The organism is Pseudomonas lutea (assembly GCF_000759445.1).
GTDB classification, from domain to species: Bacteria; Pseudomonadota; Gammaproteobacteria; order Pseudomonadales; family Pseudomonadaceae; genus Aquipseudomonas; species Aquipseudomonas lutea.
Genome location: NZ_JRMB01000001.1, coordinates 2,643,247 through 2,758,589, shown reverse-complemented (window position 1 = coordinate 2,758,589; position 115,343 = coordinate 2,643,247). Strand labels below are relative to the sequence as shown.

General features: G+C 60.2%; 101 protein-coding genes, 1 tRNA gene and 1 pseudogene (2 of these 103 only partly in view). 70 read left to right on the top strand and 33 right to left on the bottom strand.

The window, feature by feature from the left end; translation table 11 throughout:
* Positions 1 to 861, bottom strand: partial view of a catabolite repressor/activator gene (gene cra / locus LT42_RS11890; protein WP_037012613.1) — the 5' portion only. It extends 135 nt beyond the left edge of the window; the window shows 861 of its 996 coding nt (coding positions 1-861); its start codon is at positions 859 to 861; its stop codon lies off the left edge, out of view.
* A 370-nt stretch (positions 862 to 1,231) separates the two neighbouring features.
* On the opposite strand from cra, the gene ptsP reads away from it, so the two are divergent.
* From ptsP to LT42_RS11865, 5 genes are all read left to right on the top strand, one after another.
* The gene (gene ptsP / locus LT42_RS11885) at positions 1,232 to 4,093 is read left to right on the top strand and encodes a phosphoenolpyruvate--protein phosphotransferase (RefSeq protein ID WP_037012612.1); all 2,862 of its coding nucleotides are present in this window, start codon (positions 1,232 to 1,234) and stop codon (positions 4,091 to 4,093) included.
* On the top strand, positions 4,093 to 5,031 hold the full coding sequence (pfkB, locus tag LT42_RS11880) for a 1-phosphofructokinase (protein ID WP_037012611.1): 939 nt from the start codon (positions 4,093 to 4,095) through the stop codon (positions 5,029 to 5,031). The genes ptsP and pfkB overlap by 1 nt, the downstream gene beginning before the upstream one ends.
* A 16-nt stretch (positions 5,032 to 5,047) precedes the next feature.
* Positions 5,048 to 6,778, top strand: a complete 1,731-nt coding sequence (locus tag LT42_RS11875) for a PTS fructose-like transporter subunit IIB (protein ID WP_037012609.1) — start codon at positions 5,048 to 5,050, stop codon at positions 6,776 to 6,778.
* Between the two features lie 267 nt (positions 6,779 to 7,045).
* Positions 7,046 to 8,608 (top strand): alkaline phosphatase D family protein, encoded by a 1,563-nt coding sequence (locus LT42_RS11870; protein ID WP_037012608.1) that lies wholly within the window; start codon positions 7,046 to 7,048, stop codon positions 8,606 to 8,608.
* A gap of 270 nt (positions 8,609 to 8,878) precedes the next feature.
* On the top strand, positions 8,879 to 9,820 hold the full coding sequence (locus LT42_RS11865; RefSeq protein WP_037012606.1) for an AEC family transporter: 942 nt from the start codon (positions 8,879 to 8,881) through the stop codon (positions 9,818 to 9,820).
* A 464-nt stretch (positions 9,821 to 10,284) separates the two neighbouring features.
* Here LT42_RS11865 and LT42_RS11860 read toward each other — a convergent pair whose 3' ends face one another.
* The 5 genes from LT42_RS11860 to gatC all read right to left on the bottom strand — a co-directional run bounded on the left by LT42_RS11860 (position 10,285) and on the right by gatC (position 15,116).
* Positions 10,285 to 11,337: a calcium/sodium antiporter gene (locus LT42_RS11860; protein WP_037013278.1), complete on the bottom strand. Its 1,053-nt coding sequence runs from the start codon at positions 11,335 to 11,337 to the stop codon at positions 10,285 to 10,287.
* 45 nt (positions 11,338 to 11,382) lie between these two features.
* Positions 11,383 to 11,757 carry a septal ring lytic transglycosylase RlpA family protein gene (locus LT42_RS11855; protein WP_037012605.1) on the bottom strand — a complete coding sequence of 125 codons (375 nt, stop codon included), beginning with the start codon at positions 11,755 to 11,757 and terminating at the stop codon, positions 11,383 to 11,385.
* 147 nt (positions 11,758 to 11,904) lie between these two features.
* The gene (gene gatB / locus LT42_RS11850; protein ID WP_037012604.1) at positions 11,905 to 13,350 is read right to left on the bottom strand and encodes an Asp-tRNA(Asn)/Glu-tRNA(Gln) amidotransferase subunit GatB; all 1,446 of its coding nucleotides are present in this window, start codon (positions 13,348 to 13,350) and stop codon (positions 11,905 to 11,907) included.
* 11 nt (positions 13,351 to 13,361) lie between these two features.
* Positions 13,362 to 14,813 carry an Asp-tRNA(Asn)/Glu-tRNA(Gln) amidotransferase subunit GatA gene (gene gatA, locus LT42_RS11845; protein WP_037012603.1) on the bottom strand — a complete coding sequence of 484 codons (1,452 nt, stop codon included), beginning with the start codon at positions 14,811 to 14,813 and terminating at the stop codon, positions 13,362 to 13,364.
* Between the two features lie 15 nt (positions 14,814 to 14,828).
* Positions 14,829 to 15,116: an Asp-tRNA(Asn)/Glu-tRNA(Gln) amidotransferase subunit GatC gene (gene gatC, locus LT42_RS11840; RefSeq protein WP_037012602.1), complete on the bottom strand. Its 288-nt coding sequence runs from the start codon at positions 15,114 to 15,116 to the stop codon at positions 14,829 to 14,831.
* A 207-nt stretch (positions 15,117 to 15,323) separates the two neighbouring features.
* Here gatC and mreB point away from each other — a divergent pair, with 207 nt between their 5' ends.
* The 8 genes from mreB to tldD all read left to right on the top strand — a co-directional run bounded on the left by mreB (position 15,324) and on the right by tldD (position 28,094).
* Entirely contained in the window at positions 15,324 to 16,361 is a 1,038-nt protein-coding gene (mreB, locus tag LT42_RS11835) for a rod shape-determining protein MreB (RefSeq protein ID WP_020292894.1), read from the top strand.
* Between the two features lie 234 nt (positions 16,362 to 16,595).
* Entirely contained in the window at positions 16,596 to 17,732 is a 1,137-nt protein-coding gene (gene mreC, locus LT42_RS11830; protein WP_037012601.1) for a rod shape-determining protein MreC, read from the top strand.
* Positions 17,732 to 18,223, top strand: a complete 492-nt coding sequence (gene mreD / locus LT42_RS11825; protein WP_037012599.1) for a rod shape-determining protein MreD — start codon at positions 17,732 to 17,734, stop codon at positions 18,221 to 18,223. The genes mreC and mreD overlap by 1 nt, the downstream gene beginning before the upstream one ends.
* A 368-nt stretch (positions 18,224 to 18,591) precedes the next feature.
* Complete coding sequence (locus LT42_RS11820; protein ID WP_037012597.1) at positions 18,592 to 19,203, top strand: Maf family protein; 612 nt, start codon at positions 18,592 to 18,594, stop codon at positions 19,201 to 19,203.
* Complete coding sequence (gene rng, locus LT42_RS11815; RefSeq protein WP_037012596.1) at positions 19,200 to 20,657, top strand: ribonuclease G; 1,458 nt, start codon at positions 19,200 to 19,202, stop codon at positions 20,655 to 20,657. The genes LT42_RS11820 and rng overlap by 4 nt, the downstream gene beginning before the upstream one ends.
* 189 nt (positions 20,658 to 20,846) lie before the next feature.
* A complete protein-coding gene (locus LT42_RS11810; protein WP_037012595.1) occupies positions 20,847 to 24,662 on the top strand; it encodes a YhdP family protein in 3,816 nt (1,271 codons plus the stop codon).
* Positions 24,663 to 25,797: 1,135 nt separating this feature from the next.
* Positions 25,798 to 26,649 carry a carbon-nitrogen hydrolase family protein gene (locus tag LT42_RS11805; RefSeq protein WP_037012594.1) on the top strand — a complete coding sequence of 284 codons (852 nt, stop codon included), beginning with the start codon at positions 25,798 to 25,800 and terminating at the stop codon, positions 26,647 to 26,649.
* Between the two features lie 2 nt (positions 26,650 to 26,651).
* Entirely contained in the window at positions 26,652 to 28,094 is a 1,443-nt protein-coding gene (gene tldD / locus LT42_RS11800) for a metalloprotease TldD (protein WP_037012593.1), read from the top strand.
* A gap of 48 nt (positions 28,095 to 28,142) precedes the next feature.
* Here tldD and yjgA read toward each other — a convergent pair whose 3' ends face one another.
* Entirely contained in the window at positions 28,143 to 28,664 is a 522-nt protein-coding gene (gene yjgA, locus LT42_RS11795) for a ribosome biogenesis factor YjgA (protein WP_037012592.1), read from the bottom strand.
* A gap of 93 nt (positions 28,665 to 28,757) precedes the next feature.
* Between yjgA and pmbA the strand changes: the two genes are divergently transcribed.
* From pmbA to LT42_RS11770, 5 genes are all read left to right on the top strand, one after another.
* Positions 28,758 to 30,104 (top strand): metalloprotease PmbA, encoded by a 1,347-nt coding sequence (pmbA, locus tag LT42_RS11790; RefSeq protein ID WP_037012590.1) that lies wholly within the window; start codon positions 28,758 to 28,760, stop codon positions 30,102 to 30,104.
* A gap of 294 nt (positions 30,105 to 30,398) precedes the next feature.
* Positions 30,399 to 30,830, top strand: coding sequence for a FagA protein (locus LT42_RS11785; RefSeq protein ID WP_276209514.1), 432 nt, complete (start codon positions 30,399 to 30,401; stop codon positions 30,828 to 30,830).
* An 11-nt stretch (positions 30,831 to 30,841) separates the two neighbouring features.
* Complete coding sequence (locus LT42_RS11780) at positions 30,842 to 31,306, top strand: hypothetical protein (protein ID WP_037012588.1); 465 nt, start codon at positions 30,842 to 30,844, stop codon at positions 31,304 to 31,306.
* Position 31,307: 1 nt separating this feature from the next.
* A complete protein-coding gene (locus LT42_RS11775; protein WP_037012586.1) occupies positions 31,308 to 31,919 on the top strand; it encodes a superoxide dismutase in 612 nt (203 codons plus the stop codon).
* 29 nt (positions 31,920 to 31,948) lie between these two features.
* Positions 31,949 to 32,836, top strand: coding sequence for a ZIP family metal transporter (locus LT42_RS11770; RefSeq protein ID WP_037012584.1), 888 nt, complete (start codon positions 31,949 to 31,951; stop codon positions 32,834 to 32,836).
* 420 nt (positions 32,837 to 33,256) lie between these two features.
* Here the strand turns inward: LT42_RS11770 and LT42_RS11765 are convergent, their stop codons facing one another.
* On the bottom strand, positions 33,257 to 33,679 hold the full coding sequence (locus tag LT42_RS11765) for a DUF1810 domain-containing protein (protein WP_037012583.1): 423 nt from the start codon (positions 33,677 to 33,679) through the stop codon (positions 33,257 to 33,259).
* Between the two features lie 151 nt (positions 33,680 to 33,830).
* Here LT42_RS11765 and LT42_RS11760 point away from each other — a divergent pair, with 151 nt between their 5' ends.
* Positions 33,831 to 34,172 carry a zinc ribbon domain-containing protein YjdM gene (locus LT42_RS11760; RefSeq protein WP_037012581.1) on the top strand — a complete coding sequence of 114 codons (342 nt, stop codon included), beginning with the start codon at positions 33,831 to 33,833 and terminating at the stop codon, positions 34,170 to 34,172.
* 324 nt (positions 34,173 to 34,496) lie between these two features.
* Here LT42_RS11760 and LT42_RS11750 read toward each other — a convergent pair whose 3' ends face one another.
* Genes LT42_RS11750 through LT42_RS11735 form a run of 4 tightly spaced genes read right to left on the bottom strand, consistent with a single transcriptional unit; the run spans position 34,497 to position 40,826 of the window.
* Positions 34,497 to 35,861 (bottom strand): heavy metal sensor histidine kinase, encoded by a 1,365-nt coding sequence (locus LT42_RS11750; protein ID WP_037012579.1) that lies wholly within the window; start codon positions 35,859 to 35,861, stop codon positions 34,497 to 34,499.
* On the bottom strand, positions 35,851 to 36,528 hold the full coding sequence (locus LT42_RS11745) for a heavy metal response regulator transcription factor (RefSeq protein WP_037012577.1): 678 nt from the start codon (positions 36,526 to 36,528) through the stop codon (positions 35,851 to 35,853). Before LT42_RS11745 ends, LT42_RS11750 begins: the two co-directional genes overlap by 11 nt.
* Positions 36,529 to 36,552: 24 nt before the next feature.
* Positions 36,553 to 39,693: a multidrug efflux RND transporter permease subunit gene (locus LT42_RS11740; protein WP_052075231.1), complete on the bottom strand. Its 3,141-nt coding sequence runs from the start codon at positions 39,691 to 39,693 to the stop codon at positions 36,553 to 36,555.
* A complete protein-coding gene (locus tag LT42_RS11735; RefSeq protein WP_420806880.1) occupies positions 39,690 to 40,826 on the bottom strand; it encodes an efflux RND transporter periplasmic adaptor subunit in 1,137 nt (378 codons plus the stop codon). The genes LT42_RS11740 and LT42_RS11735 overlap by 4 nt, the downstream gene beginning before the upstream one ends.
* Positions 40,827 to 41,164: 338 nt before the next feature.
* Here LT42_RS11735 and LT42_RS11730 point away from each other — a divergent pair, with 338 nt between their 5' ends.
* From LT42_RS11730 to LT42_RS11700, 7 genes are all read left to right on the top strand, one after another.
* Positions 41,165 to 41,494 carry a hypothetical protein gene (locus tag LT42_RS11730; RefSeq protein WP_037012574.1) on the top strand — a complete coding sequence of 110 codons (330 nt, stop codon included), beginning with the start codon at positions 41,165 to 41,167 and terminating at the stop codon, positions 41,492 to 41,494.
* A gap of 330 nt (positions 41,495 to 41,824) precedes the next feature.
* On the top strand, positions 41,825 to 42,409 hold the full coding sequence (locus LT42_RS11725; RefSeq protein ID WP_037012573.1) for a fimbrial protein: 585 nt from the start codon (positions 41,825 to 41,827) through the stop codon (positions 42,407 to 42,409).
* A gap of 78 nt (positions 42,410 to 42,487) precedes the next feature.
* The gene (locus LT42_RS11720) at positions 42,488 to 43,231 is read left to right on the top strand and encodes a fimbrial biogenesis chaperone (RefSeq protein ID WP_037012571.1); all 744 of its coding nucleotides are present in this window, start codon (positions 42,488 to 42,490) and stop codon (positions 43,229 to 43,231) included.
* A 286-nt stretch (positions 43,232 to 43,517) separates the two neighbouring features.
* Positions 43,518 to 45,944 (top strand): fimbria/pilus outer membrane usher protein, encoded by a 2,427-nt coding sequence (locus LT42_RS11715; protein WP_162835396.1) that lies wholly within the window; start codon positions 43,518 to 43,520, stop codon positions 45,942 to 45,944.
* Complete coding sequence (locus LT42_RS11710) at positions 45,941 to 46,711, top strand: fimbrial biogenesis chaperone (protein ID WP_037012569.1); 771 nt, start codon at positions 45,941 to 45,943, stop codon at positions 46,709 to 46,711. Before LT42_RS11715 ends, LT42_RS11710 begins: the two co-directional genes overlap by 4 nt.
* 1 nt (position 46,712) lies before the next feature.
* On the top strand, positions 46,713 to 47,693 hold the full coding sequence (locus LT42_RS11705; protein WP_037012566.1) for a fimbrial protein: 981 nt from the start codon (positions 46,713 to 46,715) through the stop codon (positions 47,691 to 47,693).
* Positions 47,694 to 47,803: 110 nt separating this feature from the next.
* Complete coding sequence (locus LT42_RS11700) at positions 47,804 to 48,037, top strand: hypothetical protein (protein WP_037012563.1); 234 nt, start codon at positions 47,804 to 47,806, stop codon at positions 48,035 to 48,037.
* A 48-nt stretch (positions 48,038 to 48,085) separates the two neighbouring features.
* Here the strand turns inward: LT42_RS11700 and LT42_RS11695 are convergent, their stop codons facing one another.
* The 4 genes from LT42_RS11695 to LT42_RS11680 are packed head-to-tail and all read right to left on the bottom strand — an operon-like array spanning position 48,086 to position 50,833.
* Positions 48,086 to 49,048 carry a GlxA family transcriptional regulator gene (locus LT42_RS11695; RefSeq protein ID WP_037012560.1) on the bottom strand — a complete coding sequence of 321 codons (963 nt, stop codon included), beginning with the start codon at positions 49,046 to 49,048 and terminating at the stop codon, positions 48,086 to 48,088.
* A 13-nt stretch (positions 49,049 to 49,061) separates the two neighbouring features.
* Positions 49,062 to 49,385, bottom strand: coding sequence for a hypothetical protein (locus LT42_RS11690; protein ID WP_037012557.1), 324 nt, complete (start codon positions 49,383 to 49,385; stop codon positions 49,062 to 49,064).
* Between the two features lie 48 nt (positions 49,386 to 49,433).
* Positions 49,434 to 49,895 (bottom strand): GNAT family N-acetyltransferase, encoded by a 462-nt coding sequence (locus LT42_RS11685; protein ID WP_037012554.1) that lies wholly within the window; start codon positions 49,893 to 49,895, stop codon positions 49,434 to 49,436.
* Positions 49,896 to 49,936: 41 nt separating this feature from the next.
* Positions 49,937 to 50,833: a chemotaxis protein CheV gene (locus tag LT42_RS11680; protein ID WP_037012552.1), complete on the bottom strand. Its 897-nt coding sequence runs from the start codon at positions 50,831 to 50,833 to the stop codon at positions 49,937 to 49,939.
* A 297-nt stretch (positions 50,834 to 51,130) separates the two neighbouring features.
* On the opposite strand from LT42_RS11680, the gene hmpA reads away from it, so the two are divergent.
* From hmpA to cyoE, 7 genes are all read left to right on the top strand, one after another.
* Positions 51,131 to 52,312 (top strand): NO-inducible flavohemoprotein, encoded by a 1,182-nt coding sequence (hmpA, locus tag LT42_RS11675; protein ID WP_037012550.1) that lies wholly within the window; start codon positions 51,131 to 51,133, stop codon positions 52,310 to 52,312.
* A 332-nt stretch (positions 52,313 to 52,644) separates the two neighbouring features.
* Positions 52,645 to 53,154: a disulfide bond formation protein B gene (locus tag LT42_RS11670; protein WP_037012548.1), complete on the top strand. Its 510-nt coding sequence runs from the start codon at positions 52,645 to 52,647 to the stop codon at positions 53,152 to 53,154.
* Between the two features lie 470 nt (positions 53,155 to 53,624).
* Positions 53,625 to 54,560, top strand: a complete 936-nt coding sequence (cyoA, locus tag LT42_RS11665) for a ubiquinol oxidase subunit II (RefSeq protein ID WP_037012546.1) — start codon at positions 53,625 to 53,627, stop codon at positions 54,558 to 54,560.
* 3 nt (positions 54,561 to 54,563) lie between these two features.
* On the top strand, positions 54,564 to 56,582 hold the full coding sequence (gene cyoB / locus LT42_RS11660) for a cytochrome o ubiquinol oxidase subunit I (protein WP_037012544.1): 2,019 nt from the start codon (positions 54,564 to 54,566) through the stop codon (positions 56,580 to 56,582).
* Between the two features lie 3 nt (positions 56,583 to 56,585).
* Positions 56,586 to 57,218, top strand: coding sequence for a cytochrome o ubiquinol oxidase subunit III (locus LT42_RS11655; protein WP_037012541.1), 633 nt, complete (start codon positions 56,586 to 56,588; stop codon positions 57,216 to 57,218).
* Positions 57,219 to 57,566 carry a cytochrome o ubiquinol oxidase subunit IV gene (gene cyoD / locus LT42_RS11650; protein ID WP_037012539.1) on the top strand — a complete coding sequence of 116 codons (348 nt, stop codon included), beginning with the start codon at positions 57,219 to 57,221 and terminating at the stop codon, positions 57,564 to 57,566. It abuts the gene before it with no gap.
* A 10-nt stretch (positions 57,567 to 57,576) separates the two neighbouring features.
* Positions 57,577 to 58,467, top strand: a complete 891-nt coding sequence (gene cyoE, locus LT42_RS11645; RefSeq protein WP_037012536.1) for a heme o synthase — start codon at positions 57,577 to 57,579, stop codon at positions 58,465 to 58,467.
* A gap of 78 nt (positions 58,468 to 58,545) precedes the next feature.
* On the opposite strand, the gene LT42_RS11640 is transcribed toward cyoE, so the two are convergent.
* The 4 genes from LT42_RS11640 to LT42_RS11625 all read right to left on the bottom strand — a co-directional run bounded on the left by LT42_RS11640 (position 58,546) and on the right by LT42_RS11625 (position 62,122).
* Positions 58,546 to 59,526: an ATPase gene (locus tag LT42_RS11640; protein ID WP_037013272.1), complete on the bottom strand. Its 981-nt coding sequence runs from the start codon at positions 59,524 to 59,526 to the stop codon at positions 58,546 to 58,548.
* A gap of 50 nt (positions 59,527 to 59,576) precedes the next feature.
* Positions 59,577 to 60,362, bottom strand: a complete 786-nt coding sequence (locus LT42_RS11635; RefSeq protein ID WP_037012534.1) for a transporter substrate-binding domain-containing protein — start codon at positions 60,360 to 60,362, stop codon at positions 59,577 to 59,579.
* 66 nt (positions 60,363 to 60,428) lie between these two features.
* Positions 60,429 to 61,052 carry a DedA family protein gene (locus LT42_RS11630; RefSeq protein WP_052075230.1) on the bottom strand — a complete coding sequence of 208 codons (624 nt, stop codon included), beginning with the start codon at positions 61,050 to 61,052 and terminating at the stop codon, positions 60,429 to 60,431.
* Positions 61,053 to 61,234: 182 nt separating this feature from the next.
* Entirely contained in the window at positions 61,235 to 62,122 is an 888-nt protein-coding gene (locus LT42_RS11625; protein ID WP_276209513.1) for a LysR family transcriptional regulator, read from the bottom strand.
* A gap of 133 nt (positions 62,123 to 62,255) precedes the next feature.
* Between LT42_RS11625 and LT42_RS11620 the strand changes: the two genes are divergently transcribed.
* Positions 62,256 to 62,999, top strand: coding sequence for an SDR family oxidoreductase (locus LT42_RS11620; protein WP_037012531.1), 744 nt, complete (start codon positions 62,256 to 62,258; stop codon positions 62,997 to 62,999).
* A gap of 570 nt (positions 63,000 to 63,569) precedes the next feature.
* Positions 63,570 to 64,214 (top strand): hypothetical protein, encoded by a 645-nt coding sequence (locus tag LT42_RS11615; RefSeq protein WP_037012528.1) that lies wholly within the window; start codon positions 63,570 to 63,572, stop codon positions 64,212 to 64,214.
* 405 nt (positions 64,215 to 64,619) lie between these two features.
* On the opposite strand, the gene LT42_RS11605 is transcribed toward LT42_RS11615, so the two are convergent.
* The 5 genes and pseudogenes from LT42_RS11605 to LT42_RS11590 form a co-directional block, all read right to left on the bottom strand.
* Positions 64,620 to 64,865 carry an acyl carrier protein gene (locus LT42_RS11605; protein ID WP_037012522.1) on the bottom strand — a complete coding sequence of 82 codons (246 nt, stop codon included), beginning with the start codon at positions 64,863 to 64,865 and terminating at the stop codon, positions 64,620 to 64,622.
* Between the two features lie 765 nt (positions 64,866 to 65,630).
* Positions 65,631 to 66,059: a type VI secretion system amidase immunity protein Tai4 gene (locus LT42_RS11600; RefSeq protein WP_037012519.1), complete on the bottom strand. Its 429-nt coding sequence runs from the start codon at positions 66,057 to 66,059 to the stop codon at positions 65,631 to 65,633.
* Positions 66,059 to 66,512, bottom strand: a pseudogene (locus LT42_RS25280) (type VI secretion system amidase effector protein Tae4). The gene LT42_RS11600 and the pseudogene LT42_RS25280 overlap by 1 nt, the downstream one beginning before the upstream one ends.
* Positions 66,513 to 66,712: 200 nt before the next feature.
* A complete protein-coding gene (locus tag LT42_RS11595) occupies positions 66,713 to 67,327 on the bottom strand; it encodes a hypothetical protein (RefSeq protein ID WP_208855896.1) in 615 nt (204 codons plus the stop codon).
* 664 nt (positions 67,328 to 67,991) lie between these two features.
* Positions 67,992 to 68,076, bottom strand: a tRNA-Leu gene (locus tag LT42_RS11590).
* Positions 68,077 to 68,184: 108 nt separating this feature from the next.
* Between LT42_RS11590 and queA the strand changes: the two genes are divergently transcribed.
* The 6 genes from queA (at position 68,185) to LT42_RS11560 (ending at position 74,303) form a co-directional block, all read left to right on the top strand.
* Complete coding sequence (gene queA / locus LT42_RS11585) at positions 68,185 to 69,264, top strand: tRNA preQ1(34) S-adenosylmethionine ribosyltransferase-isomerase QueA (protein WP_037012517.1); 1,080 nt, start codon at positions 68,185 to 68,187, stop codon at positions 69,262 to 69,264.
* A gap of 14 nt (positions 69,265 to 69,278) precedes the next feature.
* Positions 69,279 to 70,394: a tRNA guanosine(34) transglycosylase Tgt gene (gene tgt, locus LT42_RS11580; RefSeq protein ID WP_037012514.1), complete on the top strand. Its 1,116-nt coding sequence runs from the start codon at positions 69,279 to 69,281 to the stop codon at positions 70,392 to 70,394.
* A gap of 54 nt (positions 70,395 to 70,448) precedes the next feature.
* Positions 70,449 to 70,787, top strand: coding sequence for a preprotein translocase subunit YajC (yajC, locus tag LT42_RS11575; protein ID WP_037012510.1), 339 nt, complete (start codon positions 70,449 to 70,451; stop codon positions 70,785 to 70,787).
* 62 nt (positions 70,788 to 70,849) lie between these two features.
* Positions 70,850 to 72,718, top strand: a complete 1,869-nt coding sequence (gene secD, locus LT42_RS11570; RefSeq protein WP_037012507.1) for a protein translocase subunit SecD — start codon at positions 70,850 to 70,852, stop codon at positions 72,716 to 72,718.
* A gap of 9 nt (positions 72,719 to 72,727) precedes the next feature.
* Complete coding sequence (gene secF, locus LT42_RS11565) at positions 72,728 to 73,639, top strand: protein translocase subunit SecF (protein ID WP_037012505.1); 912 nt, start codon at positions 72,728 to 72,730, stop codon at positions 73,637 to 73,639.
* Between the two features lie 118 nt (positions 73,640 to 73,757).
* Positions 73,758 to 74,303 (top strand): glycine zipper 2TM domain-containing protein, encoded by a 546-nt coding sequence (locus LT42_RS11560; RefSeq protein WP_037012504.1) that lies wholly within the window; start codon positions 73,758 to 73,760, stop codon positions 74,301 to 74,303.
* Positions 74,304 to 74,414: 111 nt separating this feature from the next.
* Here LT42_RS11560 and suhB read toward each other — a convergent pair whose 3' ends face one another.
* Complete coding sequence (gene suhB, locus LT42_RS11555; RefSeq protein ID WP_037012503.1) at positions 74,415 to 75,230, bottom strand: type III secretion system regulator SuhB; 816 nt, start codon at positions 75,228 to 75,230, stop codon at positions 74,415 to 74,417.
* 235 nt (positions 75,231 to 75,465) lie between these two features.
* On the opposite strand from suhB, the gene trmJ reads away from it, so the two are divergent.
* The 22 genes from trmJ (at position 75,466) to LT42_RS11445 (ending at position 94,850) form a co-directional block, all read left to right on the top strand.
* Positions 75,466 to 76,239 (top strand): tRNA (cytosine(32)/uridine(32)-2'-O)-methyltransferase TrmJ, encoded by a 774-nt coding sequence (trmJ, locus tag LT42_RS11550; protein WP_037012501.1) that lies wholly within the window; start codon positions 75,466 to 75,468, stop codon positions 76,237 to 76,239.
* A complete protein-coding gene (gene cysE, locus LT42_RS11545; protein WP_037012500.1) occupies positions 76,239 to 77,021 on the top strand; it encodes a serine O-acetyltransferase in 783 nt (260 codons plus the stop codon). The genes trmJ and cysE overlap by 1 nt, the downstream gene beginning before the upstream one ends.
* 168 nt (positions 77,022 to 77,189) lie before the next feature.
* Positions 77,190 to 77,681 (top strand): Fe-S cluster assembly transcriptional regulator IscR, encoded by a 492-nt coding sequence (iscR, locus tag LT42_RS11540; RefSeq protein WP_037012498.1) that lies wholly within the window; start codon positions 77,190 to 77,192, stop codon positions 77,679 to 77,681.
* A 44-nt stretch (positions 77,682 to 77,725) separates the two neighbouring features.
* Positions 77,726 to 78,940, top strand: a complete 1,215-nt coding sequence (locus LT42_RS11535; protein ID WP_037012497.1) for an IscS subfamily cysteine desulfurase — start codon at positions 77,726 to 77,728, stop codon at positions 78,938 to 78,940.
* A gap of 87 nt (positions 78,941 to 79,027) precedes the next feature.
* Complete coding sequence (gene iscU, locus LT42_RS11530; RefSeq protein ID WP_037012495.1) at positions 79,028 to 79,414, top strand: Fe-S cluster assembly scaffold IscU; 387 nt, start codon at positions 79,028 to 79,030, stop codon at positions 79,412 to 79,414.
* 51 nt (positions 79,415 to 79,465) lie between these two features.
* Positions 79,466 to 79,789, top strand: coding sequence for an iron-sulfur cluster assembly protein IscA (gene iscA, locus LT42_RS11525; protein WP_037012494.1), 324 nt, complete (start codon positions 79,466 to 79,468; stop codon positions 79,787 to 79,789).
* Between the two features lie 8 nt (positions 79,790 to 79,797).
* Positions 79,798 to 80,316: a co-chaperone HscB gene (gene hscB / locus LT42_RS11520; RefSeq protein WP_037012493.1), complete on the top strand. Its 519-nt coding sequence runs from the start codon at positions 79,798 to 79,800 to the stop codon at positions 80,314 to 80,316.
* A 48-nt stretch (positions 80,317 to 80,364) separates the two neighbouring features.
* A complete protein-coding gene (hscA, locus tag LT42_RS11515; protein ID WP_037012491.1) occupies positions 80,365 to 82,227 on the top strand; it encodes a Fe-S protein assembly chaperone HscA in 1,863 nt (620 codons plus the stop codon).
* A 3-nt stretch (positions 82,228 to 82,230) separates the two neighbouring features.
* Positions 82,231 to 82,572 (top strand): ISC system 2Fe-2S type ferredoxin, encoded by a 342-nt coding sequence (gene fdx / locus LT42_RS11510; protein WP_037012490.1) that lies wholly within the window; start codon positions 82,231 to 82,233, stop codon positions 82,570 to 82,572.
* Between the two features lie 13 nt (positions 82,573 to 82,585).
* Positions 82,586 to 82,786: a Fe-S cluster assembly protein IscX gene (gene iscX, locus LT42_RS11505; protein ID WP_037012488.1), complete on the top strand. Its 201-nt coding sequence runs from the start codon at positions 82,586 to 82,588 to the stop codon at positions 82,784 to 82,786.
* Positions 82,787 to 82,876: 90 nt separating this feature from the next.
* Positions 82,877 to 83,302, top strand: a complete 426-nt coding sequence (gene ndk, locus LT42_RS11500) for a nucleoside-diphosphate kinase (RefSeq protein WP_007916882.1) — start codon at positions 82,877 to 82,879, stop codon at positions 83,300 to 83,302.
* 27 nt (positions 83,303 to 83,329) lie between these two features.
* Positions 83,330 to 84,478 (top strand): dual-specificity RNA methyltransferase RlmN, encoded by a 1,149-nt coding sequence (gene rlmN, locus LT42_RS11495; protein ID WP_037012487.1) that lies wholly within the window; start codon positions 83,330 to 83,332, stop codon positions 84,476 to 84,478.
* A gap of 26 nt (positions 84,479 to 84,504) precedes the next feature.
* Positions 84,505 to 85,263: a type IV pilus biogenesis/stability protein PilW gene (gene pilW / locus LT42_RS11490; RefSeq protein ID WP_037012485.1), complete on the top strand. Its 759-nt coding sequence runs from the start codon at positions 84,505 to 84,507 to the stop codon at positions 85,261 to 85,263.
* Complete coding sequence (locus LT42_RS11485; RefSeq protein WP_037012484.1) at positions 85,263 to 86,294, top strand: RodZ domain-containing protein; 1,032 nt, start codon at positions 85,263 to 85,265, stop codon at positions 86,292 to 86,294. The genes pilW and LT42_RS11485 overlap by 1 nt, the downstream gene beginning before the upstream one ends.
* Before the next feature lie 3 nt (positions 86,295 to 86,297).
* The gene (gene ispG, locus LT42_RS11480) at positions 86,298 to 87,407 is read left to right on the top strand and encodes a flavodoxin-dependent (E)-4-hydroxy-3-methylbut-2-enyl-diphosphate synthase (RefSeq protein ID WP_037012483.1); all 1,110 of its coding nucleotides are present in this window, start codon (positions 86,298 to 86,300) and stop codon (positions 87,405 to 87,407) included.
* A gap of 21 nt (positions 87,408 to 87,428) precedes the next feature.
* Complete coding sequence (hisS, locus tag LT42_RS11475; protein ID WP_037012482.1) at positions 87,429 to 88,718, top strand: histidine--tRNA ligase; 1,290 nt, start codon at positions 87,429 to 87,431, stop codon at positions 88,716 to 88,718.
* 38 nt (positions 88,719 to 88,756) lie between these two features.
* A complete protein-coding gene (locus LT42_RS11470; protein ID WP_037012480.1) occupies positions 88,757 to 89,398 on the top strand; it encodes a tetratricopeptide repeat protein in 642 nt (213 codons plus the stop codon).
* On the top strand, positions 89,391 to 90,542 hold the full coding sequence (gene bamB / locus LT42_RS11465) for an outer membrane protein assembly factor BamB (RefSeq protein ID WP_037012479.1): 1,152 nt from the start codon (positions 89,391 to 89,393) through the stop codon (positions 90,540 to 90,542). The genes LT42_RS11470 and bamB overlap by 8 nt, the downstream gene beginning before the upstream one ends.
* Before the next feature lie 149 nt (positions 90,543 to 90,691).
* On the top strand, positions 90,692 to 92,164 hold the full coding sequence (der, locus tag LT42_RS11460) for a ribosome biogenesis GTPase Der (protein ID WP_037012476.1): 1,473 nt from the start codon (positions 90,692 to 90,694) through the stop codon (positions 92,162 to 92,164).
* 116 nt (positions 92,165 to 92,280) lie between these two features.
* On the top strand, positions 92,281 to 93,429 hold the full coding sequence (locus LT42_RS11455) for a pyridoxal phosphate-dependent aminotransferase (protein WP_037012475.1): 1,149 nt from the start codon (positions 92,281 to 92,283) through the stop codon (positions 93,427 to 93,429).
* Entirely contained in the window at positions 93,417 to 94,208 is a 792-nt protein-coding gene (locus LT42_RS11450) for an amidohydrolase (protein WP_037012472.1), read from the top strand. The genes LT42_RS11455 and LT42_RS11450 overlap by 13 nt, the downstream gene beginning before the upstream one ends.
* A 234-nt stretch (positions 94,209 to 94,442) precedes the next feature.
* Entirely contained in the window at positions 94,443 to 94,850 is a 408-nt protein-coding gene (locus tag LT42_RS11445) for a hypothetical protein (RefSeq protein WP_037012471.1), read from the top strand.
* Positions 94,851 to 94,929: 79 nt separating this feature from the next.
* Here the strand turns inward: LT42_RS11445 and leuA are convergent, their stop codons facing one another.
* From leuA to xseA, 3 genes are all read right to left on the bottom strand, one after another.
* Positions 94,930 to 96,612, bottom strand: coding sequence for a 2-isopropylmalate synthase (gene leuA / locus LT42_RS11440; protein ID WP_037012470.1), 1,683 nt, complete (start codon positions 96,610 to 96,612; stop codon positions 94,930 to 94,932).
* Between the two features lie 433 nt (positions 96,613 to 97,045).
* Positions 97,046 to 97,888, bottom strand: coding sequence for a peptidoglycan DD-metalloendopeptidase family protein (locus tag LT42_RS11435; protein ID WP_037012468.1), 843 nt, complete (start codon positions 97,886 to 97,888; stop codon positions 97,046 to 97,048).
* Between the two features lie 3 nt (positions 97,889 to 97,891).
* Positions 97,892 to 99,271 carry an exodeoxyribonuclease VII large subunit gene (gene xseA, locus LT42_RS11430; RefSeq protein WP_037012467.1) on the bottom strand — a complete coding sequence of 460 codons (1,380 nt, stop codon included), beginning with the start codon at positions 99,269 to 99,271 and terminating at the stop codon, positions 97,892 to 97,894.
* 136 nt (positions 99,272 to 99,407) lie between these two features.
* On the opposite strand from xseA, the gene LT42_RS11425 reads away from it, so the two are divergent.
* The 3 genes from LT42_RS11425 to guaA all read left to right on the top strand — a co-directional run bounded on the left by LT42_RS11425 (position 99,408) and on the right by guaA (position 103,274).
* On the top strand, positions 99,408 to 99,956 hold the full coding sequence (locus LT42_RS11425; RefSeq protein ID WP_037013270.1) for a hypothetical protein: 549 nt from the start codon (positions 99,408 to 99,410) through the stop codon (positions 99,954 to 99,956).
* A gap of 126 nt (positions 99,957 to 100,082) precedes the next feature.
* Positions 100,083 to 101,552, top strand: coding sequence for an IMP dehydrogenase (gene guaB, locus LT42_RS11420; RefSeq protein ID WP_037012465.1), 1,470 nt, complete (start codon positions 100,083 to 100,085; stop codon positions 101,550 to 101,552).
* A 144-nt stretch (positions 101,553 to 101,696) separates the two neighbouring features.
* On the top strand, positions 101,697 to 103,274 hold the full coding sequence (guaA, locus tag LT42_RS11415; RefSeq protein WP_037012464.1) for a glutamine-hydrolyzing GMP synthase: 1,578 nt from the start codon (positions 101,697 to 101,699) through the stop codon (positions 103,272 to 103,274).
* Positions 103,275 to 103,361: 87 nt separating this feature from the next.
* On the opposite strand, the gene LT42_RS11410 is transcribed toward guaA, so the two are convergent.
* Positions 103,362 to 106,313, bottom strand: a complete 2,952-nt coding sequence (locus LT42_RS11410) for a membrane-targeted effector domain-containing toxin (protein WP_037012463.1) — start codon at positions 106,311 to 106,313, stop codon at positions 103,362 to 103,364.
* Between the two features lie 172 nt (positions 106,314 to 106,485).
* Here LT42_RS11410 and LT42_RS11405 point away from each other — a divergent pair, with 172 nt between their 5' ends.
* Both LT42_RS11405 and tadA read left to right on the top strand, forming a co-directional pair.
* Entirely contained in the window at positions 106,486 to 107,859 is a 1,374-nt protein-coding gene (locus LT42_RS11405) for a multicopper oxidase family protein (protein WP_037012461.1), read from the top strand.
* Positions 107,859 to 108,341 (top strand): tRNA adenosine(34) deaminase TadA, encoded by a 483-nt coding sequence (gene tadA, locus LT42_RS11400; protein WP_037012459.1) that lies wholly within the window; start codon positions 107,859 to 107,861, stop codon positions 108,339 to 108,341. The genes LT42_RS11405 and tadA overlap by 1 nt, the downstream gene beginning before the upstream one ends.
* 6 nt (positions 108,342 to 108,347) lie before the next feature.
* On the opposite strand, the gene mltF is transcribed toward tadA, so the two are convergent.
* Entirely contained in the window at positions 108,348 to 109,808 is a 1,461-nt protein-coding gene (mltF, locus tag LT42_RS11395) for a membrane-bound lytic murein transglycosylase MltF (RefSeq protein ID WP_037012457.1), read from the bottom strand.
* Between the two features lie 212 nt (positions 109,809 to 110,020).
* Between mltF and purL the strand changes: the two genes are divergently transcribed.
* Positions 110,021 to 113,920: a phosphoribosylformylglycinamidine synthase gene (gene purL / locus LT42_RS11390; RefSeq protein ID WP_037012455.1), complete on the top strand. Its 3,900-nt coding sequence runs from the start codon at positions 110,021 to 110,023 to the stop codon at positions 113,918 to 113,920.
* A gap of 5 nt (positions 113,921 to 113,925) precedes the next feature.
* On the top strand, positions 113,926 to 114,237 hold the full coding sequence (locus LT42_RS11385; RefSeq protein WP_037013268.1) for a YqfO family protein: 312 nt from the start codon (positions 113,926 to 113,928) through the stop codon (positions 114,235 to 114,237).
* A 188-nt stretch (positions 114,238 to 114,425) separates the two neighbouring features.
* Here LT42_RS11385 and LT42_RS11380 read toward each other — a convergent pair whose 3' ends face one another.
* Complete coding sequence (locus LT42_RS11380; protein WP_037013266.1) at positions 114,426 to 114,989, bottom strand: L,D-transpeptidase family protein; 564 nt, start codon at positions 114,987 to 114,989, stop codon at positions 114,426 to 114,428.
* 50 nt (positions 114,990 to 115,039) lie between these two features.
* Positions 115,040 to 115,343 carry the 3' portion of an NUDIX hydrolase gene (locus tag LT42_RS11375; RefSeq protein WP_037012453.1) on the bottom strand. 248 nt of this gene lie beyond the right edge of the window, so 304 of the gene's 552 nt are visible here — the last part of the coding sequence; the start codon falls outside the window, past its right edge; it ends in the stop codon at positions 115,040 to 115,042.

The following is a 115,343-nucleotide window of genomic DNA, read 5'->3' as shown; positions in this document are numbered from 1 at the left end:
GTTGACGGGCAGCGGCAGGAAATCCAGCAGTTGGGTGTCGCCGAAGGTGCCCAGATGAAGCTGATCCGGGTTCAGCCGACGCTGGTGCAGCAAATCGAACACGCCTTGCAGCAAGACGTAAGACGTTGTGATCAGTGCGTCGGGGAAATACCCCAGACGGTCGAACATCTCGCTGGCCAGTTGCAACCCGCAGTCACGGCTGAATGCGTCGCCGTGCTCAATGATGACCGAACCTTCGAAGCCCTCCAGCGCATCTTTGAAGCCACCGGCCCGAGCCTGACTCACGCTCAGCTCCGGGCGCGCGCCGATCAGGGCGATGTGCCTGGGCTTGATCTCCAGCAGGCTGCGGGTCAGTTGCTGGCTGGCGTCGTGGTCATCGCTGACCACCGAACAGAAATGCACCGGGTCCATTTCCCGGTCAATCGCAATGATCGGAACCCCTTGCTGCTGCAGCGCACGGTAACTGTCGTCGCTGGCGGGCAAACAGCTCGCGACGAACAATGCATCGCAGCGTCGCGCTCGGAACAGCTGCAACAGCTGCAACTCGCTGATGGGATCGTCGTCTGAACTGGCAATCAGAAGTTGGTAGCCACGAGCGCGAGCGCCCTGTTCCAGTTGTTTGGCAATGCGCGCGTAACTCGGGTTTTCGAGATCGGGCAGGATGAAGCCCAAGGTCCGGGTGTGCCGGCTGCGCAGCCCGGCCGCCTGAGGATTGGGCCGAAAGCCATGTTCCTCAACCACCGCGCGTACGCGCTCCACCGTTGCACTGCTGATACGTTGCTGTTCGGCCTTTCCGTTGATCACGTAACTGGCCGTGGTCACAGAAACACCGGCCAGACGCGCAATATCACTGAGTTTCAAGCCGGGCATCCTTTTCGTGATGAATAGCAAAAGTGGCAGCTGACCTACCGTGGCAGGGATTTTCACCGATTAACAGCCATCATGACAGCAGACCGTCTCGTTGTAGGAAGGATATGAGGCACTAGAGACGTTTCCTACATGATTCGACCGGATGAGCTTCAAACCGCCGGTATTATCGAGTAACGTGCGCGACACCTTAGATTAAACGATTCAGCAGGCGTGTTTATTGCCTTGTGCCCTACGAGAACCGTCTCGAAGCGCGCATGAAGATGGGGCGTTGTCTTCATCGTCCGTCACTGAAAGTCATCGGCCGTAGGGCCGGTCCTACAACAAGAATCAGGCGCGACCCCGCGCAGCACAGGAGAAAGCAATGCTCGAGCTGACCATAGAGCAAATATCCATGGAACAGTCGGCGGTGAACAAGCCCGCGGCGTTGCAGCTTCTGGCCGACCTGCTGGTGGCCGACGGACTGGTCGCCCCTGGCTACCTTGAAGGTCTGCAGGCGCGCGAGCAACAGGGTTCGACCTTCCTGGGCCAGGGCATCGCCATCCCCCACGGTACCCCGCAAACCCGCGATCAAGTATTTGCCACGGGCGTGCGCCTGATGCAATTCCCTGAGGGTGTGGACTGGGGCGACGGGCAGATGGTCTACCTGGCGATCGGCATCGCAGCCAAGTCCGACGAGCATTTGCGCTTGCTGCAACTGCTGACCCGCGCGCTCGGTGAGAACGACCTGGGCGAGGCGCTGCGTCAAGCGAAGGACCCGGAATCGCTGCTTCAGTTGCTCCAGGGCGCGCCGCAAGAGCTGGCCCTCGACGCGCAAATGATCAGCCTGGGCGTGATGGTCGATGATTTTGAAGAGCTGGTCTGGCGCGGTGCCCGCCTGTTGCGCAAGGCCGAATGCGTGAACAACGGTTTTGCCGCCGTGCTGCAGCAGGTTGAGCCTTTGCCGTTGGGCGAAGGCCTGTGGTGGCTGCACAGTGAGCAAATGGTCAACAAACCCGGCCTGGCGTTTGTCACGCCGGATAAACCGATGCGTCATCTGGGCCAGGCACTGACCGGGTTGTTCTGCCTGGCCAGCCTGGGCGAGTCGCATCAGGCCTTGCTTGAACGTCTGTGTGCGCTGCTGATCGAGGGTCGTGGCCATGAGTTGGGCCAGGCTAAGAGCAGTCGCGCGGTACTTCAGGCATTGGGCGGTGACGTGCCGCCGGACTGGCCGAGCGAACGCGTGACCTTGGCCAACGCCCATGGCTTGCACGCGCGGCCGGCGAAAATCCTGGCGCAGCTGGCCAAAGGATTTGAGGGCGATGTGCGCGTGCGCATTGTCGATGGCACCGAAAACCCCGTCTCTGCCAAAAGCCTGAGCAAGCTTTTGAGCCTCGGCGTGCAGCGCGGGCAGTCCCTGGAATTCATCGCCGAGCCAACCATTGCCGCCCAGGCGCTGCCGGCGCTGGTGGCGGCGGTACTCGACGGGCTGGGCGAAGAGATCGAACCGTTGCCGGCCCACTCCGAGCCTGCCGCAGACAAGGCCGCGGCGCAAAAGAGCCTCAGCGCACCCGCGGCCGGTTCGCAGCGTCAGGCTGTGCCTGCCTCGCCCGGCATTGCCTTCGGTCCGGCTCATGTCCACGTGCTGCCGGTGCTTGATTATCCGTTGCAGGGCGAGTCCCAGGGCGTCGAACACGAACGCCTGCACAGCGCGCTGGCTCAGGTGCGTATCGACATCGAGCAGTTGATCGCGCGCAGTTCGGCCAAGGCCATTCGCGAGATATTTGTCACCCACCAGGAAATGCTCGCCGACCCAGAACTGGTCGACGAAGTCGCGCAGCGCCTGAAACAGGGCGAAAGCGCCGCCGCAGCGTGGATGAATGTGATCGAGGCCGCAGCACGGCAGCAGGAACAACTCAAGGATGCGCTGCTCGCTGAACGCGCAGCGGATCTGCGTGACGTAGGCCGCCGGGTGTTGGCGCAAATCTGCGGCGTCGAGGACCTGGTCGAACCCGACGAGCCCTACATCCTGGTGATGGACGAAGTAGGCCCCTCAGACGTCGCGCGTCTGGACCCTGCGCGCGTTGCCGGGATTCTGACCGCCCGGGGTGGTGCCACGGCGCACAGTGCCATCGTTGCCCGCGCGCTGGGCATTCCGGCGCTGGTGGGCGCGGGTGATGATGTACTGCTGATCACATCCGGCACGCAGTTACTGATTGACGGGCAACGCGGCCGTCTCGACGTCGCCCCGGACGAGGCCACCCTCAAGCGCGCGTTGCAGGACCGTGACACCCGCGAGCAACGACTCAAGGCGGCGGCTGCATTGCGTATGGAACCGGCCATCACCCAGGACGGCCACGCCGTTGAGGTGTTTGCCAACATTGGTGACAGCGCCGGTACGCCGGCAGCGGTGGAGCAGGGCGCCGAAGGGATTGGTCTGCTGCGCACGGAATTGCTGTTCATGGCGCACAGCTCCGCGCCGGACGAAGCCACCCAGGAAGCCGAGTACCGCCGCGTGCTTGACGACCTCGACGGTCGTCCGCTGGTGGTCCGCACCCTCGACGTGGGCGGCGACAAACCGCTGCCTTACTGGCCTATCGACAAAGAAGAAAACCCGTTTCTCGGCGTGCGCGGCATCCGCCTGACGCTGCAGCGCCCGGACATCATGGAAAGCCAGCTGCGGGCGTTGTTGCGGGCGGCGGACAATCGGCCGTTGCGGATCATGTTCCCCATGGTCGGAACCGTTGAAGAGTGGCGTCAGGCGCGCGAGATGACCGAGCGGCTGCGCGTGGAAATCCCCGTTGCCGACCTGCAACTGGGGATCATGATCGAGGTGCCGTCGGCTGCCCTGCTGGCCCCGGTGCTGGCCAAAGAAGTCGACTTCTTCAGCGTCGGCACCAACGACTTGACCCAGTACACGATGGCCATCGATCGCGGTCACCCGACCCTGTCGGCGCAGGCCGATGGCTTGCACCCGGCGGTATTGCAACTGATCGACATCACCGTGCGCGCAGCCCATGCCCATGGCAAATGGGTGGGCGTGTGCGGCGAACTCGCCGCCGACCCGCTGGCGGTGCCGGTATTGGTTGGCCTGGGGGTGGACGAATTAAGTGTCTCGGCGCGCAGCATTGGTGAAGTCAAAGCCTGCGTCCGTGAATTGAATCTGATCGAAGCCCGAAAACTCGCGCAAACGGCTCTGGCCGCTGGCAGCGCAGCGGACGTGCGTGCCCTGGTGGAGGGGCTGTAATGGCGAAAATTCTTACATTGACGATGAATCCGGCGCTGGACCTGACCGTGCAGCTCGGTCCGTTGCACGTCGGCCAGGTCAACCGCAGCGACGCCATGCTCAGCCACGCGGCGGGCAAGGGCATCAACGTCGCCCAAGTGTTGGCTGACTTGGGTCACGAGCTGACGGTCGCCGGTTTTCTCGGGGTGGATAACCAGCAACCGTTCGAAAGCCTGTTCGCCAAACGCGGTTTCACCGACGAGTTCGTGCGGGTGCCGGGCGAGACGCGCAGTAACATCAAACTGGCTGAAAGCAGCGGGCGCATCACCGACCTCAATGGCCCGGGGCCTGAGGTCAGCGTGCAGGCGCAACAGGCGCTGGCGACTCGCGTGGAACAGATCGCGGCCGGTTTCGACGCCGTGGTCGTGGCGGGCAGCTTGCCACGGGGCGTCAGCGCGCAGTGGCTAAAAACGCTGTTGCTGCGGCTCAACGCGATGGGGCTGAAAGTGGCCCTGGACACCAGCGGCGAAGCCTTGCGCGTTGGCCTGGAGGCATCGCCGTGGATGATCAAACCCAACACCGAGGAACTGGCTGATGCCCTCGATGCGCCCATCATCTCCATCGACGCACAAGCGCAGGCTGCGGCTGAACTGCGTCAGCGCGGCATCGAGCATGTGGTGATTTCCCAAGGCTCGGAAGGCGTTCACTGGTTCAGCGCCGACGCGGCGTTGCAGGCGCTGCCACCCAAAGTCACCGTCGCCAGCACCGTCGGCGCGGGGGATTCGCTGTTGGCCGGCATGGTTCACGGCCTGCTCTGCGGGCACAAGGCCGAGCAAACCTTGCGCACGGCCACCGCCATCGCGGCCATGGCCGTTACGCAGATCGGTTTCGGCATCAATGACCCGGCGCAATTGAAGCGTTTGGAAAGCGGCGTCAGCGTCCGCGTCCTGACGGCATGACAAGAGAGGAAAGGTGATGAAGTTAGCCATCGTTACGGCGTGTCCGAACGGCAAAATCAGCAGCGTCCTCAGTGCCCGTCTGCTGGATGCAGCGGCGCAGCGCCAGGGCTGGAGCACTTGCGTAGAGATCCACGATCCGCGTCATCCGGAAAAGCAGTTGTCTGAGGCCGAGATTGCAGCGGCTGACTGGGTGCTGGTGGTCAATACCGGTGCGCTGGACCTGACGCGTTTCTCCGGCAAGCGGCTGTATCAAGCCACGCCCGCGCGAGCATTGCAGGACGCAGATGAATTTTTGCGGTCTGCGGCAGAGCTTGCCACCGAGCACACCGCAAGCAGCGCGCCAGCGGTTACAGCCTCCGCACAACCGCGACTGGTGGCGGTCACGGCCTGTCCGACCGGCGTCGCGCATACGTTCATGGCCGCAGAAGCCATTCAGCAGGCGGCGAAAAAGCTCGGCTATGACCTGCAGGTCGAAACCCAGGGCTCGGTAGGCGCGCGTAACCCGCTCAGCGCCCAAGCCATTGCCGACGCTGATGTGGTGCTGCTGGCGGCGGACATCGAAGTCGCCACTGAGCGTTTCGCCGGCAAGCGCATCTATCGCTGCGGCACCGGCGTTGCGCTCAAGCAGGCCGAGGCCACGTTGAAAAAAGCGTTGGCCGAGGCTGAGGTGGAGTCCGCCGCGTCAGCTGCGAAAGGCGCGTCCAAAAAAGAGAAGACCGGCGTCTACAAACACCTGCTCACCGGGGTGTCCTTCATGCTGCCGATGGTGGTGGCGGGCGGTCTGCTCATTGCTCTGTCGTTCGTGTTCGGGATTCACGCGGCGGAGGAGCCGGGTACGCTGGCGGCAGCGTTGAAACAGATTGGCGCGGGCGCGGCGTTCCAGCTGATGGTGCCGTTGCTGGCGGGCTACATCGCTTATTCCATTGCAGACCGTCCGGGGCTGGCGCCAGGTATGATCGGCGGCTTGCTGGCCAGCACCCTGGGGGCGGGGTTCATTGGCGGGATCATCGCTGGCTTCCTTGCGGGGTACAGCGCGTGGGCGGTCAATCGCTACGCAAAGCTGCCGGCGAGCGTCGAGGCGTTGAAGCCGATTCTGATCATCCCTTTGCTGGCGAGTCTGTTCACCGGTCTTGTGATGATCTACGTGGTGGGCAAGCCGGTCGCTGGCATGCTCGAAGGCCTCACGCATTTCCTCGACACCATGGGCACCGCCAACGCAGTTCTGCTCGGCGTGCTGCTGGGCGCAATGATGTGCGTGGACCTGGGTGGCCCGATCAACAAGGCCTCGTATGCGTTTTCGGTGGGGTTGCTGGCTTCCAGCAGCGGCGCACCGATGGCAGCGACGATGGCCGCTGGCATGGTACCGCCGATCGGCATGGGCATCGCCGCGTTGATCGCCCGCCGCAAATTCGCTCAAAGCGAACGTGAAGCAGGCAAGGCGGCGCTGGTGCTGGGGTTGTGTTTCATTTCGGAAGGGGCGATCCCGTTTGCCGCCAAAGACCCGCTTCGGGTGATTCCGGCGAGCATTGCCGGTGGCGCGCTGACCGGTGCGCTGTCGATGTTCTTCGGCTGCAAACTGATGGCGCCCCACGGCGGTCTTTTCGTACTCCTCATCCCCAATGCGATCAATCACGCGCTGCTGTATCTGTTGGCGATCGTTGCGGGCAGCGTCGTGACCGGCGTGCTCTATGCGCTGCTCAAACGCCCTGAAACGGCCGAGCTGGACGCAGTGCCCGCCGGCGCGTAACCGCTGGCGTTTCCCCGGCTATAACCGGTTCCACGGGATCCACGCGATGCTTTTAGTGGGACCGGCTTTAGCCGGGAAGAGGCCGGTGTGCCCGCAATCAGAACCTTGGTGTGACTACCGACGCCTTCCCGGCTAAAGCCGGTCCCACCAGGTGAACGAGTTGTGTCAGTGATTTCCTCATCACCGGGTGCTGCGATCCGCTGTCATCTCCTGCAAACAATCCGCTGCTAGTTTCCTCACTTTGGCATTCGCTTGAGGAGGATAAACATGTCCCGGTTTGACCTGACCCGCCGCCGTATCATTCAGGCTGCTGGCGCCGGATTGTTGCTGCCGGGGCTCGCACCCGCTGTGATTGCGTCCGTGAAGGACCGCCCCAAGATGACCGACGGGGTGCAGTCCGGCGATGTCCTCGGCGACCGCGCGATGGTCTGGAGCCGCAGTGATCGCCCCGCCTGGATGGTGGTTGAATGGGACACCCGCAGCATGTTCACCCAGCCGCGCCGCGCGGTTTCGTTGCTCGCCGACCAGCGCACCGACTTTACCGCCCGCGTCGAGTTGACGGGCTTGCCGGCCGATCAGGCCATTTTCTACCGCGTCTACTTCGAAGACGCTCAAAGCAGGGTTGCCAGTGAACCGTGGTTTGGTCATCTGCGCAGCGTGCCGGTCAATCGACGCAACATCCGCTTCGTCTGGAGCGGCGACACGGTAGGGCAGGGCTTCGGCATCAACCCTGACATCGGCGGCATGCGCATCTATGAAGCGATGCGCCTGCGCCTGCCGGACTTTTTCATCCACAGCGGCGACACCATTTACGCCGATGGGCCTGTACCCGCCGAAGTCGTCACCGAGGGTGGACGCATCTGGCGCAATATCACTACCGAAGAAAAGAGCAAGGTCGCCGAAACCCTCGACGAATACCGAGGCGCCTACCGCTACAACCTGATGGACGACAACCTGCGACGCTTCAACGCCGAGGTCCCGCAGATCTGGCAGTGGGACGACCACGAAGTGACCAACAACTGGTCGCCGAGCAAGCAGCTGGATGACCGCTACAAGGTCAAGGACATCCAGTTGCTGGCCTCGCGCGGCCGCCAGGCGTTTCTGGAATACGCACCGATGCGCCTGCAGAGCGCCGACAACGGCGGGCGCGTGTACCGCAAGCTCGGTTACGGCCCGATGCTGGACGTCTTCGTGCTCGACATGCGCAGCTACCGCGACGGCAACGATGCCAATCTGGCCGACAAGCCGGGGCCGACCACCGCCTTTCTGGGTCGTGAGCAACTGGACTGGCTCAAGCGCGAACTGCAGGCCTCGACGGCGCAATGGAAAGTCATCGCCGCTGACATGCCGATAGGGCTCGGCGTCCCGGACGGTGAGATCAGCCCCGGCGTGATGCGCTGGGAAGCGATCGCGAACGGCGACAATGGCGCGCCAAAGGGCCGTGAAATGGAAGTCGCCGAGTTGCTGGGATTCCTGCGCCAGCAGAAGGTGCGCGACACCGTCTGGCTAACCGCCGATGTGCACTACTGCGCCGCGCATCACTACCATCCCGATCAGGCAATATTTCAAGACTTCGACCCGTTCTGGGAATTCGTCGCCGGGCCGCTGAATGCCGGCAGCTTCGGGCCTAACACGCTGGACAAGACGTTTGGGCCTGAGCTGGTGTTTCAGAAAGCCCCGCCCGCGCAGAACACTTCGCCGTTCGCCGGGTTCCAGTTCTTTGGTGAGGTCAACATTGATGGGCAGAGCGCCGAGATGACGGTGACCCTGCGGGATCTGGATGGCGTGTCGGTGTTCGAGAAAAAGCTGCAACCTGCCAATCCGGCCTGACGCAACCCCTGTCGGGGCGCGCTTGCCCGCGAAAACGCCGGTACATTCGCTACATGTTTAGCGGTTGAAACACCGTCTTCGCGGGCAAGCGCGCTCCTACAATTTTGCGGCGCGCCGCCCTCTACCATCAGGGCCAGTGAAGTGGCGGCCTGCCATCCGATCAGGGCCCGATGAAGTCGCAGTTGTACGATGACTTGCAATTGCCGTTAACACTTCGCGCTCCGCTGGCCTATCATTAGCTACCTAACGACGGCTCAGGGTTTGGCGTGCATGCTGGCAATCTTTCTGGAAACCCTGAACATTACCGCCCCGGTCTTCGCCATGCTGTTCCTGGGCGTGGTCCTCAAGCGCGTGGGCTGGATCAACGACAACTTCATCCACACGGCTTCCTCGCTGGTGTTCAACTGCACAATGCCCGCGCTGCTGTTTCTGGGGATCATCCACGCTGACCTGCACGCGGCGCTGCAGCCTGGGGTGTTGATCTATTTCATCGTGGCGACGCTGCTGGGTTTTGCGTTGTCGTGGGGCTGGGCCATTTACCGTGTGCCGTTCGCCGAGCGAGGCACCTACACCCAAGGGGCGTTTCGCGGTAACAACGGCGTCATCGGCCTTGCGCTGGCCGCAAGCATGTACGGCGACTACGGCATTTCGCTAGGCGCGATTCTGGCCGCGCTGGTCATTCTTTTCTACAACACCCTCTCTACCGTTGTGCTCGCGGTCTACAGCCCGGTCATCAAGTCCGACCCGTGGAGCGTCACCAAAAGCGTCATGGCCAATCCGCTGATCATCAGCATTGTCATCGCCGCGCCCTTCGCTTACTTCCAGATCCCCCTTCCCAAATGGCTCGACACCTCCGGCAGTTACCTGGCGCAGATGACCTTGCCGTTGGCGCTGATGTGCATCGGCGGCACTCTGTCGTTGAAGTCATTGCGCGAGAGCGGCACGCTGGCGATCAGCGCCAGCCTGATGAAAATGGTCTGGTTGCCGCTGATTTGCACACTCGGCGCGTGGCTGCTGGGCTTCCGTCATGCAGAGCTGGGGATTTTGTTTCTGTACTTCGGCGCGCCGACAGCCTCGGCCAGCTTTGTCATGGTGCGTGCGGCCAATGGCAACCACGAACTGGCTGCATCGATCATCGTCATCACCACCCTGGCGGCCGCGGTCACGACCAATGTCGGGATTTTCATCCTGCAATGGGGCGGGTGGATATAGACCTTCAGCCCATCCTGGAACCACTGCCAATCCCGGAACCACTGCCGGTCCTGGAATCGCAGCCAGTTCACGGCGCAGTCTGTAGGAGCCGGCTTGCTGGCGAACCCGGTGCATCAGGCGCCATCCCCGTCACTGATCTACCGCTTTCGCCAGCAAGCCGGCTCCTACAGTGCGATGTTGTTCATCCTCAGGCGTACAGTGCTGCCGTCGCCACGCGCGTATCGTTCCGACGACGATGCACGCGGCTGTCACCGGCCTAGGCAATAACGCCATGCCCATCTGACTGGCGACATTCCACGACCAGGATCGCGATCGTAGGAGCCGGCTTGCTGGCGAACCCGGTGCATCAGGCGCCATCCTCGTCACTGATCTACCGCTTTCGCCAGCAAGCCGGCTCCTACAGTGGGTCGTGGTTCATCCTCCAAGCCGGCTCCTACAGCGGGTCGTGGTTCATCCTCAGGTGTTCAGTGCTGCCGTCGCCACGCGCGTATCGTTCCGACCACAATGCACGCGGCTATCACCGGCAACGCGTAGTGAATCATCAGACGTTCCAGCCGCTCTGCCAGCGGCATGCCGGTGGTGAAGGAGACGATGTGCAGCCCATACACAGCGTAAAGCCCGAGCAGCAACAGCCCCTCCAGCCGGGTGATCCGATAACCCGAGTAAAACAGCGGCACGCACAGCACGGCCACGCCCAGCATGACCGGTAAATCGAAATCCAGCGCGTTGGGCGATATCGACAGTGGGCCGGTGGCAATCAGCGACGTGATGCCCAGCACGCCCAACAGGTTGAACAGGTTGCTGCCGATAATGTTACCCACGGCGATGTCCCGTTCACCGCGCAATGCTGCGACCAGCGAGGTCATCAAGGCGGGCAGCGATGTGGCCACGGCGATCACGGTGAGGCCGATGACCCGCTCCGACAAACCAAGGTCCAGCGCTACCGTCACCGCCGCGCCGACCAGCAAGTGGCTGCCGAAGGTCAGCAGGGCCAGGCCGCATGCCATCAACGCCAGCCGGCCGAGTATGGGCCTGACGCGACGACGCGGAGCGACGTCGACCTTCGAGACATGTCGCGCGCCGTGGGCAAACTGGCGCACCACGACGAACAGGTACGCTGCCATTCCAAGCAGTAACACGATGCCATCCAGTGCGCTCAGCTCGCCGTTCCAGGCCAGCGCGGCGACCAATGCGGTCGCGCCGATCATCAGCGGCAGGTCAACACGCACCAACTGGCGAGCCACCCTGAGCGGGATGATCAACGCCGACAGCCCCAGTGTGACCAGCACGTTGAAAATATTGCTGCCGATGACGCTGCCGACCGCGATGTCGGTGCTGTCGGTGAAGGCTGCCTGCAATCCGACGGCAAGTTGAGGCGCGCTGCTGCCGAGGGCGACGACTGTCAGGCCGAGGAACAGCGGGCGGGTTTTGAGGAGCGCGGCGAGGGCCACGGCAGCGCGTACCGACAGTTGCGCGCCGATGATCATCAGCAACAGGCCGCAGGCGAGCTCGATCAGGGTAGGCAAGGGCAGATTCGTTAGGGCGAGAATTCAGGGCACCAGTCAGTCGTCGAGGGCTTGTACCCGCACTTGTGCGGTTCCGCTGCGCAGCATACCCAATTGCGTGGCCGCTGCGCGCGACACGTCAATCAGCCGACCGCGCGTGTGCGGGCCGCGATCGTTGATGCGTACGATGACCTTGCGGTCGTTGTCCAGGTTGGTGACTTGCACACGCGTGCCGAACGGCAGTTGACGGTGCGCGGCAGTCAGGGCATTCGGGTCGAAGCGCTCACCACTGGCGGTGCGCTGACCGGCGTGTTGTGAGCCGTAATACGAGGCGCCACCGGTTGCGTTGTAACCGTGCGGATCGATGAGGCCATCACTGGCGCAGCCGGCCAGCAGGGAGAGCAGGGCGCAAGCGCCGAGGATTCGCCGCATGGGGCAGGGTCCCTTGGAAATGTTCAGTTCGCCAATCCGGCATCGCCCGGGACTGACCCGGGCGAGCACGTTTCTGCAGAAGACCGCGATTTGCGACCACGGTCCCTTGTAGGAGCGACCGGGGTGGCGCTCCTACAGGTTTCGCGTTCAGCCTTCGAGCTTGCGCTTGAGCAGTTCGTTGACCTGGCCCGGGTTGGCCTTGCCCTTCGATGCCTTCATCGCTTGCCCGACAAAGAAGCCGAACATCTTGCCGCGTTTGGCTTCGTCGGCCGCACGGTACTGCTCGACCTGTTCAGCGTTGGCAGCGAGGACGTCGTCCAGCATTGACTCAATGGCGCCGCTGTCCGTGACTTGCTTGAGACCGCGCTGCTCGATGATCTCGTCGGCGTTGCCCTCGCCATTGGCCATCGCCTCAAAGACCATCTTGGCGATTTTGCCCGAGATGGTGTTGTCCTTGATGCGCAGCAGCATGCCGCCCAGTTGTTCAGCGCTGACCGGCGATTCGTCGATCTCGACGCCCTGCTTGTTCAGCAGCGAACCCAGCTCAACCATCACCCAGTTGGCCGCCAGTTTCGCGTCGCCCGAGATGCTGACGACCTTCTCGAAGAAGTCGGCCTGTTCGCGGCTGGAGGCCAGCACGCTGGCGTCATACAGCGAAAGCCCGAACTGTGACTGGAAGCGCTCGCGTTTCTGCGGAGGCAGTTCCGGCAAGGTCGCCCGGGTCTGCTCCAGGAACGAGTCTTCAATGATCACCGGCAACAGGTCAGGGTCGGGGAAGTAACGGTAGTCGTTGGCTTCCTCTTTGCTGCGCATGGCGCGGGTTTCATTGGTGTTCGGGTCGTACAGGCGGGTCTGCTGAATGACCTTGCCGCCGTCTTCGATGAGATCGATCTGACGCTGGATTTCGCTGTTGATCGCTTTCTCGATGAAGCGGAACGAGTTGACGTTCTTGATCTCGCAGCGCGTGCCGAACTCAACCTGGCCTTTCGGGCGAATCGACACGTTGCAGTCGCAGCGCAGCGAGCCTTCCGCCATGTTGCCGTCGCAAATGCCCAGATAACGAACCAGTGCATGCATCGCCTTGACGTAAGCAACCGCTTCCTTCGCCGAGCGCATGTCCGGTTCGGAAACGATCTCCAGCAACGGCGTACCCGCACGGTTGAGATCGATGCCGGTCATGCCACTGTAATCTTCATGCAGGCTCTTGCCTGCGTCTTCTTCAAGGTGCGCGCGGGTCACGCCAATGCGCTTGATCGTGCCGTCTTCGAGGGTGATGTCCAAATGGCCCTTGCCAACGATCGGCAATTCCATCTGGCTGATCTGATAACCCTTCGGCAGGTCAGGGTAGAAGTAGTTCTTGCGGGCGAACACGTTGTGCTGGCCGATCTCGGCGTCGATGGCCAGGCCAAACTTGACCGCCATCTGCACGGCTTCCTTGTTCAGCACCGGCAAGCTGCCGGGCATGCCCAGATCTACCAGGCTCGCCTGGGTATTAGGCTCGGAGCCGAACGTGGTGGCGCTGCCGGAGAAAATCTTCGACTGGGTGGTGAGCTGGGTATGAATCTCCAGCCCGATGACGACTTCCCATTGCATGTGTTTTCTCCTTAGAAGCCAGCCGGCGAGCGGGTGTGCCAATCGGTTACTTGCTGATATTGATGGGCAACGTTCAGCAAGCGACCTTCCTGGAAATACGGCGCCAGCAATTGCACACCCACCGGCAGGCCGTCGGCGAAACCGGCGGGCATTGACAGGCCCGGCAGGCCTGCGAGGTTGGCGGTGATGGTGTAGAAGTCTTCCAGGTAAGCCGAGACAGGGTCCGCGTTCTTGGCGCCTATTTTCCAGGCGGGGTTCGGCGTGGTCGGGCCCAGAATCACGTCGACTTCGGCGAACGCGTTCATGAAGTCGTTCTTGATCAGGCGGCGAATCTTCTGCGCCTGCACGTAGTAAGCGTCGTAGTAACCGGCCGACAGCGCATAGGCGCCGACCATGATCCGGCGCTGAACTTCAGGGCCGAAGCCTTCGCCACGGGAGCGCTTGTACAGGTCGGTCAGGTCTTTCGGGTCTTCGCAGCGATAGCCGAAGCGCACGCCGTCGAAACGCGAGAGGTTGGAGGAGGCCTCTGCCGGTGCAATCACGTAATACGCCGGGATGGCGTGCTGCAGGTTGGGCAGGCTGACTTCCTTGACCACGGCGCCGAGCTTCTTCAGCTCTTCGACGCTGGCCATGACCAGGTCCGCAATGCGCGGGTCCAGGCCGGCGCCGAAATATTCCTTCGGCACGCCAATGCGCAGACCCTGCAGCGATGCGCTCAGGCCAGCGCTGTAATCGGGCACCGGTTCGTCGATGCTGGTGGAGTCATTCACGTCGAAACCGGCCATGCCTTGCAGCAGCAATGCGCAGTCTTCGGCGGTGCGCGCCATCGGGCCCGCCTGATCCAGGCTGGAGGCGTAGGCAATCATGCCCCAGCGGGAAACCCGGCCGTAGGTCGGTTTCAGGCCGGTGAGGTTGGTGAGTGCGGCTGGTTGACGGATCGAACCGCCGGTATCGGTGCCGGTAGCGCCGGGCAGCAGACGCGCCGCAACGGCAGCGGCCGAACCGCCGGACGAGCCGCCGGGAACATGCTCGAGGTGCCACGGGTTTTTAACTGCGCCGTAATGGCTGGATTCGTTGGCCGACCCCATGGCGAATTCGTCCATGTTGGTCTTGCCCAGCGTCACGGTACCGGCGGCGGCGAGCCTGGCAACCACAGTGGCGTCGTAGGGGGCCTTGAAGTTATCGAGCATCTTCGAGGCGCAACTGGTGCGAATGCCCTTGGTGCAGAAGAGGTCCTTGTGCGCCAATGGAGCACCCAGCAAAGGCCCGGTTTCGCCTGCCGCGCGGCGGGCGTCGGCAGCCTGGGCCTGAGTGATCGCCAGGTCTTCGGTGACAGTGATGAAGCTATTGAGCTGCGGATCCAGCTGAGCGATGCGCGCCAGCAGATTGCGGGTCAATTCTTCGGAAGAAAACTTTTTATCGGCGAGTCCGCGAGCGATCTCTGCCAGAGTCATTTCATGCATTGCAGGCTCATTCCCTTAGTCGATGACTTTCGGAACCAGATAAAGGCCGTCTTGGACCGCTGGTGCGATGGCTTGATAGGAGTCGCGATGATTGACCTCGGTAACGGCGTCTTCACGCAGGCGCTGGGAGGCTTCAAGGGGATGCGCGAGGGGCTCGATGCCGGTGGTATCGACCGCCTGCATCTGGTCAACCAGCCCGAGAATGCTATTCAGTGCTTCAGTAGTACGCGGGATATCGGCGTCATTAAGACCCAGTCGGGCCAGATGAGCGATTTTTTCCACGTCGGAGCGATCAAGCGCCATGGGGTTCTCCAGTGGAATGCGCAGGGCATGAGCCATACGTCAGATTGCGGAACACTACGCCCTTTAAACGGTCATAAGGCCGCGATCTTCCAGGGTAGTGCTCGGAAAAACCGCCAATTTAACATATTGGCTCCTTGCCCAAAATCCCTGTCGTTGTTAGAGTTTGCCGCACTTTTTTACCCACGCGTTGCCTAGGGTCCTTTCCCCATGTTCAAGAAACTGCGTGGCATGTTTTCCAGCGATCTTTCCATCGACCTGGGCACTGCCAACACCCTTATTTACGTGCGTGAGCGCGGCATTGTTCTGAATGAGCCATCAGTTGTGGCCATTCGGACCCACGGAAATCAGAAGAGCGTTGTTGCGGTCGGGATGGAAGCCAAGCGGATGCTGGGCCGTACCCCGGGCAACATCGCGGCCATTCGCCCCATGAAAGACGGCGTCATCGCCGATTTCAGCGTGTGCGAAAAAATGCTTCAGTATTTTATCAACAAGGTTCACGAGAACAGCTTTCTGCAGCCCAGCCCTCGTGTGCTGATCTGCGTTCCCTGCAAATCCACGCAGGTCGAGCGTCGCGCCATCCGTGAATCCGCTCTGGGTGCCGGTGCGCGCGAAGTCTTCCTGATCGAAGAGCCAATGGCAGCGGCCATCGGTGCCGGCCTGCCGGTCGAAGAGGCTCGCGGTTCGATGGTTGTCGACATCGGCGGCGGTACCACGGAAATCGCCCTGATTTCCCTGAACGGTGTGGTCTATGCCGAATCCGTGCGTGTCGGTGGCGACCGTTTCGACGAAGCGATCATCACTTACGTGCGTCGCAACTACGGCAGCCTGATCGGCGAATCCACCGCCGAGCGCATCAAGCAGGAAATCGGCACGGCCTACCCGGGCGGCGAAGTGCGTGAAGTCGACGTACGTGGTCGCAACCTGGCAGAAGGCGTGCCACGTGCCTTCACCCTGAACTCCAACGAAGTGCTGGAAGCGTTGCAGGAATCCCTGGCAACCATCGTTCAGGCCGTGAAGAGCGCGCTGGAGCAGTCGCCGCCAGAGCTGGCCTCGGACATCGCCGAGCGCGGTCTGGTATTGACCGGCGGTGGCGCACTGCTGCGTGACCTGGACAAACTGCTGGCCCAGGAAACCGGTCTGCCGGTGATCGTTGCCGAAGACCCGCTGACCTGCGTTGCACGCGGCGGTGGCCGTGCGCTGGAAATGATGGACAAGCACACCATGGACCTGCTCTCCAGCGAATAAGTCGCCGGAACGCAGCATGTTGCGCTTAACGGGCAGCACCTTACCGTGCTGCCTGTTCGTGTCCGACCTGTTGACGTCGCGCAGCGATGTTGCAAGTCTGGCACCCTGCATTTCCATCCATCCGCATCAGGCCGGTTTCGTGTCGCATGAATAAGCACAGCTACACTCACGCACCTCTGTACGCATCTCTGGAAGGAGCGGCCCATTAAACCGCTTTTCTCCAAGGGCCCGTCCCTGGGCGTCCGTCTACTGGTGCTGGTCGTATTGTCCGTGGCCATCATGGTCGTGGACGCGCGCTTTACCCTGCTCAAGCCTGTTCGCAGTCAAATGTCGCTGGTGCTGATGCAGTCCTACTGGATCGCCGATTTGCCAGAGCGTCTGTACCAGGGCGTCGCCAGCCAGTTTGGCAGCCGTACAGAACTCGCTGCCGAAAACGAAAAACTCAAGACCGAAAACCTGCTGCTGCAAGGTCGCCTGCAAAAGCTGGCTGCCCTGACCGAGCAAAACGTGCGCCTGCGCGAGCTGCTCAACTCCTCAGCGCTGGTCAACGAGAAAGTCGAAGTCGCCGAGCTCATCGGCATGGACCCCAACCCGTTTACCCATCGCATCATCATCAACAAGGGTGAGCGCGATGGCGTGGTTCTGGGTCAGCCGGTGCTTGATGCGCGAGGCTTGATGGGGCAGGTGGTCGAGCTGATGCCCTACACGTCCCGCGTGTTGCTGCTGACCGACACCACCCACAGCATCCCGGTGCAGGTGAATCGCAACGGGCTGCGGGCGATTGCCAGCGGCACCGGCAACCCAGAGCGACTTGAGCTGCGCCATGTGGCAGACACCGCCGACATCAAGGAAGGCGACCTGCTGGTGAGTTCCGGCCTTGGGCAGCGCTTCCCCGCGGGGTATCCGGTGGCGACGGTCAAGGAAGTGATTCACGACTCCGGCCAGCCCTTTGCCATCGTGCGGGCGGTGCCGACCGCTGCGCTGAATCGCAGCCGTTATCTGCTGCTGGTGTTCTCCGATGGCCGCTCGCCTGAAGAGCGCGCTGCTGACGCCGCGCAGCAGCAGGAGTCTCTGGACCGTCAGGCGGCTGATCCGGCAGCGGTGCCGTCCGCTACTGTCCCTGGTGCGGCGCCCGCTGCAACGCCCAACAAAGCAGTTGTTCCGGCCACTGTGCCGAAACCTGCCGGGCACAGCACCTCGTCCGCGCCTGCCGCGAACAGCGCGCCTGCATCGACCACCACCGCGCCGGCGACCACGCCTGCCAAGCCCGCTGCCAGCAAACCCGCCGCCAAACCTGCGGCCAAACCCGCCGCAACTCGCCCGGCGACGCCCGCCGCTGCTCCGGCAACCCAACGCGAGAGGGAAGAATAATGGCGCGTCATGCTCCCGCACGTAACGGCTGGGTGGTCTGGTTGACCTTTGTCATCGGGCTGCTGCTCAGCGTTTCGCCCCTGCCGCAATTCATGGAAATATTTCGCCCGCTGTGGCTGGCGCTACTGCTGGCCTTCTGGGCGCTGGCACTCCCGCACAAGATCGGGATGGTCACTGCATGGATGCTGGGTCTGGCCGAGGATGTTCTATACGGCACCTTGCTGGGGCAGAACGCATTGATCCTGACGCTGATCACTTTTCTGGTGCTGTCGTTGCAGCAGCGCTTGCGGATGTTCCCGATGTGGCAGCAGTGCCTGGTGATTCTGGTCATCTTCGGGCTCGCGCAACTGGTTCAGCTGTGGCTCAGTGCCTTGACCGGCAACCGTCAGCCGACCCTCGCCCTCGTGTTGCCGGCATTGGTTAGCGCATTGCTCTGGCCATGGGTCAGCTACGGCCTGCGAGGATTGCGCCTGCGTTTGAAGATCAACTAAGTAATTGGGAGCGGCATCTGCCGGTTTTTGTAGGACCGGCTTCAGCCGGGAAGAGGCCAGTGTGAGCACCCTCGATCCTGTGGCGTGACACACGACGCTTTCCCGGCTAAAGCCGGTCCCACAGGTTGGAATGCGGTGTTTGAGTGGGACCGGCTTCAGCCGGGAAGGGGCCAGTGTGAGCACCCTCAACCTGCGGTGTGACACACGACGCTTTCCCGGCTAAAGCCGGTCCCACAGGTTTGAATGCGGTGTTTCAGTGGGACCGGCTTCAGCCGGGAAGGGGCCGGAGTGAGCACCTTGATATAGCGGTGTGACGCCCCGGCTCTTTCGTAAGACTACGCTTGTGATCAACGACACGGAGACGTCCCATGCCCCAACTTCTTCTTGCCTCCGGCTCCCCGCGACGTCGTGAGCTGCTCGCCCAGATCGGCGTGCCATTCACGACCCTCAGCGCTGACATCGACGAAACCCCTCTGACCGGCGAAGCGCCTGACGCCTATGTCCTGCGGTTGGCGCGCTGCAAGGCCGAAGCGGGGCTACTGACCCTCGCCAACGACCCCGCATACCCCACCGCCTGTGTACTCGGGGCTGACACCGCCGTGGTGCTTGACGGTCGCATTCTGGGCAAACCGGCGGATGAAGCCGAGGCGCTGGCAATGTTGGCCGCGCTTTCAAATCGCGAGCACGAAGTCCTGACCGCCATTGCCGTGGTTCGCGAAGAGCGCTGCGAGACGAGAACCGTGACCAGTCGCGTACGGTTTCGGGTCATCGCCGAAGACGAAGCACGCCGGTACTGGGCAAGCGGCGAACCCTGCGACAAAGCCGGGGGCTATGGCATTCAAGGGCTTGGTGCAGTGTTCGTGGAAAACCTCAGCGGCAGCTATTCCGCGGTGGTCGGCCTGCCGTTGTGCGAAACCGCAGAAATCCTCCAGCGTTTCGGCATACCCTGTTGGCAACGCCCGGAAGGTGACAAGTCATGAGTGAAGAGATTCTGATCAACATCACGCCAATGGAATCGCGCGTGGCGGTCGTTGAGAACGGGGTGTTGCAAGAGGTGCATGTCGAACGCACCCAGCGCCGCGGGATCGTGGGCAATATCTACAAAGGCAAGGTGGTGCGCGTGTTGCCTGGCATGCAGGCGGCGTTCATCGATATCGGCCTGGACCGCGCGGCGTTCATTCATGCGTCCGAAATCTCCATGCGTGAAGGCCCGGCCGTGGAAACCATCAGTTCCCTGGTCCACGACGGCCAGAGCCTGGTCGTGCAGGTCACCAAGGACCCGATCGGCAGTAAAGGCGCGCGGCTGACCACCCAGCTGTCGATCCCCTCGCGTTACCTCGTCTACATGCCGCGAACGGCGCATGTCGGCATTTCCCTCAAAATCGAAGACGAAGCCGAGCGCGAGCGCTTGAAGCAGGTGGTCAGCGATTGCGTCGCCAAGGAAGGGATCAAGGAGAAGGGCGGCTTCATCCTGCGCACCGCAGCCGAGGGCGCAGGCGCTGACGAGATCATGATGGACATCCGCTACCTTCGGAGGCTGTGGGACCAGATCGGCGAGCAGATCAAGACCATCAGCCCGGCCAGCGTGATCTACGAAGACCTGGGGCTGGCGCTGCGCACGTTGCGCGACCTGGTCAGCCCGCGGACCGAGAAGATTCGCATCGATTCACGCGAGACCTTTCAGAAGACCACTCAGTTTGTCGCTGAACTGATGCCCGAAATTGCCGATCGCCTGGAGCACTACCCTGGCGAGCGGCCGATTTTCGATTTGTATGGCGTGGAGGATGAAATCCAGCGGGCGCTGGACCGCAAGGTCCCGCTCAAGTCCGGCGGCTATCTGGTCATCGACCCGGCCGAAGCCATGACCACGATTGACGTCAACACCGGCGCGTTCGTCGGGCATCGCAATCTTGAAGAAACCATCTTCAAAACCAACCTGGAAGCGGCAACCGCCATTGCGCGGCAACTGAGGCTGCGCAACATCGGCGGCATCATCATCATCGATTTCATCGACATGGAAGACGCCGAGCACCAGCGCCAGGTGCTGCGCACGCTTGAAAAACAGCTCGAGCGCGATCACGCCAAGACCAACATCATCGGCATCACCGAACTGGGTCTTGTGCAGATGACGCGCAAGCGCACCCGCGAAAGTCTGGAGCAGGTGCTGTGCGAACCGTGCAGCAGTTGCCAGGGTCGGGGCAAACTGAAGACGCCCGAAACCATCTGCTACGAGATATTCCGCGAGATCCTGCGCGAAGCCCGTGCTTACCAGGCGGTGGGCTATCGGGTGCTGGCCAATCAGAAAGTGGTGGATCGACTGCTGGACGAGGAATCTGGCAATGTGGCGGAGCTTGAGGTGTTCATCGGCCGGACCATTCGTTTTCAGGTCGAGACTATGTATTCCCAGGAACAATATGACGTCGTGCTGCTCTGACGGTGCGTGACGCCCGGCGCTACCCGGCGGCGGTGTGGTTGAACTAGAAAACTGTGCCCTTGAGGCAGACGGAACGGATGCCGTCCAAAGAGAACAACGCGTGGCGATTGAGCACAACCTGGACGTACCCGCACCTGCACGATTGGGCCGGATGCCAGATGCAGGCCGTTTTTGCGGAGGCGCAGCGACATGGAGCGTCTGACCCGGTTTCTGGCTGTGATGACCCGTTGGGGACTGAGCCTTTGCGCCCTCGTCGTGGTGCTGGTTGCGCTGTACGTGAGTGTCGGTCGTCAGTTGGTGCCCATGGTGGCCGAATACCGCGCCGACGTTGAAGCCAAGGCGCAGGCCGCGCTGGGCATGCCCGTGAGCATCGGACGGCTGGAAGGCAGCTGGAGCGGCTTCGCCCCGGTATTCGTCGCGCGGGATGTGATGATCGGCACAGGCGGTAATGCCGTTCGGCTCGACCATGTTCAGGCAACGCCCGACCTTCTTGCCAGCTTGCGCAGCCGTGAGGTGCGCCTTGAGCGCCTTGAACTGGACGGCCTGCAGCTGGGCCTGAAAGAAGACCAGAACGGCCACTGGGCGCTACAGGGTTTACCTGTGCAGCCTGATCAAGCGTTCGACCCCGAGAAAATCCTGAACCAGATGCAGGTTGTTTCGCAGCTGTCTCTGTTCGACAGCCAGATCACGCTCCAGCCTTATGACCAGTCGCCGCTGACGTTGACCTATGTGAGCCTGACACTGAAGACGGGCAGTTTGCATCAGCGCCTCGATGCGCGATTGAACCTGCCGGACGGTCAGCCGCTGTCGCTCAATGTCCGTTCAAAGGTCACCGCCCATGAATGGCGCGACGGCGAGGCCCAGGCCTACCTGAGCCTGCCGCAGAGCGAGTGGTCGAAATGGCTGCCGAAAAGCCTGACCCGCGACTGGAAAATTCGGAGCCTGAAGATGGGCGGCGAAGCCTGGTTAACGTGGGGGCAGGGCGCTTTGCAAAGCGCGGTCACGCGTCTTAACGCACCGCATTTCAAAGGCGGTTACGCCGATCGCAAGCCGACGGTCATCGACAATCTGGCGCTCAACGCCTGGTTTCAGCGCGATCAGAAAGGCATGCGCGCCACCGTCGACTCGCTGGCCATGGACCTGAACGGCAAGCGCTGGGAAAGTCGTCTGCAACTGCAGCAGAGCGCCGCCACCGCCGACAGCGAAGAGGTGTGGCACGCACAGGCCGACCGGCTGGACCTGACGCCCGTTACGCCGCTGCTTGATTCGCTGGCGCCGTTGCCTGACAAACTCATGGTTGTGCTCGACCGGCTGAAGGTGACTGGCGGCCTGCGCAATGTGCTGGTGGATTATCGACCCCAGGCCGAGGCGCCCAAGCGTCTGGCCTTCGCCGCCAATCTGGACAAGGTCGGTTTTGACGCCTATCACGGCGCACCTGCGGCCGGTAACGTCAGCGGCGCCATCAGCGGTGATCTTGGTCAGGGCGAACTGCGTCTGGATACGGATGATTTCATGCTGCATCTGGACCCGATCTTCCGTAACGAATGGAAGTATCGCCACGCCAATGCACAGCTGACCTGGGCGCTGGATGACAAAGGCTTCACGCTCATTGCGCCGTATATCAAGGTCGAAGGGGAGGAGGGCAAGATCGCCAGCGACTTCCTCATTCGCCTTCACTTCGATCACAGCCAGGAAGACTACATGGACCTGCGCGTCGGTCTGGTCGACGGCGACGGTCGCTACACCTCCAAATACCTGCCTGCTGTGCTCAGTCCGGCGCTCGACCAGTGGCTGCGCACGGCGATTCTGGGCGGCAATGTCGATCAGGGTTTTTTCCAGTATCAAGGCTCGATCAGCCGCGATGCGACCGATGTGGCACGCGTCATCAGTCTGTTCTTCAAAGTGCGCAACGCGAATCTGGCGTTCCAGCCAGGCTGGCCTCAGCTGACCAATGTCGACGGCGACGTATTCGTCGAGAACAGCGGCGTGCGCATCCGTGCCAACAAGGGCCAGTTGCTCAACACCCAAGTGAGCAATGTCGCGGTGGATATTCCTCACGTCTCGGCGGGGCAGACCAGCCATTTGCTGGTGGACGGGGATCTGAAGGGCAGTCTTCAGGACGGCATGAAAATCCTGCAGGAAGCCCCCATCGGAACCGGCCAGACCTTCGCCGGCTGGCAGGCCGAAGGGCCTTTGCAGGGGCATATCAACCTGGATATCCCGCTGGTCAAAGGGCAGGAGCCCAAAGTCGTGGTCGATTTCAGTACCGACAGCGCGCGCCTTAAGTTGGCCGACCCGGTGCTGGAGCTGACGCAACTGCGCGGCGATTTCCGTTTTGATTACACCAAAGGTCTGAGCGGCAAAAACATCAAGACCGTTGCTTTCGATAAACCGGTGTCTGCCGAGATTTTCGCCGAAGGCAAACCCGGCGCGCCGGTGACGCGGATCACTGCCAGCAGCGTGATTGCCAGCAAGCGCCTGACCGACTGGCTGGGCGTCACTCAGCCGCTGCCCATCTCGGGCGATCTGCCTTACCAGTTGCAGCTGACATTGAGCGGCAATGCCAGTCAGCTGCAGATCAACTCGAACCTCAAGGGGCTCGCGGTTGATCTGCCGGCACCATTTGGCAAAGCCGCAGACGAGGCGCGTGACACCGACTTTCGCATGAACCTGCAGGGCCCCGAACGGCGTATCGATGTCGGCTACAGCAACATCGCCAACCTGGCGTTCGCCTCGCCACCCGGCAAGTTCGGCGACGGGCGAGGGGAGTTGTTTCTGGGCGAGGGCGGGGCGATCGTGCCGGACAGCAAAGGCTTGCGCGTTCGCGGCGCGTTGTCCGAACTGGACATAGCACCCTGGCAGGCCATGGCCGAGCGCTACGCCGGTGGCGATCCGGGTGGTAGCGCCAAGCAGCTTCTCAGCAGCGTTGACTTACAGATCGGCAAACTGACCGCAATGGGCACGACGCTCGACCAGGTCGGTGTGCTGCTCAAGCGCAGTGATGCCGCGTGGGCGCTGTCCCTTGATAGCGCGAAGGTGAAGGGCACTGCCACCTTGCCGGACAGCAAAACTGCGCCCATCGATATCAGCCTGTTGTATGTGCGGCTGCCAGCGCCGGACCCGAATGCGGCGGTGGTGGAAAACGCTCCAGATCCGCTGGTAGATGTTGATCCTCGCAAAATTCCGGCGGCGAACGTCAACATCACCCAGCTGTTTCAGGGCGATCAGTTGATGGGGGCGTGGTCGCTCAAGGCGCGGCCGACGACTAACGGCGTCCAGTTGACGGACATGAACCTGGGCCTCAAAGGTATTGCGCTGTTGGGCAACGGCGGCTGGGAGGGCACACCGGGCGCGACATCCAGTTGGTTCAAGGGTCAGGTCAGCGGCAAGAACCTGGCGGATGTGCTCAAGGCCTGGGGGTTCGCCCCGACGGTCACCAGTCAGGAATTCGAGCTGAACGCTGACGGCCGCTGGCCGGGGTCGCCCGCCTGGGTGGGCTTGAAGCGCTATTCCGGCAGCCTGGACGCGACGCTGAAAAACGGGCAATTCGTTGAGGTTGAAGGGGGCGCACAGGCGCTCAGGGTGTTTGGCCTGCTCAACTTCAATTCGATTGGCCGGCGGCTGCGTCTGGACTTTTCTGACCTGCTCGGCAAGGGCTTGAGCTACGACAAGGTCAAGGGTTTGCTGGTTGCCAGCGATGGCGTGTATGTCACCCGCGACCCGATCACCATGACCGGGCCTTCGACGAATCTTGAGTTGGACGGCACGCTGGACATGGTCCGTGATCGCGTAGACGCCAAGCTGTTGGTGACCCTGCCGGTGACCAATAACCTGCCCATTGCTGCATTGATCGTCGGCGCACCGGCGATTGGCGGCGCGTTGTTCCTGGTCGACAAGCTGCTGGGCGACCGCGTGTCACGCTTCGCCAGTGTCCAGTACAAGGTTCAGGGGCCGTGGAAAGAACCCAAGATCACCTTCGACAAACCGTTCGAAAAACCCCAGTAAACACCGCGTTGGCAGGCGTCTGACATTTGCAGTGTGACCACAGACGCCTTCCCGGCTAAAGCCCGTCCGACAAGTGAACGCGCCGTGAGTAGGACAGGCTGAACCCAGCCCCCCAGCTGAATGCGGTATTTAGTGGGACCGGCTTTAGCCGTGAAGGGGCCAGTGCGTGCAACGAGATTCCATTGTTCACCGCTGATCAGTGTAGGAGCGCGCTTGCCCGCGAAGAGGCCGGTGCATCCGACGCATATGCGCCGTCCGTACCTACGCCTTCGCGGGCAAGCGCGCTCCTACATTCAAATCTGCGGCAATCATTGCCCCGGTGTGACATCCAACGCCTCTTGGCTGAAGCCGATTCCACCAGGTGAACGCGATATTTAGTGGGACTGGCTTTAGCCGGGAAGGGGCCAGTGCGTGCAACGAGATTCCATTGTTCGCCGCTGACCGGTGTAGGAGCGCGCTTGCCCGCGAAGAGGCCAGTGCATCCAACGCATATGCGCAGCCCGTGCCTACGCGACCAGATGAACGCGATATTTAGTGGGACCGGCTTTAGCCGGGAACGGGCCAATGCGTGCAACGAGATTCCATTGTTCGCCGCTGACCGGTGTAGGAGCGCGCTTGCCCGCGAAGAGGCCAGTGCATCCAACGCATATGCGCAGCCCGTGCCTACGCGACCAGATGAACGCGCTATTTAGTGGAACCGGCTTTAGCCGGGAAGGGGCCAGTGCGTGCAACGAGATTTCACTGCTCGCCGCTGATCAGTGTAGGAGCGCGCTTGCCCGCGAAGAGGCCGGTGCATCCAACGCATATGCGCCGTCCGTGCCTACGCGACCAGATGAACGCGATATTTAGTGGGACCGGCTTTAGCCGGGAAGGGGCCAATGCGTGCAACGAGATTCCATTGTTCGCCGCTGATCAGTGTAGGAGCGCGCTTGCCCGCGAAGAGGCCGGCGCATCCAACGCATATGCGCAGCCCGTGCCTACGCCTTCGCGGGCAAGCGCGCTCCTGCATCAAATCTGCGGCAGGTCATTGCTCCGGTGTGACATTCATGGGCCGTGACGACGAATTCGGGCTATCGAGCGAGCCCAATCATCGGTGTCTGGAGTAAAGTGCAGGTCTATTGATCAGGGAGTAGGTATGTCCTTCGCCGTCATTCAAATGGTCAGTCAAAGCGACATCGTGGCCAATCTGGCCCAGGCCCGCAGGTTGCTGGAACAGGCCGCTGCGTCGGGTGCAAAACTGGCCGTGCTCCCGGAAAACTTCGCCGCCATGGGCCGTCGAGACGTCGCCGAGATCGGTCGCGCCGAGGCAATGGGCGAAGGTCCGATCATACCCTGGTTGAAACTTGCCGCCCGCGACCTCACCTTATGGATAGTGGCCGGGACATTGCCGCTGCCCCTTGAGGGTCAGCCTGATGGCAAAGTCACTGCCTGTTCGTTGCTGATTGACGATGAGGGCCAGCAAGTTGCCCGATACGACAAGCTGCACCTGTTCGACGTCGATGTCGCCGATGCAAGAGGGCGGTATCGGGAATCCGACGACTACGCCCATGGTGGCAACGTTGTGGTGGCCGACACGCCGGTTGGACGGCTGGGGCTTTCGGTGTGTTACGACTTGCGCTTCCCGGAGCTGTACACCGCGCTGCGGGAGGCAGGAGCAGAATTGATCACCGCGCCGTCGGCCTTTACCGCCGTCACAGGGGCGGCGCACTGGGAGGTCTTGCTGCGCGCTCGGGCCATCGAAACCCAGTGTTATGTGCTGGCGGCGGCGCAAGGCGGAATCCATCCGGGGCCGAGAGAAACATTTGGGCATGCGGCGATCATCGATCCATGGGGCCGCGTGCTGGCCGAGCAGGCGCAGGGTGAAGCGGTGCTGCTGGCCGAACGAGACAGCGTAGAACAAGCGTCCATACGGGCGCGCATGCCGGTAACGAACCACCGGCGATTTTTTTCGCAGGCCGCCATGCGACCTGCCAATACCCCGGAGTGAATATGAGCCACTTGTCCTCTGTCAGCGAACACCTTCTGGCGCCAGGCGGCCTGAGTATCGACAGCCTGCAATCGGTGCTGGGTGAGCTGGCCGGCCCAGGCATTGACGCCGCCGACCTGTATTTTCAGGGTCAGATTTCCGAGTCTTGGGCCCTGGAAGACGGCATCGTCAAAGAAGGCAGCTTCAACCTGGACCAGGGCGTCGGCGTACGCGCACAGTCAGGCGAGAAAACCGGCTTCGCCTACAGCAACGCCATTACCCCCGACGCGCTGACTCAGGCCGCCCGTGCCGCGCGCTCGATTTCACGCGCAGGTCAGAACGGCCGGGTGCAGGCGTTCACTACCCAGGACGTCGCCCAGCTGTACGCGCCGGACAACCCACTTGAAGTCATGACTCGCGCCGAGAAGGTCGAGCTGCTGAAGCGCGTCGACGCCGCCACCCGCGCGCTGGACCCGCGTATCCAGCAAGTCACCGTGAGCATGGCCGGTGTCTGGGAGCGCATTCTTGTGGCCTCCACCGATGGCGGGCTCGCGGCCGACGTGCGTCCATTGGTGCGCTTCAACGTCAGCGTGATCGTTGAGCAGAACGGCCGGCGTGAGCGTGGCGGGCATGGCGGTGGCGGCCGTACGGATTACCGTTATTTCCTCAGCGACGACCGCGCCATGGGGTACGCCCGCGAGGCGCTGCGTCAAGCGCTGGTCAACCTCGAAGCCATCCCGGCGCCAGCCGGCACGTTGCCGGTAGTGTTGGGTTCCGGCTGGTCCGGTGTGCTGCTCCACGAAGCGGTCGGCCACGGCCTTGAAGGCGATTTCAACCGCAAGGGCAGCTCGGCCTACAGCGGTCGCATGGGCGAAATGGTCGCGTCCAAACTCTGCACCATCGTCGACGACGGCACCCTCGTTGATCGACGCGGTTCGCTGAGCGTCGACGACGAAGGCACACCCACCGAGTGCACCACGCTCATCGAAAATGGCGTGCTCAAAGGCTACATGCAGGACAAGCTCAACGCGCGGCTGATGGGCGTGGCGCGCACCGGCAATGGTCGGCGCGAGTCCTATGCGCATCTACCGATGCCGCGCATGACCAACACCTACATGCTGGGCGGGGAGAGCGATCCGGCGGAGATCATCGCGTCGGTCAAACGAGGCATCTACTGCGCCAATCTGGGCGGCGGCCAGGTGGACATCACCAGCGGCAAGTTCGTGTTCTCGACCAGCGAGGCGTATCTGATCGAAGACGGCAAAATCACCGCACCGGTCAAAGGCGCAACGCTGATTGGCAACGGCCCCGAGTGCATGAGCCGGGTGTCGATGGTCGGCAACGACTTGTCTCTGGACAGCGGCGTCGGCACCTGCGGCAAGGACGGTCAATCGGTGCCGGTGGGCGTTGGCCAGCCGACGCTGAAGATCGATGCAATCACCGTTGGCGGCACAGGCGGGGCTTGATGGTCGAGGGGCTTGCGCCGGTTGAGTGATTCAAACGGCGCAGCGGTTCTAGCGCAGTCCGCGTTTGCTTTCGTCCAGCTCGCGGATGTATTTGAAGATTTTGCGGGTCGCGGTAGGGGCCTTGTTCTGCGCGGCTTCATGCTGAGCCTGACGGATCAGCGAGCGCAGTTGCTGACGGTCTGCGTCGGGGTATTCGGCAACGAACTGCTCCAGCACGTCGTCGGTCCCGGTCACCAGGCGGTCGCGCCAACGTTCCAGATTGTGGAAGCGTTCGTTGTACTGACGCGTAGAAGCGTCGAGCTGATCGAGCAGCACCAGGATTTCATCCAGATCCTGATCGCGCATCAGCTTGCCGATGAATTGAATGTGGCGTTTGCGCGCAATGTGCGCGGTGTGCTTGGGAGCATCGGCCAGTGCCCGACGCAGAGGGTCGGTCAGTGGCAGCTTGGCCAGCACATCGGGCTTGAATGTCGTCAAGCGTTCGCCCAGTTCCACCAGAGCATGCAGCTCTCGTTTGACCTGGGTTTTGCTTTTCTCTCCGTCGAAGGAGTCGTCGTAAGAATCAACCATGGGGGCCGTCCGCAAATAAACGCCGCCATGATAACCAGTCAGGACCCGATTGTCCGGCCCGGCTGCTGAAATCAGAATTTGATGGAGAACGTCATGAGTGCATCAGAAAGCGTCGGCCCGCAGGCTTTGCCGGCATTGCAACAGCAGGTCGAAGAGATAGTCGCCGAAGCCAGGCGTCAGGGCGCGACCGCATGCGAAGTAGCGGTGTCGCTGGAGCAGGGCTTGTCCACCTCGGTGCGCCAGCGCGAAGTCGAGACGGTCGAGTTCAATCGCGATCAGGGTTTCGGCATCACCCTGTACGTAGGCCATCGCAAAGGCTCGGCCAGTACCTCGGCCAGTGGCCCCGACGCCATCCGTGAAACAGTGGCCGCTGCGCTGGCGATCGCCAAACACACTTCCGAAGACGAAAGCTCGGGCCTGGCTGATGCCGCCTTGATGGCGAAAGAACAGCCAGATTTTGATCTGTTCCACCCATGGGACATCACGCCGGAACAGGCCATTGAGCGCGCGCTGATCTGCGAAGCGGCTGCTTTTGACGCCGACAGCCGGATCAAAAACGCCGATGGCACCACCCTGAACGTGCATCAGGGTTGCCGCGTGTACGGCAACAGCCACGGTTTTATCGGCGGTTACGCTTCGACTCGCCACAGTCTGAGCTGCGTGATGATCGCCGAAGGCGAGGGCCAGATGCAGCGCGATTACTGGTACGACGTGAACCGACGCGGCGACCAGTTGATGGACGCTTGCCTGATCGGCCAAAAAGCCGCCGAGCGTGCAGCGAGCCGTCTTGGCGCCCGGCCTGTTCCGACCTGCGAAGTGCCGGTGCTGTTCTCCGCAGAGCTGGCGGGCGGGCTGTTCGGCAGCTTTCTTGGCGCGGTCTCCGGCGGCAACCTGTACCGCAAATCGTCCTTCCTTGAGGGGGCCATCGGCCAGCGTCTGTTCCCCGAGTGGATGACCATCGACGAACGCCCGCACCTGGTGGGCGCGATGGGCAGTTCAGCGTTCGATGGCGACGGTTTGGCGACTTATGCCAAGCCGTTCGTCGAAAATGGCGACCTGGTCTCGTATATCCTCAGCACCTATTCGGGCCGTAAGCTGGGTCTGCCGAGCACCGCGAACGCAGGCGGTGTGCATAACCTGTTCGTCAGCCACGGCACCGAAGATCAGGCCGCCCTGATCCGTCGAATGGGCCGTGGACTGCTGGTGACAGAGCTGATGGGCAGTGGCTTGAACATGGTCACCGGTGACTACTCGCGCGGCGCGGCAGGTTTCTGGGTAGAGAATGGCGAAATCCAGTTCCCGGTCCAGGAAGTGACCATTGCCGGCAACATGCGCGACATGTTCAAGCAGATCGTGGCTGTGGGGAATGATCTGGAAATGCGCAGCAATATCCGCACAGGTTCGGTGCTGATTGAAAAGATGATGGTGGCGGGAAGCTGATCCCCGCTGGCCCCAGTGCTCCGCCCAAAAGCCCGCCCAGATTATGGTGCGGGCTTTTTTATGGTCGTCTTTAAACCATTGCACCCGCGCAAATCCTGTAGGCGCGCTCTTGCCCGCGAAGAGGCCGGTGTGTCGGGTGCATGTCCACCATTCCACCGCACATTTTCGCGTGCAAGCGCGCTCCTACAGCCGGGCGTTGGTTCGACCAACGCTCATCATGAATTCATTGCCGGGCTTGTTTTGATTCTTAAACTCATTTAATAATGAATCTCATTCGTTAGATGGGCCACGGTCATGGATTCTGTTCTGCATGAGTCGCCATACCTGGAAAACTGGCGTGCGCTGAGTCTACGGATTCGTTGCGCGCTGGACCCGAACGAGCCACGGCTCATCGAGCACTATCTGGCCGAAGGCCGCTATCTGGCGCGCTTCACTGCCACGCCCAAGCCCCTCATTGCCGAAAGCACTTTCCGCCTGCTGATCGACACCGCCAGCGACACCGCGCTGCCTTGGCACTGGCGCTGCCTGTGTCTGGATCAGGCGTGGAGGCCGCTGCGGGACATGCAAGCGCTCGCCCACTCGCCTGCGCAACAAGAGCGCTTCCAGGCCTTCGCCCAGCGCCTGGCGACCTGCGTGCTGAAGCCTTCCGTTGTTCTGACAGACCCTGAGGCACCCAATCCGCAAAACGCCCCGCCGACGGCGTCCGAACGCCGGCGTCACTCGTGAGAACCTGCGCCATGGAGCAATGGAAACGTACCATCCTGAGCGGTAACAGCTACTTCAACCGAGGTGAGCTGATCGACGCCCGCGAACAGTACCTGCAGGCCCTCGCCCTGGCGCAGGTGCTCTTCGACCGCTGGGCCGTGGCCGATGAAGCGGTGGCGGCGTTCGTGATTTCGCACCATAACCTGGCTGATCTGCACCTGAACCTCAACCAGCCGGAGGAGAGTGCCGAGTATCTCTGTGCCGTACACCAGCGCCTTTTACAGGTGATCCAGGATCCGCAAATGGCGCCTGACCTGAGACGGGCGGCCTTGCGCCACAGTAATAAAACCTACAGCGAACTTCTGGGTTTCGTCAGCCAATACGGCGAATACCCGCGCACCCAACGCCTGCTGGGCAACAGCGGCGGCGAACATTCCCGCTCGGCGCGTCAGCACCCTGCTGTTTACGCCGGCACCCACTCGTATGGAGTCCATTGACATGTCATTTACCTTGCCTGCCTTGCCTTACGCCTACGATGCGCTTGAGCCGCACATTGACGCACAGACCATGGAAATCCATTACAGCAAGCACCACCAGACGTACATCAACAACCTCAATGCGGCGGTCGAGGGCACTGAGTACGCGCAGTGGCCCATAGAGAAGCTGGTCGCCAGCGTCGCCGAGCTTCCCGAGAAAATGCGCCCGGCGGTGATCAATCAGGGCGGCGGCCACGCCAACCATTCGTTGTTCTGGGAAGTCATGAGCCCGCAGGGTGGCGGTGTCCCCACCGGCGCGTTGGCCGCAGAAATCGACCAGCAACTGGGCGGCTTCGATGCGTTCAAGGACGCCTTCACCAAAGCGGCGTTGACCCGTTTTGGCAGCGGCTGGGCCTGGCTGAGCGTGACCCCCGACAAGAAGCTCGTTGTGGAGAGCAGCGGCAACCAGGACAGCCCACTGATGAACGGCAATACGCCAATCCTCGGGCTGGACGTCTGGGAGCATGCCTATTACCTGCGTTATCAGAACCGTCGCCCTGAATACATTGCCGCGTTTTATAACGTGGTGAACTGGGACGAAGTCGCCAGGCGCTACGCGGCAGCCCTCGGCTGAACACCCTCAGACCTCGGATAAGGCGATTTATGCGCTCGGACATAGCGGCGATCAGCAGCGGACGGTTACTGCGGCTGGCAATGGGCTCGATTTTATTGCTGGTCGGCGCCGGCTTGCTGCTGGCGCAGGGGCTCTCGTGGCTGGCTCTTGAGCCCAGAATGTTACGAGCGCTGGAAGGCGGCGCGCTTTGTGCGTTAGGCACTGCCTTGGGCGCCGTGCCGGTGCTGGTGATTCGCGGCATGCCGGTGGCGGTGTCCGACGGGCTGCTCGGTTTCGGCGCGGGCATCATGCTGGCGGCCACGGCGTTTTCGCTGATCGTGCCAGGCCTCGGTGCGGCTCAGGATCTGGGTTTCACCCCTTGGGGCGCCGGAGCGCTGGTCAGTTTCGGGATACTGCTTGGCGCTGTCGGATTGTTTCTCGTTGATCTGCTGGTAGCGCCGGGGCCGCAGTTATCCGAAGTGGCAGGAAAGCCGGCGATCCCTTCAAACATCTGGCTCTTTGTCATCGCCATCATTGCCCACAACATTCCCGAGGGCATGGCGGTGGGGGTGTCTGCGGGCGGCGGTCTGGCCCATGCCGACAGCCTGGCGATGGGCATCGCCTTGCAGGACGTGCCGGAAGGGTTGGTGATCGCGCTGGTGCTGGCTGCAGCCGGCATGTCGCGGCCCAAGGCCTTTCTGATTGGCGCGGCGTCCGGGCTGGTCGAGCCGGTGTTCGCGGTGCTGTGCGCCTGGCTGGTCGAGGTGGCGGCCTTGCTGTTGCCGTTGGGACTGGCGCTGGCGGCAGGGGCAATGCTGCTGGTGGTCACGCACGAGATCATCCCCGAATCACGCCGCAACGGGCACGACAAGGTCGCCAGCTTCGGCTTGCTGGTCGGGTTCTGCTTGATGATGGTGATGGATACGGCGCTGGCGTAAACAGGGCTCCGGGTGCCGCTTTTCAGGCCCACCCTGAATCGTTCATCTGGCGCTGCCCATGCTGTAGGAGCCGGCTTGCCGGCGAACGCGATGGGGCAGTGACATTAACATCTCAGATCCACCGCGTTCGCCAGCAAGCCGGCTCCTACGGACAGCGTCGTTCGGGCGAATTCCGGAAGCCTGTTGGCAGGGTCGAGACGCGGTCCATTGTAGGAGCGCGCTTGCCCGCGAAGAGGCCAGTACATTCGCCAAATCTTCAGCGCACCTGCCACTGCATTCGCGGGCAAGCGCGCTTCTACGATTGGACTGCGTTGAATCCGATAATCCGCAGGGCCTGTCTTGACCGCGGTACATCCGTTGATCCGCAGGCCCGTCAGATCTCGCCGTCAGCACTGATCCGGGCGAGCCGCTGTAAGATATTCAGCCAAGCTTCGACAGCGTCAACTCATCCGCCTGACCCTTGAAAAACACCTCAAGCACGTCCCGGAAAACCGGTTGCTCGGGTGCGACCGCTGCAAACAGCGTCATGCTTGAGCGCAGCTTCATGTCATCCGGCGACCCCATGATGTGGGCAGCGCTGCGATCCTTCCACTCAAGCAAGGCTGCGCAACAGCGCGCCAACCGCTCGCCCAGCAGTGGATGCCGCAAGTAGGCGATTGCCTCTTCGCGCCCGCTGATCCCGTAACGCCGGGCCATGTCGCTGTGGCCGAGACCGGTCAGTTGTGGAAAAACGAACCACATCCAGTGCGACTGTTTGCGCCCGGATTGCAGCTCCTTCAATGCGCGCTCGTAGGTCGATGCCTGCGCATCGACAAAGCGCTTCAGGTCGAATTGATCGTGCATGTTCCACCTCCTTCGCTGGACATGAATCGCCAACATTATTGCGATTGAGACCCCGGCAGCGGCAGATGTATCCAGGGCTGTCAGGCGCTGCTGCCCGGAGGGATAAAAACCCTTATAATCCTGCGCCTATTCATCTGATGCGAGAGTCGCCGTGAGCTTACCGCCGTGCCCAAAATGCAATTCCGAGTACACCTATGAAGATGGCAGCCAGCTCGTCTGCCCGGAATGCGCCCACGAGTGGACAGTCGACGGCGCCAGCGCTGACGCGGGTGACGACGCCAAAGTCATCAAGGACGCCGTTGGCAACACACTGCAGGACGGCGACACGGTCACCGTCATCAAGGACCTGAAAGTCAAAGGCTCCTCTCTGGTGGTCAAGGTCGGCACCAAGGTCAAGAACATCCGCCTGGTGGACGGCGATCACGACATCGACTGCAAAATCGACGGCATCGGCGCGATGAAGTTGAAGTCCGAGTTTGTGAAGAAGGGCTGATCCCGCCACTCGGTAGCTAATGCTCGTTCCTCACGCTCTGCGTGGGAATGAAGCTGATGACGCTCCGCGTCGCTGGAGTGAGAATCGGGACGCGGAGCATCCCCGGCGGCATTACCACGCTCCGCGTGGGAACGATCAACCCTGCGCCGCGGATGCTCCAACGCTTCGTGAGCAAGCTCACTCCCACAGTATCGGGATCGCTCAGGGGTTGAGTCGCGCCGCTGGACGTGTGGGAGTGAGCTTGCTCGCGAAGACGGCATTCCAGCCGCTGAATACGCAGCGGACTTACCACCGCGCGGCGCGCAAGCTCACTCCCTCAACAGTTCAGCACGGCAGATTGATCCCGAACGTATTCACGCCGTCCTCGCTGCGCACGAACACGGTCCCTCCGTGCATCAGCGCGATGGCTTTGACGATCGCCAGGCCCAGGCCATGATTGGCGCCGCTGTTGCTGCGCGAGGCGTCGACGCGGTAGAAACGCTCGAACAGCTTCGGCAAGTGCTCCCCGTCAATCGGCGCGCCCGGGTTGGTGACTCCGATGCTCACATGATCGCCTTCGTCGCGAATGTCCACATGAATCAGCTGCCCCGGCGAGGTGTGCTGCACGGCGTTGTGCAGCAGGTTGATCAGCGCGCGGCGCAGATGAGCGGTTTCGATCGGGGCGCTGGCATCTCCGCGGACCTCAACCTTCACCTGGGCGTCTTCCAGAATGAAATCCAGATAATCGAGCGTCTTCGCCACCTCCTGAGCCAGTGAGGACTGGGTCAACTGGGTGGCCTTGCTGCCCTGATCGGCGCTCGCCAGGAACAGCATGTCGTTGATGATCGAGCGCAGCCGTTCAAGCTCCTCAAGGTTCGATTGCAGCACCTCGAAGTAATGCTCGGCGGAGCGCCCACGGGTCAACGCCACCTGGGTCTGGCCGATCAGGTTGGTCAGCGGTGAGCGCAGCTCGTGGGCGACGTCGGCGTTGAACGACTCCAGTCGCGAATACGCCTGCTCGACCCGGTCCAGCGTCGAATTGAACGACGTCACGAATTGATCCAGCTCTGGCGGTAGCGAGGTCAACTTAAGGCGCCCGCTCAGGCGCGGCGGAGTCAGCTTGCGCGCTTCCAGCGACAATTCCTTGAGCGGTTTAAGGCCGATGCGTGCCACCCAATAGCCCAGCACCGAGGCGAGCAGAATGCCGACGGCTGCCAGACTGATCAGCGCGGTGAGCAAGGAGTGCTGGGTCTGCCAGAAGGTTTCAGTGTTGATCGCGGTGAGAAAACGCAGCGGCGGACGCTGATCTTTTGCCGGGAACTGACTGACCAGCACCCTGAAGGGGTAGTCATGGCCGCTCAGGTTCAAGTCGCGCATGCCGGTCGGCCCTTTGGCGAATGCGCGAATTTCAGCGTCCGGGTTCCCGAATTCATAAACAGGATTGTCGCTGACCACCCAAAAGCGCAGGCGCTTGTCCTCTTCGCTGAGCAGCTTGAGCTTGGCGTTGATCTTCACCCAGTGCTCGGGCGTCCCGTAGCGCTGAACGGCTGATTCAAGCACGCTGTAGCGGGCGTCAACTTCGGCTTCGGGCAACAGACCCAGGCTTTTATCCACTTGCAGGTAGAGCGCCCAACCGATCAGCAAAAACACCAGCAGCGCCACCAGCGCGAACATGCCGCTCAGGCGCAGGGCGATCGAATTACTCGACACGACGGCTCTCCAGCACGTAGCCCATGCCGCGAATGGTGTGCAGCAGCTTATGTTCGAAGGGCCCGTCCAGTTTGGCGCGCAGCCGCTTGATCGCAACCTCGACGACGTTGGCATCGCTGTCAAAATTCACGTCCCAGACCATCTCGGCAATCGAGGTCTTGGACAGGATTTCACCCTGACGTCGCGCCAGCACACTGAGCAGCGAGAACTCCTTGGCCGTGAGGTCCAGACGCACGCCTGCACGCGTGGCCTTGCGGCTGATCAAATCAATCCACAAGTCGGCGACGCTGATCTGCACTGGCTCGTGACCACCACTGCGTCGGGTCAGGGCTTGCAACCGCGCCACCAGCTCGAGAAACGAGAACGGCTTGCCCAGGTAATCGTCGGCGCCTTCGCGCAGACCGCGAATACGATCGTCGACGTTCTCCCGGGCGGTGAGCATGATCACCGGCGTCTGCTTGCGCGCGCGCAAGGCCCGCAGCACCCCATAACCGTCCAGGCCCGGCAACATGACGTCGAGAATGATCACCGCGTATTCGTTTTCCAGCCCCATGTGCAGGCCTTCGATGCCCTCGCGCGCGACGTCGGTGGTGTAACCCTGCTCGGTCAGGCCCCGATGCAGATAGTCGGCGGTTTTCTCTTCGTCTTCGATAATCAGGACACGCATCGGTCCACTCTCACTGTTCGGTGCTCATTTTTCAGCGGCCAATCGGGCGTCCGCCGGCGTGGCTGATGTCGTCGGCGCCGAGTTCGGAGTGGTCGTCGGACGCGGGCGGTGGAAAAGTCGCTCAAGCTGCAGGTAAATCACCGGCGTGGTGAACAGCGTCAACGCCTGGCTCACCAACAGTCCTCCCACGACGGCGATACCCAGCGGCTGACGCAACTCAGCGCCGACGCCATAACCGAGCATCAGCGGCAGGGCGCCCAACAAAGCGGCAAGGGTGGTCATGATGATCGGCCGGAAGCGCGTCAGGCACGCCTCATAGATAGCGTCCCGTGGCGACATCCCGCGTTGACGCTGGGCCTCCAGCGCAAAGTCGACCAGCAGAATGCCGTTCTTCTTGACGATCCCGATCAACAGCACGATCCCGATCAGCCCCATGATGGAGAAGTCCTGACCCATCAGCCACAGCAGCAACAGCGCGCCGATGCCGGCGGAGGGCAGGGTGGAGATGATGGTGAGCGGATGGACGAAGCTTTCATACAGCACGCCCAGAATGATGTACACCGCCACCAGCGCCGCAAGGATCAGCCACGGCTGATTGGCCAGCGAGCTCTGGAACGCCTGGGCCGCGCCCTGAAAGTTACCGATGATCGCGGCCGGCATGCCGATCTCGTTCTTCGCCTGATCGAGCAGAGTGACCGCATCCCCCAGCGCAACCCCGGCGGACAGATTGAACGACAGGTTGGCAGCGGGGAACATCCCGTCATGGCTGATCGACAGCGGGCCCATCTTCGGCGCACCGACCTTGGCCAGTGCCGACAGCGGCACCATCTCCTGGGTCAGCGGCGAACGCAGGTAGAAGTAGTTCAGACTTTCGGCCTTGCCCCGCTGCTGGGGATCAAGCTCGAGAATGACTTTGTACTGGTTGATGTCGGTCTGGTATTCGTTGATCTGGCGCTGGCCAAAGGCGTCGTACAGCGCCTGATCGACGTCTTCGGTGGTCAGGCCGAAGCGTGCGGCCGCGTTGCGGTCGATGTCCAGGTGGGTGACGCTGCCGCCCAACTGAAGGTCGTTGGAGAGGTCGCGGAACGCTGGCAGGGTCTTGAGTTTATCGGTCAGTTTCTGCGTCCAGACATTCAACAGCGCGCCGTCGTTGCTCTTGAGCACGTACTGATATTGCGCACGGCTGGGACCTGAACTCAGGTTGATGTCTTGCCCCGCCCGCAGGTACAACACAATGCCGGGGATCTGCGCCAGTTTCGGCCTGATCCGGTCGATGAACTGGCTGGCCGTCACGTCACGGTCCCCCCGGTCCTTGAGGGCGATCCACACGCGGCCATTGGCGATGGTCTGGTTGCTGCCACTCACGCCGACCGAATGCGAAAACGCTTTCACGGCAGGGTCGGCCGCAATGATCTTTGCCAGCTGTTTGTGTTTCTCGACCATGTCCGGGAATGAGATATCCGCCGCCGCTTCGGTCGTGCCCAGCACCATGCCGGTGTCCTGGACCGGGAAGAAGCCCTTGGGGATCAGCACATAGCCGGCCACTGCGAGAACCAGCGTCAGGCCGAAGACCCCCAGCATCAGCCGCTGATGGGCGAGGGCGAAGCGCACCCCGCGCGCATAGCGTGTCAGCAGCCGTTCACCGAAACCGGGCCTGGCGTGGGGGTCGTGCTTCGGCGCGCGCATGAACAGCGCCGCCAGGGTTGGCGCCAGCGTGAGCGAGACCACCACCGAGATCAGAATGGTCGATGTCGCGGTCAGTGCGAACTCCTTGAACAGCCGGCCGACCACGCCACCCATGAACAGCAGCGGAATGAACGCCGCGATCAACGAGAAGCTGATCGACACGACGGTGAAGCCAATTTCACTCGATCCTTTGATCGCTGCGTCCCGCATGCTCTCGCCGGCTTCGAGGTGCCGATGGATGTTTTCCACGACGACAATCGCGTCGTCGACGACAAAGCCGACCGCCACCACAATCGCCACCAGCGTCAGGTTGTTCAGGCTGAAACCCAGCACGTACATCAGTGCAAAGCTGGCGACCAGCGAGACGCCCAGCACGGCAGTCACAATCAACGTGGCCGACAACTGACGCAGGAACAGGGCCATGACGGCAATCACCAGACCAATGGCGATCAGCAGCGTCATCTCCACTTCATGCAATGACGCCCGAATGGTTTTGGTGCGGTCGCTGAGCACGGAGACGTCCACGGACGCCGGGAGCATTTCCTGCAGCCTCGGCAACTGTCCCAGTACGCGATCGACCGTCTCGACGATATTCGCACCGGGCTGACGGAACACCGCGATGTTCACCCCTTGTTGATCCCCGGACCATGCCCGCACGTAGGCATTCTCCGAGCCGTTGATCACCCGGGCGACATCGCGCAAATGGACCGGTGCGCCGTCCTTGTAGGAAACGATGAGTTGCTCGTAATCCCTGGCCTGAAACAGCTGGTCGTTGGAAGCGAGGGTAGAAATGCTGTCTTTGCCGTACAGCGCGCCCTTGGCAAGGTTGAGGCTGGTCTGCTGCAAGGATGCGCGCAAATCGGCGAGCGTCAGGCCGATCGACGCGAGCTTTTCAGGCGCCGCCTGGACCCGGATCGCCGGGCGTTGCTGACCGCTGATGCTGACTTGTCCGACGCCGTCAATCTGACTCAACTGGCGGGCCAGCAGTGACTCCGTCACGTCGCTGAGTTCGGTGCCCGGCATGAGGTTGGAGCTGACGCTGAGGATTAGCACCGCGCTGTCTGCCGGATTGACCTTGCGCCAGGTGGGCAGCGTCGGCAGATCGGCGGGCAGGCGGCCGGCGGCGGTGTTGATGGCCGCCTGGACTTCCTGCGCGGCGGTGTCGATGCTTTTGTTCAGCGTGAACTGCAGCGTCAGGTTGGTGGAGCCCAGCGCGCTGCTTGACGTCATCTGGGTCATGCCGGGAATGGCACTGAATTGCACCTCAAGTGGCGTCGCTACCGAAGAGGCCATGGTTTCGGGGCTGGCGCCGGGCAACTGGGCCGAGACCTGAATCGTCGGGAATTCAGCTTCCGGCAGCGGCGCCACCGGCAGGCGAGGGAAGGCGATGCAACCCAGCAGCACCAGCGCGAAGGTCAGCAGCACCGTGGCGATCGGGTGGTTGACGCACCAGGCGGAGATCGAACCGCGGCTGTTCATTTGGCGGCCCCGGTCGAATCGGCCACCGCGCTGGCGGGCTCGTCGGTGACCACTTCAATGCGCGTTCCGTTTTTCAGGCGTGACTGACCGTCGCTCACCAGCACATCGTTGGCGTTGACGCCATTGATGAGCATCAGGTCGCTGTCTTGGTACAGCACTTTGACAGGCACCACTTCCACACTGTCACCCTTGACCCTGTACACATAGTGCTGATCGATCCCGCGCCGCACCACTTGCGGCGGAACCTTCAAGGCGTCGCGGTCGACGGCGGTCTGGATCCGCACAGTGACCAGCTGCCCTGGCCAGAGTTTTTCGGCGGCATTATCGAACGTCGCTTTGGCGCGAATGGTACCCGTGGTGGCTGCGACCTGATTGTCGATCAGCGACAGCGTGCCGCGACCCAGCAGCGTTCCGGTCGCGCCTTCGCCGAGATAGGCGTCAACCGGCGCTGGTTTTTTAGCCGCAATCAGCTCATGCAGCGTGGGCAACATCTGCTGCGGCAGGGAAAACTCGACGGCCACCGGGTCGATCTGGGTCACCGAAAACAGGCCCGTCGCATCGCTCACGCGCAGGAAATTACCCTCATCGACATTGCGGATGCCCACCCGGCCCGTCACCGGGGAACGGATCTGCGTGTAGGACAGCTGCACTTGCGCGGCGTTGATCGACGCCTGATTACCCAGCGCCGTTGCTTTGAGCTGCTCGACCAGCGCCTGTTGCTGATCGTATTGCTGCTTCGGGATGCTGTTGTCCACAGTCAGCAGTTTGTAGCGCTTGAGGTCCACGTTGGCCTGGTTCAGTTGCGCCTGACTCTGGCTGAGCTGGGCTTTCGCCTGTTCGAGGGCTGCACGGATCGAGCGGTCATCGATGGTCGCCAACAGATCCCCGGCCTTGACCTGCTGTCCTTCCTTCACCAGCACTTTGGTCAGGATCCCGTCCACCTGAGGGCGGATGACTACACTTTGCAATGACAGCACCGAGCCAATACCGGTGACAAAGCGCGGCACGTCCTCCTGGGTCACGCTGATCACCCGAACCGGCACCGCAACGGGGCCACTGGCCTTTTTTGCCGCGGGGCGGGTCATTGCCCACACACCTGTCACTACGAGCACAATCAGGACGATCGCGAGCATCACAACCTTGTTCTTCTTTCGCATACAGGGACAGGGCCAACCAGTGAATGAAGGGCGGGTACAGAGGAGCCTCCTTTATAACCTTTCGACCCGGTCAGCAAAATGACTGCTACCTGTCAATATTGTCAGCTGGAGAAGGGGCGACGATGAAGCCGGCCAGAAAGAACCCGAGTAAAGAAACCACGCCGCGAGGCGATACCCAAGTAGAAGCCACGAGTTTCGATGAATGAGTTCTACCGTGACGGGGATAATTCCTTACATGCGACTTCGTGAGATCTGAATGCAGGTTCACAGGACCTTGCTTGCCACAGCAAGCGGTCCCACTCCGGAGTGTTGCGATGAAAAGCCACAAGGCTGTTTCGCTGTTGTTCTCGGTCGTGGTCGCCGGCGCCTGCGCCAGCCCTGGCAGTAGCGCCTGGGCGGGGGAGGGCTCTCTCATGTTTCATGGAAGCTTGGTCAATGCCGGATGCAATGGGCAAGTGCTGAACGCCTCTGCCCCGGTGGGCCATGTGAAAACCCTGCAAGCCGGGCCAGACGTCGTCGTCGGCCTGATGCCCGGTGAGGACGCCTGCCGCACGCCCGTCGCCCCGCTTCGGGCGAGCTACACGCGTTTGTATGCCTCGCAACCCGATGCCCAGGCTGGCGTCGTGACGCTGACCTACGACTAGCAGCAGCACCGCCACTTTCCAGAAAACTTTCAAGAGTCCCGGTTCAATTGAGCCGGGATTTTTTTGCGTGGCGTAAGCGCTCGGCTGTCTTCGCTTTCATGGCGTGTGGCCAAGGTTGTGTCACTCTTTTTTCCGGTGGCGCCCGTGCAGGGCCCGGTTTACCGGGGCGGGAAGTAAAGGAGGACTCGTCCTACTGAAGGGTCTGACGCCCGCCACTGTCGTGTCTGTCTGTTCGATGTAGAAGGCCTGACAGCCGCCACCGGGGACGGTGCTTATAGTTCGCCTCGTCCTTTTGGGCACACACGAATCGACACAAGGAACGTCGTTATCATGAAAAAGGTTTCTCTTTCACTGGCCATCGTGGCTGCAATGGGGCTCGGCATGAGCGCCACCGCGAACGCCGCCAACAACGGCAAGCTAGTTTTCAACGGTACGCTCACCAACATAACGTGTGACATCGGCGCTGGCACTGGCGCAAGCCCTGGCACCACGCCTGGCGACATCAACGTCGACCTGGGCAACGTCTCTTTCTCCGACATCGGCCTTTTCGCCGATAACAAAACCGAAACCGCCACGCCGATTCAGTTATTGGTCAATTGCACCGGCGGCGTTGCGCAGTACGACACGGTGAAGATGCGCTTCCTCGCATCAAAGGGAAGTGGTCAGGATGACTCCGACAAGAAACTGCTGCGCACCACGGGTGCGGCCAATGGTGTGGGCATCGGCCTGCTGAACGCCTCCAGTCAGTTGATGGATCTGGGTGGCGATGAAACCATCGATGCGGACCTGATCAAGGACACTGCTGATGGCGCTACCGCTGAGCTTAACTTCGGTGCGGTTTATGTGCTCAACGGCACACCGACCAATCCAGGTAATGCCGACGGGTTCCTGCCATTCGTGATGGATTACGAGTGATGTAGCGGGGCGAGCGGGCATTGCTCGCTCGCCCTCATCACTTTACTTCGTCACTTCGAAACCCAAGACGGGCTCAGCATGCTTCCTACCCTCATTCGCTACTCTGCCGTCTGGCTGGGGTTGCTTCTGGCTGCCCCGGCGCAGGCAGGCATTGTGCTTAACGCCACGCGTGTCATCTATCAGGCCAAGGACAAAGAGGTCAGCTTCGTTGTGAGTAACAGCGGCACCACGGACATCCTCGCGCAGTCCTGGCTGGAAACGGGCAAGGACAGTACCGAGGCTGAAAACCTGCCCTTCGTCGTCACTCCGCCGCTGGCGCGGATGTCGGGCAATGCCCGACAGATGATTCGCATCATCTATGCCGGCGAAGGCTTGCCCGACGATCGTGAGTCAGTGTTCTGGCTCAACGTTCAGGAGATCCCGCAAACGGCAAAGGATAACCAGCTGCAGATCGCGATTCGGCAGCGCATCAAGCTCTTCTATCGACCCGCTGCGCTGAATGGCGATCCGCTGGAAGCAGCAAAAAAGCTCGAGTGGCGGCTGCATGACGGCCGGCTGGAAGTCAGCAATCCCACGCCTTTTCACGTGTCGATGATTCAGATCGCGGCGCGTCAGCAGGGCAAGGCGCTGTTTACCGCGGAAAGCCGCATGCTTGCACCCCGGGAAACCGTGCGGTTTGCGCTCAAATCGCTCGGCAGGGGTCAAGCGATGGATATCGATTTCATCAGCATCAATGACTTTGGCGCCCAGGAGCCCCTCACGGCCAAGGTATCCGAAGGCCAGACGATCCGCGCGATGAGCGCAACCACCGGGTCGCAATAGTTTCTTTCGCAGGACAACACTTTCTTCGGGGCCTTTTCGGTCGCAGTGATGCGGCGTTAGCGCCCTGCGCCTGACAAACAGTCATTTGCCAGTGCGTCGGAATCGAGAACACGAGTGAACCAAGCCAATGGAATGCCGACAGAAAAACAAAGCGTACGCACGGATCGCGATGTGCGCATCACGCACCGAGCGTAGGCACAAAGGCCATGAGCCTTTCAAAAACCGCCCGTTGGCAGTGATTGTCTTTGCATCGTCGTGGTTGGCCCTCACCTCACCGGCAGCGGCCATGACCGACCAGACCGGCGATGTACCCAACGTGAAATTCAATACCTCCTTTATCCAGGGCACAGACCAGCCCGCCGACCTTGCGACGTTTCTGCAAGGCAATAGCGTGGTGCCCGGAAGCTACCGAGTGGACGTGTACATCAACCGTGTGCTGAGCGGACGGCGTGACATCAACTTTGTCGCCAACGCGGCAAAGGGCACCGTTGACGCGTGTCTCACCCTGGACATGCTGCGCCAGCTAGGGATGAACCCCGCTGCGACGGACGGTGGCGATACGGCTCCGACAGAGTGCTTTGATCTTCCGGGACGCGTGGAATTTGCACGGGTCGATTACCAGCCCGCCAGCCTGCGCCTGAACATCAGCATCCCTCAGGCCATGATGTCACGCAGCGCCCGCGGCTATGTACCTCCCGAATTGTGGGACGAAGGCGAGACGGTCGGGTTCGTTAACTACAACTTCAGCGGCGTGCGCCGTACCCTCAGCGGCCGGGCGGGGTCCCAAAATCAGGACCGTTACTACCTGAGCCTGCGCAACGGCGTGAACCTCGGCGCGTGGCGATTGCGCAACGAGTCCTCGCTCACCTACGGCAACGACCAGCCTTATCGCTTTCGCAGCAATCGAACGTTCGTGCAGCGCGACATTACCTCACTGAAAAGCCAACTGACGCTGGGCGAGACGTTCACCGATTCGCAGGTGTTCGACAGCGTCCGGTTTATGGGCGCAACGTTGATGTCCGATGAAGGAATGTTGCCCGACAGCGAGCGAGTATTCGCGCCGGTTGTTCGCGGCATCGCTAATAGCAATGCACTGGTGGAGGTGCGGCAGAACGGCTTCATGCTCTACAGCGGCAATGTCTCACCAGGGCCATTCGAGATCAGCGACATTTACCCCAGCGGCTCCAACGGCGATCTTGAGATAACGGTCGTCGAAGCCGATGGCAGCAAGCATGTGTTCGTCCAGGCCTACGCATCCTTGCCCATCATGGTGCCAAAGGGCGCGTTGCGCTACAGCCTGGCGGCCGGGCAATACGACAGCAATACGCAAGCGGGCGTCTCTCCGGGGTTTGCCGCCGGCACCCTGGTGTACGGGCTGACGGAGCGGTTGACGGCGGCGGGCGGCGTACAGTTTGCCGAGGACTACCAGGCGACCAACATCGGCGCCGGCGTCAATACAGGCTTTGGCGCGCTGTCTCTGGATATCACCCAGTCGCTCAGCCGTCAGCGCGAGCAACGCTACAGCGGACAGAGCCTGCGAGTGCGTTATGCCAATACGCTTGACCTCACCGACACCACCCTTGCGGTGGCCGGTTATCGCTATGCGTCGGATCGGTACTTCACGTTCAACGACCACGTCGAGGCATTGGAATCGCAGTCCGGGTCAGCCGCTGGTCGAGCCAAAGACCGCATTGAACTCACGGTGACCCAGGCATTCCCTGAGCAGCTCGCCTCCTTGAGCCTGACCGGATCCGAGCAACGCTATTGGGATCGCGGCAGTAAGACACGGCAGCTTTATCTGTCCTGGAACTCGGCGTGGCGCAGCCTCAGTTACAGCGTCTCACTGGAGCGAAACCAGACTTTCGACCGCCGTGCCGAGAGCCAGTCGGATAACCGGATTGCGCTGACGCTGAGCTTGCCGCTTGGAAACAGCGCTGGCGCGTCTCGGGCTTTCGCCAACGCAGTGCGCAGCAGCGACGGCGCCTACAACCTTCAGTCAGGCCTGAACGGGCAACTGTTCGACGACCGCAGCAGCTTTTATTCGCTGCAAGCCGGGCACGACAGCCGTTCAGGGTCGTCGGGGTTCGGCAAACTCAGCACGACAACGTCTTTCGGCCGTTTCGATGCGGGTTACGGGCAGGGGAGCGACTATCAGACGGTCAGTCTGGGGGCTTCCGGCTCATTGGTCGCGCATGCAGGCGGGATCAATCTCGGCCAGCCCTTGGGCGAAACGTTTGCGTTGGTGCAGGTGCAAGGGGTCAGTGGTGCGCGCCTGAGCAACTTCAGCAATGTCGAAACCGCCGACAATGGCTACGCAATCCTGCCCTATGCCCAGCCGTATCGAACCAACTGGGTCAATCTCGACACGCGGCAGTTAGGTGCCGACGTCGAGCTCGATAATGCGGTGAATCAGGTTGTGCCCCGGCGCGGCGCGGCGGCTCTGGTCAGCTTTCCTACCGCGGTCGGTCGCCGCGTTCAATTTGAGCTGGTGCGCAGCGACGGCAGCCGATTGCCTGTGGGCGCGGCAGTCGAAGACGAAACCGGCAAGCCGCTGGCCACCGTGGACCCGAGCGGGCGAGCACTGGTCCTCACCGAGCAAGACAGCGGCCAGCTTGTCGTCAAGTGGACGGATCAGACGTGCCGCGCCACGTTCGCACTGCCGCCCAAGGAAGCTCATCGCAGCTTCGATCGCCTGAAGGTGCAGTGCCGATGAACTCTATGCATCTGGCAGGAGCGCTGATGTTGATCAGCGGCATGAGCGAAGGCGCGGTGGCCTTGTCGGGCACGCGCTTGATCTTCGAAGGTCGCTACGACGAGGCGACCCTGGACGTTATCAACCGGGGTGATTCCGAGACGCTGATTCAGACGTGGCTCGACACCCCCACGGCTGATGACGGGAACGGCCATATCAAGGCAGCTGAATTGCCGTTTGCGGTGACGCCCCATCTGGCGCGCATGCCAGCGCAAGGCAGACAAACCCTGCGCCTGCTCTATGAAGGCGTCGGCGTGCCCAGGGACCGGGAATCCCTGCTGCATTTGTTCGTTCTGGAGATACCCCGGCGCAGCCCGGCGGCTCAGCAAATGAGCATTGCCATACGCCAGCGTATCAACGTGTTTTATCGGCCCGTCGGGTTGTCCGGGGACCCGGCGGATGCGCCGCAAAATCTTACGTGGCAGCGCCTCCCTTCAGCGGGCTCAGTACTGAGTGTGCGCAACCCCACGCCTTATCACGTCTCGCTTCAGGCGCTGCGCATCAATGGCATCGACGTCGCCGAATATCGGCTGCTGGCGCCCTTTTCCAATGCAGCGCTCAGTTTGCCAGCGACGTACGTCGAGCACGTCGGGCCTCAGACGCTCACCTTCAAGGCGCTGACCGATTACGGCGGGCAGCGTGAATATTGCGCGTCTTTTCAGGGAGCAGAGTCTTTCGTCGTGCCGCTGAAACAGCCCGGTTCCTCTTCAATCATAGGGAAATGCTGACATGAACATACTTTCCATCCGCAGGTGGCCAGTCATGCTGCTGACGCTGGTGCTGCCTGGCTGCGCCCTGGCAATGACCTGCAAGACCCAGGGCGCTGGCGAATCGGTGGTCCGCGCCGACTTGAGCAGCACCGTCGCGATTCCGGCAACCCTTCCTGATGGCAGTGCCGTGTGGCGCTCCGAGCGACTGAACCTGGCCGTGGAGTGTGCGAAGGAGGAAGCCGGCGGGCCGGAAGAGGTGTTTCTGTACCTGAATCCTGACAACCTGCAGGTCGGGCAGGGCATCCGTGCCGGGCTTACTTTGCGGGGCATTGATTACGTCCAGCCCAATGGGCGCATCCCTACGCAACAGCAGGCACCCGCTTGCACCGACGCAAGCGCTGGGTGCCCGAGTGTCACCTTCGCCCTGCCGTTTTCGGTGTTCATCCAAAAGTACGGTCCGACACCGCCCTCGGGCATCGCCAGCGACTTGCTCGACTACCGGATGTTCCAGCTGGATGGCGGCGCGCTTAGCCCTGACCCGGGAGGCAGGCTCAGCTACGTGATCAACAACCTCGGCGGGTTGCGCTTTGTCGCGTGCAACGCTGAACTGCGGGTCATGCCCGAGACCGTGGACTTCGGCGATGTGGCCATCCGCAATGTGCGCGTAGGGGAACCGGTGGATGCACCCCCTCCACGTTTTGCGCTGGCCACAAGCCGCATCTGTGACTCACCGTTCAGTCTCAACGCACGGATTACACCCGTCTCGGGATTGTTGAAACAGGATGTGCTGGTGCCCGCCAACAACGGCAGCATCGGCATCCGCATTCGAAAAGCGGATGACTCGGTGGTGCCCTACAACGAACCCTTTCACCTGACCGATCAGCTGCAGGATAACTACTCGGCCACCACGGATTTTGTTGCCGAACTCGTGTGGCAGACCGACAAGCCAACAGCAGGCCCGTTTTCGGCGGAGGTGATGGTCGATCTGTTCTACAAATAGCCCGGCGCACCCTGTCTGTTGGCAGAAGCGATCGGGTGACGATTCAGGTATGCTGCGCGGCCCTCGGGCCTTGCCCGTATTCCTCGACCGTCTGCCGTTACGGAGCTTCCATGACCACCCCCGAACACACGCCCGCTCCTGATCTGGACGATTCGGTCGACAGCAATGCGACCTCTGGCGATCCCAAGCCGGCCATCCCGGCGTTCAGCTTCCCGTTCAAACCGGGCGAGCTGTTGCAGGCCAAGAAGGACCATCAGCATTACAAAGGTTCGGGCAAATCCAACCATGACAAACGCCCGGGTGTCGCGCCGTCAGGCACGCGTCGTTCGATGGGCAAACGCTGATTTACTTCGCGGCGCCCAGGCTGCCGGGCAGGCTTGGGCCCGACTCCCTTAGTTTTCCTTGCGAAAGCTGTCCCGGTACTGAGTCGGCGTCACGCCCAGACGCTGGCTGAAACACAGCCGCATTCTTGCGGCGCTGCCAAATCCACAGTGATACGCCACCGCCTTGATGGCCATCTCACTGCCTTCCAGTAAATGCCGGGCGGCATCGATGCGCGCGCGCAGTACAAATTCTGCTGGAGTAACGTTGGCCTCGCGCGCAAACACCCGGGCGAAGGTGCGCGGGCTCATCGCCACCACCTCAGCCAGTCGTTCAACCGAAAACGGTTCACCGATGTGCTCCATCACATGGCGTTGCACCTTTGCCACCGGCGAATCGTCGTCCGCCGACGCCGTGAGGTAGGGGCTGAATTGCGACTGGCCGCCTTGACGCTGGGCGACCACCAGTAGCCGCTTGGCGACCGCCAGCGAAACCGCCGCGCCATGGTCTTCAGTGACCAGCGCGAGGGCCATGTCGATACCCGCCGTGACACCGGCCGAGGTCATCAGCGCGCCGTCACGGACATAAATCCGGTCGGGCTCGACTCGCGCGCGAGGGAACCGGTCGGCCAGTTGCTGCGCGTGGCTCCAGTGAGTCGCAGCCCGTTTGCCATCCAGCAGTCCGGCATGTCCGAGAATGAAAGCACCGGTGCAGATCGAGCCGTAGCGCCCCGCGTGGGGCACGGCGTCCTGCAGCCATCGGGTGATGGCAGGCACCTCATCGCTGTCCGGCAAGAGCGGGCCCCCGGGCACCAGCAGAATATCAACGTCCTGCGGTGCTTGAGCCAGGGAATACTGCGCACCGAGCGGCATGCCATTGGAGGCGACGATCGGGTAGGGCGCCACGCCGATGGTGACAATTTCGTAGCCATCCGCCTGCGGCAGGAAGCGATTGGCTTCGGCGAATACGTCCAGAGGGCCGGCCACATCCAGTGACTGGACGTGAGGGAAGAGCATGATCGCGACACGCCTCATCCGGACGCTTGCCTTATTTCCTGGGCAACGTGGTGACGTTGTCCCACTCGGTGATCAGCGCTTTTTTGTTCTTGCGGTCGTACAGGCACAGCTCGGTGCCGGTCTTGTTTTTCATGAACGCCTGTTTGTACTGGCCTTTGATCAACAGCGCGGTGAACCCGACGCTGTCGTCGAAGGCGGCGTCGGCCCCGGCGGGCTTGGCATTTTTGAGCGAACTGGCGCTGACACAACTGTCGACCAGGGTTTTGTTGAAGGCTGCCCAGGCGTCAGGGCTGGAAGCGCTGGCTTGACCAGCGGCGGCGGTTAGAACGAGCAACAGCGCAGTGTGCATCTTCACGGGCAGGCGTCTCCATGTCGCGAGTGAGGAACCGGCCCCGGCGCAGGTTCAGCGCGGGTCGAGTTCGTGGCGCTGAATATATTGCATACCGGCGCGCTCATACAGCCGGCGTGCACGCAGATTGCTTTCCATCACCTTGAGATCGACATGCCCTTCACCGCGCTCGCGGTAGGTGGAGAATACCCGGTTCAGGAGCGCCAGCCCCAGACCGCGACGGTGCGCGCGGGGGTGAACCACCAGATTGCGGATAAACGCGCTGGTCCAGCACTGCGCCACGGCGACCACGCCCTGTGCATCTTCAAGGATCAAGCACAAGGCCCGGTCAGATTCAGGATCAGTGTCGAAAGCATCCAGCCATACGGGGAAGTCCGCGACGCGGCCGCCGCCGTGCTCGCGCCCCGCTACCAGCAGTTGGTGCACGGCAGCGGCATTCTGTGGGGTGAGTGGCACCTGACGCACGTCGGCGGGCCAGACCCCATCGGCCGTGGCAGCGCCGAGGTCCCGACGCATCAGCCAGTAATGCCCGGCGGAGGCGTCGTTCGCGGACGGGCTCAGATTCCCTGAGCTTCGACCGTGCGTGCGGCTTCGATCAAGCATCGTGTCAGCTCGGGCGAGGAAAACTTGGTCAGAACGGCGTTGGCACCTGCGGCGTTGGCCTTTTCTGCGTTCATCGCGCTGTCAAGTGAGGTATGCAGCAACACGTACAGCTCCTGGAAGTCAGGCGTCTCCCTAAGCGTCCGGGTGAGCGCGTAGCCGTCCATCTCCGACATCTCGATGTCCGACACGACGACGTTGATCTGTTGCGCGGTACCTTGCAGTTCCAGCAATTGATCGATGGCTTCGCGGGCACTGCGGGCTGTGTGGCATTCGATGCCCAGGTTGCGCAGGGTGATAACCGATTGTTGCAGCGCCACCTGACTGTCATCAACCACCAGTATGCGAGCCTTGGCCAGCACGGCAGCGTCCTCGCTGCGCAACTCGGCCGGTTCTGCGACGATCCGCGCCGGGGCGATACCGTGGATCACCTTCTCGATGTCGAGCACTTGAACCAGCGTCCCGTCCACCTGCGTCACGCCTGTGATGAATGACTTGTTCCCTGAGCCGAAGGGTGGTGGGCGAATGTCGGTGGTCAGGCAGTGAACGATCTTGCTGACCGCCTGCACGTGCAGCCCCTGCTTCGAGCGGCTGACGTCCGTGACAATCAGGCAGCCGCCGGCAGGATCCTCCAGGGGACGCTCGCCAATGGCACGACTGAGGTCGATCACCGACAGCGGGTTGCCGCGCAGCGTGGCAACGCCTTTGACGTGAGGATGCGATTCCGGCAGCCGCGTGAGGGGAGGGCAGGGGATGATCTCGCTGACCTTGAGCAGGTTGATCGCCATCAGTTTTCCGCTGCGCAACGTGAACAGCAGAAGCGAGAGTGAATCTGCGCGGACGTTCTTGGACATATAAACCTTCTGTGATGCGTTGCCTGGCCGCGTGGAGTCGGCCAAAAGCTTTCGATGACGGTTTATCGACCCGCTCAACCCAGGCTTTAACGGTTTTGCCGCCAGAGGCCGTTCGGCCCGTCTCTCGGTCCTTGACGCTAGCGTCAAAATGACACTGACGGAGTCATTTTGACCACAGCTGCTAGCAGGTCAAATTGACTGGCAAGCCCCGAAACCGCTGATTTTACGGCTCGCCGCCAATGGCACGATTCGTGAAATACCGAGGTATCCCTTACACATCACCCTCAGGAGTTTTCAATGTTGACCGCATCGGATCGTGCCATCGTCAAATCGACCGTACCACTGCTGGAAAGCGGGGGAGAAGCACTGATCACTCATTTTTACCAGACGCTGCTCAATGAGTATCCGCAAGTGCGTCCCTTGTTCAATCAGGCTCACCAGGCCAATGGCGACCAGCCCCGTGCGCTCGCCAATGGCGTGCTGATGTACGCCCGTCACATTGATCAGCTGGACGAACTCGGCGATCTGGTTGCCAAAATCATCAACAAGCATGTCGCGCTGCAGATTCTTCCTGAACATTACCCCCTCGTCGGCACATGCCTGCTCAGGGCGATACGCGAAGTACTGGGCGCGGAAATCGCCACGGATGAAGTGATAAGCGCCTGGGGCAAAGCCTACGGCCAATTGGCTGACATCCTGATCGGTGCAGAAAAAGCGATCTATGACGAGAAAGCCCAGGCGGTCGGCGGCTGGCGTGGCGCACGTGCGTTCAAGGTGGTCGGCAAAACCCCGGAAAGCGCAGAGATCACCTCGTTCTATTTCGCCCCGGCAGACGGTCAGCCCATTCTGCAGTTCACGGCCGGCCAGTACATCGGCATGCAGCTTCATGTAAACGGCGAGGAAATACGCCGCAATTACTCGCTGTCGGCGCTGGCTGGCAACAATCAGTACCGCATCAGCGTGAAGCGCGAACCCGGCGGCGTCGCGTCGACTTACCTGCACGATCATTTGCAGGTAGGCGACAACATCAACCTGTTCCCGCCATCGGGGGAGTTCACGCTGGCCGACAGCGACAAGCCGCTGGTTTTGATCAGCGGAGGGGTCGGCATCACGCCGACGCTGGCAATGCTTGAAGCGGCGTTGCAAACGGGGCGCCCTGTCCATTTCATCCACTGCGCGCGCAACGGCTCGGTGCACGCATTCAGAGACTGGATTGAAACGCTGGCAAGCCAGCATCCGCAGCTCAAGCGTTTCTACTGCTACGCCGAGGATGACGGCGTAAGCCCGGCGGCGCATGCCACAGGCTTGCTTGATCAGTCGCGACTGGAGAGCTGGCTGCCGGAGAGCCGCGACGTTGATGCTTACTTTCTGGGCCCGAAAGGCTTCATGGCTGCTATGAAGCGGCAATTGAAAGCAGCCGGCGTCCCCGACGCACAGGTGCATTATGAGTTCTTTGGTCCTGCGGCAGCTTTGGAATAGTCGCTGCGACAATTAGACGCATCCTACATATATATAGGAAGGCGGGGCGTTGTGTCGGGAGTGCGACAAAAGGCCGCACGCTTCTATATATAAGAAGGGCGTTCAAAGGCGCACGATGGCTCTTGAATTGAAGTGTTAACGCCTGGGTAATGCATGCGTGTCCACCATCGCCAGGTAATGGCGGTGGCGAGCAAGCCGGCCGGATTGCTGCATCGCCTGCCGCTCGATGAACGAGATGTCGGGACGGTGCTAGAATCGCTGCCTTTGCGGCGGGCCCGCCCCGCGCACTCTGCACCGCCGATCCGGGTGACTCCAATTCAAAGGGTATGTGAATGACTGACGAGATATTGAACCTGCGGCGTGAAAAGCGGTTCCTGGTATTGCTGGGTATCATCTGCCTGGCCTTGATCGGCGGAGCGTTGTACATGCAGGTGGTGCTGGGTGAGGCCCCTTGCCCGTTGTGCATTCTGCAACGGTATGCGCTGTTGTTCATTGCCGTGTTTGCCTTCATCGGTGTTGCAATGCCGGGGCGTGTAAGCCTGACGATTTGTGAGGCGCTGGTGGTTCTAAGCGCGGTGGGCGGGCTTTTGGCTGCCGGGCGTCACGTCTACATCCAGACGCACCCGACCGAGAGCTGCGGCATCGATGTGCTGCAGCCGATCGTCGACGGTCTGCCCCTGGCATCGTTGTTTCCGCTCGGTTTTCAGGTCGGCGGTTTCTGTGAGACGCCATATCCGCCAGTTCTGGGTTTGTCTCTGGCGCAGTGGGCATTGGTGGCTTTTGTGCTGACCGTTGTGCTGGTCCCGGTGGGAATTATTCGCAACCGGATGAAAGCACGCTGATTACAAAGCGTTGCGTAACAAAGCCTCCGTTTCGCTTCAACAAAACAGGGGCTTTGCGATGATTCAGGGTGCGACATAACACCGCATTTTTACTGAATACGAAATTAACTGTTGCGCAGAAACTTATAGTCAATAAAACTTTACGTATCTACAATCGCCCCCAATTCACGCCACCCCCTCATTTGCGGGACGGTGTAAATCGAGGTCATGGAGCGTCTTTTCGCTTCGGTAGACGCGGTTCGAATGGCCTCCCGAGTTACGTTTTGAATGTCTGCGCCAAGGGATTTGGTCCGCCTAGGCGGGTGCCACCATTCGAATAAGAATCCACAGTTAAATCCGGAAATGTTGCGAGGCCACATGCTTCCTGACAGGCCCCTTTTCAATCCAAGCATTTGCCAGCACCTGGCAGGGTGAAGTGTTGGCGGTCGAAACCCAACTGCGATGCGAAAGCTGCTTTTAGAGGTCGTGAGATGAGTAAAAAAAGGTACCCCAGGTTTTTTGGCTTCTTGGCCCTTTTCAGCATGCTCCTGCTCAGCGGGTGCGACTACACCTTGCTGGATCCAAAAGGCCATGTCGGCATTCAAGAGCGTGATCTGATCATCACTGCCACCTTGCTCATGCTGCTGGTGGTGGTGCCGGTCATTTTCATGACCATCATCTTCGCCTGGAAGTATCGCGCTACCAACAAGAGCGCGACGTATACGCCTGATTGGGCGCATTCAACCCGGATTGAACTGGTGGTCTGGCTGGTTCCATTGGCCATCATCATCGTTCTCGGCTATGTCACGTACAAGTCGACCCACGCGCTGGACCCTTACCGTCCGCTCGAATCCGACGTCAAGCCAGTGACCATCGAAGTGGTCGCCCTGGACTGGAAATGGCTGTTCATTTACCCGGAACAAGGCATTGCCACCGTCAACAAGATCGTGTTCCCGGCCAACACGCCGATCAATTTCCGAATCACCTCTGATTCGGTCATGAACTCGTTCTTTATCCCTGCATTGGGTGGCCAGATCTACGCGATGGCCGGGATGCAGACTAAGCTTCACCTTATCGCCAACGAAAATGGCGAGTTCGACGGCATCTCCGCCAACTACAGTGGCGCAGGTTTCACCGGCATGAAATTCAAGGCGACTGCCACCTCGCAGGCTGACTTCGAAGCCTGGGTTGCCGACGTCAAGAATTCACCGAAGCAACTGGCAACGGCTGAATACTCTGCGCTGGCCAAGCCCAGCGAGCGTAATCCCGTTGAACTCTACTCCTCGGTCACTCCGAACCTGTTCCAGATCATCATCGACAAGTATGAAGGTATGAAGCCGGGCAAGATTGTCCACGAGAAGAAAGAAGTGGCGGGTACGGAAGGGATGGAAATGGGTAAGCATTCAGCTGCGCAGGCAGAGGAGTAAACGATGTTTGGTAAATTAAGTCTGGACGCGGTTCCGTTCCACGAACCGATAGTCATGATCACGCTTGCCATGATCGCTATCGGCGGCGTGGCGGTTTTGGGGCTGGTCACGTACTTCAAAAAGTGGACCTACCTGTGGACCGAGTGGCTGACATCTGTCGACCACAAAAAAATCGGCGTCATGTACATCATCATCGCGATGGTCATGCTGCTGCGTGGTTTCTCCGACGCCATCATGATGCGTTCCCAGCAGGCGCTCGCCGTCGAGGGATCGCCTGGCTACCTGCCGCCTGAACACTATGACCAGATCTTCACCGCTCACGGTGTGATCATGATCATCTTCATGGCGATGCCGTTCTTCACCGGTCTGATGAACATCGTTCTGCCTCTGCAGATCGGCGCTCGTGACGTGGCTTTCCCGTTCCTGAACTCCTTGAGCCTGTACCTGCTGATCTCCGGCGTGGTTCTGATCAACGTGTCTCTGGGTGTTGGCGAGTTCGCACGTACCGGTTGGGTTGCCTATCCGCCGCTGTCAGAACTGGGCTATAGCCCGGGCGTGGGCGTGGACTACTACATCTGGGCACTACAGCTTTCAGGACTGGGGACAACGTTAACCGGGGTCAACTTCCTGGTGACGGTCCTGAAGATGCGTACGCCTGGCATGAAACTCATGGACATGCCGATCTTCACCTGGACCTGCACCTGGGCCAACGTCCTGATCGTGGCTTCGTTCCCGATCCTGACCGGCACCCTGGCATTCCTGACGCTTGACCGTTACCTGGACTTCCACATCTTCACGAACGAATTGGGTGGTAACCCGATGATGTACGTGAACCTGTTCTGGGCGTGGGGTCACCCTGAGGTATACATCCTGATTCTGCCGGCGTTCGGTGTCTTCTCCGAAGTCATCTCGACGTTCACCGGCAAGCGTCTGTTCGGCCACCACTCGATGATCTACGCCTCTGGTGCGATCTCGATTCTGGGCTTCATGGTCTGGCTGCACCACTTCTTCACCATGGGTTCGGGTGCAAGCGTCAACGCCTTCTTCGGTCTGGCAACGATGCTGATCTCCATCCCGACGGGTGTGAAACTGTTCAACTGGCTGTTCACGATTTATCAGGGTCGTCTGCGCTTCACCGCGCCCGTGTTGTGGACCCTGGGCTTCATGGTGACGTTCTCCATCGGCGGTATGACTGGCGTTCTGCTGGCCATCCCGGGTGCCGACTTCGTCCTGCACAACAGCCTGTTCGTGATCGCGCACTTCCATAACGTGATCATCGGTGGTGCCGTATTCGGTTACATCGCAGGCTTCGCGTTCTGGTTCCCTAAAGCGTTCGGCTTCAAGCTGAACGAGAAGTGGGGCAAGGCAGCGTTCGGTTTCTGGATCAGCGGTTTCTATGTCGCCTTCATGCCGCTCTACGCATTGGGCTTCATGGGCATGACTCGTCGTCTGAACACCACTGAAAACCCGGAATGGACGCCATATCTGTATGTGGCTTTCGTAGGTGCCGTCCTGGTTGCAATGGGTATTGCCTGCCAGCTGATCCAGATCTACGTGAGTATTCGTGACCGCGAGCAGAACCGCGATCTGACCGGTGACCCATGGAATGGCCACACCCTGGAATGGTCCACTTCGTCGCCACCGCCGTTCTACAACTTTGCAGAGCTGCCAAAAGCGAACGAGATCGACCCGTTCTACGCCGCCAAGCGTGATGGCGAGGCGTACAAGGTTCCGGCCAAGTACTCCGACATCCACATGCCTAACAACACGGCAACAGGTCTGGTGATGGGCGCGCTGTTGACGGTCTTCGGTTTCGCGATGATCTGGCACATCTTCTGGCTGGCCGCTGTCAGTCTGATCGGTACCATCGTCTACTTCGTGATTCACGCTGCACGCGACGATCAGGGCTTCATGGTGCCTGCATCCGAAGTGGCACGTATCGAAGGCGAGCAGCATGCGATCCTGGCCAAGGTTCGCAATGACCAGACAAACACTCCTGTCAACAAGCTGGAGCAGGCATAAACAATGTCGAACTTAGTATTTGATGGTGCGAAGGGTCACGACCACGGTCATGACCACGAGCACGACCATGGTCACCACGACGCCGGCGAGATGAAAATCTACGGCTTCTGGATCTACCTGATGACCGACTGCATTCTGTTTGCGTCGATCTTCGCCATTTACGCCGTACTGGTTAACAACGTTGCAGGCGGTCCTGCGGGCCACGACATTTTCGAACTGCCGTACGTGCTTGGCGAAACCGCCTGCCTGTTGCTCAGCTCGATCACCTACGGCTTCGCCATGCTGGCGATGCACAAGGGCAACAAGTCGGGCGTGTTGGGCTGGTTGTTCGTGACCTTCCTGTTCGGCCTGGGCTTCATCGGTATGGAGGTCAATGAGTTCCACCTGCTGATCTCCGAAGGTTACGGTCCTAACCGCAGTGGCTTCCTGTCGGCGTTCTTCACGCTGGTCGGCACCCACGGCCTGCACGTGACCAGTGGTCTGATCTGGATGGCGATCATGATGTATCAGGTCTCCAAGCATGGTCTAACCAATACCAATCAGACTCGCCTGAGCATGCTCAGCCTGTTCTGGCACTTCCTGGACGTTGTCTGGATCTGCGTGTTCACCGTTGTCTATCTGATGGGGACCATTTAAATGGCGAATTCACATCATTCCCACGACGCTGCCAGCCACGAACCTGCAAGCCACGGTAGCTTCAAGTCGTACATGGTCGGTTTCGTACTGTCGATCATCCTGACCGCGATTCCTTTCGGCCTGGTGATGTTCCCGACCATTTCGAAAGTGGCCACGCTTTGGATCGTTCTGATCTTTGCAGCCGTTCAGGTGATTGTTCACCTGGTGTACTTCCTGCACCTCGACCGCTCGGCAGCACAGCGCAACAACGTGATCGCGTTTGCCTTCGCTGGCCTTGTGATTGTGTTGTTGGTTGGCTTGAGCACCTGGATCATGTTCAGCATTCACACCGCCATGATGGCGAAGTGAGGAAAACCTGATGTCACTGAAGCACTTTATCCAAATCACCAAACCGGGGATCATTTTCGGTAACGTGCTTTCGGTGGCAGGTGGCTTTTTTCTGGCGTCCAAGGGGCATGTCGACATCGGCCTGTTCCTGGCCGCGGTGATCGGGACTTCGCTGGTAGTGGCTTCTGGCTGCGTCTTCAACAACTGCATCGATCGAGACATCGATGTAAAGATGGAGCGCACCAAAAACCGTGTGTTGGTGCAGGGCTTGGTGTCGGTGAAGCTGGCGTTGATTTACGCCACGGTGCTGGGCATTCTCGGTGTCGGCTTGCTGTACACCCAGGCCAATGCCCTGGCGGCGCTGTTTGCCGTCATCGGCTTCGTGATCTACGTCGGCTTCTACAGCCTGTACCTGAAGCGCAAGTCGGTGCATGGCACGTTGGTGGGCAGCCTTTCAGGCGCAATGCCGCCGGTGATTGGTTACGTCGCGGTCAGCAACACCTTTGACCTTGCGGCGCTGACATTGCTGGTGATGTTCAGTCTGTGGCAGATGCCTCATTCGTACGCAATTGCGATCTTCCGCTTCAACGACTATCGCGCCGCTTCGATTCCGGTACTGCCGGTCAAGCGCGGGATTCGGGTTGCCAAGCGGCATATCCTGATCTACATCCTGGCGTTTCTGCTGGCGACCTTGATGCTGACCTTCGGCGGCTACGCCGGGCTCAACTATCTGGCCGTTGCGGCGGCGATGGGCATGTACTGGTTGTACATGGCCTGGACCGGCTACAAAGCCAAGGACGATACCGTTTGGGCACGTAAGCTGTTCGTGTTCTCCATCTTCACGATCACTGCATTGAGCGTGGCGATGTCGCTGGATTTTCAGGTAACTAAGGAGTTGCTGGTCACTTACGCAGCGCCTTAGTCCTCCGGAATGAAGTCAAAAAAACCCGGTTGCTCGCGAGAGCAACCGGGTTTTTTTCGACCTGAATCAAGCGTCGGCTTAGCTTTCCAGAACTGGTTTAGCGGGATCTGCGCCATCCCGGGCCGGCCCGAGCACGATGGCCAGGTGGCGCAAGTCTTCAATCTCCACGCTGACGCTTTTCCCGGATGGGCTGGCCACGAGTGTGCCCAGCGCAAAGACCGTAAAGAAACGCACCTCATCAGCATGGCTCAGCAGCTCACTGATGTAGCGACTGGAGCGATAAGCCTGCATTTGCGCGGGTGAGACGTATAGCGTCACCAGCTTGCCTTGCAGGCGGTCGAAGAATTTAAATTTGAAGCCGATGCCGTACCGCTCGACCAACCCACCGCCGTACAGGACGCGACGGTCGTCATTCAGCTGCGCAAACTTGATGTGGCGAAAATAAGCCCGTAACGAGATCTCGCCCTGACCCGGAACGCGCAAGGTCAGCAGCGCGAGCTCTTCTTTGCTCAAAGACGACTGAGCCTGACGAAAGCTGTCGACCAGACGCTCCAGATTGCTCGTGCGGTTCTGCTTGTCCTGTTTAGCCTTCAGGATGTCCGTCGAGGACGAAGGGTCCTTGGCTGACTCAGGGGGCTTAGTGTCGGGCTTGTCTGCGGTTGCAGTCTGCTTTGCACGCTCTTTGACAGTGGGGTCAAACACGTCAATGTAATCGTCCAGCTTGCGCTTGACCCTCCGTAGCTCGCTCTCGGCCTCGGTCTCGTCTGCAGCCGGCAGCGTCACTTCGGGATCAACCCACTCGCAATCGGGGTGATGTTCGTAGTTCGGATTGGCCCGGTAGTGCGCGGCGACAAAAGTCAGATGTTCCTGAGGTTTCACGTCATAGCGAACGCCGGTGATCTTGACGCCCGAGGCGCGGCAAGGCTCGGACGAGCACAGAAAACTGAAGCGCGCCCGAGGCAGCTCTTGAGAAAAGTATTCTCGCCTCGCCGCCACGATGGACAGCTCCTGCTGCAGTTCGACGCAAAACGCGCGGGTGATGGTTCGGGTCGTTTTCATGTACGCGCTGGGGTCCTGCGCCGAGTTTTCACGGGCGTCATCTTCATTCCTTACTCCGACGGCACTGCCAGCCATTCACCTACGATTTTCTTGTAGGCGCCGGTCGCCTTGGTCAGGTGCAGCCATTGATCAACGTAGGCTTTCCAGGCGATGTCGTCTCGCGGCAGCAAGTAGGCTTTTTCACCGTATTGCATGTAGTGCGACGGGTTGACCGTGCACAGCCCGGGCATGCGTTTCTGTTGGTAAAGGGCTTCGGACGCGTCGGTGATCATCACGTCCGCCTTCTTGTCCAGCAGCTGCTGAAAGATGGTCTTGTTGTCATGGAATGACAGGCTGGCATTGGGCAGGTAAGCGTGGGCGAAGGCTTCGTTGGTGCCGCCCTGAGGCTCGATCAGTCGCACGCCTGGCTGGTTGATCTGCTCTATGGTCTGGTACCTGGACTCGTCTTCGCAACGAACCAGCGGCACCTTGCCGTCGATGTCCAGCGTGTCGCTGAACGCAGCCTTCTTCTGCCGCTCCAGCGTGACCGAAATTCCGCCCACCGCCATGTCGCATTTGCCCGCAGTGAAGTCGGGCATCAGCGTTTTCCAGGTCGTCGGGACCCACTCGATCGTCACACCCAGACTCTTCGCCAGCGACTGCGCCAGCTCAATGTCGATGCCCTCATATTGGCCGTCGGGCTTGAGAAACGTGTACGGCTTGTAATCGCCCGTGGTGCAAACGGCCAATTGGCCTTTTTGCATCACGGTGTCGAGACGCGACGGCGTCTCCGCCGCCTGGACCTGCGCAACGCTAACCATGCTCAACAGCAAACCGGCGGTGATGCGTGTGTTCATCGAGTAGCCCCTCTGCGACATATGCCTGTCTGCCGTTATAGAGGTGGGCGACGCAGATGGGAAGCGTTATGCCGCGGAGGAGGGCGGCTTGTCTTTCGCCCGCTTGGCCGCTTGCCGGGCAGGTCGGGTTTTAGCACGACGATGCCGATACAGCGCAACGCCTGCGCCCACGACAATCACGCCAATGAAAATCGGCAGGCGATAAGGTTTCAGGTTGCCCAGCATCTCCTCCAGAAAACCCCCGGCCCAATACCCGGCGGCCAGGAAGAGACTCGCCCAGACTGCGGCGCCGAGCAGGTTGATCAGCGCAAAGCGCACAGGGGACAAGCGACTCGCCCCGATGACCAGCGGGCCGATCAGGCGCATGCCGTAAAGGAATCGGACCCCAAAAATCGAGGCAGTGGGGTACCGCTTGATCAGGTCTGAAACGCGGTCGATCGTCGCTTGCTGGCGGTGTAAGCGTGGCAGCAGGCGCGGTCCGAAGTGGCGGCCCGTCCAGAAAAGAATCTGGTCGCCAAGCATCCCGCCCAAGGTGGCGTAGATCAGCACTTGCTGCCATTCCAGCACGTGCTGGTGCGCCGCCAGGCCGCCCAGAATCAGGATGGTTTCGCCTTCCAGCAGGCAACCGATGAAGATGGCCCAATATCCGTAATTGGCGAGCAGATAGTTGAAGTCAATGTGTTCGAACATGGAAGACCGGTGGGTTTCGGTGAGGGGGCTCCCTGGGGTAATCAGCGAATGCCCCAGGGAGTGCCGCTGCGTTCGACCGGGCGGTGTCGTCTTCGGTTCGTTTGTTAAATGGAGAATGTGAGGCCACGCCCCAAGCATCTGCTGCGGCAGGTACAGCGTGACCCGCGGTGTTCGAGGGATTGTCAGGGAAACGTCTGTGGGTCACTCAGGCACTGGATGAGGTGATCGTAGACGAGCCTTACCCTGGGCGGGACCGGTCCTGACTGCGTTCGGTAAACGGAGAGGTCCATGGGCGGGGGCGCCTGATCGGGCAATACCTCGATCAAACGGCCGTCGCGCAGATACGCCTCCGCCAGAAAGTGCGGCATCTGTGCGAATGTCACGCCTGCGAGGACGAATTCGAGTTCGGTTTCCGGGTCATCGCAACTGAAAGCGGGCGAAGGTGGCAGATAGCTTTGACCATCCAAGAGAAACCACGGCCACGGCCTTCCATTATTGCGATCAATGAGCGTCGACAGTGGCAGACGCTTGAGTTCCTCGAGCGTGGAAGGCCCGCCAACCTTCGCGATCAACAAGGGCGACGCCACAATCTTGAGTGGCACACTCCCCACGGCGCGCGCGATATAGCGTCGGTCCCGAACGGTGCCGATGCGTATGCCGATGTCGATACGCGACGCTACGGCGTCCGTCAATTGGTCATCCAGGCTCAACTCGATTCGAAGTCCGGGATGGTCCTGCAGCAACGGTTTGAGAAACCGTGCCAGATAGAGCTTGCCGATCGAGTGTGGCGCTGTGATGCCCACTCGGCCGACGATATCGGTCACCTGATCCTTTGCATGGGCGGCGAACAGTTGATCGAACTGATCGAGGGTCGCGCGCGCCTGTCGCGCGACATCTGCTCCGTAGGCCGTGACTTGAGCCTGCCGTGTACTTCGATGGAACAAGGGCTCGGCAAGGGTGCGCTCCAGTTCCTTGATCGCACGGGTGACTTTTTGCGGCGAAGTGCCAATGCGAGTGGCGGCCTCCCTGAATGTCGGCGAGTCCACGGCCACCAGAAAAATCCTCAGCATTTCCATTCGGTTAAGCATCGTTCGCTCGCGTTCCAGAAAGTGGAATTCTCAAATCCGAACTCTTCCATTTCCTGACCAGAATATCCACCGCAAACTGGCCTCCATCAACTTCCTGCACTTCTGGAGAAACGAAATGAGCAACGGCATTCAAGGCAAAGTCGTCGTCATCACCGGCGCAAGCAGCGGCCTGGGCGAAGCCACCGCGCGGCATCTGGCAAAACTCGGCGCCAAGGTCGTGCTGGGCGCACGCCGTCAGGAACGCATGGACGTCATCGTGCAAGACATCAAGGCCATCGGCGGCGACGCATCGGCTTACACCGTTGATGTCACCCGCCGAGAAGAGGTAGCGGCGCTGGTGGATAACGCAGTCCGTGACTTCGGCCGTGTGGACGTCATGATCAACAACGCCGGCCTCATGGCCATCGCGCCCATGTCCGAGCTGCGCGTCGATGAATGGGACCGCATGATCGACATCAACGTCAAAGGCGTCCTCTATGGCATCGCCGCTGCACTGCCGAAGTTCGAGGCTCAGGGCTCCGGCCACTTCATCAATATCTCGTCGGTAGCAGGCATCAAAGTCTTCAGCCCCGGCGGCTCCGTCTACAGCGGCACCAAGTATGCTGTTCGCGCCATCTCCGACGGTCTGCGTCACGAAGTCGGCGGCAAGATCCGCACCACGACCATCGAACCCGGCGCCGTAGACTCCGAGCTGAAACTGGGCAGCGGCCATCAGCCAAGCGCGGATGTAGTGAAAGAATTCTACAAACAAGCGATCCCGGCCGAATCCGTGGCCCGCGCAATTGCCTACGCGATTGAGCAGCCGGGTGATGTGGACATTAACGAGATTGTGCTTCGGCCGACTTCGCAGGACTTTTGACTGGGGCGATTTCCAGACGGTAGATACGGGGTCTATAAGTTACCTTTGATCTTGATAGGTAGATAAAAGTGACTGAAGGTACTCACTGACTGACCTTAATGATTCACCCCATAGCGGATGAGTATCCGTCTGATATGCCTGTCAGACATTACTTACGGAAAAGACCGCAGATGTAGAATTAAATCGGCGGCTTCGCACTCCATAGTTTTTCCTTGTGAAACTACGGCTGGCCTCAGATGGAATGCCATTTATGCATGTTTTGTATCCTTTGGCCGGATTCAGTAGGCGGTAAGTCATGTGCAGTTCCGATAATCGGGCAGCTATGTGTATGACATGCGGCGCCGAAGCTGGCTGGAACGAGATCGCGCGCTCGATAAAGGTGAATGGGATACTGACACGCAGATATGGACAATTATTGATAACCGTTTCAAATATCGAGCCACTGGCCTGGCTTTTTCCAGGTGCTTGGCTTGAAGCTAATCAGCAGTAGTATTACAAAGGGGAGGTACGGTGATACAGTGCGCTGTCGTCAGCCAAATCGTGGAGTGATGGAATCATGGATGATCAGATATGAATGAATTTTGCAAGCCCGAGTCGAATAACAGTCCGAACTGGAGTTTTTTTGATGTCTTCGTTTGGAAGCTTGTGCCGCCTAGGTTCGGTGGTGGGCGCGGCCATATTCAGCAGTTCAAAGATGCATGGCTAACGCATAATAAGCTTTTCATTAGGGCGTCAGCAGCGAAGTATCTACTTCTCGTTGAGCTCCTTGCTGGAGTGTGCTGGATAGAAGCCGGAGGAGATCCCAATTCTATCGATAGGATCGCATTCGAGGTTCGGGCTTTCGATCATTTAGGCAATTTGCCAACTGTTAGTACTTCACCCCCCGCCAAGACAAGTTTTGGCTGGGTAAGTGTTCAACTCAAAACCGCTGCGGTAACGTTGGGCCTAGATCCAGAAGTCATGACGATCAGTCAGTGGAGAAGCCTGTCCAACTGCCTTGAAAAGGATGTGTATAACATCGACTTGGCAGCGAAGCATCTACGGATGCTAGCAGCTCATGACGGGTTCATCAGTATAGGAATGGATGAGGTGCGTATTATAGGAGCTCGTTACAATCGAGGCACCAGTTTATCTCTTGAGAAAATCAAGGAGAACACAAGTTACGGTGATTTTATAGTGAGAAGGTGGGTTTCTTTTAGTCGCCTCGTAGGGTGAAGCATATGGCGATCAGAGGAGTTTTGATTAGGGTTTTGCTCTATGCGGCTTGTGCGGCATTGTTGTTCGTTTATATGATGTTCCAAGGGTCTCAATATGACTGGATGGAGCCGGCGTCGCTTGCGAAAAATATCGAGGACAATTCTAAAAATCGAGATGTCATAAGGGTCACCACTGTTTTTATCACGCTAATCATGCAATTTATGATCGCTATCTGTCTCTCCAGAAAAGAGGCAATTGTAAGCGTCGCTATCGTGACAACGATATTTTACTTATGTTGGTAGGGCGGTCCCCGCCTGGATATCAGGCGGGCTTGTTAGAACTACAAGGGGGTATGTGTTTTACGCAATCGGCTTGGTTTTGGTTTTGTCCCATCCGCCTGATACGACCCTCGCGCTTCCGCCGTCACTTAGACGTTTTGGTGGAGATGAATTCGATCGCCTGGCCTACCGTATCGAGATCTGAATAGACAGATTCATCGCTCGCATCAAAATTGAACGTCTCTTCCGCGGCCAACCACAGCTCATTTTGGTCGAGGGAGTCAGCCCCCAAGCTGACGAACGTCGACGTATCCAAGATCTTGCTTTCATCGACACCTAATTTTTCGGCTACCAGCGCTTTGAATGTGGATGCAGTCGTGGACCTATCCATGGCATACCTCTTCTGTTTGAGGAAATAACACTTTGAATCCTCCCCCCAATTGCATCGGCCCACAACTGTCACAATTGACATTTTTTGTCAGAAAGTCGGACCATATTTATGTTTTCGAAAGTGATGGGGATAGCTTCCCAGCCGGCAGTGATCAATTTTCTTCCAATCCACTCTGCCATCTCCGGGACGACGCTCCCGGCACTCAAGCCTCTGCCAGGCTGGCCGCATTCAGTCCGAAGCAAACCCCATCCCAGTCAGACGCTGGCTAGCGCTCAACGTCTAATCTCATCGGTTCGGTTCGGTTCGTTTCGGCTCGGCTCGGCTCGGCGACGATAGTGGTTCAGTCCAGGGCGATTGGTGATCCTACCTTTTTGTCGGGAGAGGATTGGTAGCCCAGGTCTACACCGACGCTGCCTTGACTTCGGTTCCGACTGGACCGACACGGCGAAGTCTCTGATGGGGATCCGCAAGACCATCATCGCAGGTGGTCGTCCTTCTAACTGCACCGCTAGGCGCAACGACACCACAGGCCATGCAGCTCTGGCGCAGGTGCTCCCCACGCACTGCCCAACGAAGCGTTGAAGAGCAAGCAGCTGCCAACACCGGGCGGGTGGAGATTCTTTGGTGTCGAAACGTCGCCATTAGCCCCCAATTACCAGCACCGACGACCGTTGCCACGCGAAAATTTACGATCTGATGGGCAACACATTGATTCCACGACGAAAATTTGCGCGTTTAAATTTGAGACCATAATGATTCCTCGGATTACGGGTTATCTCGCTTGTAGGTATGACCGGGACTGATCACAACCTTTTTTGCCAAGGCGTCCAGTTCTTCGCTGTGATACAGATCCAGGCATTTTAAAAAGTCGAACCTGACACCTTTCACCTCAGCCTCAACTAATGGGTTTTTGTAGTTCCTGCTCAGATAGCTGTTTATCAAGGCTTTGACTTCATCCGGACTCTTTTCCAAGTCGTAATTCGTCCAGTCGCGCAACGCGCTAACGCTGCTACCGGCATCTGACGCGACGTTCTTGTCATCCTGACACGCGCTTGCCACACATGTTGCGAGCACCATATCCTTGTAGTTTTGCTCGTAGCTTTGGCCCAAGCTTTGTGGAGAGGAGGGACGATCAGTTGCGAAGGCCGCAGACGCTGTAAGCATAATAGCTAACAAGCGCAAGAAATGTCTCATCAACGTAAGCTCCAAAATTTTGCCTGATCTGTATGATAATTAACGCCTGGCTCATTAAAGTAACAGTGATCGAAGCAGATATTGCCATCAAACAAAGTCGCATGCCCTTGTGAATCATCCCAGCCCGAAATTTCAAAAAGTATAACGCCTTTTTTTCCAATCAGTGCGCCGCCGCCCGAGGGAGGGTATTTAACTATCTCGGGCTTTCCCCACTTAACCTCCAAGAACGTGATCAGGTTCTTTACCCGGAAGAAATATTGGCGATGCTCTCTACCAGATACGGTTTGCCCTAGGATTTTTGGAATAATAAACCCTTATGATTTAGAATGTAGCTCATGCGCACCGCACAGGTGTTACTCCATCTGTGGTAAGGTTCTGGATTGTTGATATTTTTTCAACATATCCCCCCACCACTCCAGCAACCCTTTCGCCCGAGTTGACCGGATCGTAAATCTTTAGAGATTCAGCCCACGCAGCTGCAAAAAAGGCCTAGGCATTAATCATCCTTAATAATATAAACCGCTGATAAATCCACAGTCAAAGGCATCGATTTCGAGAATAGAGCTTGTTGCCGGTCCCATGCCCTGAGGCATTGCCCGCTCCACTGCCATTGGCAAGCTTTGCTGCGTATAAGTGGTGTTATCTTGCCATAGTCAGTTGTCGTCTTTGATCCGGTATTTTACGAAAGCGATATATTTGGAGAGCGCGAAGTTCAGGATCTTCTTCTTTGCGGACCCAGACAGGTGGCCCACCATGATGAAGCGCGCACCTGCGAGATCGTTAAGGTCGCTGAGCTTGAATGACGATAGCATTTCATCTTCCAGATCCTTATCCCGGATGAGAATACTTGGCTCACTGAGATAGTCGCCGCAGTTGAGCCAAGCTGAACCGCCCTTTCGGTTGATATTATTGATCTGTCCCCAGAACAACCTCACGGAGCCCGGCTCAATATCCGACAGTTGATATTGGGAGAAGAGCAAGCGACGTATGCTTCCTTCAAGTACCACCCGCCCGTTGTCAGCGGTTATTCTGATGTTGGTTTCATCTTCAGGGTAGTCAGGATTACGTATCAGCCTCGAAAGGATTTGTCTCAGAGACTTATTGACTGGATAGTCGGCCGCGTTCGTGTGTTGCTTTTGGATGCTGCCCCACGGTGAGTCCACCGCAGGTGTGGTAGGTGGAGCCGGGGTCAGAATGGTTTGCGGTTTTCGCTTGTCGAGGTCCACGACAATGTGCGCATTGTCCTCGCCATCGACAGTGCCAGGCACTTCGCCGTCCGCAACGAGAATGACTGTTTTAATTAGGCAGCCTTCTTTGTGATGCGCCGCGAAACATGCTGATCTCTAACGCAGCCCGCCCGTTGATCCGCTGACGAACCAAGCGCCTGCCTCGCACTCGGGACATCTTATATTGCCCGCGTATTTATCCACGTCCTGTTGGAAATCGGCCAACGAGCACGCGCTCAGGTCCCCGCGGTAAATGACTGATTGCATCTCTTATCCTTAAGCGCAGCCGTTGTTCGAAAACTGGCTAAGTGCCGTCCTTGTTCAATCATACCCAATGCGCGTAGTGATGCTAGTGGAGAGGCTTCCGAGCTGTTTGTCGGACATTGCCTACAGAAAAAACGGCCAACTGCGGAAGGGGTGACGTGCAGCATAGAAAAGGGGCCGATTTGAACCCCTGAGCTTGGCGGAGAAAGTAGCGGCGCTTTCCCGGCTAAAGCCGGTCCCATCAAGTGCACGCGTTGTCTCGGTGGAACTGGCTTCAGCCTGGAAGACGGCATATTGAGACCACCAGAGTTGCTGTGTGGCGCTCAGCGCCTTTCCTTACCCTTCACGGCGCCCACCAAATCCCGCCCACAAAAAAACCGGCTCAAACGTGGCCGGTTTTTTTGTGCTTCAAGTGAGGTAACCACTTGAAGGTGTTGCTGTTTGGTGCCCCGAGGGAGAATCGAACTCCCACTTCTTTCGAAAACGGATTTTGAATCCGCCGCGTCTACCAATTCCGCCATCAGGGCTCAATGGCGGCGAAGTATAGAGATGAGCCTACCGTTGGTCAATCATGTTTCATGGTCAATTTTCACTTATTCCGCTAAACTTCCCGGCCCTGCTAGACGAACCCCATCATGCGTGTCGCTGACTTTACCTTCGAGCTCCCGGATTCATTGATCGCGCGCCATCCTTTGGCGGAGCGACGCAGCAGCCGTTTGCTGACCCTCGACGGGCCAAGCGGCGCGCTGGCACACCGCCAATTCACTGATTTGCTGGAGCATTTGCGCCCCGGTGATCTGATGGTCTTCAACAATACCCGTGTGATTCCAGCGCGGCTGTTCGGGCAAAAGGCCTCGGGCGGCAAGCTGGAAATCCTCGTTGAGCGAGTCCTCGATCAACACCGGGTGCTGGCCCATGTGCGCTCCAGCAAGTCGCCCAAGCCCGGCTCTGCCATCCTCATCGATGGCGGCGGCGAGGCCGAAATGGTCGCGCGCCATGACGCGCTGTTCGAGCTGAGTTTCGCCGAGCCGGTGCTGCCCTTGCTCGAGCGCGTCGGGCACATGCCGTTGCCTCCTTATATAGACCGTCCTGACGACGATGCCGACCGCGAGCGGTATCAGACCGTTTACGCCCAGCGTGCCGGGGCAGTGGCGGCGCCGACCGCAGGTCTGCACTTCGACCAGACGATGATGAACGCCATTGCTGACAAGGGCATCGAGACCGCATTCGTCACGCTTCACGTCGGGGCGGGCACGTTCCAGCCGGTACGCGTCGAGCGTATTGAAGACCACCACATGCACAACGAGTGGCTTGAGGTGACTCAGGAAGTGGTCGACGCCGTGGCGGCCTGTCGAGCGCGCGGCGGTCGGGTAATCGCCGTGGGCACGACCAGCGTGCGTTCGCTGGAAAGTGCAGCGCGCGACGGCGTGCTCAAGCCGTTCAGCGGCGACACCGACATCTTCATCTACCCGGGCCGACCCTTCCACGTGGTCGATGCGCTGGTGACCAACTTTCATTTGCCGGAATCCACGCTGTTGATGCTGGTCTCGGCGTTCGCCGGTTATCCCGAGACCATGGCGGCCTACGCGGCTGCGGTGGAGCACGGTTACCGCTTTTTCAGTTACGGGGATGCCATGTTCATCACCCGCAATCCCGCGCCGACCGCCCCCGAAGAATCAACCTCGACGGAATCGGCCCCAGAGGATCAAGCATGAGTCGCACCTGTCGTATGTCTTTCGAGCTGCTGGCCACCGATGGCAAAGCGCGTCGCGGTCGTCTGACCTTCCCCCGTGGCGTTGTCGAAACGCCTGCGTTCATGCCGGTTGGCACGTACGGCACGGTCAAAGGCATGCTGCCGCGGGACATCGAGGCCACTGGGGCCCAGATGATTTTGGGCAACACCTTCCACTTGTGGCTGCGTCCCGGCACCGAAGTGATCAAGGGCCATGGCGACCTGCATGACTTCATGCAGTGGAAAGGTCCGATCCTGACCGACTCCGGCGGTTTTCAGGTGTTCAGCCTGGGTGCAATGCGCAAGATCAAGGAGGAGGGCGTGACCTTCGCTTCCCCGGTCGACGGCGCAAAAGTGTTCATGGGTCCTGAAGAATCGATGCAGGTTCAGCGTGATCTGGGCTCCGACATCGTCATGATCTTCGACGAGTGCACACCGTACCCGGCGGATGAAGACGTGGCGCGCACCTCCATGGAGTTGTCGCTGCGCTGGGCCAAGCGCTCCAAAGTCGCTCACGGTGAAAGCACGGCGGCGTTGTTTGGCATCGTTCAAGGCGGCATGCACGAGAACCTGCGCATGCGTTCGCTGGAAGGCTTGAGCGAACTGGACTTCGACGGTCTGGCGATTGGTGGCCTGTCGGTCGGTGAGCCCAAAGACGAGATGATCAAAGTCCTGGACTACCTGCCGGGCCGCATGCCCGCTGACAAACCTCGTTACCTTATGGGTGTAGGCAAGCCCGAGGACCTGGTTGAAGGTGTGCGCCGCGGAGTCGACATGTTCGACTGCGTGATGCCTACGCGTAACGCGCGCAACGGTCATTTGTTCATCGACACCGGTGTTCTGAAAATCCGTAATGCGTTTCACCGTTACGATGAGTCGCCGCTGGATCCGACCTGCGATTGCTACACCTGCAAGAACTTCTCCCGCGCCTATCTCCATCACCTGGACAAGTGCGGCGAAATGCTGGGGAGCATGCTCAATACGATCCATAATTTGCGCCATTACCAGCTGCTTATGGCTGGTTTGCGCGAGGCTATTCAACAAGGTACATTGGCCGCCTTTGTCGACACGTTCTATGCCAAACGCGGGCTTGCGACGCCGTTATTGGACTGAGCGACATCCGGTCTTTCTGCTTCCTATTATTAAAATATGCAACTGGAGTGTTAAATGAGCTTTTTCATCTCTTCCGCGTTCGCGGATGCGGCTGCCCCTGCTGCTGCAGGCCCTATGGGCGGCGGTTTCGAGTGGATTTTCCTGGTTGGTTTTCTGGTCATCTTCTATCTGATGATCTGGCGTCCACAGGCCAAGCGCGCCAAGGAACAAAAGAACTTGCTGGGCAACTTGCAGAAGGGTGATGAAGTCGTCACTACCGGCGGCATTGCAGGCAAGATCAACAAAGTGACTGATGACTTCGTGGTTATCGAAGTGTCCGACACCGTAGAGCTGAAGATCCAGAAGGGCGCCATCGCTGCCACCCTGCCCAAGGGCACTCTGAAAGCCATCTGATTCCAGTCTTTTACCAATCGACGGGGCGCGCAAGGCGCCCCGCGTTATAAGCAGGCGGCGTGATGTTGAACAAATACCCTCTGTGGAAATACATCCTGATCCTGGCAGTGCTGGTGATCGGTTTTATTTATTCCGCACCCAATCTCTACCCTGATGACCCGGCTATTCAGGTCAGCGGTGCAAGTACTGCGCTGCAGGTCAATCAGGCTGATCTGGATCGCGTGAGCAAAGCGCTTACCGATGCTGGCATCGCGGTCAAGGGCGCGTCTCTGGCCGAGAATGGCAAGGGCGGTTTGTTGCGTCTGACCAAGCAGGAAGACCAGCTCCCAGCCAAAGATGTCGCCCGCAAGGCGCTGGGTGACGACTACGTTGTCGCACTCAACCTTGCTCAGACCACTCCGCACTGGCTGCGCAGCATCGGCGCCACGCCAATGAAGCTGGGTCTGGACTTGTCCGGCGGTGTGCACTTCCTGCTGGAAGTCGACATGGACAAGGCCCTCAGTGCGCGTCTGAACGTTTACGAAGGCGAAGTAAAGAGCCTGCTGCGCAAGGAAAAAGTGCGTTATCGCAGCCTCCCGCAGGACAACGGCGCTATCCAGTTGGGCTTCAGCGATGCTGACACCCGTGAACAGGCCCGTGCTCTGATCCGCAAGGACTACACCGATTTCGATATCACAACCAGCGATCGCGGCGAAATGCCGATCCTGCGCCTGGCGATGACGCCGGCCAAGATCGCCGAGATTCGTGAGTATTCGATCAAGCAAAACCTGACCACCGTGCGTAACCGGGTCAACGAGCTGGGTGTTGCCGAGCCGCTTGTTCAGCGTCAGGGCGCCAACCGTATCGTGGTCGAGCTGCCGGGTGTTCAGGACACTGCAGAAGCCAAGCGTATTCTCGGCAAGACAGCCAACCTCGAGTTCCGTCTGGGTGCAGGTCCCGACGACAGCAAAGCCACTACCGAGATGTTCGAATTCCGCGAAGGCGGTCGCCCAGCGGCGCCGGTCGAGCGTGGTCTGATCATCACCGGTGACCAGGTGACTGATGCCAAGGCTGGCTTTGACGAGCACGGCCGTCCGCAGGTGAACATCAAGCTGGACGGTCATGGTGGTGATTTGATGAGCCGCGCAACCCGCGCGAACGTCGGTCGCAGCATGGCGGTGATCTTCATTGAGCAGAAGCCGACCACCACCTATACAAAGCAGATGGTCAATGGCGTCGAAAAAGACGTGCCGGTTCAGACCTTCAAGGAAGAGAAGAAAATCATCAGCCTGGCGACCATTCAGTCGCCGCTGGGTGCTCAGTTCCGCATCACCGGCCTCAACGGCCAGGGTGAGTCTTCCGAGCTCGCGCTGCTGCTGCGTGCCGGCGGTCTGGCTGCACCGATGTACTTCGCTGAAGAGCGCACCATTGGTCCAAGCCTGGGTGCCGACAACATCACCAAGGGCGTCGACGCCTCCCTTTGGGGCATGCTGTTCGTCTCGCTGTTCATCATCGCCATCTACCGCTTCTTCGGTGTGATCGCAACCGTGGCGCTGGCCTTCAACATGGTCATGCTGCTGGCGCTGATGTCGCTGCTGGGTGCAACACTGACCTTGCCGGGTATCGCCGGTATCGTTCTGACGATGGGCATGGCGGTCGATGCGAACGTTCTGATCTTCTCGCGGATTCGTGAGGAGATTGCCAACGGCATGACAGTGCAGCGTGCGATCAACGAAGGTTTCGACCGCGCCTATACCGCGATCCTTGATGCCAACCTGACGACGCTGCTGGTCGGTGGCATTCTCTTTGCGATGGGCACAGGTCCGGTGAAGGGTTTTGCGGTCACCATGTCCCTCGGGATCTTTACCTCGATGTTCACAGCCATCATGGTGACCCGCGCAATGGTCAACCTGATCTTTGGCGGTCGTGACTTCAAGAAGTTGTGGATTTAAGGGGCTGCCATGAAACGTACTATCAACTTCATGGGCGTTCGCAACATTGCGTTCGCCGTTACCATGCTCCTCACCGTCGTGGCGTTGTTCAGCTGGTTCTATAAAGGGCTGAACTTCGGTCTGGACTTCACCGGCGGTACGCTGATCGAGCTGACCTACGAGCGTCCTGCCGATCTGCACAAGGTTCGCGAAGAGCTGGTGGCTTCCGGTTATACCGAAGCGGTTGTGCAGAGCTTCGGTGCGACCACTGACCTGCTTGTCCGCATGCCGGGTGAAGACCCGCAGCTGGGCTCGCAGGTGGCCGAAGCACTGCGCAAGACCGGTGCCGACAACCCGGTAACCGTCAAACGCGTTGAATTCGTCGGCCCTCAGGTTGGTGAAGAGCTGCGTGATCAAGGCGGCCTGGGCATGTTGCTGGCGCTGGGAGGGGTTCTCGTTTACCTGGCCTTCCGCTTCCAGTGGAAGTTTGCGGTGGGGGCGATTGTGTCTCTGATCCACGACGTTGTGGTGACGATGGGGATCCTGTCGTTCTTCCAGGTGACGTTCGACCTGACCGTGCTGGCCGCAGTGCTGGCAATCATCGGGTACTCGCTCAACGACACCATCGTTGTATTCGACCGGGTGCGTGAAAACTTCCGTCTGCTGCGCAAGGCATCGTTGATCGAGAACATCAACATCTCGACGACGCAGACGTTGCTTCGGACCATGGCGACTTCGATCTCCACACTGCTGGCAATCGTCGCCTTGTGGATTTTTGGTGGCGACAGCTTGCATGGCTTCTCGGTCGCGCTGTTTATCGGTGTTCTGGCGGGTACCTACTCGTCGATCTACATCGCTAACGTGGTGCTGATCTGGCTGAATTTGCGCAGTGAGGACCTGCTGCCGCCCGTGACAGTCGACAAAGTGGATGACCTTCCGTAACCGATACTGGTAACCGGCCATCACCTTAAAAGGCGCGAGTGTGAACTCGCGCCTTTTTTTGTGCTCCAAGGCTGGGAGTAGTGCGAGCGATCGCGCTGAATATCGTCAGGAGGTTCACGTGAACAAGTCGTTGCTAATTGGTGCTGTATTGGGTGCTGTCGGTGTGACCGCCGGTGGTGCTTTGGCCACCTATAGCCTCGTAAAAAATAACGGCCCGGAGTACGCAGACGTACTCGCCGTTGAGCCTGTGAAAGAACAAATCAAAACCCCTCGTCAGGTCTGTAAAGACGTCGCAGTCACTCACCGCGCCCCGGTGAAGGACGAGCATCAGATCGTGGGGAGCGTTATCGGCGCCGTAGCGGGTGGCCTGCTCGGTAACCAGGTGGGTGGCGGTAACGGCAAGAAAATTGCCACAGTTGCCGGCGCTGTCGGTGGAGGTTACGCCGGTAACAAGGTGCAGGAGGGTATGCAAAATCGTGATACCTATACGACTACCGAATCGCGCTGCAACACCGTCAACGATATCAGCGACAAAGTGGTCGGCTACAACGTGAAGTACAAGCTTAACGACAAGGTCGGGCAGGTGCGTATGGATCGCGATCCAGGCGGTAAGATTCCCGTCAACAAAGACGGCCAGCTGGAATTGAGCCAAGCTGCCCAATAAGCGCCACGGCTACACGAAAAAGCACCTTCGGGTGCTTTTTTTGGTTTGGGCGAGAGGGAAGTGCGGCAAAAAAAAACCGGCACATGGCCGGTTTTTTGTGCGTTGCCGGGCTTAGCGCTTGAGCGAAGCCGGAACGAACGGTGCGATCGAAGTCAGTACGGCTTTGAAGCACTTGGTGTTGCCGGCAACGATGTGGCCTTTTTCAAGGAAGTCGTGACCGCCGTTGAAATCGCTGACCAGACCGCCCGCTTCCTGAATCAGCAAAGCGCCTGCAGCCATGTCCCACTCAGACAGACCCGACTCCCAGAACGCATCAAAGCGACCGGCAGCTACGTAAGCCAGATCGAGGCTCGCGGCGCCTGCGCGACGGATGCCGGCAGTCTGGCCGACCAGCGAACGGAACATGTTCATGTAGTTGTCGAGGTTATCGAGCTGGTTCTCGCGGAACGGGAAACCTGTGCCGAGCAGTGCGCCTTCAAGGCTCTTGCGCGGGCTGACGCGCAAGCGACGGCCATTCAGTGCAGCACCGCGACCACGGCTGGCGGTGAATTCTTCCTGACGCACCGGGTCCAGAACAACAGCGTGTTCCAGGCGGCCGCGATATTTGCAGGCGATGCTGACCGCGAAGTGAGGGACGCCGCGTACAAAGTTGGTGGTCCCGTCCAGCGGGTCGATGATCCACAGGTAATCGGTGCCTTCGCCGGTGCCTTCGTGCAGGCCGCTTTCTTCACCAAGGATGCCGTGGGTCGGGTACGCCTTGCGCAGTGCAGTGATGATGCTCTGCTCGGCGGCGCGATCGATTTCGGTTACGTAATCTTTCGCGTCTTTTTCGTCGACCTTGATGGTATCCAGGCGCTCGATGGAGCGGAAAATCAATTCGCTGGCGCTGCGGGCGGCGCGCAGCGCGATATTCAGCATGGGCTGCATGGATGGATCACCTAGGTCGTTAAAGAGAGCCGGCCATTCTATGGGTTCTCTTTGACGATTTCCAGCGCGAGTGCCGACTTTGCCAAGCGTCCGGTCGGGTTGGCGGCAACGGAACGAGGGTGGCGCTCCCCATTTCAGGAGAGTATCAAGAGGGTCGAGCGCAAGGTTCGTGGCGCTGAGGCAAGCGCTTCTGTAACATTCGTCCCCCTTTTCACCTGCTAGCGAGACTTCACCAGTGCTGCAAAATATTCGTGTCGTCCTGGTCGGTACCAGCCACCCCGGAAATATCGGCGGTGCTGCGCGTGCCATGAAAAACATGGGCCTTTCGCGGCTGGTGCTGGTTGATCCCGCTCTGTTTCCACACCACGAAGCCGATGCCCGTGCCTCCGGGGCGGGCGATATTCTTGAAGGCGCTCAGGTCGTGGCAACGCTGGAAGATGCGCTGGTGGGCTGTAATTTGGTGCTGGGCACCAGTGCCCGTGACCGTCGTATCCCCTGGCCGCTGCTGGATCCCCGAGAGGCGGGCGTCAAGACCGTCGAGCATGCCGCGCAGGGTGAAGAGATCGCACTGGTGTTCGGGCGTGAGTACGCCGGCCTGACCAATGAAGAGCTGCAGCGCTGCCACTACCATGTGCATATCCCTTCAGACCCCGAGTTCAGTTCGTTGAACCTCGCTGCCGCTGTTCAAGTGCTGAGCTACGAGACCCGCATGGCCTGGCTTGCCGCTGAAGGGCAGGCCAGCAAGGTCGAAAAATTCGAGGTCAATTCGGTGCGCAGTACCGAGCTTGCGACGATGGATGAGATGGAGAAATTCTATGAGCATCTCCAATCCACTCTCGTCACGATCGGCTTCCTCGATCCAGAGAAGCCTCGTCACCTCATGGCACGGCTGCGGCGGCTGTATGGACGCTCCGGCGTCAACCGGTCCGAGATGAGCATCTTGCGCGGCATTCTGACCGAGACGCAGAAAGCCGCTCACGGTGAGCCCTATAAGCGGAAGGATCAGTGATGTTCGAGCGCCTTCGAGAAGACATTCAAAGCGTTTTTCACCGTGACCCCGCTGCGCGCAACGCCTTTGAAGTGCTGACGTGCTATCCCGGCATGCACGCGATCTGGCTGCATCGGTTGTCTGGTTGGCTGTGGCGCAACGAGCTGAAGTGGCCTGCACGCATGGTGTCCAATTTCGGTCGCTGGATGACGGGTATCGAGATTCATCCTGGGGCAAAGGTCGGCAGGCGTTTTTTTATCGATCACGGGATGGGTATCGTGATTGGCGAAACTGCCGAGATCGGCGATGACGTCACCCTTTATCAGGGCGTCACGCTGGGCGGCACCAGCTGGAACAAGGGCAAGCGCCATCCGACTCTGGAGTCTGGGGTTGTGGTCGGTGCGGGTGCCAAGGTGCTCGGGCCGTTCACGGTGGGCGCCGGCGCCAAGGTCGGCTCCAACGCGGTGGTGACCAAGCCAGTGCCTGCCGGCGCGACAGTGGTGGGCATTCCGGGACGGATCATCGTCAAGTCGGATGATCAGGCTGAAGCCAAGCGAAAGGCCATCGCAGAAAAGCTCGGCTTCGATGCCTATGGCGTCAGCGAGGACATGCCGGACCCTGTCGCGCGCGCAATCGGGCAACTGCTCGACCACCTTCAGGCGATGGACGTTCGCGTCGAAGACATGGGCCGGGCGCTGAAGAGCCTGGGCGGCGAGTACCGAGAGAAGGAACTGCCCGAGCTGCGTCAGGAAGTGTTCGAGTGCATGAAGGAGCGCAGTGAGGCTCCGGTGGCCGGTAAGTAGGCGCCACGGAGCGCGTAACACAGCAGGCGTGCCAATAGGGGTGCGGTTTTGCTATGATGCGGCCGCGCTTTTGCGGGTAATCCCGACTATTCCACTGGGTCTTATAGTTGACTTAAATACTCGGGAATAGCATACTCGCCCTCATTCCGAACCTCCGCGGTACACGCCATGCGACTGACTACAAAAGGCCGATACGCTGTGACTGCCATGCTCGACCTGGCATTGCATGCGCAGCACGGGCCAGTGTCCCTGGCCGACATCTCCGAGCGGCAGGGGATTTCCCTCTCCTACCTCGAGCAACTGTTCGCCAAGCTGCGCCGCGGCAATCTGGTTTCCAGCGTGCGCGGTCCCGGCGGCGGTTATCAGTTGTCCCGCCACATGCAGGGCATTCAGGTAGCGCAGGTAATCGACGCGGTCAACGAATCGGTTGACGCAACGCGCTGCCAGGGGCTCGGTGATTGCCACGCTGGCGACACCTGTCTGACCCACCATCTGTGGTGCGACCTCAGTCAGCAGATTCACGAGTTTCTAAGCGGTATCAGCTTGGCCGACCTTGTCACTCGTCGTGAAGTGCAAGAAGTCGCCCAACGTCAGGATTTGCGCCGTTGCGGTAGCAAGACGCAGCCACTGGACAAGATTGAAACATCCGCCGTTGAGTGAACGCAGATGAACGCGCGGCGCGCCTGCCCGATAGGAGATATTCAATGAGATTGCCAATTTACCTCGATTATTCCGCGACGACCCCCGTTGATCCGCGCGTTGCACAGAAAATGAGCGACTGCTTGCTGGTTGATGGCAACTTCGGTAACCCGGCGTCGCGCTCCCACGTTTTTGGCTGGAAGGCTGAAGAGGCGGTCGAAAATGCTCGCCGCCAGGTCGCTGACCTGGTCAACGCCGACCCGCGTGAAATCGTCTGGACCTCCGGTGCAACCGAGTCTGACAACCTGGCTATCAAGGGTGCGGCTCATTTCTATGCCTCCAAGGGCAAGCACCTGATCACCAGCAAAATCGAACACAAAGCCGTGCTTGACACCATGCGTCAGCTGGAGCGTGAAGGTTTTGAAGTTACGTACCTCGAGCCGACGACCGATGGTTTGATCACGCCGTCCATGATCGAAGCTGTCATGCGTGATGACACCATTCTGGTCTCCATCATGCACGTCAACAACGAGATCGGGACCGTCAACGACATCGCTGCAATCGGCGAAATGACCCGCGCCCGCGGCGTGCTTTTCCACGTCGATGCCGCACAGTCCACCGGCAAGGTTGGAATTGACCTGGCTAACCTCAAGGTCGACATGATGTCGTTCTCTGCCCACAAGACCTACGGTCCCAAGGGTATCGGCGCGCTGTGGGTCAGCCGCAAGCCTCGCGTACGCATCGAAGCCGCCATGCACGGCGGTGGTCATGAGCGCGGCATGCGTTCCGGTACGCTGGCGACGCACCAGATTGTTGGCATGGGTGAGGCTTTCCGTGTGGCCAAGGAAGACATGGCTGCCGAAAACGTTCGCATCAAGGCTTTGAGCGATCGCTTCTACCAGCAGGTTGCTCATCTCGAAGAGCTGTACGTCAACGGCAGCATGACTGCTCGTGTGCCGCACAACCTCAACTTGAGCTTCAACTACGTTGAAGGCGAGTCGCTGATCATGGCGCTCAAGGATCTGGCGGTATCGTCCGGCTCCGCCTGCACCTCGGCTTCGCTTGAGCCGTCCTACGTGCTGCGCGCCCTGGGCCGCAACGACGAGTTGGCCCATAGCTCGATCCGTTTCACGTTCGGGCGCTTCACCACCGAAGAAGAGATCGATTACGCCGCGCAGAAAGTCTGCGAGGCCGTTACCAAGCTGCGCGCATTGTCGCCGCTGTGGGACATGTTCAAAGACGGTGTCGACATCTCCAAGATCGAGTGGGCGGCGCACTAATTTCGAAGTCGCCACCCCCTGAGGCACTCGTGGACCCCTGTTCCGAGTGCCCCGAGAGCGACATTTGTAACTGATGAGGATTGCACCATGGCTTACAGCGAAAAGGTCATTGACCACTACGAAAATCCCCGCAACGTCGGCAAGATGAATGCGGAAGATCCAGACGTCGGCACTGGCATGGTCGGCGCTCCGGCGTGCGGCGATGTGATGCGTCTGCAGATCAAGGTTAACGAACAAGGCATCATCGAAGACGCCAAATTCAAAACCTACGGCTGCGGTTCCGCCATTGCTTCCAGTTCCCTCGCTACCGAGTGGATGAAGGGCAAGACTCTGGACGAAGCAGAGACCATCAAAAACACTCAGCTGGCTGAAGAACTGGCGCTGCCGCCAGTGAAGATTCACTGCTCGGTGCTCGCCGAGGACGCTATCAAGGCGGCCGTTCGCGACTACAAGCTGAAGAAAGGCCTGCTCTGAACAGAGCGTGTTTCGCTGCGTTAAGTAACTTGCGTGAAGTAAGGAGTTCCGATGGCTATCAGTATGACCGAAGCGGCCGCCAATCATGTACGCCGCTCCCTTGATGGGCGTGGCAAAGGTGACGGCATTCGTCTGGGCGTTCGTACGACCGGTTGTTCGGGTCTTGCCTATGTGCTTGAGTTCGTCGATCAGCCGGAGAGCGAAGACACCGTCTTCGAATACCACGGCGTCAAGGTGATCATTGATCCCAAGAGCCTGGTGTATCTCGACGGGACCGAACTCGATTTCGTCAAGGAAGGGTTGAACGAAGGCTTCAAGTTCAACAATCCCAATTCGCGCGGTGAATGTGGCTGCGGCGAAAGCTTCAACGTCTGAGGCTTATTGTGGGTACTCCTTGTCACTTCGCTTTATTCGACCTGCAGCCGGGATTCAATCTGGACCTCGACCTGCTGGCGACCCGCTACCGTGAGCTTGCCCGGAGCGTGCACCCCGACCGTTTTGCAGACGCCCCCGAGGGCGAGCAACGGGTTGCGCTGGAACGCTCCGCCAGCTTGAACGACGCCTACCAGACGCTGAAGAGTGCGCCGAAAAGGGCGCGTTATCTGCTGGCGTTGAAAGGCGAAGTTCCGCTTGAGGTCACTGTCCAGGACCCCGAGTTTCTGATGCAGCAGATGCAATGGCGCGAAGAGCTCGAAGACCTTCAGGACGAAGCGGACCTCGCAGGCGTCGCGGTATTCAAGCGCCGGCTGAAGGTTGCCCAGGAAGAACTGAACCAAAGCTTCGCGGCCTGTTGGGACGATGCTGCGCAGCGTGATCAGGCTGAAAGGCTGATGCGCCGCATGCAGTTCCTCGACAAGCTTTCCTACGAAGTGCGCCAGCTCGAAGAGCGCCTCGACGATTAACCCCGCGCCGTCCTTCTGGGGCGGCTCGCCAGTGATATCAGAAAAGCAATGGCTCTACTGCAGATCGCCGAACCCGGCCAAGCTCCAAAACCTCATCAGCGTCGCCTGGCTGTCGGTATCGACCTTGGCACCACTAATTCGCTGGTGGCTGCTCTGCGCAGCGGCATCAGCGAGCCCCTTCCCGATGCGGAAGGCCAGGTGATCCTGCCGTCTGCCGTTCGCTACCACGCTGATCGCGTCGAGGTCGGCCAGTCCGCCAAAGCCGCCGCTGCCACCGATCCGCTGAATACCATTATTTCGGTCAAGCGCCTGATGGGCCGCGGGATTTCCGATGTGAAGCATCTGGGTGGGCAATTGCCTTACCGCTTCACGGGTGGCGAATCCCACATGCCATTCATCGAAACCGTGCAGGGGCCAAAAAGCCCGGTTGAAGTTTCGGCGGACATCCTGAAGGTGCTTCGCCAGCGCGCTGAAGAAACACTGGGTGGCGAACTGGTCGGCGCAGTTATCACCGTGCCTGCGTATTTCGACGACGCCCAGCGTCAGGCAACCAAAGACGCGGCCAAGCTGGCCGGCCTCACTGTCTTGCGCCTGCTCAATGAGCCTACGGCTGCCGCTGTGGCGTATGGCCTTGATCAGAACGCCGAAGGCGTAGTCGCCATTTACGATCTGGGCGGCGGCACCTTCGATATTTCGATTTTGCGTCTGACTGGCGGCGTCTTTGAGGTCATGGCCACTGGCGGCGACAGCGCGTTGGGTGGGGATGACTTCGATCACGCCATTGCAACGTGGATCATCGCCGAAGCTGGTCTGTCCGATGACCTGGATCCGGCTGCCCAGCGCCGCCTGATGCAAATTGCCTGTGCAGCAAAAGAAGCCCTGACCGACGCCGACACTGTCAGTGTCGCTCACGGCGAGTGGCAGGGCGTCCTCACCCGTGCGGCGTTCGACGCACTGATCGAGCCTATGATCGCGCGTAGCCTTAAAGCCTGTCGCCGCGCCGTCCGCGATTGCGGCATCGAGCTGGACGAGGTTGAGGCGGTGGTGATGGTCGGCGGTTCGACCCGTGTGCCTCGCGTTCGCGACGCGGTGGGCGAGTTGTTCGGCCGCCAGCCACTGACCGAGATCGACCCGGATCAAGTGGTTGCCATTGGCGCAGCGATTCAGGCCGACACCCTTGCAGGCAACAAGCGTGATGGCGGCGAGCTGCTGTTGCTGGATGTCATCCCGCTGTCCCTGGGCCTGGAGACCATGGGCGGATTGATGGAAAAAGTCATTCCGCGCAACACGACGATCCCGGTTGCCCGTGCGCAGGAATTCACCACTTACAAAGACGGCCAGTCGGCCATGATGATCCACGTGCTGCAAGGCGAGCGTGAACTGATCAGCGACTGTCGTTCACTGGCGCGTTTTGACCTGCGTGGTATTCCCGCGATGGTCGCCGGCGCCGCCAAGATTCGCGTTACGTTCCAAGTCGATGCCGACGGGCTGCTCAGCGTCTCGGCTCGCGAGCTGGCGTCGGGCGTGGAATCCAGCATTCAGGTCAAGCCTTCCTATGGGCTGACCGACGGCGAAATCACCCGCATGCTCAAGGATTCATTCCAGTATGCCGGCGATGACATGGTTGCTCGCGCCTTGCGTGAGCAGCAAGTGGATGCTCAGCGTTTGCTTGAGGCGGTAGAAGGCGCGCTTCAGGCCGATGGCGAGCGTCTGCTTGATGCGGAAGAGCGCATGGTCATCGACCTGCAAATGGAAGAACTTCGTGAATTGATGAAGGGCGTCGACGGCGCGGCCATCGAGCAGCAGACCAAGCGTCTGTCGCAGGTGACTGATGCGTTCGCCGCCCGCCGCCTGGACTCGACGGTGAAAGCCGCGCTGTCCGGACGCAACCTGAATGAGATTGAGGAATAACTGATGCCGCAGGTTACATTTCTGCCACACGCCGAGCATTGCCCGGAAGGGATGGTTGTCGAGGCCGAAGTCGGCAAGTCGATTCTGGAGCTCGCACACGACCACCACATCGAGATCGAGAGCGCATGCGGCGGCGTGTGTGCCTGCACCACTTGCCACTGCATTATTCGCAAGGGCTTCAACACCCTCGAAGAAGCAGACGAGCTGGAAGAGGATTTCCTTGATCGCGCATGGGGCCTTGAAGCCCACTCGCGTCTCGCGTGCCAGGCCAAGGTGGGTACCGAAGACCTGACTGTTGAAATTCCGAAATATTCGCTCAACCACGCAGCCGAAGCGCCGCACTGATCGAGAAGCTGTCATGAGTTACGGTTGGAATGACGTACAACGCATCGCCGAAGAGCTCGCCGAGACTCACCCCGGCGTAGACCCTTACTCGGTAGGTTTTACCAAGCTGCAACAGATGATCAAGCAACTGCCCGATTTCGACGATAATTCCGGGCGGGTCGGCGAGAAAGTACTCGAAGCTGTCCAGACGCTCTGGGCCGACGAAATCGACTGATCAGATTTGCACGTTAGGCAATAACATCAAACCCGCGTATAATTCGCGGGTTTAATTTTTCGCAATAATCACTGCTTCTGGAGTTACACCATGGCTGTTCAACGTACTTTCTCGATCATCAAGCCTGATGCTGTTGCCAAAAACGTCATCGGCGAGATCACCACTCGTTTCGAAAAAGCCGGTCTGCGCGTTGTCGCTTCGAAACTGAAGCAACTGTCCAAAGCCGAAGCAGAAGGTTTCTACGCTGAGCACAGCGCTCGTGGTTTTTTCGGTGATCTGGTTGCATTCATGATTTCCGGCCCGGTTGTCGTTCAGGTTCTGGAAGGCGAAAACGCCATCGCTCTGAACCGCGAACTGATGGGCGCTACCAACCCTAAAGAAGCCGCTGCCGGTACCATCCGTGCTGACTTCGCTGATTCGATCGACGCCAACGCGGTACACGGCTCCGATTCTGAAGCGGCTGCTGCTCGTGAAATCTCGTACTTCTTCGCTGCTACCGAGGTAACCACTCGCTAAGCTATTGCTGCGAGTGAGGGTGAATCCATGACTGAATCGACTGGCAAAATCAACCTGTTGGGTCTGACCCGGCTGGAAATGGAAAAATTCTTCGAGTCTATCGGGGAGAAACGCTTCCGCGCCGGTCAGGTCATGAAGTGGATTCACCACTTTGGCGTCGACAACTTCGACGCCATGACGAACGTCGGCAAGGCCCTGCGCGAGAAGCTGCAGAGCCGTGCCGAAATTCGGGGTCCTGAAGTCGTCAGCGAGGACATCTCCACCGACGGCACCCGCAAGTGGGTCGTACGTGTAGAGTCCGGCAGCTGCGTCGAGACCGTTTATATTCCGCAAGGCAAGCGCGGCACGCTGTGTGTCTCGTCCCAGGCGGGTTGTGCGCTGGATTGCAGCTTCTGTTCCACCGGCAAACAAGGCTTCAACAGCAACCTCACTGCCGCCGAAGTGATCGGGCAGGTGTGGATTGCCAACAAATCTTTTGGCAGTGTCCCGGCAACCGTCGACCGTGCCATCACCAACGTGGTGATGATGGGGATGGGCGAGCCATTGCTGAACTTCGACAATGTTGTATCCGCCATGCATTTGATGATGGATGACCTGGGGTATGGCATTTCCAAGCGTCGGGTGACGTTGTCCACCTCCGGCGTAGTGCCGATGATCGATGAGCTGTCCAAGCACATTGATGTCTCGCTGGCCCTGTCGCTGCACGCACCGAATGATGCGCTGCGTAATCAGCTGGTGCCGATCAATAAAAAGTACCCGCTGAAGATGCTCCTCGAGTCCTGCCGCAACTACATGTCGGCATTGGGCGAAAAGCGCGTGCTGACCATTGAGTACACGCTGCTCAAGGACATCAATGACAGGCCTGAGCACGCGATCGAAATGATCGAGTTGCTCAAGGACACACCTTGCAAAGTCAACCTGATCCCCTTCAATCCGTTCCCGCATTCGGGCTACGAGCGCCCCAGCAACAACGCGATCCGTCGTTTCCAGGATCTGCTGCATCAAGCCGGCTTCAACGTCACCGTGCGCACGACCCGCGGTGAGGACATCGATGCTGCCTGCGGCCAGTTGGTCGGGCAGGTAATGGACCGCACACGTCGCAGCGAGCGTTATATTGCCGTGCGTGAACTCAGTGCCGATGCCGACGTCGCGCAGGTTGCTTCGGCTCGCAACTGATTGCGAAATTGACTGAGAGGATCTCTATGTCCCTGCGCGTTGCGCTGCTGCTCTGTTTTGCCACGCTGCTGGTCGGTTGTGTGTCTACCGGCAACGTCGATCCGATGAGCACCAGCAAGGGGCGTGAGGAAGCTCGTCAGGCTTATGTGCAGCTGGGCCTGGGTTATCTTCAGCAAGGGCAGATGGAGCGTGCGAAGGCACCCCTTAAAAAGGCGCTCGAGCTGAACGGCTCCGACGCTGACGCCAATGCTGCCCTCGCTCTGGTGTTCCAGGCCGAGATGGAGCCGGAACTGGCGAACCAGTACTACGAGAAGGCCTTGTCAGCGCGGTCGAAAGACGCCCGGATTCTCAACAATTACGGCAGTTTTCTCTACCAGCAGAAGCGCTACAAGGAAGCTTACGAGCGCTTCGAGCAGGCGGCCGATGATAACCTCTACGCCGAGCGCGCCCGGGTGTTTGAAAACCTCGGCATGACGGCGCTGATGCTGGGTGATCGGGTGACCGCCCGCGAGCATTTCGATAAAGCCCTGCGTCTGGATCGTCAACAGCCCCGCGCATTGCTGGAAATGGCTGAGTTGTCGTTCGAAGACAGGCATTATGTGCCGGCGCGCGACTACTATGATCGTTTCAGCCAGTTGAGCGAGCAAAATGCGCGAAGCCTGTTGCTAGGCACGCGGCTGGCGAAGGTTTACGACGATCGCAATAAAGCAGCCAGTTACGGGCTGCTACTAAAAAGACTCTATCCCGGTACGCCGGAATATCAGCAATACCTGTCGGAGCAATGATGAAAGCGGCGCATCCCGAAGTTGTAGCAGCCACTCGCACGAACCCAGGCGAAACATTGCGTCAGGCCCGCGAGAGCAAGAACTGGTCGCTGCCAGATGTGGCGTTGAGGCTCAACCTCACGGTGAACTCTCTGACTCACCTGGAAGCCGGCGATTTCGACAAGCTCCCGGGCCATACCTTCGCCCGGGGCTATGTGCGTGCCTACGCCAAGCTGCTGGATCTGGATCAGGCTGCGCTGGTCAATGCATTCGACCAATACACCGGCACTGACGGCAAGGGCAGCAGCGTCCACGCGCTCGGCCGAATCGAAGAGCCGGTGCGCCTGTCTCACAATATTCTGCGCATCGTCAGCCTTTTGCTGCTGATTGCGTTGATAGGCGGTGGCTTTGTCTGGTGGCAGGACCAGGCCACACTGCGCGGCAAGGAGCCCACCAATCTGGGGATGGAGCACGTCGAAGTCGAAAGCGCCGACGGTACCACTCAGATTCATCCACTCGACGAGCCGGAAGACCAGGCCGTTGCGCAAGGGCAGGGCGGTCAGACTCCGCTGCCATTGAACAACGCCGAGCCTGCGACCGCGCCCGAAACGCCGACCCCTTCCAGCAGCACTGGCACCGCTCAGGGCGCTGTTGTTCCTCATACCCCATCAACCACCGCACCGGTTGCGTCTGCACACGTTGGTTCGATGCAACCCGCGCCGGTCACTACCGTAGCGCCAACGCCTGCTACCACGGCGCCAGTGAACACCGCGCCAAGCGCTCCGACTGAAGCTGCGCCGGTCCCGGCGGGTGCCGGCCGTGTGCAGGTGCAGTTCGTGTCCGATTGCTGGACGCAGGTCACCGACGGCAACGGCAAAGTGCTGATGAGCGGCCTCAAGCGCAAGGGCGATAGCCTGGACGTCAACGGCAAACCGCCGTTGACCCTGCGTCTGGGTTTCGCCCGTGGCGCGCAGGTGAGCTATAACGGGCAGCCGGTTGATGTGGCACCTTTCACCAGTGGCGAAACCGCTCGCCTGAAGCTAGGGCAATAAGTCATGCACGGCGAATCTCCGATCAAGCGTCGCGAATCTCGTAAAATCTGGGTCGGCTCGGTACCGGTCGGTGGCGATGCCCCGATCGCAGTTCAGAGCATGACCAACAGCGACACCAATGATGTTGCGGCCACTGTCGCGCAGATCAACCGCCTGGAAGCCGCTGGCGTCGATATCGTCCGCGTTTCGGTACCGGACATGGACGCTGCCGAGGCGTTTGGCCGGATCAAGCAACTGGTCAAGGTGCCGCTGGTTGCGGACATCCATTTTGATTACCGCATCGCGTTGCGCGTTGCCGAGCTGGGCGTTGACTGCCTGCGGATCAACCCAGGCAATATCGGCCGCGAAGACCGCGTACGTGCGGTGGTTGAAGCTGCTCGTGATCGCGGCATCCCGATTCGCATCGGCGTCAACGCCGGTTCGCTGGAAAAAGACCTGCAGAAGAAATACGGCGAGCCAACGCCGGCTGCGCTGGTCGAGTCCGCTTTGCGTCATGTCGAGCATCTGGACCGTCTGGACTTCCAGGACTTCAAGGTCAGTGTCAAAGCGTCCGATGTGTTTATGGCGGTCGAGGCTTATCGTCTCCTTGCCAGGCAAATCGTTCAGCCACTGCATTTGGGCATCACTGAAGCAGGCGGTTTGCGCTCGGGCACAGTGAAATCGGCCGTCGGCCTAGGTATGCTGCTGGCCGAGGGGATCGGCGACACCATTCGTATTTCCCTGGCCGCCGATCCGGTGGAGGAAGTGAAGGTCGGTTACGACATCCTCAAGTCGCTGCGCCTGCGTTCCCGTGGCATCAACTTCATCGCCTGCCCAAGCTGCTCGCGGCAGAATTTCGACGTGGTCAAAACCATGAACGAACTGGAAGGGCGCCTTGAAGACCTGCTCGTGCCGCTGGATGTGGCCGTGATTGGTTGCGTGGTGAACGGGCCCGGCGAAGCCAAGGAGGCGCATGTCGGCCTCACCGGCGGTACACCGAACCTCATCTACATTGACGGCAAGCCGGCGCAAAAACTGACAAATGACAATCTTGTGGATCAGCTTGAACGTTTGATCCGCCAGAGAGCGGCCGAAAAGGTCGAGGCCGACGCAGCGCTGATCGCGCGCGGCTAACCCAGTTTCCAAGGAATTTTTGTGAGTAAGTCTCTGCAAGCCATTCGTGGCATGAACGACATCCTGCCTGACCAGACGCCGCTGTGGCGTTATTTCGAGGGCACTGTTTCGCGTTTGCTGGATAACTACGGCTACCGCCAGATCCGCATGCCGATCGTTGAATTCACCGATCTGTTCAAGCGTTCCATTGGCGAAGTCACCGACATCGTCGAGAAAGAGATGTACACCTTCGCCGATCGCAACGGCGACTCGCTGACCCTGCGCCCTGAAGGCACGGCCGCCTGCGTGCGCGCGGTGCTCGAACACGGCATCACCGGCGGCGGTCAGGTGCAAAAGCTCTGGTACATCGGGCCGATGTTTCGCCACGAGCGTCCTCAGAAAGGCCGTTATCGCCAGTTCCACCAGATTGGCGTCGAAGTGTTCAATCTGGATGGCCCGGACATCGATGCCGAGCTGATCGTGTTGACCTGGCGCCTGTGGGGCCTGCTGGGCATCCGCGGGGCGGTCAAACTTGAGCTCAACAGCCTGGGTACCAGCGAAGCGCGCGGCCGCTATCGCGAAGCGCTGGTCGAATACCTTTCTGCCCGTCATGAGCAACTGGACGAAGACAGCCAGCGCCGTCTGAAGACCAACCCGCTGCGTGTTCTCGACACCAAACACCCTGAAACTCAGGCGGTGTTGGTCGATGCGCCCAAGCTCGCAGATTACCTGGACGATGAATCCCGTGTTCACTTCGAGGGCCTAAAGGCGCGTTTGGATGCGGCGGGTATCCCGTACGTGATCAACCCCAAACTGGTGCGTGGCCTGGATTACTACAGCAAGACCGTGTTCGAGTGGGTGACCGATCAATTGGGCGCCCAGGGCACCGTCTGCGCAGGCGGTCGTTATGACGGTCTGGTTGAGCAGATGGGCGGCAAGCCAACGTCGGGCGTGGGCTTTGCCATGGGCATCGAGCGTCTTGTGCTGCTGCTGGAAACCCTTGAGCAGATTCCCGAAGAAATCGCTCGTACCGTCGACGTCTATGTTTGCGCTTTTGGCGAGGCCGCCGAACTGGCAGCCCTTGCGTTGTCCGAGCGCCTGCGTGATCAGGCACCGGGGCTGCGTCTGCAGGTCAATGCCGGTGCGGGCAGCTTCAAAAGCCAGTTCAAGAAGGCCGACAAGAGCGGTGCGCTCTATGCGTTGATCCTTGGCGATGAAGAGCTGGCTCGCAAGGAAGTGGGTGTCAAGCCGCTGCGTGGTCAGGGCGAGCAACAAAACATTGCCTGGGATGCTCTGTCCGAGCACCTGGCCGCCTGCATCGTGCAGGGTTGAAGCAGATAAAAGCCGATTGAGCGAATAGGAGTATTGGGGTGTCGAGTACCGATGATGATGAGCTGGTTGCCGTAAAGGACTGGTGGCAGCGTAACGGCAAGCCTCTGGTGACCGGCGGCCTGCTGGCGGTGATCGTGGTGTTGGGCTGGCAAGGCTGGCAGCGCTATCAGAACAACCAGGCGCAAGGTGCTTCGGCGCTTTATCAGCAACTGCTGGAAACCGCGTTGACGCCCAGCGGGCAGGCCGACGCAGGCCGCGTGGCGGAAATCGCCGGCAAGCTGAAAAGCGAATTCGGCGGCACCGCGTATGCGCAGTACGGCAGCCTGTTCGTGGCCAAGGTGGCTGTGGACACCGGCAAGCTGGACGATGCTGCCAATGAACTGAAATCCGTGACTGAAAAGCCGGCCAGTGCGACGCTGGGTGAAATCGCCCGTCAGCGTCTTGCGCGGGTACTGGCAGCGCAGAACAAGGCTGATGACGCCCTCAAGCTGCTCGACGGCCAGGCCGACAAGTCATTCGCGGCCAGCCGTGAAGAATTGCGCGGTGACCTGCTGGTTCAGCTGGGTCGTACCGATGATGCGTATGCTGCATACAAAAAGGCCAAGGCAGCGCTTTCAGAAGAAGCGGCTGTTGGCGGTCTGCAAATGAAGCTCGACGATCTGGCGAAAGGGGATGCGTGACGTGATTCGTTGGAAACATGCAGCATTGCTGGCTCTGGCCATTCTGGCCGCGGGTTGCAGCAGCAACAGCAAGAAGGAATTGCCTCCGGCAGAACTCGTCGACTTCAAGGAAGAGGTGACGCTGCAGAAGCTGTGGAGCCGTTCCGTCGGTGACGGTCAGGGCGATATCTACAACATGCTGGTCCCGGCCATCGACGGCGAAAATATCTACGCTGCCGATGCCAACGGCCTGGTCATGGCGATCAACCGCAGCAATGGCGACGTGGTCTGGAAAAAAGAGCTTGAGCAACCGGTGTCCGGTGCCGTTGGCGTAGGTTTCGGTCTGGTCATGCTGGGCACGCTGCGCGGCGAAGTCATCGTTCTCGACGAGGCCACCGGCGAGCAGAAGTGGAAAGCCAAGGCGACCAGCGAAGTGCTGTCCGCTCCGGCCACCAACGGCAGCATTGTGGTTGCGCAGACTCAGGATGACCGCGTCATCGGTTATGACGCCATCACTGGCGATCAGCGCTGGATCTACGAAAGCAGTCCTGCTGTTCTGACATTGCGCGGGACCGGTGCACCGATCGCCACCCCATCTCTGGCGATAGCAGGCCTGTCGACCGGCAAGGTCGTGGCGCTGGACATCAACAACGGCGTCCCGGCGTGGGAGCAGCGCGTTGCCGTTCCCACAGGTCGTTCCGAGCTCGATCGCGTAGTCGACATCGACGGCGGTCTGCTGCTGTCGGGCAACACGCTCTACGTCGCGACGTATCAGGGCCGCGTAGCGGGTCTGGAACTGCAGAGCGGCCGCGTGTTGTGGCAGCGTGACGCATCAAGCTATTCAGGCGTGGCGCAAGGCTTCGGCAGCGTGTATGTGTCGCTGGCCAATGGCACTGTTGAAGGCATTGATGAGCGTTCGTCTACCGGTCTATGGAGCAATGATTCGCTGGCCCGTCGCCAACTCGGCGCGCCGGAAGTGTTCTCCAGCTACGTAGCCGTTGGCGACATGGAAGGGTATTTGCACTTGCTCAGCCAGGTCGATGGCCATTTCGTCGCCCGTGAGAAGATTGACAGCGATGGCCTGCGTGCTCGCCCGCTGGTATCGGGCAGCACCATTTACGTCTTCGGCAACAGTGGCAAGCTGGAAGCGCTGACGATCAAGTAGTGGCTGTCTATGCTTGGGGAGGTCGAGTTTTGGCTTCCCCTGGCGGCCCCGCTTCAATGGGGCCTGCGACGCTTTGGTGTCGCTCCGAACTCCGGCCGCTGCCTTGCAGCGGCTTTTGTATTTTCTGAAATAACGAAGTGGAGAGCCGCATGGTTCCCGTAATCGCCCTGGTGGGTCGACCGAACGTCGGCAAGTCCACCTTGTTCAACCGCCTGACCAGGACTCGCGACGCCATTGTCGGCGACTTGTCCGGTCTGACCCGTGATCGCCAATACGGTGAGGCCAAGTGGCAAGGGCGTACCTACATCCTGATCGACACCGGCGGTATCTCCGGTGATGAACACGGCATGGACGAAAAAATGGCCGAGCAGTCACTGCTCGCCATTGAAGAAGCCGATGTCGTGCTGTTCCTCGTTGACGCCAAGGCAGGCTTCACCGCCGCCGACCAGATGATTGGCGAGCACCTGCGCAAGCGCAACAAGACGTCCTACGTCGTTGCCAACAAGGTCGACAACATCGACCCTGACATGGCGCGCGCCGAGTTTGCCCCGCTGGGCATGGGTGACGCGATCCCCGTCGCTGGCGCCCACGGTCGTGGCATCACGCAGATGCTTGAAATCGCCCTGCGTGACTTCCCCAAAGACGATGACGAAGCCGAAGAAGGCGAAGAGGAAGAAGTCGTCGCCGAAGGCCAGGAAGCCAAGCGCATTCCTGGTCCGAGCGAGAAGGACGGCATCAAGATCGCGATCATCGGCCGCCCTAACGTCGGCAAGTCGACGCTGGTCAACCGCATGCTCGGTGAAGACCGCGTCATCGTGTATGACGAGCCCGGCACTACCCGTGACAGCATCTACATCCCGTTCGAACGCAACGAGGAAAAGTACACGCTGATCGACACCGCCGGTGTGCGCAAGCGCGGCAAGATCCACGAAGAAGTCGAGAAATTCTCGGTCGTCAAAACGCTGCAGGCGATCAAAGACGCCAACGTGGTCATCTTCGTCATGGACGCTCGCGAAGGTGTGGTCGACCACGACCTCAACCTGCTGGGCTTCGCCCTTGAAGCCGGTCGTGCCCTGGTCATCGCGCTGAACAAGTGGGATGGCATGGTCCCGAGCGAACGCGACTACGTGAAGGTCGAGCTGGAACGCCGGTTGTTCTTCGTCGACTTCGCCGACATTCACTTCATCTCGGCGCTGCATGGCACCGGCGTGGGCAACCTGTATCAGTCGGTGCAGAACTCGTTCAAGTCGGCCGTCACCCGCTGGCCGACCAGCCGCCTGACCCAGATCCTCGAAGACGCGGTCAGCGAGCACGCACCGCCGATGGTAGGCAGTCGCCGCATCAAGTTGCGTTATGCCCACCTGGGTGGCGCTAACCCGCCATTGATCGTGATCCACGGTAACCAGGTGGAGAAAGTGCCGAAGTCCTATGTTCGGTACCTCGAAAACACCTATCGCCGGGTGTTGAAGCTGGTCGGTACGCCGATCCGCATCGAGTTCAAAGGCGGCGAGAACCCGTACGAAGGCAACAAGAACACGCTGACCGACCGCCAGGTCAACAAGAAGCGTCGGATGATGTCGCACCACAAGAAGGCCGACAAGAAGCGCCGCGACAAGCGCTGAGTGTGTAAGGGTCTTCCCGGAAAAGGCGCCAATGGCGCCTTTTTTTGTGCGCGACATCTGGGCTATTCTGCTGATCCCCGTGCCGTCCAGGAGCCGGGTGTGGAGCAGGAAAACCCATGATCACCAGCAAATTGCCGAACGTTGGCACCACCATTTTTACTGTGATGTCTCAGCTGGCCGCCGAAACAGGGGCGATCAATCTCTCTCAGGGTTTTCCCGATTTCGACGGCCCCGATGCGTTGCGTGAAGCCCTCTGCCGCCGCGTCATGGACGGCCATAACCAATACGCGCCCATGGCCGGCTTGCCAGCGTTGCGCGAGCAAGTTGCCGCGAAGATCGCTCGGTGCTACGGCCGTGAAGTGGGCGTTGACAGCGAAATCACTATCACGCCGGGCGCGACCCACGCCATCTTCTGCGCCATCCAGACGGTTGTCCGTGCTGGCGATGAAGTCATCGTTTTCGATCCTTGCTACGACAGTTATGCGCCTTCCGTGGAGCTGGCCGGTGGGCGCTGCGTGCATGTGCAACTCAAGGACGGCAGCTTCGCCATCGACTGGGAGAAGCTTGGCGCGGCGTTGAGCCCGCGCACCCGGATGATCGTCATCAACACACCGCACAACCCCAGTGGCGCGCTCATTACCCGGGACGAACTGGACCGCCTCGCGGCGCTGATTCGCGACCGGGATATCTACGTGCTGAGCGATGAAGTCTACGAGCATCTGGTGTTCGACGGCCTGCAGCACGCCAGCGTGTTGGCCCATGAGGAGCTTTACCAGCGCGCTTTTGTGGTCAGCTCGTTCGGCAAGACCTATCACGTCACCGGCTGGAAAACAGGCTACTTCGTGGCGCCGCCTGCGCTCACGGCCGAAGCGCGAAAGATTCATCAGTTCGTCGCGTTTTGCGGCGTAACGCCGCTGCAGTGGGCACTGGCCGACTTCATGGCAGCGTGTCCAGAGCACGTAAACGAGCTGCCCGCGTTCTATCAAGCCAAGCGCGACTACTTCTGTGATCGGCTGGAGGCTTCGCGCTTCAGCTTCACGCGCGCCAATGGCACATACTTTCAGCTCGTCGATTATTCGCAGATCCGCCCGGACCTCAACGACGTAGACATGTCGTTGTGGATGACCCGCGAGCACGGCGTGGCGAGCATTCCTATCTCGGTTTTCTATCAAAGCCCGCCCGAAGGCCAGCGCCTTATTCGGCTGTGCTTCCCCAAGCGGGAGGAGACGCTGCGTCAGGCGGCGGAAAAACTATGCGCGATCTAAGCACACTGCCAAACCTGAACATTGCGCTGGTGCAGACCACGCTCGTCTGGCATGACGCGCCGGCGAACCACGCGCATTTTGAAGAGCTTCTGGAGCAAGCCAAAGGGGCGGACCTGGTGGTCCTGCCGGAGATGTTCACCACCGGCTTTACCATGGCATCCGAAGCACTGGCCGAGCCTGAGGATGGCCCGACGGCGAAATGGCTACTGCAGCAGGCCAGGGCACTGGACGCTGTCATTACCGGCAGCGTGATTGTTCGCGCTGCCGATGGCAGCCACCGCAACCGCCTGCTCTGGGCGCGCCCGGATGGCGAGCTGCTGCACTACGACAAGCGTCACCTGTTCAGGATGGCCGGCGAGCACGAGTATTACAGTCCGGGAGAACGCCAGGTGCAGTTTGAGCTCAAGGGCTGGCGCATACGGCCTTTGATCTGCTACGACCTGCGCTTCCCGGTGTGGAGCCGTGACGCCGTCGACACCGACCTGCTGCTTTACACCGCTAACTGGCCCGGCGCTCGGCGTTTGCACTGGAACCGCTTGCTGCCAGCGCGGGCTATCGAAAACCTGTGTTACGTCGCTGCGGTGAACCGTGTCGGCATCGACGGGAAAGGCTTTGCCTACACAGGCGACAGTCAGGTGCTGGACTTCCAGGGCGAGAGCCTGCTCAACATCGGCGAGGCGGATGGCGTCTTCCGGGTCAGCCTTTCAGCGCAAAGCCTGGCCGCATACCGGGAGAAATTTCCGGCGTATCTCGACGCCGATACATTCCAGATACAGTAATGCGTTCTTGTGCGTGGCATATAGGTTGTTGGGGGCTCGCGTGTAGCATCTGGCTGCAGGAGCCGGCTTGCTGGCGAAGGCGTGAGGTCAGTTGTCCTCGCATCGACTGACAACATGGGTTCGCCAACAAGCTGGCTCCTGCGAATGAGGCGTGGCACGGTCAGCCGGAAAAGAATTCGACTTCAGGTATTTGTACGCTGGCCGATACAAAGGGCACCTCAGAAGGAGTTCATCATGACCACCATCAACACCAGTTCGTTGGGTGCTTACTCCAGCGTGTTTACGGCTGCCGTCAAAACCGACGACTCTGCCAAGAGCGACGCCAAGGCTGCCAGTGTCGAGCTGCGTGGCAATGTGTATGGCGACGCCAAGGCGTCCGGCCCCAGTGAGTCAGGCGACGCGCCGAGCATGAAAGAGCAGATGATCAAGCAGCTGCAAGAGCAAATCGAGCAAACCCAGAAAATTCTCGAGCAGCAGCAGGCTATGTTGGCAGCAGCGCAAAACAGCAAGGCGTCGGATGAGGAGCGGGCGGCGCAGGTTATGGCCATCCAGCAGCAGATTTCCGGGACCATGGCCCAATTGGGGGCGCAACAGGCGTCTCTGTTGAATTTGATGAAAGTCAAAGTCGACACCACCGCTTGATGCGAAGATGTAAACGCAAAGGCCCTGAAGTTCGCACTTCAGGGCCTTTTTCATTGCAGTGTCGTTGACGCGACGGACGTTACGCCGCCTTCGTCGCATCAGCCTGCAGCAAGCCACGATTAAGTGCGCTGAACAGTGCCTTGAAACTGGCCGTGGTGATGTTCTCGTCGATACCGACGCCATGCACCGCGCGGTCGCCATTCACGCGCAGCTCGATGTACGCGGCCGCTTTTGCCGTCGTGCCAGCACCGATGGCGTGTTCGTTGTAGTCCATGATCTCCGCCGATACAGGGAGACCGGCGACCAGCGCTTCCAGTGCGCCGTTGCCCGTGCCTTTCCAGCGCAGATTGCTCTCGCTGTCGCTCATACCGGTCACCACCACCTCAACGGCGCTGTTGCCGTTCTCTTCCTGCAACCGATGGCTGACCAGCGCATAGGGCTTGTTGGCCTGCAGGTATTCGCGCTTGAACAGCGAGTAAATCTGTTGAGCCGTCATCTCCAGGCCCAAGCGGTCTGTCTCGCCTTGCACCACCTGGCTGAACTCGATCTGCATGCGACGTGGCAGAGAAATGCCGTACTCCTGTTCGAGCAGATAGGTGATCCCGCCTTTGCCGGACTGGCTGTTGACCCGGATAACGGCTTCGTAGCTGCGGCCGATGTCGGCAGGATCGATTGGCAGGTAAGGCACTTCCCAGAGCGTGCCTTCTTTTTGCTGAGTGAAGCCTTTACGGATGGCGTCCTGGTGCGAGCCGGAAAACGCCGTGTGCACGAGATCACCCACGTACGGATGGCGCGGATGCACGGGGATCTGGTTGCACTCTTCAACGACCTTGCGTACGCCGTCGATGTCGGAAAAATCGAGTTGGGGGTTCAGGCCCTGGGTGTACATGTTCAGCGCAACCGTCACGAGGTCGACGTTGCCGGTACGCTCGCCGTTGCCGAACAGGCAGCCTTCAACGCGGTCTGCGCCCGCCATCAGACCCAGCTCCGTTGCGGCGACGCCGGTGCCACGGTCGTTGTGGGTGTGCAGGCTGATGATCACGCTGTCACGACGGGAAATGTTGCGGCAGAACCACTCGATCTGGTCGGCGTAGATATTCGGGGTGGCGACTTCAACGGTAGCTGGCAGATTGAGGATCACCTTGTTCTGCGGCGTCGCATTCCAGACCTCGATGACGGCGTCGCAAACTTCCTTGGCAAACTCCAGCTCGGTTGCGCTGAACGTTTCCGGCGAGTACTCGAACTGCCATTGGGTCTCGGGCTGCTGTGCGGCGTATTTGACGAACAACTGCGCGGCATTCACCGCGATCGCTTTGACGCCTTCCTTGTCTTGGTTGAAGACGATGCGGCGGAAGGACGGGCAGGTAGCGTTGTACAAGTGCACGATGGCTTTTTTAGCACCACGCAGGGACTCGAACGTCCGCGCAATGAGGTCTTCACGGGCCTGGGTCAGGACCTGAATGGTGGTGTCGTCCGGGATGTGGCCGTCTTCGATGAGGGTGCGCACGAAATCAAAATCGGTCTGCGACGCTGAAGGGAAGGAGGCTTCGATCTCCTTGACGCCTACCTGAACCAGCGTCTTCCAGAACCGCAGCTTTTTGACCGCATCCATGGGCTCGATCAGCGACTGGTTACCATCGCGCAAATCGGAGCTGCACCAGATCGGCGCCGCAGTGATGGTCTTGGAAGGCCAGGTGCGGTCAGGCAGATCGATGACGGGAAAGGCGCGGTACTTGGTCGAGGGATCGTTGAGCATGGTCATTTGAATAATCCTTTTTGTACTCAGGGCCGGGAGAAGGCGGCCAGCCGGTTGATGCGAGAGTAACACTGCACAAAGCGCGTCGAGTCGCTGCGATCAGCTTTGCAGTCGCGCGCTGACGAGGCAAAGGCTGCGATGTTGGCGCATCAGAATCAGGGTGTGGGCGGTTTTCATGTCGCCAAACGTAACCAATGGGGTGAAAGCTGGCAAGCGGTTGGAAAAAATTGGTAGTTCCTGTCGTTAAGAAGAATTAGATGAGGGATTATTGCGATATGCGGTCGACTTTCGCGACGTAATTGTCGGTGCTCATTGGCTGGTACAACGCAGCTCATGTAGGAGCGCGCTTGCCCGCGAAACAATCAACCAGACGACACTTTCTCAATATGAATATAAGCAGATTGTTTGAAACTGGCTGCTTCAGGCAGGTGGCTCACCATTACGGCTGAAACGCATTGATGAAGATGGCCGGATCAACCCGCGCATCGTTCAGGCTCACGTTCCAGTGCATATGCGGCCCTGTCGCGCGCCCGGTCGAACCCACGCGTCCTACCACGCCACCGCGCGGCACGGCATCGCCCACCTTCACGTCGATCTTCGACATGTGGCAAAACATGCTGATGAAACCCTGACCGTGGTCAACAAACACGGTATTGCCGTTGAAGAAGTAGTTGCCGACCAGGATCACCTTACCCGCAGCGGGTGACTTGATGGGGGTGCCGGCCGGGACCGCGAAATCCAGCCCCGCATGCGGGTTACGCTCCTCACCGTTAAAGAAGCGGCGAACGCCGAATTTGCTGGACAGCGGCCCGTCGACCGGCTTGTCCAGCAACAGGTTGCTTGGCGTCACGGGGCTAAACGTGCGGTAGGCCCGAACCTGCACATCGAGCTCCTGTTCGATGCGCTTCAGATCGTCCGGATTGGGATTGACCTGGCGCTGGTTCTTCAGCGTGATCCGCTGCTCCGGGTAGTTCTTGCTGGCGACCACAAACGGCAGACTGCGACCGCCACTGCTGACAGCCTGTGAGGTGCCGGGCTTGATGGTCAACGGAATGCCAACGATGGCCAGCCAGCGTGCGTCTGCATCCTTGACTACCAGCACCGGCTTGCCCTGCCACGTGGCTTTCGGCGCTTGTGCTGCCGGGCCCAGGTCGACCACCGCCACGCCGCCTGGCACCGGTTTGTTGAGCAAGCGGGAGATGTAGCTGTCAGCGTGGGCGGGCAGGGCAGCGCAAAAAACCAGGGCAGCAGTGGCCAACGAACGGGATACAAGAGGCAGCATTGATCAATCCAGAAGTGAAAGGGTAACAGGCGTCAGATGATTGTCTTCGACGCGCACTTGCAGCTCGCCGTCCGCCAGTTTCGCGGTCAGACGCTGGCCTTGATGGGTCTGCTCCGCCGCCCGAATGGCTCTGCCCCGTTCATCGAGCAAAATGCTGTAGCCCCGACCAAGGGTGGCCAGCGGGCTGACCACATTCAGGGTCTGCACTTGACTCTGCAGTTGCAAGCGCCGGCTTTTAAGGTTTTCCCTGATGGCACGCGGCAGTCGCTCGGCCAGCACCGCCAGACGCTGACGCAGGAACATCAGCGTGCGCCCTGGGTGTTGCGCGGCCAGCCGGCTTTCCAGATGGCTCATGCGCACCTGACGCTTGTGCATCTGCTGCTCGAACGCCCGACGCATGCGCATGTCCAGGTCATCCAGCCGCTGCGCGCGCTGACGCAGGCGCTCGCCGGGGTGGCGTAGGCGGCGTGAGATGCCGTCCAGACGCAGTTGCTCGCGCATCAGTCGGTCTTGCATGCGGCTGATAAGACGACGTTGCAGGCTGTCGACCCGGCGATGCAAGTCGCTTGAATCCGGGGCCAGCAATTCTGCGGCAGCCGAGGGCGTGGGTGCGCGAACGTCGGCGACGAAGTCACTGATCGAAACATCCGTTTCGTGTCCCACAGCGCTGACGATGGGCGTCACGCAGGCGTCGATGGCGCGGGCGACAGCCTCCTCGTTGAAACACCACAGGTCTTCAAGCGAACCGCCACCGCGCGCGAGAATCAATGCATCGAAACCGCGCCCGTCCGCCAGTTGCAAGGCGCGCACGATCTGGCCGATGGCCTCGCGCCCTTGGACAGCGGTAGGGATCAACGTGAGCTCGACCCGGGGCGCGCGACGCCGAAACACGCTGATGATGTCGCGGATCACCGCACCGGTCGGTGAGCTGATGATGCCGATGCGTTTGGGGTGCAGCGGCAGGGCCACTTTACGTTCGGCGCTGAACAGGCCTTCGGCGTTGAGCTTTTCCTTCAGCGCATCGAAGGCCAGGCGTAGCGCGCCGTCACCGGCAGGCTCGACCGTGTCGAGTATCAGTTGATAGTCACCACGACCCTCGAACAGCGAAACCTTGCCGCGCACCTTGACCGCCAGGCCGTCCTTGAGTGCCTGACGCACCCTCGCCGCGTTGCTGCGAAACAGCGCGCAACGCACCTGGGCGCCGGAGTCCTTGAGGGTGAAGTAAACGTGCCCGGAGGCGGGCCGAGAGAGGTTGGAAATCTCGCCCTCAACCCAGATGCTGGAAAACACATCCTCCAGCAGCACGCGTGCGCGGCCGTTGAGCTGGCTGACAGTCAGGACGTCCCGGTCGAGGCCGAGTCTTGCGAAAGGGTCTTTGATCATGCGGGCATCATAAAGGCATTGGGGCACGGCTCACCAGATGAGATCGTGGGAGGCGCGCCGCCTGGCGGCGATACTTGACGTCACCGACAGCGAGATTAAGCTGCCGCCCCCCGAATACTCGTCAGACAGGCCCTCCATGGACACCCAAAGCATCATTGTCCCGCAAATCTCCAGCTTTCCTGCGCACGAAGCGAAGGCGCGGGCGATCCTGCGCTGGCTGGTGAAGCTGAACGTGGTAGAGGAGTCGCTGACGACTTGCGGTCGCAGCTTCAACCGCATGGCCTACACGGTTGCGCCTGGCGCGCGGCGCGTTGTCGAAAACCCGGATGCACTGCCTTTTGGTCAGCCGGTCAACGGCCTGGAGATCGTCCTCAAGCGCTGCATCTACACGCCGCAGCAAGGCTTTAAAGAGGAAGCAGGCTGCCCGGAATGCCGGCGTGAGATCGGCGAAGCGCTGTTCGACAGCCTCGAAGACTGGATGCCGGGCCACACCGATAACTTCATGTGCCCCGAGTGCCGGCACGAGGACGACATCAACGGGTTTCTGTTCCTTGAGCCGTGCGGGTTCTCGAACCTGGGATTCATCTTCAACAACTGGCTGGATGCGGGTTTCAAAAGCAGTTTTATCGAGGCGTTTGCCGAGCGCATGGACCGTCCGGTGTCCCACGTCAAAGTTAGGATGTAACGATCGCCGCCGTTTTTGGCCGCAGTCATCCGGCTCATTGAGTAAATAGGCTGATCTTTACATTGAGATAGTGCAGGTGTCTGGGTACAATGGCGCGCTTCCATTTTCCCGCTCGGGAGCCCAGCGATGCTGCGTATAAGCCAAGAAGCCCTTACATTCGACGACATTCTCCTTGTGCCCGGTTATTCCGAGGTGCTTCCCAACGAAGTCAGTCTGAAAACCCGACTGACCCGTGGCATCGAACTCAACATCCCCCTCGTTTCCGCCGCTATGGACACCGTCACTGAAGCCCGCCTGGCAATCGCCATGGCTCAGGAAGGTGGCATCGGCATCATCCACAAGAACATGACCGTCGAGCAGCAAGCTGCCGAAGTGCGCAAGGTCAAGAAGTTCGAAGCGGGTGTGGTCAAGGATCCGATCACCATCGAGGCTGACGCCACCGTTCGCGACCTGTTCGAACTGACCCGTCAACATAACATCTCCGGCGTTCCGGTCCTGCACGACGGCGAGCTCGTCGGCATCGTGACCTCTCGCGACGTTCGCTTTGAAACCCGCCTCGATATCCCTGTTCGCGAAGTGATGACGCCCAAAGAGCGTCTGGTCACCGTTCGTGAAGGCGCTGACAAATACGAAGTGCGCGACCTGCTGCACAAACACCGCCTCGAAAAAGTCCTGATCGTCGACGACAAGTTCGCGCTGAAAGGCATGATGACCGTCAAGGACATCGAGAAATCCAAAGCCTGGCCGCTGGCGAGCAAAGACGATCAGGGTCGTCTGCGCGTTGGCGCTGCGGTCGGCACCGGTAAAGACACCGGCGAGCGTGTCAGTGCGCTGGTTGCTGCAGGCGTAGACGTCATCGTCGTCGACACCGCGCACGGCCACTCCAAAGGCGTTATTGACCGCGTTCGCTGGGTCAAGCAAACCTTCCCCGACGTTCAGGTCATTGGCGGCAACATCGCCACCGGCGCCGCTGCACGCGCACTGGTTGAAGCGGGCGCTGACGGCGTCAAGGTCGGCATCGGTCCTGGCTCCATCTGCACCACGCGTATCGTCGCCGGTGTGGGCGTGCCGCAAATCAGCGCCATCGCCAACGTGGCTTCGGCACTCGAAGGCACTGACGTTCCCCTGATCGCCGACGGCGGCATCCGCTTCTCGGGTGACCTGTCCAAAGCCATCGTTGCCGGCGCGTACTGCGTAATGATGGGCTCGATGTTTGCCGGTACCGAAGAAGCACCGGGCGAGATCGAGCTGTTCCAGGGCCGTTCGTACAAGGCCTATCGCGGCATGGGTTCGCTGGGCGCCATGTCCCAGGCCCAGGGCTCGTCTGACCGTTACTTCCAGGACTCGTCCGACGGCGCGGAAAAACTCGTGCCGGAAGGTATCGAAGGCCGCGTTGCGTACAAGGGCTCGCTGACTGCCATCGTTCACCAGTTGATGGGCGGTCTGCGCTCTTCCATGGGGTACACCGGCAGCGCCGACATCCACGAAATGCGTACCAAGCCTGAATTCGTACGCATCACCGGTGCCGGCATGGCCGAGTCTCACGTCCATGACGTGCAGATCACCAAGGAAGCGCCGAACTACCGGGTCGGCTGACGCCTCCTGCGGCAAGTTGATAGTTATTAGCTACAAGCGATCTGTAGCGGCACTGCCTTTCGTGCTGTCGCTACGGATATGCGGCCCCCAACACCTTGCAGCTTGAAGCTTGAGGCTTGAAGCTGCTCTATCTAGAGTCCTCTCATGGCCCTCGACATTCACGCCCACCGCATCCTGATTCTGGACTTCGGTTCCCAGTACACCCAGCTGATCGCCCGCCGCGTTCGCGAAATCGGCGTGTACTGCGAACTGCACCCGTTCGACATGTCGGACGAAGCGATCCGCGAATTCGCGCCGAAAGGCATCATCCTCGCCGGTGGCCCCGAGTCCGTCCACGTCGCCGACAGCCCGCGCGCGCCGCAGGCGGTGTTCGACCTCAATGTGCCGATCTTCGGCATCTGCTATGGCATGCAAACCATGGCCGAACAGCTCGGTGGCCGGGTTGCCGGTTCCGAGTTGCGTGAATTCGGTTATGCCCGTGTCGACATCGTCGGCAAGAGCCGCGTGCTGGATGGCATCGAAGACCACGTCGACGCCGATGGCGTTTTCGGTCTCGACGTGTGGATGAGCCACGGCGACAAAGTCACCGACATCCCTGAAGGCTTCCACGTGCTGGCCAGCACCCCGAGCTGCCCGATCGCCGGCATGGCCGACGACACTCGCGGCTACTACGGCGTGCAGTTTCACCCCGAAGTGACCCACACCAAGCAGGGCGGTCGCATCCTCTCGCGCTTTATCCTCGACATCTGCGGTTGCGAAGCGCTGTGGACCCCGTCGAAGATCGCCGAGGACGCCATCGCCCAGGTTCGCGCACAGGTCGGCACCGACAACGTGCTGCTGGGCTTGTCGGGCGGCGTCGACTCCTCTGTGGTTGCCGCGCTGCTGCACAAAGCCATCGGCGACCAGCTGACCTGCGTCTTCGTCGACAACGGCCTGCTGCGCCTGCACGAAGGCGAGCAAGTCATGGCTATGTTCGCCGAGAACATGGGCGTCAAGGTGATCCGCGCCAACGCCGAGGACCAGTTCCTCAACAACCTGGCCGGCGAAAGCGATCCCGAGAAGAAGCGCAAAATTATCGGGCGCACCTTCATTGACGTTTTTGACGCCGAGTCGAACAAGCTCGACAACATCAAGTACCTGGCCCAAGGCACCATCTACCCCGACGTGATCGAGTCCGCTGGCGCCAAGAGCGGCAAGGCCCACGTCATCAAGTCACACCACAACGTGGGTGGCCTGCCGGAAGAAATGAACCTGAAACTGGTCGAGCCATTGCGCGAACTGTTCAAGGACGAAGTCCGTCGTCTGGGCCTGGAACTGGGCCTGCCGTACGACATGGTCTACCGCCACCCATTCCCGGGCCCGGGCCTGGGCGTGCGCATTCTGGGTGAAGTGAAGAAGGAATACGCCGACCTGCTGCGTCGCGCCGACCACATCTTCATCGAAGAACTGCGCAAAGCCGACTGGTACCACAAAGTCAGCCAGGCATTCGTCGTGTTCCAGCCGGTCAAATCGGTTGGCGTGGTCGGCGACGGTCGCCGCTACGCCTGGGTCGTTGCCCTGCGTGCTGTAGAAACCATCGACTTCATGACCGCACGTTGGGCGCACCTGCCTTACGAGCTGCTGGAAACAGTGAGCGGCCGGATCATCAACGAGATCGAAGGCATATCCCGCGTTACCTATGACGTGTCGAGCAAGCCGCCTGCGACGATTGAGTGGGAATGATCCCGCTTTGATCTAAACCTTCACAGGCTCGGATCTAAAAGCCGAGTGAGACCACCCGCGTCGCACTCGGCTTTTTGCGTTTAAGCCTCAACGCACCAACGTCATCTCCATCAACTCCAACGACAACGACAAATCGCCAAGCGAATCGAACCGGCGCCCACTCACCCGTGGCCATTTTGGCCGATCGATGAAAACCCTCTTGCCCTCGCGTTTGATCTCCGTCCGGACAGCGGCCCCTTCATTGCTGCGGTGTACAAGCGTCAGCCGTTTGCCCTCTGCTTCAACAGTGAACATGCCCGCGTGGGTGAGTTTGTTCTCAAGATCGGGTGCGGGTTTTACCGCTTCGCGAAGGTATTGCAGGCGCAGATCGCTCTTGACGGTGCCTGCAGTGCGGCCCATTGAGTTGGACATCTCGACGCCCGGGTCGGCGGTAATGCCCGCTGACTCGATGGCATGCGCATCTTCAACACGCAAGCCAAAAGCTCCTTCCAGTTCAGCCAGACCGGGCACACCCTTGTAGGTGTTGGCGTGGGAGTTGCCGACCAGTGCTACCCAATTCATCCCGTTGCGCGCGGCGCGGTCTGCGTCGATGACGCCTTTGGCGTAGTAATTCATCATTTTTTGACGGGCTGTTTGCTCCGCATTCGCCATGCCGTCTACGCGATAGCTGGCCATGCAATCAATGGCCCTGATGCGAACATGGTTTTCCCGAGCTGCTTTAAGGACTGCCATAAAGGTGTACTTGCCGGTGGGGTCAGTTCGATGGCCCTTGTCCAGCGCATGGATGTAATCTTCAAGCTCGGGCGACATCTTCCCGCTCCTTGAAAAAGCGTCCAGATCCGCCTGATGAAAGTCAGTCAGCAGGTGCTCCATGTAAAGGGTCCTCACCTTGAGCTTGGTCAGCAGTTGCATGTGTTCGATCAGGAATTGCTTGCTGCCTGCGTCGGCGTGGCTTTCGCCAATGATCAGCCCCGAAGCGCGTTTGAACAGTTGCTTAAGGGTGGTCTTCAACGGAGCGTCGGGCGTCAGTGGTGGCAGCTCTGGACGCAGGGGTAATTCGAACGTGGAGAAGAACGCATCGGCGTCGTCACGGAGCAATCGCCGTATGCGTTTGAAACCCTCATAAGGGTCGCGAGTGGCCAGCCCAAGGCCGCCGTAACGTTCGTCGACGAGTCGGCCTCCGGCCTGTGCGCCCTCCATAAGCGCTGCTCTTTGCGCAGGGGGTATTTCGTAGGGGCTCGGCAAAGTGCCCGGTTGTTGAGCAACGCGGGCGCCACGCACGCCGGAGATTTTCCCCAGCACCTTGCCGCCGCCCTTGAGGGCCGAGACTGCAACAGGCTCCCAGGCACTGGCACTGTTCAGCTTAACGGGCAGGTTACGATAGAAGGAGTAAGGGTTCTCCGGATCAATGATGGCCCATGTTTTGAGTTCGTTGATGTAGCGCACGGCATACGCGAGGTCATCGATCTCGATGAAGGTTTCGCCCTGTTCGGTCTGGTAAATGCCCTTCATGCGGCCTTCCGCGCTGGCAGGTGCAAAGCCATCCAGCAGCATGTTGGTCTCGAAGGCAGCCAGCGTAGCCTGCCGGTCCACAGGCTCTAGCTGTTCAGATTCAGCAGCGGACGACTCGACGAATGCTTCAACCGGCTCAGCCGTTCCCACGTCGGGGGTCGGTTCCGGCTCGAGTGCGGGGGCGGTGACGGGCTCAAGCACACCGCCCTCGGATTCAGCGCTGCCAACCAGGAAGAACGTGCTGTTGAATAGCACATCGATGCCCGCAGTCACCGCGCCGATGACGCCCGACTTGCGCTGAGCCGTGCTCGCGCCGTTCACGGCCTGATCGATATTAAGGCCCATGTCAGCCAGCCCTGCGCCCACTGCCGCCAATGCTATCGGCCAGTCAACGGCAGCCAGTGCGCCTGACAGCTGCGAGATGCTTCGCAAATAGCCGATCCACAGCTGTTTGCGCAAGTCACCATTGGAATGCAGGGCCAGGCCGGCGTCGGCGAACATTCGTGCGCGGATGGAGTCGCGCAGGTGGGTAAACGGATCGCCCGCTAACACTCGGCTGTGCTGATTGATCACGCCAGGCTGCGCCGCGCCCCATGTCGTATAAAGCACGTCGAGACCATGGTAGAGACCGATGTTTTGATCAGCCTCCCCATGGGCCGATAGAGGAAAATGGCCCATAAAGCGCGCGCGTCGCTCGGTGCGGTTGTTCTGCGTCAGCAGCCACCTGTGCAGTTCTTCGGGCGTATCGAACGCATGAAATGCCTGCACCTCGCCGGGGGTGTAGAGAACTTGTCGACCATCGGCGGTTACGATGCGCAGGATGTCGCTGGCTTCATAACCGATGACGTCGAAAGTCCAGACGCTAACGGCGTGGCCGGCCGGCGCGCTCGCTTGTAACGCCCCGAGACTCGCCGGTACGGAGGGGGCGATGTTTGCGGCGTTAAGCACGGAGGCCAGGTCCTCATCGCTCAGCCAACCGGCTTGATGGTCTTGCAGGGCGCTGGCGCAATAGTTGGCCTTGGCCATGGTGCGAAAGTCATTGGCAAAGTCGCGCCAGAACGTGCTGAGTTTTGCATGAAAGCCGGACTTGAAATCGACAGCCCAGAAATCGCGCATGACTTGCGCGGGCAGCAGCCTCACCTCGTTACGATCATCAAACACGTTGGCAGCGGCGCTGGCGGTGTAAAACCCGCTGAGCATCTGCAGGGTGTCGGCGTTGTCCTGATCTTGCGGGTCAAACCGGCTCATGACCAACTGCGGCAGGGTCATGGACTGATAGGGCGCATCGACATGCTGCCAGCCGCTGAACGAGCGCGAGCTGTTAACGGCGGTGTGGAAGCGGTGCCAATACACTGAGTCCGGTTCAATGTCTTGGCCGGTATAGCGCATGAGGATGTCGCGCGCGATGCTGCGTGCCATTTCGCGCATGTCCGGGCAAGCGTCGACAAGACGCTGGCTGATGGCAACGAGGGCGGCGCGATCCTGCGTCGGCCCTTCAGCAGGCGGGGTGTTTGGTGCGGTTGTCATATTCGTCTTCCGTGATGAATGAGGACGACAAGCTTGGCGCGATCAGCGATTCATTTGGTACTAAATATGTATTGCCTGCGCCGTCGCCTTAAATTTCTGTAGGTGCAGGTGTATCGTGTCCGCCCCCTGCATCGTTCCCGAATGCGATCCGTCGTTTGAGGTTTTTCCGTACATGTCTTTCACCCGTCGACAAATACTTGCAGGCCTGGCCGGCCTTGCCGTGGTCGGGCTTGGCGCGGGTGGCGCCTCAAGGTATTGGCTGGGCACACGCGGGCCGGGGGAGGGCCACGATTACGAGCTGATCGCCGCGCCGCTGGACGTCGAGCTGGTTGTCGGGCATCAGACGCCCGCGTGGGCCTTCGGCGGCTCGGCACCAGGTAACGAACTGCGCGTCAGACAAGGCGATTGGCTGCGGGTGCGCTTCATCAATCAGTTGCCTGTTGAGACAACGATTCATTGGCACGGCATCCGACTCCCGCTGGAGATGGACGGCGTTCCCTACGTCTCGCAATTGCCGGTCAAACCGGGCGAGTACTTCGACTATAAATTCCGCGTCCCGGATGCCGGCAGCTATTGGTATCACCCCCACGTCAGCAGCAGTGAGCAACTCGGCCGCGGGCTCGTGGGGCCGCTGATCGTCGAGGAGCGCGAGCCTACCGGTTTTGCCCACGAGCGCGTCGTCAGTCTGAAAAGCTGGCACGTTGACGAGGAGGGCGCGTTTACAGATTTCAGCGTGATTCGCGAGGCGGCGCGCGAGGGGACGGCCGGGCGCCTGTCGACCATTAATGGCGTGCCGCAGGGTGTGATTGAGCTGCCGGCCGGACAGATCACCCGCGTGCGGATCCTCAACCTCGACAACACCGTGACCTACCGCCTAAACCTCCCGGGCGCGGACGCGATGATCTACGCCCTGGACGGCAATCCGGTCAAACCCCGCCCGCTGGGCAAGGATTACTGGCTGGGACCGGGCATGCGGATGTGTCTGGCGATCAAGGCACCTGCAGCCGGTGAGGACCTTGCCCTGCGCAATGGTCCTGTCCGGCTCGGCACATTCCGCTCGGTCGCCAGCAGCGATGCGCCCGGCCAATGGCCACCCGAACTTCCGGCCAACCCTGTCGCCGAGCCTGATCTGGCCAACGCCGAGAAGCTCAACTTCAATTTTGAGTGGGCCGGCTCGGTGTCGGTGAACGTGGACAATGGCAAGCCGCCCAGCTTGTGGCAGATCAACGGACAGGCGTGGGACATCACCGACAAGACCTGCGCCGACCGCCCCATCGCCAGGCTTGAACGGGGCAAGAGCTACATTTTCGAGCTGAGAAACATGACGCAGTATCAGCACCCTATTCATTTGCACGGGATGAGCTTCAAAGTGATCGCTTCCAGTCGCAAAGACGTGATTCCGTATTTCACGGACACCTATCTGCTGGGGCGCAACGAGCGCGCGCGCGTGGCACTGGTGGCTGATAACCCCGGCGTGTGGATGTTTCACTGCCATGTAGTCGATCACATGGAAACCGGTCTCATGGCCGCTATCGAGGTCTCCTGATGCGTCAGCCGACAATCATTGATCGCAGCCGCGATCAGCATTTCATGCAGCAAGCACTGGCATTGGCCGCAGAGGGCGCATTGTTGGGCGAGGTGCCGGTGGGGGCGGTGGTGGTGCAGAACGGAGAAATCGTCGGCCGCGGGTTCAATTGCCCCATTAGCGGCAGCGACCCGAGTGCGCACGCTGAAATGGTCGCCATCCGCGCGGCGGCGCAGGCGGTCAACAATTACCGCCTGCCGGGCAGCACGCTGTATGTGACGCTTGAGCCTTGCAGCATGTGCGCGGGCCTGATCGTCCATTCGCGCATCAGCCGTGTGGTGTACGGCGCGACCGAGCCGAAGGCCGGGGTGGTGCAGAGCCAGGGCCAGTTCTTCACGCAGCCGTTTCTCAACCACCGCGTGCTGTTCGAGGGCGGCGTGCTGGGGGAGGAGTGCGGGACAATGCTGAGCGAGTTTTTCAGGATGCGGCGAGCGAAGGCGTAGCGCTGGTTAGAGCGGCGCTTTCTCTTCCGACGGCTTGGTTTTGTCGACACCCGGCACATGCAACGAGCCCTCGGCGACCTGGCTGCCTTCCATCTGCGGTTGGGTCACCCATGTCAGGATGTCGTAATAACGCCGGATGTTGGCAACGAAACTGACCGGCTCGCCGCCTCGGGCATAGCCGTAGCGGGTTTTGCTGTACCACTTTTTCTGCGACAGCCGCGGCAGCATCTTCTTCACGTCCAGCCACTTGTTCGGGTTGAGCCCCTCGCTTTCAGCCAGCTTGCGCGCGTCGTCCAGGTGGCCTGTACCGATGTTGTAGGACGCCAACGCCAACCACGTGCGATCCGGTTCCTGAATAGAGTCGTCGAGCTGCTCTTTGACGTAGGCGAAATACTTGGCGCCGCCCTGAATGCTTTGTCTGGCATCGAGACGGTTCGACACGCCCATGGCTTGCGCCGTGCTCTGGGTCAGCATCATCAGGCCGCGCACCCCTGTTTTTGAGGTCACGCCCGGCTGCCACAGGGATTCCTGATACCCGATGGCGGCCAGCAGGCGCCAGTCCACCTGTTCGGCCTTGGCAGCGGTCTGAAAGTGCTTCTCGTATTTGGGCAGGCGTTCCTGCAAGTGCTGGGCGAAGGTGTAGGCGCCGACGTAACCGAGAACATCAACGTGACCGTAGTAACGATCCTTGAGTCGCTGCAGCATGCCGTTCTTCTGCATCTTGTCGAGAAAGGTGTTGATCTCGTTCAGGAGGCTATTGTCATCCCCCAGGGCAACGGCCCAGCGCTGATCGCGGCCATCGCCGAGATCGAAGCCGACGCGCACGTTCGGGAAGTACACCTGATTCATGGCCAGTTCGTTGGAGTCCACCAGGGTCAGATCGATCTGGCCTTCGTCCACCATGCGCAACAGGTCCACGACCTCGACCTGATCGGACTCCTCGTAATTGATGCCGGGGTATTTCACCTTCAGCGCCGCCAGTTGCTCGGCATGGCTGCTGCCTTTCAGGACAAGAATGCGCTTGCCGACAAGATCGCCCGGATCGGTGGGACGCGACTGGCCATTGCGGTACACCACTTGTGGCGTCACTTCGAGGTAGGAATGGGAAAAACGCACCTGTTTGGCGCGGTTTTCGCTGCTGACCAGCCCTGCTGCCGCGAGCACCGGGCCGCCGGGCTTGTTCATCTGGTCGAACAGGTCGTCTAGGTTGTCGGCGGTTTCAATTTTCAGTTCGACGCCCAGATCGTCGGCGAAGCGCTTCACCAGTTCGTACTCGAAACCGGTTTCACCGTTGCGGTCCTGAAAATACGTCGCCGGGCTGTTGCGGGTGACGACGCGCAAAACGCCATCCTCCTTGACTCGTTCCAGCGTGGTGGGTTTCTCCACGCACGCGCCGAGCAGCAGGAAGATTCCGGTTGCGATGAGCCACTTGGCACAGCGTGGGCGGAAATCTGATAGGGAAAACATCGGTGCAGTATACGCAAAGGAGCCATACCGCCATATCTCGACAGCGCAGGTTGCGTCTGATAGAGCAGCGGAAATGTTACCTGCCAACGCAGGCAGGCGCCCTGGCCGACATTCGGATGAATGTCCGGCCGTGGTTTCGGGTGCCGACGCTGACCGATTACGCTAGAATGCACGGCCTCAAAGCACACCCCCTTCTCGAGGCTGTCCCGACGATGTTGATCTTGCGTGGTGCTCCCGCCCTTTCCGCCTTCCGCCACCAGAAATTACTTGCGCAGCTGAACGATAAAGTTCCGTCTGTCAGTGGCCTGTACGCTGAATTCGCCCACTTCGCTGAGGTCGATGGTGTCCTGACCGAAGACGAGCAACAAGTGCTTGCGCGCCTGTTGAAGTACGGTCCGAGCGTTCCGGTTCAGGAGCCTGCGGGCCGCCTGTTCCTGGTCCTGCCGCGTTTCGGGACCATCTCGCCATGGTCGAGCAAGGCCACAGACATCGCCCGCAATTGCAGCCTGACCAAGATCCAGCGTCTTGAGCGCGGCATTGCTTTCTATGTGCAGGGCCAGTTCAGCGACGCCGACGCGCAGATGATTGCCGACGCGCTTCACGACCGCATGACCCAGATCGTACTGGGCGCGCTGGAAGAGGCGGCGAGCCTGTTCAGCCATGCCGAGCCGAAACCGCTGACCGCCATCGACGTCTTGGGTGGTGGCCGTGCCGCGCTGGAAAAAGCCAACGTCGAGCTGGGGCTTGCGCTGGCCGAGGACGAAATCGATTACCTGGTGAGCGCGTTCGTCGGCCTCAAGCGTAACCCGCACGACATCGAACTGATGATGTTCGCCCAGGCCAACTCCGAGCACTGCCGCCACAAGATCTTCAACGCCAGTTGGGACATCGACGGCCAGAGCCAGGAAAAAAGCCTGTTCGGCATGATCAAGAACACCTACCAGATGCACAACGAAGGCGTGCTGTCCGCTTACAAGGACAACGCTTCGGTGATCGTCGGCAGCGTCGCCGGGCGCTTCTTCCCGAATCCTGAAACCCGCGAGTACGCTGCGGTTCAGGAGCCGGTGCACATTCTGATGAAGGTCGAAACCCACAACCACCCGACGGCGATCGCGCCGTTCCCCGGTGCATCCACCGGCTCCGGCGGCGAAATTCGCGACGAGGGCGCCACCGGTCGCGGCGCCAAGCCGAAAGCCGGTCTCACCGGTTTCACCGTTTCCAACCTCAACATTCCGGGCTTCGAGCAGCCTTGGGAAAAGCCCTATGGCAAACCCGAGCGCATCGTCACGCCGCTCGACATCATGATTGAAGGCCCGCTGGGTGGCGCGGCGTTCAACAATGAATTCGGTCGTCCGGCCCTGACCGGCTACTTCCGTACCTTCGAGCAGTCCATCAGCACGCCCCATGGCGACGAGGTTCGTGGCTATCACAAGCCGATCATGCTCGCCGGTGGCATGGGTAACATCCGCGAAGGGCACGTGCAGAAGGGCGAAATCACCGTTGGCGCCAAGCTGATCGTGCTGGGCGGCCCGGCGATGCTGATCGGTCTGGGCGGCGGCGCGGCTTCCTCCATGGCCACCGGCACCAGCTCGGCGGATCTGGATTTCGCCTCGGTGCAGCGTGAAAACCCGGAAATGGAACGTCGTTGCCAGGAGGTCATTGACCGCTGCTGGCAGCTGGGCGAAGCCAACCCTATTGCGTTTATCCATGACGTCGGCGCGGGCGGTCTGTCGAATGCCTTCCCGGAGCTGGTCAACGACGGTGGTCGCGGCGGCCGCTTCGAGCTGCGCAACGTGCCCAACGACGAGCCAGGCATGGCGCCGCTGGAAATCTGGAGCAACGAATCCCAGGAACGTTATGTGCTGGCCGTCAGCGCCCCTGACTTCGAGCGTTTCAAGGCCATCTGCGAACGTGAGCGTTGCCCGTTTGCAGTGGTCGGCGAGGCGACTGAAGAGCCGCAACTGACCGTCACCGACAGTCATTTCGGCAACAGCCCGGTTGATATGCCGCTGGAAGTGCTGCTCGGCAAGGCGCCGCGCATGCACCGTTCCGCCGAGCGTGAAGCCGAGTTGGGCGACGACTTCGATCCGAGCGCGCTCGACATCGAAGAAAGCGTCCAGCGCGTTCTGCATCACCCGGCGGTGGCGAGCAAAAGCTTCCTGATTACCATCGGCGATCGCAGCATCACCGGCCTGGTGAATCGCGACCAGATGGTCGGGCCTTGGCAGGTGCCGGTGGCAGACGTGGCCGTGACCGCGACCAGCTTTGACGTGTACACCGGCGAAGCGATGGCGATGGGCGAGCGTACGCCGCTCGCGCTGCTGGATGCGCCTGCATCCGGGCGCATGGCCATTGGCGAGACCCTGACCAACATCGCGGCGTCGAGTATCGGCAAGATCTCCGACATCAAGCTGTCCGCCAACTGGATGTCCGCTGCCGGGCACCCGGGCGAAGACGCGCGCCTGTACGACACCGTCAAGGCCGTTGGTATGGAACTGTGCCCTGAGTTGGGCATTACCATTCCGGTCGGCAAGGACTCGATGTCCATGAAGACCCGCTGGAGCGACGAAGGCACCGAGAAAACCGTGACCTCGCCGCTGTCGTTGATCGTGACCGGTTTCGCCCCGGTCATCGACATCCGCAAAACCTTGACCCCGCAGCTGCGCATGGACAAGGGCCTGACCGATCTGATCCTGATCGACCTGGGCCGTGGCAAGAACCGCATGGGTGCGTCGATTCTTGCCCAGACCCACGGCAAGCTGGGCAGCGTCGCGCCGGACGTCGACGATGCCGAAGACCTCAAAGCCTTCTTTGCGGTCATTCAAGGCCTGAACGCCGATGGCCATCTGCTGGCCTACCACGACCGTTCGGACGGTGGTCTGATGGCCACTGCGCTTGAAATGGCCTTCGCCGGTCACTGCGGGTTGAATCTTGAACTCGGCACCCTGACCGGTACGCCTGAGAAGGTCGCGGCCATTCTGTTCAACGAAGAACTGGGTGCGGTGATTCAGGTTCGTCAGGACGCCACGCCGGTTGTGCTCGCACAGTTCAGTGCTGCGGGTCTGGGCGAGAATTGCGTTGCGGTGATCGGCCAGCCGATCAACAACAGCGAAGTGTCCGTCAGCCTGAAAGGCGAGGGTGTTTTCAAAGGCGACCGCCGCCTGCTCCAGCGTCAGTGGAGCGAGACCAGCTACCAGATCCAGCGTCTGCGCGACAACGCCGAGTGCGCGGATCAGGAGTTCGATGCGCTGTTGGAAGAAGATAATCCGGGTCTGAGCGTGAAGCTGGGCTATGACGTCAATGACGACATCGCTGCGCCCTACATCAAGAAAGGCGTTCGCCCGCAAGTGGCGGTGCTGCGTGAGCAGGGCGTGAATGGCCAGGTCGAGATGGCAGCCGCCTTTGACCGTGCCGGCTTCGCCTCGGTTGACGTGCACATGAGCGACATCCTTGCCGGTCGCGTTGACCTCAATGACTTCAAAGGGCTGGTCGCCTGCGGGGGCTTCTCCTACGGCGACGTACTGGGCGCCGGCGAAGGCTGGGCCAAGTCCGCGCTGTTCAACACCCGTGCACGCGATGCGTTCCAGGGCTTCTTCGCCCGTAGCGACAGTTTTGCGCTGGGTGTGTGCAACGGTTGCCAGATGATGTCCAACCTCAGCGCGCTGATTCCGGGCAGCGAGTTCTGGCCGCATTTCGTGCGCAACCGCTCGGAGCAGTTCGAGGCGCGCGTGGCGATGGTCGAGATCCAGAAATCGGCATCGATCTTCCTGCAAGGGATGGCCGGCTCGCATATGCCGATCGCTATCGCTCACGGTGAAGGGCACGCCGAGTTCAAGTCGCCGGACGCGCTGCTTGAAACCGACCTGTCCGGCACCGTTGCGGTGCGTTTCGTCGACAATCACGGCAAAGTCACTGAAACCTATCCGGCCAACCCGAACGGTTCGCCGCGCGGGATTGCCGGCCTCACCACCCTCGACGGCCGCGTCACCATCATGATGCCGCACCCTGAGCGCGTGTTCCGCGCGGTGAACAACTCCTGGCGCCCGGACGAGTGGACCGAGGACGGTGCGTGGATGCGGATGTTCCGCAACGCGCGCGTCTGGGTGAACTGATCGCGATGTACAAGCTGGCGTTCTTTGTGCCGCCCAGCCATGTGGAGCAGGTCAAAAGCGCGTTGTTCGCCGCCGGTGCGGGGCGAATCGGCGCTTACGACTGCTGCTCATGGCAAGTGCTCGGCCAGGGCCAGTTCCGCCCGCTGGACGGCAGTCAGCCCTTCATCGGGCGAGCCGGCGAGGTCGAGCAGGTTCAGGAATGGAAGGTCGAGCTCGTTGTGGCTGACGAGCTGATCGAGCAGGCGGTTTCTGCGCTTAAACGCAGTCATCCCTATGAAGTACCGGCATACGATGTGTGGAAGCTGGCGGATATCTAGCTTCGCTGTCGTTGTATTGAGCCCTATACCGGTCTGCTTGCCACCGCACAGCTGATCCTCTGTAGGAGCCGGCTTGCTGGCGAACCCGCCAGGCCTTTGACAGCAGTGCTGACGGATACAGCCCGTTCGCCAGCAAGCCGGCTCCTACAGTCGTCTCACCTCAATCTTCAATCCTCAATCCTCAATCCTCAAGGCCGGATTTCGATCATCGTGCCGTCTTTCACCAGATCCCACACCTCACGGATATCGCTGTTGCGCATGGCAATGCAGCCATTGGTCCAGTCCAGCGTGTGGAAGTACCACTCCGGATAGTCCTCGTTGATCGGCGTGCCGTGAATCATGATCATGCTGCCCGGCTTCACGCCTTCGCGGCGTGCGCGTGCGGCGTCAGAAATATTGGGGTAGGAAATATGCAGCGACAGATTGTAGGCGTCGCTGGTCTTGCGCCAGTCCAGCCAGTAAAAGCCTTCCGGTGTGCGCTGATCGCCTTCCTGCAACTTGGGACCTTTGGGCGCTTTGCCCAGGGAAATTCGGTACGTCTTTAACGCCTCCCCACGGCTGATCAGCTGCAGCTGATGCGCGGACTTGAGCACCAATACTTTATCGATGGTGCGGTCGGCGATGTTTTCGGTGTCGATGACCTTGCCGCCAACGAACTTCTGTTCGCTGCCTTTAGGCACGATGGTCTGGGTGAACGCAGCCTGGGACAACGGCACAAACGACAGGCATAAAACAGCAAGCAACCAACGCATGAAAAGGATATCCCTGAAGCCTGCGCGGCAAGCGCGCGCCATCGTGTTGATCAAGTGGTCTTGAGCGGCGGAGTAACAGACAGACAATCGGTGCGCACCTGGAAATCTTGATGCCGCCGGTCGCGGAAAAAACATTCCAGGGTACGTCTGACCGTATTGAACGCCAAGTCAGTCCACGGGATATCCGCTTCGTCGAACAGCTTCACCTCAAGGCTTTCGACGCCTGCGGCGAACTCTGGGCTGGCGAGGTTGGAGCGGTAGAAAATATGCACTTGATTGATGTGCGGCACGTCGATCATGGAATACAGCTGCAAGTCCTCCACCTCGGCGCAGGCCTCTTCCAGGGTTTCACGG

What these genes read in the sequence shown, in the direction of transcription:
- ptsP (WP_037012612.1), top strand. Translation starts at nt 1,232, where the DNA reads ATGCTCGAGCTGACCATAGAGCAAATATCCATGGAACAGTCGGCGGTG.
- pfkB (WP_037012611.1), top strand. Translation starts at nt 4,093, where the DNA reads ATGGCGAAAATTCTTACATTGACGATGAATCCGGCGCTGGACCTGACC.
- LT42_RS11875 (WP_037012609.1), top strand. Translation starts at nt 5,048, where the DNA reads ATGAAGTTAGCCATCGTTACGGCGTGTCCGAACGGCAAAATCAGCAGC.
- LT42_RS11870 (WP_037012608.1), top strand. Translation starts at nt 7,046, where the DNA reads ATGTCCCGGTTTGACCTGACCCGCCGCCGTATCATTCAGGCTGCTGGC.
- LT42_RS11865 (WP_037012606.1), top strand. Translation starts at nt 8,879, where the DNA reads ATGCTGGCAATCTTTCTGGAAACCCTGAACATTACCGCCCCGGTCTTC.
- LT42_RS11855 (WP_037012605.1), bottom strand. Translation starts at nt 11,757, where the DNA reads ATGCGGCGAATCCTCGGCGCTTGCGCCCTGCTCTCCCTGCTGGCCGGC.
- gatB (WP_037012604.1), bottom strand. Translation starts at nt 13,350, where the DNA reads ATGCAATGGGAAGTCGTCATCGGGCTGGAGATTCATACCCAGCTCACC.
- gatA (WP_037012603.1), bottom strand. Translation starts at nt 14,813, where the DNA reads ATGCATGAAATGACTCTGGCAGAGATCGCTCGCGGACTCGCCGATAAA.
- gatC (WP_037012602.1), bottom strand. Translation starts at nt 15,116, where the DNA reads ATGGCGCTTGATCGCTCCGACGTGGAAAAAATCGCTCATCTGGCCCGA.
- mreB (WP_020292894.1), top strand. Translation starts at nt 15,324, where the DNA reads ATGTTCAAGAAACTGCGTGGCATGTTTTCCAGCGATCTTTCCATCGAC.
- mreD (WP_037012599.1), top strand. Translation starts at nt 17,732, where the DNA reads ATGGCGCGTCATGCTCCCGCACGTAACGGCTGGGTGGTCTGGTTGACC.
- LT42_RS11820 (WP_037012597.1), top strand. Translation starts at nt 18,592, where the DNA reads ATGCCCCAACTTCTTCTTGCCTCCGGCTCCCCGCGACGTCGTGAGCTG.
- rng (WP_037012596.1), top strand. Translation starts at nt 19,200, where the DNA reads ATGAGTGAAGAGATTCTGATCAACATCACGCCAATGGAATCGCGCGTG.
- LT42_RS11810 (WP_037012595.1), top strand. Translation starts at nt 20,847, where the DNA reads ATGGAGCGTCTGACCCGGTTTCTGGCTGTGATGACCCGTTGGGGACTG.
- LT42_RS11805 (WP_037012594.1), top strand. Translation starts at nt 25,798, where the DNA reads ATGTCCTTCGCCGTCATTCAAATGGTCAGTCAAAGCGACATCGTGGCC.
- tldD (WP_037012593.1), top strand. Translation starts at nt 26,652, where the DNA reads ATGAGCCACTTGTCCTCTGTCAGCGAACACCTTCTGGCGCCAGGCGGC.
- yjgA (WP_037012592.1), bottom strand. Translation starts at nt 28,664, where the DNA reads ATGGTTGATTCTTACGACGACTCCTTCGACGGAGAGAAAAGCAAAACC.
- pmbA (WP_037012590.1), top strand. Translation starts at nt 28,758, where the DNA reads ATGAGTGCATCAGAAAGCGTCGGCCCGCAGGCTTTGCCGGCATTGCAA.
- LT42_RS11785 (WP_276209514.1), top strand. Translation starts at nt 30,399, where the DNA reads ATGGATTCTGTTCTGCATGAGTCGCCATACCTGGAAAACTGGCGTGCG.
- LT42_RS11780 (WP_037012588.1), top strand. Translation starts at nt 30,842, where the DNA reads ATGGAGCAATGGAAACGTACCATCCTGAGCGGTAACAGCTACTTCAAC.
- LT42_RS11775 (WP_037012586.1), top strand. Translation starts at nt 31,308, where the DNA reads ATGTCATTTACCTTGCCTGCCTTGCCTTACGCCTACGATGCGCTTGAG.
- LT42_RS11770 (WP_037012584.1), top strand. Translation starts at nt 31,949, where the DNA reads ATGCGCTCGGACATAGCGGCGATCAGCAGCGGACGGTTACTGCGGCTG.
- LT42_RS11765 (WP_037012583.1), bottom strand. Translation starts at nt 33,679, where the DNA reads ATGCACGATCAATTCGACCTGAAGCGCTTTGTCGATGCGCAGGCATCG.
- LT42_RS11745 (WP_037012577.1), bottom strand. Translation starts at nt 36,528, where the DNA reads ATGCGTGTCCTGATTATCGAAGACGAAGAGAAAACCGCCGACTATCTG.
- LT42_RS11740 (WP_052075231.1), bottom strand. Translation starts at nt 39,693, where the DNA reads ATGAACAGCCGCGGTTCGATCTCCGCCTGGTGCGTCAACCACCCGATC.
- LT42_RS11735 (WP_420806880.1), bottom strand. Translation starts at nt 40,826, where the DNA reads ATGCTCGCGATCGTCCTGATTGTGCTCGTAGTGACAGGTGTGTGGGCA.
- LT42_RS11730 (WP_037012574.1), top strand. Translation starts at nt 41,165, where the DNA reads ATGAAAAGCCACAAGGCTGTTTCGCTGTTGTTCTCGGTCGTGGTCGCC.
- LT42_RS11725 (WP_037012573.1), top strand. Translation starts at nt 41,825, where the DNA reads ATGAAAAAGGTTTCTCTTTCACTGGCCATCGTGGCTGCAATGGGGCTC.
- LT42_RS11720 (WP_037012571.1), top strand. Translation starts at nt 42,488, where the DNA reads ATGCTTCCTACCCTCATTCGCTACTCTGCCGTCTGGCTGGGGTTGCTT.
- LT42_RS11715 (WP_162835396.1), top strand. Translation starts at nt 43,518, where the DNA reads ATGACCGACCAGACCGGCGATGTACCCAACGTGAAATTCAATACCTCC.
- LT42_RS11710 (WP_037012569.1), top strand. Translation starts at nt 45,941, where the DNA reads ATGAACTCTATGCATCTGGCAGGAGCGCTGATGTTGATCAGCGGCATG.
- LT42_RS11705 (WP_037012566.1), top strand. Translation starts at nt 46,713, where the DNA reads ATGAACATACTTTCCATCCGCAGGTGGCCAGTCATGCTGCTGACGCTG.
- LT42_RS11700 (WP_037012563.1), top strand. Translation starts at nt 47,804, where the DNA reads ATGACCACCCCCGAACACACGCCCGCTCCTGATCTGGACGATTCGGTC.
- LT42_RS11695 (WP_037012560.1), bottom strand. Translation starts at nt 49,048, where the DNA reads ATGAGGCGTGTCGCGATCATGCTCTTCCCTCACGTCCAGTCACTGGAT.
- LT42_RS11685 (WP_037012554.1), bottom strand. Translation starts at nt 49,895, where the DNA reads ATGCGTCGGGACCTCGGCGCTGCCACGGCCGATGGGGTCTGGCCCGCC.
- LT42_RS11680 (WP_037012552.1), bottom strand. Translation starts at nt 50,833, where the DNA reads ATGTCCAAGAACGTCCGCGCAGATTCACTCTCGCTTCTGCTGTTCACG.
- hmpA (WP_037012550.1), top strand. Translation starts at nt 51,131, where the DNA reads ATGTTGACCGCATCGGATCGTGCCATCGTCAAATCGACCGTACCACTG.
- LT42_RS11670 (WP_037012548.1), top strand. Translation starts at nt 52,645, where the DNA reads ATGACTGACGAGATATTGAACCTGCGGCGTGAAAAGCGGTTCCTGGTA.
- cyoA (WP_037012546.1), top strand. Translation starts at nt 53,625, where the DNA reads ATGAGTAAAAAAAGGTACCCCAGGTTTTTTGGCTTCTTGGCCCTTTTC.
- cyoB (WP_037012544.1), top strand. Translation starts at nt 54,564, where the DNA reads ATGTTTGGTAAATTAAGTCTGGACGCGGTTCCGTTCCACGAACCGATA.
- LT42_RS11655 (WP_037012541.1), top strand. Translation starts at nt 56,586, where the DNA reads ATGTCGAACTTAGTATTTGATGGTGCGAAGGGTCACGACCACGGTCAT.
- cyoD (WP_037012539.1), top strand. Translation starts at nt 57,219, where the DNA reads ATGGCGAATTCACATCATTCCCACGACGCTGCCAGCCACGAACCTGCA.
- cyoE (WP_037012536.1), top strand. Translation starts at nt 57,577, where the DNA reads ATGTCACTGAAGCACTTTATCCAAATCACCAAACCGGGGATCATTTTC.
- LT42_RS11640 (WP_037013272.1), bottom strand. Translation starts at nt 59,526, where the DNA reads ATGAAAACGACCCGAACCATCACCCGCGCGTTTTGCGTCGAACTGCAG.
- LT42_RS11635 (WP_037012534.1), bottom strand. Translation starts at nt 60,362, where the DNA reads ATGAACACACGCATCACCGCCGGTTTGCTGTTGAGCATGGTTAGCGTT.
- LT42_RS11630 (WP_052075230.1), bottom strand. Translation starts at nt 61,052, where the DNA reads ATGTTCGAACACATTGACTTCAACTATCTGCTCGCCAATTACGGATAT.
- LT42_RS11625 (WP_276209513.1), bottom strand. Translation starts at nt 62,122, where the DNA reads ATGCTGAGGATTTTTCTGGTGGCCGTGGACTCGCCGACATTCAGGGAG.
- LT42_RS11620 (WP_037012531.1), top strand. Translation starts at nt 62,256, where the DNA reads ATGAGCAACGGCATTCAAGGCAAAGTCGTCGTCATCACCGGCGCAAGC.
- LT42_RS11615 (WP_037012528.1), top strand. Translation starts at nt 63,570, where the DNA reads ATGAATGAATTTTGCAAGCCCGAGTCGAATAACAGTCCGAACTGGAGT.
- LT42_RS11605 (WP_037012522.1), bottom strand. Translation starts at nt 64,865, where the DNA reads ATGGATAGGTCCACGACTGCATCCACATTCAAAGCGCTGGTAGCCGAA.
- LT42_RS11600 (WP_037012519.1), bottom strand. Translation starts at nt 66,059, where the DNA reads ATGAGACATTTCTTGCGCTTGTTAGCTATTATGCTTACAGCGTCTGCG.
- queA (WP_037012517.1), top strand. Translation starts at nt 68,185, where the DNA reads ATGCGTGTCGCTGACTTTACCTTCGAGCTCCCGGATTCATTGATCGCG.
- tgt (WP_037012514.1), top strand. Translation starts at nt 69,279, where the DNA reads ATGTCTTTCGAGCTGCTGGCCACCGATGGCAAAGCGCGTCGCGGTCGT.
- yajC (WP_037012510.1), top strand. Translation starts at nt 70,449, where the DNA reads ATGAGCTTTTTCATCTCTTCCGCGTTCGCGGATGCGGCTGCCCCTGCT.
- secD (WP_037012507.1), top strand. Translation starts at nt 70,850, where the DNA reads ATGTTGAACAAATACCCTCTGTGGAAATACATCCTGATCCTGGCAGTG.
- secF (WP_037012505.1), top strand. Translation starts at nt 72,728, where the DNA reads ATGAAACGTACTATCAACTTCATGGGCGTTCGCAACATTGCGTTCGCC.
- suhB (WP_037012503.1), bottom strand. Translation starts at nt 75,230, where the DNA reads ATGCAGCCCATGCTGAATATCGCGCTGCGCGCCGCCCGCAGCGCCAGC.
- cysE (WP_037012500.1), top strand. Translation starts at nt 76,239, where the DNA reads ATGTTCGAGCGCCTTCGAGAAGACATTCAAAGCGTTTTTCACCGTGAC.
- iscR (WP_037012498.1), top strand. Translation starts at nt 77,190, where the DNA reads ATGCGACTGACTACAAAAGGCCGATACGCTGTGACTGCCATGCTCGAC.
- LT42_RS11535 (WP_037012497.1), top strand. Translation starts at nt 77,726, where the DNA reads ATGAGATTGCCAATTTACCTCGATTATTCCGCGACGACCCCCGTTGAT.
- iscU (WP_037012495.1), top strand. Translation starts at nt 79,028, where the DNA reads ATGGCTTACAGCGAAAAGGTCATTGACCACTACGAAAATCCCCGCAAC.
- iscA (WP_037012494.1), top strand. Translation starts at nt 79,466, where the DNA reads ATGGCTATCAGTATGACCGAAGCGGCCGCCAATCATGTACGCCGCTCC.
- hscA (WP_037012491.1), top strand. Translation starts at nt 80,365, where the DNA reads ATGGCTCTACTGCAGATCGCCGAACCCGGCCAAGCTCCAAAACCTCAT.
- fdx (WP_037012490.1), top strand. Translation starts at nt 82,231, where the DNA reads ATGCCGCAGGTTACATTTCTGCCACACGCCGAGCATTGCCCGGAAGGG.
- iscX (WP_037012488.1), top strand. Translation starts at nt 82,586, where the DNA reads ATGAGTTACGGTTGGAATGACGTACAACGCATCGCCGAAGAGCTCGCC.
- ndk (WP_007916882.1), top strand. Translation starts at nt 82,877, where the DNA reads ATGGCTGTTCAACGTACTTTCTCGATCATCAAGCCTGATGCTGTTGCC.
- rlmN (WP_037012487.1), top strand. Translation starts at nt 83,330, where the DNA reads ATGACTGAATCGACTGGCAAAATCAACCTGTTGGGTCTGACCCGGCTG.
- pilW (WP_037012485.1), top strand. Translation starts at nt 84,505, where the DNA reads ATGTCCCTGCGCGTTGCGCTGCTGCTCTGTTTTGCCACGCTGCTGGTC.
- LT42_RS11485 (WP_037012484.1), top strand. Translation starts at nt 85,263, where the DNA reads ATGAAAGCGGCGCATCCCGAAGTTGTAGCAGCCACTCGCACGAACCCA.
- ispG (WP_037012483.1), top strand. Translation starts at nt 86,298, where the DNA reads ATGCACGGCGAATCTCCGATCAAGCGTCGCGAATCTCGTAAAATCTGG.
- bamB (WP_037012479.1), top strand. Translation starts at nt 89,391, where the DNA reads ATGCGTGACGTGATTCGTTGGAAACATGCAGCATTGCTGGCTCTGGCC.
- der (WP_037012476.1), top strand. Translation starts at nt 90,692, where the DNA reads ATGGTTCCCGTAATCGCCCTGGTGGGTCGACCGAACGTCGGCAAGTCC.
- LT42_RS11455 (WP_037012475.1), top strand. Translation starts at nt 92,281, where the DNA reads ATGATCACCAGCAAATTGCCGAACGTTGGCACCACCATTTTTACTGTG.
- LT42_RS11450 (WP_037012472.1), top strand. Translation starts at nt 93,417, where the DNA reads ATGCGCGATCTAAGCACACTGCCAAACCTGAACATTGCGCTGGTGCAG.
- LT42_RS11445 (WP_037012471.1), top strand. Translation starts at nt 94,443, where the DNA reads ATGACCACCATCAACACCAGTTCGTTGGGTGCTTACTCCAGCGTGTTT.
- leuA (WP_037012470.1), bottom strand. Translation starts at nt 96,612, where the DNA reads ATGACCATGCTCAACGATCCCTCGACCAAGTACCGCGCCTTTCCCGTC.
- LT42_RS11435 (WP_037012468.1), bottom strand. Translation starts at nt 97,888, where the DNA reads ATGCTGCCTCTTGTATCCCGTTCGTTGGCCACTGCTGCCCTGGTTTTT.
- xseA (WP_037012467.1), bottom strand. Translation starts at nt 99,271, where the DNA reads ATGATCAAAGACCCTTTCGCAAGACTCGGCCTCGACCGGGACGTCCTG.
- LT42_RS11425 (WP_037013270.1), top strand. Translation starts at nt 99,408, where the DNA reads ATGGACACCCAAAGCATCATTGTCCCGCAAATCTCCAGCTTTCCTGCG.
- guaB (WP_037012465.1), top strand. Translation starts at nt 100,083, where the DNA reads ATGCTGCGTATAAGCCAAGAAGCCCTTACATTCGACGACATTCTCCTT.
- guaA (WP_037012464.1), top strand. Translation starts at nt 101,697, where the DNA reads ATGGCCCTCGACATTCACGCCCACCGCATCCTGATTCTGGACTTCGGT.
- LT42_RS11410 (WP_037012463.1), bottom strand. Translation starts at nt 106,313, where the DNA reads ATGACAACCGCACCAAACACCCCGCCTGCTGAAGGGCCGACGCAGGAT.
- LT42_RS11405 (WP_037012461.1), top strand. Translation starts at nt 106,486, where the DNA reads ATGTCTTTCACCCGTCGACAAATACTTGCAGGCCTGGCCGGCCTTGCC.
- tadA (WP_037012459.1), top strand. Translation starts at nt 107,859, where the DNA reads ATGCGTCAGCCGACAATCATTGATCGCAGCCGCGATCAGCATTTCATG.
- mltF (WP_037012457.1), bottom strand. Translation starts at nt 109,808, where the DNA reads ATGTTTTCCCTATCAGATTTCCGCCCACGCTGTGCCAAGTGGCTCATC.
- purL (WP_037012455.1), top strand. Translation starts at nt 110,021, where the DNA reads ATGTTGATCTTGCGTGGTGCTCCCGCCCTTTCCGCCTTCCGCCACCAG.
- LT42_RS11385 (WP_037013268.1), top strand. Translation starts at nt 113,926, where the DNA reads ATGTACAAGCTGGCGTTCTTTGTGCCGCCCAGCCATGTGGAGCAGGTC.
- LT42_RS11380 (WP_037013266.1), bottom strand. Translation starts at nt 114,989, where the DNA reads ATGCGTTGGTTGCTTGCTGTTTTATGCCTGTCGTTTGTGCCGTTGTCC.